The following is an 86344-nucleotide window of genomic DNA, read 5'->3' as shown; positions in this document are numbered from 1 at the left end:
CAAAGAAAAGTAGGTGCCGCCCCGCACAGGGGCGACGCGTGAAGCACGCTAACGTAACGCGGATGCCAGCGCAAACCCAAAGCAAAACCCAAAGCAAAACCCAAAGCAAAACCCAAAGCAAACCCACAGCGCCCGAACCGGCTACTTCCTCAACTCCCCCGGCCCCTTCCCCGTCCAGCGCTTCAATGCGCGCCGAAAATTCGCTGCATCGCTAAAACCCAGAAGCATCGCGACATCCTCGGTACTCATCTTCGTCGATTGCAAATACTCCAGCGCGAGCGAGCAACGCACGTCATCGACAATCGCAACGAACGACGTTCCTTCCGCTTCGAGATGCCGCCGCAAGGTACGGCTCGTCATATTGAGCCGCGTGGCCACTTCTTCCATGCCGGGAAAAACGCCTGGCGTGCTCATCAGCACCTGATAAACCTCGCCCGCCGTTCCCACCGAAGTCTTGGCCTGCCCGATCAAACGATCGCACGTGTCCTGCAGCAGCGTCGCCGTCAGCTTGTGCGCAAGCTGCGGCTTCTGGTTCAGTATCGCGCTGTCGTAAACAAGCTCGCACTGCGGCGCGTCGAAAAAACACGGGCACCCCAGATACTGCGGATAGAGATCGGCATGCGCGGGCGCCGGATACGAAAAGGACGCCTCGAGCGGCGGACAGCTATGACCCGCGACATCCTGCAGATGCGTGACGTGCTGCGTGAATTGCTGCTCGATGATGAACTCGCGCAACTCGCGTGATGGGCTCGACACGAACGCATCGGGAAACGACCACACGGCTCGATCCGGATACTCGGTCCAATCGATTGTCACCGTCGGCGTTGCAAGCCGATGATATTTGACGCCAAGCCGGAAGTAATCGCGCAACGACAGACACGACATCAGCGCATAGCCATACATGCCATACGCGGACAGATGCAGCCGCGCGCCGGTCTTGAACGGCGTAGCCGGATCGGTCGACAGCAGCACCGCGTTGCGGGCCACGATCGCATATTGACGGACCGATGTCATCACCGACGCGTCGTTGAGCTGATCGACGCTCAGACCGCTGCCCTTCAGGCTATCTTCGGGCGCAATGCCTTGCTCCGCGAGCACGTCGACCAGTGCGGCGATTTTGTACGGCGCGTAAATGCGCTCGTTGATAAGAGGGCGAGTCGATGCCAAGAATGCTTCACAGAATGTCCTTCGAAGACATCCTTGTGTCCGTAAATGACCTTACGGGCGCCATCGTATCCCACTACTATCGGTATCACAAGCGCTGCGTCCCCGGACCGCCGGCGCGTCGGTACAACCACGGAGACAGCGTGCGCCGCGTCCTTTTACTGCGCAGGGACGAAGCGCCGCGCACGCCGAACAGATCAGGATTTCCCAATGAGCGACACCAGCCGCAAGGTCATCATTTCGTGTGCGATCACGGGCGCAACCCATGTGCCGTCGATGTCCGAACATCTCCCCATCACGCCCGCGCAAATCCGGGACCAGGCCATCGAAGCGGCGGAAGCCGGGGCCGCGATCATTCATCTGCACGCACGCGATCCCAATGACGGCCGCCCGACGCCGAGCCCGGAGATCTTCAAGGCCTTCGTGCCCGCAATCGCCGAAGCGACCGACGCCGTCATCAACATCACGACAGGCGGCAGCACGCGCATGACGCTCGAAGAACGTCTCGCGTATCCGCGACTCGCAAAGCCCGAAATGTGCTCGTTGAACATGGGCTCGATGAACTTCTCGATTCATCCCGTCGCGGCAAAGATTGCGTCGTGGCGTTACGGCTGGGAGAAGGATTATGTCGAGGGCATGGAAGACATGATCTTCCGCAATACCTTCAAGGACATTCGCAACATTCTTCTGGAGTTGGGAGACAACGGCACGCGCTTCGAATTCGAGTGCTATGACGTGGGGCATCTGTACAACCTTGCGCATTTCGTCGAACAAGGGCTTGTCAAGCCGCCGTTCTTCATTCAATCGGTGTTCGGCATTCTGGGCGGTTTGGGCACGGACCCGGAAAACATGGTCGTGATGCGCTCGACGGCGGACCGGCTGTTCGGCCGCGAGAACTATCAGTTCTCCGTTCTCGGCGCGGGCCGTCACCAGATGCCGCTCGTCACCATGAGCGCGATCCTGGGCGGTAACGTTCGCGTGGGCCTCGAAGACAGCGTGTATTTGTCGAAGGGTGTGAAGGCGGAGACGAACGCGCAACAGGTCCGTAAAATCCGCCGCATTCTCGAAGAACTGTCGTTCGAGATCGCCACGCCTGCGGACGCGCGCAAGATGCTGGGACTCAAAGGCGCCGACAAGGTAACGCTCTAGAGCAAAGCCAATAAAAAAGCAGAGATACAGGAGACACGTCATGGACACTACTTCCATCGACCATCGCGTTGAACAGCTGCATCGCATTGCCACGCACAAGGCCATGCTCAGGCTGATCCCGCTGATGTGCGCGATCTACTTCATGTCTTTTCTCGATCGCACGAATGTTGCCCTCGCGAAGATTCAGCTCGCGGCCGATGTCGGCATCAGCGCCGCCGCATATGGATTCGGCTCGGGCATATTCTTTCTCGGCTATGCGTTGCTCGAAGTACCGAGCAATCTGGCGGCACATCGCGTCGGTCCGCGACGCTGGATCGCGCGCATTGCAGTGACGTGGGGCATTCTATCGACGGCGATGATGTTCGTGCAGGGCACCACGTCGTTCTATGTATTGCGCGTTCTGCTGGGCATCGCGGAAGCAGGGCTGTTTCCCGCGCTGATGTATATGGTGACGCTGTGGTTCGCGCCGCATGACCGGCCCGTCGTGGTCGGCTGGATTTACATTGCCCCCGCGCTCGCGTTGATGCTCGGCAATCCGCTGGGCGGCGCGCTGATGCAACTGGATGGATTCGGCGGCCTGCACGGCTGGCAATGGATGTTCATGATCGAAGGCATTCCGAGCGTGATCGTCGGCATCGTGCTGTTCTTTGCAATGCCGGAGCGGCCGCGAGACGCGCGGTGGCTGTCGGCGGCCGAGCGCGACGTGCTCGAAACACATGCTGTCATCGACGTGCATGGCCGCGCAGAGTACTCGTCCGCAAACTGGATTGCCGCGCTCAAGCGGCCCACCACCGTCCTGATCGGCCTGATTTATTTTTTGAATCAGGTGGCGTTCGTGGGGCTGTACTTTTTTGCGCCCGCCATCGTTCACCAGATGCATGTCGATTCGCCGCTTCTGATCGGTTTTCTGGCCGCAAGTGTCGGGCTCGGCTTTCTGCTCGGCGTGCTGATTCTGCCGCGCATCCATCGGCGCGTGAACAGTGATTGCGTGTTTCTAGGCGTGCTCACGGCGGGACTTGTCGTCGGCGCGTGCGTTTATCTCGCGGTGACGACGCCCGCTGCGCGCATCTGCCTGCTGACAGTGACTGCATTTTTTGGCGGCGGCGTGTTGCCGTCGTATTGGGCGATTGCGATGAAGCGCCTGCAAGGCATTCAGGCCGCTGCGGGTCTGGCGTTCATCAACACGATTGGTCTGATCGGCGGGTTTGTCGGACCGTACCTGTTCGGAATGGCCGAAACGTCTTCGGGCCGAAGCGATGCCGGTTTCTCGGTGATTCTGGTCGCCGCGGTACTCGGCCTCGCACTGGTGCCGCTACTGGCGAAAGCGATCCGCGGCGAGGCTCGTGTAGAGTCGTTGCGCGAGCCGGCCGCACAGATGAAGCCATAGTCGGGTTTGCGTTTTCTGGAAGGAATAAACCAACAATGAAGTTGAACGGAAAAGTTGCGATCATTACGGGCGCGGGGCAGGGAATCGGTGCAGCCACCGCATTGAAGTTTGCGCGCGAAAACGCCGTCGTCATCGCCTGCGACATGAATCTGGATGCTGTCGAAACGGTCGCGCATCTGTGCCGTGAAGCGGGCGCGAAGGCGGAAGCGTTTGCCGTCGATGTCACGCAACGTGCGCAAGTCGATCAGATGGTCGCCAGCGTGCGCGATACCTATGGCCGCATCGACGTGGTCGTGAACAATGCAGGCATCACACGCGATGCGCGCTTGCAGAAGATGACGTTGCAGCAATTCGAAGATGTAATCGACGTCAACCTTCGCGGTGTATTTCATACCGCCCAGGCAGTCGTCGATTCGATGATCGAGCAAGGTTCCGGTGTCATCCTGAACGCAAGCTCTGTCGTGGGCATTTACGGCAACTACGGGCAGACGAACTATGCCGCGGCCAAGTTCGGCGTGATCGGCTTCACCAAGACCTGGAGCCGCGAGCTGGGTCCGAAGGGTATCCGTGTCAACGCGGTGGCGCCCGGTTTCATCGACACACCTATTCTCAGAACCATTCCTGAAGACGTGCTCGCGAAGATGCGCGAAGACGTGCCGCTGCGCCGGCTCGGCAAGCCCGAGGAAATCGCGAATATCTACGCGTTTCTGGCAAGCGACGAAGCAAGCTATATCAACGGCGCAGTGATCGAGGCGACAGGCGGATTGACCTTGTGATCCGTTTGCAAACAGTGAAGAGGTAGCAGCATGAATATCATTGACCTGTTGAAACCGCGCGCCGGGCTGCGGGTATTCGTATCGGCGGGGGCGGCGGGAATTGGCGCGGCAATCGCCGAAGCATTTCTGCAGGCGCAGGCAAAGGTCTATATCTGCGACGTGAATGCGACAGCTGTCGCCGACGCCAGATCGCGCCTGCCGGACCTTCACGCGGGTATCGCCGACGTGTCGGACCGGGCGCAAGTCGATGCCATCATCGACGATGCGCGGCAGAAGCTCGGCGGACTCGATGTGCTCATCAACAACGCGGGCATAGCGGGGCCGACGGGCGCAGTCGAAGATCTCGATCCTGCGCAATGGGAAAGCACGGTGTCCACCAACCTCAACAGCCAGTTCTATTTTCTGCGCAAGGCGGTGCCCGTTCTGAAAGAGACGTCTGACTGCGCGAGCATCATCGCCATGTCTTCGGTGGCGGGACGTCTTGGCTATCCGTTTCGCACGCCGTATGCATCGACTAAATGGGCGATCGTGGGATTGGTCAAATCGTTGGCGGCCGAACTGGGCCCGAGCAATATTCGTGTGAACGCGATTCTGCCGGGTGTCGTGGAAGGCGAGCGGATGAGCAAGGTGATCGCCGCGCGCGCCGACGCGCTCGGTATTTCGTTCGACGCGATGCGCGACGAGTACCTGAAGAAGATTTCGTTGCGCCGGATGGTCACGGTCGATGATATTGCCGCAATGGCCTTGTTCCTTGCATCGCCGGCTGGCGGCAATATCACCGGGCAGGCCATTAGTGTCGACGGCAATGTCGAGTACTTGTGAGGCCGACACTCTGCCCGTGTAAAGTTCCCGTCACTGCCATCACCGTTGCGGCGCCGTGTCGATCTTGCACGGGCCGCGCTAGCCGTCGGTCGACTGGCTGACGGTCTCCCAGGCGTCGATTTCACCGCCGATGGCCGAGAGCTTTTCGCGCACGAGACCCAGCGCATCACTGCCTAGCAGCAGATGCGCCGGCGGATTGTCGCTATCCATCACCGACAGCATCGCGCGCGCCGCCTTCACGGGGTCGCCCAGCTGCTTGCCGCTTTTTTCCTCGCGCGCTTTTCTGATCGGATCGAAGATCGGATCATAGTCCGGGATCGAACGGGGCGTCCGGATCATCGACCGGCCGGCCCAATCGGTCCGGAACGATCCCGGCGCAACGGCGGTGACGAAGATGCCCAGGGCACGGACTTCCTTCCCGAGCGCCTCGGAGATGCCTTCCAGCGCGAACTTGCTTCCGCAATAGTAGGTAATGCCCGGCATCGTGATGTGGCCGCCCATCGACGTGATGTTGAGAATATGGCCGCGCCGCCTTTTGCGCATGCCCGGGATCACGGCTTTCATCATCGCGACGGCGCCGAATACATTGACGTCGAACTGCCGGCGCATCTCGCTCAGCGGCGATTCTTCCATCACGCCTTCGTGACCATACCCGGCGTTGTTAACGAGCACGTCGATCGGCCCGGACGTTGCTTCGATGTCGGCGACGACGCCCTCGATAGCATCAAAGTCGGTCACATCGAGCACACGCCCCACGGATCGACCTGGCGCCAGTGCTTCGAATGCATTCCTGGCCTGTTCGCTTCGGACAGTACCGATCACGCGGTGACCTGCGGCAAGCGCTTCTTCGGCCAGCGCGCGTCCGAAGCCGCTGCTGACGCCGGTAATGAGAAGGGTTTTGACGGATGACATGCGTACCTCGTAAAGGAAGAGAGACCGACTGCATAATATTCTTTCTCACTTGTACGATTCAGGTCTTATAGTCTCGACTTATTGCCTATTCCTATGAGAGTGGTGAAGCATGGTGAGAAAGGTCGACGGGCAGCAAACCATGATTGCGTTGTTGAAAGCACTCGCGCCCAACGAGGGGTACAACCTCACGGCGTTGCCGGACGTGCGAATTCTCCGTTCGGATCGCGCGTTGTCCCGCACGCCTGTTCTCTATGATCCCGGCATCGTGATTGTTTGCCAGGGAACCAAGCGGGGCTATTTCGGCGATCAGGTCTACGTGTACGACGAACAGCAGTATCTCGCTGTCGCCGTACCGGTGCCGTTCACGATGGAAACCGACGCTACGCCGCAACGCCCGCTTCTGGCCATCTACCTGCATCTGGACTTCGCCGTGGCGGCCGAACTCATGCTGGAGATCGACCGTCATCATGCACCCGTTCAGGCGTGTGCGCCGCAAAGCATGATGTCCAGCCCGATGGACCCCGCACTTCGAATCACCGTGTTGCGCTTTCTGGAAGCGATGAGCCGGCCGCTCGACGCGTCCATCCTCGGTCCGGCGCTGAAGCGGGAATTGTATTTCCGCGTACTGACGGGCGCGCAAGGCAGCGCGATGCGCGCGGCTTTGGCGATGCAAGGGCAGTTCGGCAAGATCGGCAAGGCGTTGCGCCGCATCCACGCGACCTATGCGCAGCCGCTCGACGTCTCACAGCTTGCGAGCGATGCGGGTATGAGCGTGCCGACGTTTCACAGCCACTTCAAGTCGATTACGCAAACATCGCCTATGCAATATGTAAAATCGGCGCGCTTGCACCAGGCTCGACTGTTGATGCTGCGTCAGGGCATCACCGCCGAAGCGGCGTGTCACGCGGTGGGCTACACGAGCGCGTCGCAGTTCAATCGCGAATTCAAGCGGCTATTCGGGGCGACGCCTGCAGCGGAGACGAAGCGCATGCGCGAGACGTTTTCGATGCCGCCGGCGTTTGCCGATTCCGATTACGTGTCGTCGCACTGACGTATTCGAAAAAACGACCGCAGCCTTCCGGCTGCGGTCGTTCGATCATGCCACTATGGCTCGATTGGAATTCGAGCTGTTATCCGAGCCACGTCTTGATACTGGCGGCCATTGTGTCGGTCGAGATGCCGTAGCGGTCGTGCAGCGTCGGCAATGCGCCGGCGGCGAGGAACTCGTCGGGCAGCGCAATCTGGCGGAACGGCGGCGTCACCCCCGCGCCGAGCAGCGTGCGTGCGACTGCTTCACCCAGACCGCCGATCACCGTATGGTTCTCCGCGACGATCACCATGCGTCCCGTGCGCTTCGCTTCGCGCAGGATGGTGGCTGTATCGAGCGGCTTGATGGTCGGCACGTGCAGCACGCCGACGCCGATATTGTCCGCTTCCAGTGCCTTGGCGACTTCGAGCGATCGCATTGTCATGATGCCCGACGAGATCAGCAGCACGTCGTTGCCGTCGCGCAGCAGCTTCGCCTTGCCGAGTTCGAACGTGTAATCGTATTCGTCGAGCACGGCGGGCACGTTGCCACGCAACAGGCGCGCATAGACGGGGCCCGGGCGCGCAGCGATGGCGGGCACCATCTGCTCGATATCGAGCGCGTCGCATGGATCGATCACCGTCATGTTCGGCATTGCGCGCATCAGCGCAAGGTCCTCGGCGGCCTGGTGGCTCGGGCCATAGCCCGTCGTGAGACCGGGCAGCGCGGCGACGATCTTCACGTCGAGGTTGTCTTCGGCGATCGTCTGATGGATGAAGTCGTACGCACGGCGCGTGGCGAACACGGCGTAGGTCGTCACGAACGGCTGCGCGCCTTCATGCGCGAAGCCGGCGGCGGCACCCATGAGCAACTGCTCGGCCATGCCCATCTGATAGTAGCGGTCAGGAAACGCCTTGCCGAAGATGTGCAGGTCGGTGTACTTGCCGAGATCGGCTGTCATACCAATCACGTTGCTCTTCGTGCGTGCGAGTTCGGCGAGTGCATGGCCGAACGGCGCGGAACGCGTGAGCTGGCCTTCGCCCGCGATCGAAGCAATCATCGCCGATGTCTTCAGGCGCGGCTTCTTCATAAGGGTGCTCATGCTTGCCTCCCGGCTTCGAGTGCTTCGAGCGCGAGTTGCCACTCGTGCGCATCGACGCGGATGAAATGGTTCTTCTCGCGTTCTTCGAGGAACGGCACGCCGCAGCCCATCTTCGTATCGCAGACGATGATGCGCGGTTGCGGCTGGTCGTGAGTGCGAGCGTTGTCGAATGCCTGCTTGAGGGCGTCGATGTCGTTACCGTTCACGCGCTGCGTGTACCAGCCGAACGCCTCCAGCTTTTCGACGAGCGGCTCGAAGGCCATGATCTGCGTCGACGGGCCGTCTGCCTGCTGGTTGTTCACGTCGACGATCGCGATCAGGTTGTCGAGCTTCCAGTGCGCGGCGGACATGAGGCCTTCCCAGATCGAGCCTTCGTCGAGTTCGCCGTCGGAGAAGAGCGTGTAGACGAATGCGTCCGAGTGCTTGCGCTTCAGTCCCAAACAGCGGCCGACGGCAATCGTCAGACCGTGGCCGAGCGAGCCGCCTGACATCTCCATGCCGGGCGTGTAGCTCGCCATGCCCGACATCGGCAGACGGCTGTCATCGCTGCCGTAGGTTTCGAGTTCGCCGGCGGGCAGGATGCCGGCTTCGAAGAGCGCGGCGTACAACGCAATCGCGTAGTGACCGTTCGACAGCAGGAAGCGGTCGCGGCCTTCCCATTCGGGATCTTCGGGGCGGTAGCGCATGGCGCCGAAGTAGGCGACGGCGAGCGCGTCGGCAATGTCGAGCGCCTGGCCGATATAGCCCTGGCCTTGTACTTCCCCCATCAGCAGCGCGTTTCGACGAATGCGGTAGGCTCGCTCGGCGAGCGTGACCGTATCGTTGACGGTTTCAGTGTCCATCGATGTCTCCAGTGTTCAAACGAAAAGGTGGCTAAGCGAATTAGCGGTTGACGGATCGGGCCGGCACCAGAAAAACGAGTGCTGCGCCAAACGTGATCGCGACAGAGATGAAGATCAGCCCGGCCGTGGACTTGCCCGTCAGATCGTTCAGCCAGCCGACGATCGCCGGGGAGAAGAAGCCCGCCAGGTTGGCGAAGCAGTTCACGGCGGCGATGCCCGCTGCCGCCGACATGCCGCCCAGCAAAGCTGTGGGCAGCGACCAGAATTGCGACGACGACGCGAGAATGCCGGCAGCCGCAATGCTCAGACAGACAATCGACGCCGCCACGCTGCCGAGCATCGGCAAGGTCGCAAAGCCCGCAGCGGCGATCAGCATCGGAATGGCGAGGTGAAAGCGGCGCTCGCGCCGGCGGTCCGCGCTCATGCCGATCAGCGGCAACGCGATGATTGCGCACAGATACGGAATGGCCGTGAACACGCCCACCCACAGCGGATCGGCAACACCTGACTTGCGGATGATGGTCGGCAGCCAGAAGGTCAGGCCGTATTGCCCCAGCACGACGCAAAAGTAGATGGAGGCCATCAGCCACAGGCGGCGGTCGCCGATGAACGCGCGGATCGACACGTGTGCGGTCTTATGTTCGGCGTCGGCGGCGACGTTGCGGGCGAGCAGGGCCTTTTCGGAGTCGGTGAGCCACTTCGCCTGCTTGATGCCGTCGTCGAGATACAGCAGGATCGCGAAGCCGAGTACGAGCGACGGCAACGCTTCGAGCAGGAACAGCCACTTCCAGCCGGCCATCGACATCGCGCCTTGCAGCGAATGCATGATCCAGCCCGACAGCGGACCGCCGACCATGCCTGCCAGCGGAATCGCCATGAAGAACAGCGATAGCGCCTTCGCGCGACGCTCGGACGGAAACCAGTAAGTCAGATAGAGAATCACGCCGGGCGCAAAGCCCGCCTCGGCGACGCCGAGCAAAAACCGCAGCACGTAGAAGGCCGTCGGCGACTTGACGAACACGAAGCTCGCCGAGATGACGGCCCACGTCAGCATGATGCGCGCAAGCCAACGGCGCGCGCCGACGCGATGCAAGATCACGTTGCTCGGCACTTCGAAAAGAAAGTACCCAAGAAAGAAAATGCCCGCGCCCATGCCATAGACGGTTTCGCTGAAGCGCAGATCGCTGAGCATCTGCAGCTTCGCAAAGCCGACGTTGACCCGGTCCAGGTAGGCGCCGAGATAGCACAGCATCAGAAAGGGGATCAGCCGGCGGCTGACCTTTGCGTACGTCTTCGCTTCGAACGTCTGCGAATCGTTGCGCGGCAGTACATCACCCGTAACCGGTGACGCGGTGTACTTCGCTTTCATGGAATGTCTCCTGCCATGTTTGCCCCGGGTTTGCCCAGGTGCGTCGATTGCACCGCCTGCTGGCGGCGGCGCGGCTCTCAGTGGATCAGCATCCCGCCATTGACGTCGAGCGTGACGCCCGTCAGATAGCTCGACAGATCGCTCAGAAGGAACAGGCACGCGTTGGCGACATCGGCGGCGTCGCCAAGCCGGCCCAGCGGAATGCCCTTGATGATGTCTTCGCGCATCGCGGGCGTCAGCTTGTCGCCCGTGATGTCGGTCTGGATCAGGCCCGGCGTGATCGAATTGATGCGAATGCGGTTCGGGCCGAATTCGCGCGCCATCGCTTTCGCGAGACCCAGCACACCCGCTTTCGCCGCGCTGTAGTGCGGGCCGCCGAAGATCCCGCCGCCGCGCTGCGCGGACACCGACGACATGCAGACGATGCTGCCGCCGTCCTGTTCCTGCATGGCGGGAATCACCGCTTGCGACATGTACAGCGTGCCGCGCAGATTCACGTCGACGATTGCGTCGAAGTCCTTGCCCGCGATGTCCATCGTGCGAACCGGCTGTGTGATGCCCGCGTTGTTCACGAGTCCGTCAATGCGGCCATAGCGTTCGAGCGTGGTGCGTGCGGCGGCAACGCACGCGTCCTTGCTGGTGACGTCGCAGGCAAGGCCGAGGTGTCCGGCGCCGAGGTCGGCGGCGGCGGATGCCGCGTCTTCCTTGCGCAGATCGAGGATCACGACGCGCGCGCCCTGCGCGGCGAGTGCGTTGGCCGTCGCCCTGCCGATGCCGCGCGGCGAGGCCGCGCCAGTCACGATGACGATCCTGTTCTCGAGCAACATGGGTTGTCTCCTGTGTGTTGATGTGTGCCCCGAGTGTCGGCTGACGGGGCGCGCGCATCAACGCGGAAACGCTCAACAATGGCTGAGAAAAATTCAGGTGAGGGCCGCCGGCGGAATGGGCGGCGCTTCGTTGCAGCGCAATAAAACCCTGCAGATGCGCTGCGGCGCTGCACTTACGACTGGCGTGGAGGCTCGGCAGCGGCCTCGCGCTCGATCCATGCGAGAAAGCGCGCCACGCGTGGCAGCTCCGCATTTTGCGCCGGATAGACGAGGTGATGCGCGCCGACTTCGACGGCATGGCTGTCGTCGAAGACGGGCACCAGCAAGCCTTCTCGAATCTTCACCGAGGCCAGCATCAGGCTTTCGAGCGCAATGCCCAGGCCGAGCGCCGCCGTTTCAAGCGACATGTACGAGCGGTCGAACGAAAAATCGAAGGTCTTGTGCGCCGCGGCTACTCCGGCTCTGCCAAACCATTGCTTCCATTGCACGAGCGGCGACTCCGAATAGATCAGCCGATGCGACAGCAGATCTTCCGGCGTGTTCACAGGATGACGCGCAAGATACGCGGGAGAAGCGAGCGGCGCGATGAACTCGCCGCGCACGGTCTTGACCTCGACGTTGCTCCAGTTGCCGTAGCCGTGCCGGACGTCGATATCGTAGAAGCCATTCGAGAACGAGACGTTCTCGTACGAACATGCGAGGTTCAACTGGATGTCGCCGTTCGCTTCCTGAAACGACGAGAGCCTCGGCATCAGCCACATGAGGCCGAAGCTCGGGCTCGAATGCACGCGCAGAATGTCGACGTCGGCGCGGCTGGACGCTCGCTCGGTGGCGCGGCTCAGATCTGCGAGCGAGCCCGTTACGTCGGACAGATAGCGCTCGCCCGTCGGCGTCAGCACGAGACCGCGGCCCGAACGCTGGAACAGCGGCTGCCCGATGATCGATTCGAGATTGCTCAACTGATGGCTAACGGCTGATGCCGTCAGACCGAGCTCATCAGCCGCGCGATTCACGCTCCCGGTTCGCGCGACGCTTTCGAACGCGATGATCGCCTTGAGCGGTGGAATACGCATAATGAAGTTGTTTTCAGTTGTGGTTGAACGAAACCGCCTTGATTGTTACGGCCGACAGGTGCTGCCATTCTGTCGGCAAGCCGCGCAGGTTCGTGGCGCACGACCGCGCAGGTTCGTGGCGCACGACGACAGCGAGCTATGATGCGACAGGGTGGAAGGTCTCATGCTTGCATTTTCAAGCCGGCATGGCGCAGCGCACCACCGCGACGACGGCGCATCCGTATGACCCGCCATCGATGCCGCCCACACAGAGCGATACCAACGCATTATCCGTTTTTCCCTCGCCGTGCGCGATTGCGGCCAGCGCACATCCGGTGCCGCAGTGTCTGGCAGGCAAGGGTCCGGGAACGGCGCTTGCGGCGGGCAATCGTCGCCCGGTCGGTAGCGGGATCGTTTGACTATTGATTGGCGCGTTGCACGATTCGTCTCATAGGGGCGAAACACCGGAGCGGTCCACAATGAGTATGCCGAGTTCAGAGGCTGCGAACGCCGGGCCGGCCGGGCGCACGCGCGGGCGGCGCGCGCAGGAGCTTGCGGGTTACGCGTCGAGTCCCGTGCGCCTGCTGTTCCGCTACGTTCGACAGCATCCGGCACAGCATGTGGTGATTCTGCTGGGCATCGTCGCCGCCGTCGGCTGCTCGCTGGGGTCACAGTTCGCGATCAGGAATCTGGTCGACGCGCTGCCCGCTGGCCGCGCGCATCCCGCGCACGTGATCCACGCGTTTCTTGTCATCGTCGTGCTGCTGCTCGCCGACAATCTGTTCTGGCGCATCGCGGGCTGGGCAAGCGTGCGGACCTTCGTCCAGGTCACGGGCGATGTGCGGCGCGAACTGTTCGGCTATCTGATCGGCCATTCGACAGGCTATTTCTCGAACGTGCAGCCCGGCACGCTCGCAAGCCGTATCTCCGCCACAGCCAATGCCATATTCACGATCGAGAACCTGACCGCGTGGAATGCGCTGCCGCCGCTGCTGTCGGTCATCGGGTCCGTTGTGCTGATCGGCTGGATCAGCGTGTGGATGGCGCTCGCGCTCGTCGCCATCTCCGTCTGCATGACGGCCTTTCTGTTCTGGCTCGCGAAGCGGGGCGGCGAGCGTCACGTGCACTTTGCGTCGCGTGCTGCGTCCGTCGACGGCGAGATGGTGGACGTGATCGGCAATATGGCGACGGTGCGGACCTTTGTCGCCACGGCGCGCGAGTGTCTGCGGATCGGCAGTTTTCTCGAGCAGGAAATGGCGTCTCGCGAAGCAAGTCTGCGGCACCTCGAAAAACTCAGGCTGGTACACGCGGTCATCACGGTGGTGCTGTCGTGCTGTCTGCTGGGCTGGGTGCTATGGCTCTGGACACAGGAGCGCGCGACGACGGGCGACGTGGTGCTGGTCAGTTCGCTCGGCTTTGCGATTCTGCATGGCACGCGTGATCTCGCCGTGGCGCTCGTCGGCATGATCCAGCATCTCGCGCGGCTTGCCGAGGCCGCGCAGTCGCTGCTCGTGCCGCGCGAGATGGAAGAAACGATCGGTGTCCCGTCCTTGCAGGTCCGCGACGCGAATATCGATTTCGAGAACGTCACGTTCTCGTATCCCGGGCGCCGCCGCGTATTGGATCATTTCAGCCTTCACATCGATGCGGGGCAGCGTGTCGGTCTGGTCGGACCGTCGGGTGCGGGCAAAACCACGATCCTGGCGCTACTGCAACGCTCATTCGATCCGCCGCCCGGCCTGGGGGCCGTTTGCATTTCGGGCCAGCGTCTTAGCGATATCAGTCTTGGCAGCTTGCACGATGCCGTCGGCGTCGTGCCGCAGGATATCTCGCTGTTCAATCGTTCGTTGCTCGACAACCTGCGTTACGGCCGTCCGAATGCGACGGAAGACGAAGTGCTGCAAGCCTGTGAGAACGCGAACAGTCTCGATCTGATCCATTCTTTGCCCGACGGCTTGCAGACCAATGTCGGCGAGCGCGGGACGCGGCTCTCGGGCGGACAGCGGCAGCGCATCGCGATTGCGCGGGCGTTCCTGAAAGATGCGCCGATTCTGCTGCTCGACGAGGCGACGTCGGCGCTCGACAGCGAATCGGAAGCGAAGATTCAGGACGCGCTGGACCGGCTGATGAGAGGCCGCACCGTGGTGGCGATCGCGCATCGTCTGTCGACGTTGCAGAGTTTCGATCGGATCGTGGTGATCCAGCATGGGCGGCTGGTCGATGACGGCGCACCCCTGGAACTCGCGGGCCGGCCTGGCATTTACCGCGATGTCCTGCTGCGTCAGGAGCGTCGCACGGCGGGTGCGCGTGCGTGACCGGTCTTACTTCCCCGCCGCACGCTCGCCTCGCCTCTCGCCGTCGATTCATTCGCCGCAAACAGTTCCGCCAGCCAGTCGATGAACACGCGCACTTTCGTGCTCAAGTGCCCGTTGGGCTGATACGCCACGAAAACGGGCACAGGGTCCGATACCCAGTCGCTCGGCACCGCCTCCAACGCACCGCTTCGAAGATGCGTGCTGGCGGAGAACGTCAGCACGTGCACGACGCCGAGACCTGCGAGGCTCATCGTCAGACAGCCCATGATGTCATTCGACGTGAGCCCGCGACGGTTCCGCACCTCGATGCGCTCGCCATCCCTCGCCACGACGATTGGAAAGGGCCGGTTGGTGCGCGACGCGATCGTGCGAATGACGACATGGCTCTGTTCGAGATCCGATGGATGCGACCGACGAAGGCGAGATTCTCTATGACAGCGGCAGCATCATCGAATCCCGCTGCATTCCCGAAGCTCGCGCAACTGGCGGCGCGCGCCATGGAACTCGAAGCATTCTCCAGCACGCTGCCCTTCAGGCAGGCATGAAAGCGAAAAAGCGGCGGTGCGAATCGTCGCACCGCCGGCAAAGCCCCTGAAACAAGGGGTGGAATTGCAACAACAACGTCTCCCGCGGCCGGGAGACTCCTTCATCACACGGTAACGCGTGAATCAGAACCGGTACGTCGCGCCGACCTGGAAGAAGCGGCCGAGATCGGTGTACAGCGACTGGTCGTAACCCGTGATGTCGGGCACGGCCTGCCATTCGACGTCGAACGGCGGCTTCTTGTCGAACAGGTTCGTGATGCCGCCATAAATCGTCCAGTGCTTGAAGCCGCGATACGTGGCCATCAGGTTGAACTGGCTATACGACGCGACCGACAGCGTGCCGCCATCGCCGAATTCCGCCGCGACGGCATTCGTGTACGGACCCGTGTACTGCCACGTCAGCGTGGTCGTGAACTTCTGGTAGTCCCAGCTCAGGCTCGTATTGCCCTTCCAGCGCGGGTTGCTCGCGCCGAACGGCTGCAGCAGCGCGAGGTTGTTGCCCGCGAAGTCTTGCGTCGGGCTGCCCGGGCTGTTCAGCTTGAAGTGCCACACATAGGCCCAGTCGCCCGATAGCGTGAACGTGCCGTACTTCGTGCCGACCGACTTGCGGAAGTTCATGTCGAAGCCGTCGGTATCGAGCGAGCCGAGATTCACGAACTGTTGCGCGACATAGCGGATCGTGCCGTCCGGATTGCGGATGACGACGGACGGATCGTTCTGCTGAAGCAGCGCGTTCGGGTCGTTCGTGCCGATCACGCCGTCGATGTGAATCTTGTAGAACGACGCGCCGATATCGGTCGACGTATCCGGGGACAGCTGGAAGCCGATGTTGTAGTTCTTCGTATGCTCCGGCTGCAGGTCGGGGTTGCCGTTGATCTGCTCGGTCGTGAAGTGCTTGGTCGGCACGCCGCTCGGATCGTTCGGGTCGACCAGGTTCTGGTGCGCGAGATACGCGGCCTGCGAGTTCTCCACCAGCGTCGGCGCGCGGAAGCCCCGGCTGTACGACGCGTAGGTCGTGAACATCTGCACCGGCTGGAAGCGCAACGCGAAGCTCGGCGAGAACGCGCCGCCGAAGTCGCTGTAGTGGTCGTAGCGGCCCGCCTGCGTGAACGTGAGGTTGCGGATAATCGGAATCTCGATCTGGTAGAACACGGCTGCGACGTTGCGCGAGCCGTCTACGCTCTGCACGTTGGCGGGCGCCGCAATGCCTTCCGACGCAAAGGTGCGCGGATTGATCGTCGAGCTTTCGTGGCGGAACTCCGAGCCGATGCCGAAGCCGACGTTGCCCGTCGGCAGCGTGAACAGGTTGCCCGTCGATGTCTTCGCCGTCACGCTATCGAGCTTCGAGATGGCCTGCTGATAGTCGTCCATGAACACGCCGTTCAGGCCATTGGGCGTGGAGGCGGGATTCGCGAAGTTATAGACGCCGTTGCCGAGAATGTTCTCGACACCCGCCACGTTGAGCGAGTTCGAGTAGTGCGTATCGACGGTACTTTGCGAGTGACCGTATTCTGCCGACCAGTCCCAGTCGCCGAGCTTCTGCGTCGTGAACGAGCCTTTGACACCCGTCGACGCCTTCCAGAACGTCGACACCGTATCCGCCGACGCGACGTTGTTGGGGAAGGTGAGGTTGATCGGCGTATCCACGCCGAACGGGTTAAACGGATTCGAGCCGGCGACAGTGCGCGGCAGCGGCGCGACCGAGCCCGTCGTGGGGTTGAATACGTTGGTGGTCGACGAGATCGAAGCCGGGCCCATCAGCTGCACGGTTTCGTTGCGGCTCGCCCAGAAGTCGGCGAAGGCCTGCGTCTCGTCGTTGATCTTGAACGTGCCGCGCACATTGGCGTTCAGGCGCGTCGTCGAAGGGATCAGCGACGTCGCGGCGGCCGTGTTGTACGTGCACGATGCGCCTGCCGTGTTGGCCGCGCTGCTGCCGGGCGGGCACGGGCTGAGCGCCTGCGTGGAGCCGTCGGGCAGGCCCCAGTACGACTGCTGGTTCGGCCCTAGCGGCGCCTTGAGACCGCCCGGGTATTGCGTGAAGTCCTGGTTCTTCGTCATGTCGCGGTCGGCCAGTGTCGAGCCGCTGTCGCGGTAATAGCTCGCCGCCGCCGTGACATTGAAACGGTCCGCGTTGAGATCGCCGAAGCCGGCCAGCACGCTGAAGCTGCCCTGGCCATCGCCCGGATGCTGCGCCTTGCCGAGTTGCCCGTCGACTTGCAGGCCCTGGAAGTTCTTCTTCGTGATGATGTTCACCACGCCCGCGATCGCGTCGGAACCGTACTCGGAAACGGCCCCCGTTTTGACGATTTCGATGTGATCGACCATGTTCAACGGGATCGAATTCACATCGAAGAAGGTGTCGGTGAAGTTCACGGCCTGCGCGTAATTGGCGACGCGCTGCCCATCGACCAGCACCAGCGTGTACTTCTCGCTGAGCCCGCGCAGCGCGATACCCGCACCGCCTGGCGCCGTGCCGTTCATCGTGCTTTGCGACCAGCTGCTGGCGGAGTTCGCCGACGTGCCGCGCAGGAAGTCGGCCACGGTGGTATAGCCGCTCGCCTGAATCTCCTTCGGCGTGATGGTCTGGACTTCGACGTTGCCGACCTTGTCCGACGTGCGGATCAACGACCCTGTGATTTCGACCTTGTCGAGTTTGCTGACGGCCGGTGCGCTGGCCGCAGTCGGCGCGGCTGCGCTATCGGGTTGGCTCTGTGCATGCGCGAGCGGGATGAATGCCGCCGTCAGCACCAGCTCGGCTCCTATGATTGTCCTGATCGCCGAGACCAGTCTCTTCTGTTTCACTTGCGCTCCTTCTTGTCGTTGAGACGACTTCTGTTGAACGATCCGCACGCATGCGAGTCGCTGCGTGCAGTCGTGCGACCGGGTCAGCAAGGTCCTCGCTGCTGACGCGTAACGGCGCCATGTCGCACGTCCCGTCCAGGGCGCATTGCCGATCGTGTCGGCGCGCTCTGGCTGAAAGCGAGCGCTGCCGAAAGCGAAACGCATGCCACGTCGGCGGCAAAAGAGCGGTGCGGTGGCGTTCGATACGAATTAATTCGTGTGCAAAGGATTGATTGGATTCGTAAAAAACAAAGTTAGATGGGAATGCGAAATATCAATGGAAAGTCTTAAAAGAACTTTCGCGCGAGTAACACAGTGGAAGGATTGGTGATACCCGCAAAACGCATTTAGAGCTATTCTTCTATTGGCGTTTACAGTGCGTGAAAAGCACTAACAAAAGGCGCGCTTTTCAAACCGGTGCGAATCATTACATTTCGCTTTTAATCTGTTTAGTAACTAAATCGGGGCATCCGCTTTAGCTGATAAAACGATGCTCATCAAACTTTGTTTGCATCGATGTGATGCTCAATCCCTTATCCTGTGGGCAACATTGCATGAAACGCAAAGACCGAACTCACGCCTCACGGTGCTTTAATGAAAGTGTAAATAACTTGTCTAATTCCAATTGAATAAATGCACTGTTTATTGCCATTCAAATGGGTCGTGCACCAATTGCGCTACTAAACAAAGTTTGATGGGCTGTGTGGATTGCGCGAACCAGGTCTAAGTCCGGGTGTTGCTCTTTAATTTGACGCGTTATATGCACGCGCGAGGATGCTGCATCGTCAGTGGAAATGTTTTAGCTGTGAAATTGGGTAATGCCTTGAAATACGGGCCTTTGCGCATCGGACACGCGGCTTCGGTTGGTCCGTCGCCCGCCGCATACGTGTCGACCTGGTACGGCCTTTGCATTGGAGGGCGCGCCTTTTTCCCGGCAGCCCACGAAGCCGCCGGTCCACTGAAACCCATGCCGTCATGCAACGGCTGTTCGATCGTACTAACCGGAGTCCGCAGTGCTGAATACGCTCATTACCTACTCGATCCAGTCGATGGGTCTGATTCCCCTTCTTGCCTTCATCTTCCTGCTCGGCATCGCGATCATCATCGAGCGCTTTGTGTTCTTCTCGCGCGCCGTGCAGGCGGGCAAGACACTCGAACACGACCTGAAGCTCGTCGATCCCGCCAGGCCGGACGATGCCGCCAAGGTCGCCGAGCACTATCGCGCGACGGTACAGGGCGAACTCGTGAAAACGGCCATGAAGGCGAAGGGCAAGACGGAAGCCGTCGTGGAGCGCGAGATCGAAGAGACGATCATGTTTCAGCTGCCGCGCCTCGACCGCAATCTGTGGATTCTCGATACGGCTGTGACGCTCGGCCCGCTGCTCGGTCTGCTGGGCACGATCATCGGCATGGTGGAGTCGTTCAACGTGCTCGGCACGAGCGGCACGGCCAATCCGAACGGCGTGACGGGCGGCATCGGCCACGCGCTGACGGCGACGGCCTGCGGCCTGACCATCGCGATCATCTGCGTGATCTTCCTGAACTATTTCAACAAGCGCATCCGCATGACGGTCAATCAGTTCGACCTCATCAAGTCGCTGCTCGTTTCGCGTTTCGCGGCCTGAAACCGCTATCTGCCGTAAAGGAGAAACACCATGCGAAACCATCGCAGCCACTATCTGGGCGGTGAAGAAAAGGCGCGCATCGAGATCATTCCGATGATCGACATCATGATGTTCCTGCTGGTCTTCTTCATGCTCGCGACGCTGAAGATGATCCAGGGCGCGGGCATCAAGCTCGACCTGCCGCAATCGAGCACGGCCGAACAGTTGCAGCAGACGGTGAAAGTGTCGATCGGCGTGACGAAGAACGACGAGCTGTATCTCGACGCCAAGCAGGTCACGCCCACCGAACTGACGGCTCGTCTGGAAGGGCTCGTGCACGATGCGAAGAAGGTGGACGTCGCGATCGCGGGCGACGAGGGAACGAGCTACAAGAACATCGTGAAGGTGATGGACCTGGTGCGCGCGGCGGGCATCAGTTCGGTTGCGCTGGCCACGAATCCGACGACATGAGCTCACCCGCCATCGATATGAAAGAACCACAACGGCGGCTCAATGGCGCACTGTGGGCTTCGTCGACGCCATCGCATCATGGCCGCATTTCGATGCGGCTCGCGATCGGCGCGGCGCTGCTGATCGAACTGTTGTTGATCGTTGGGGTATCGCACGTGAAGTTTCAGCAGGACCCGCCGCCTGCCCCGAAAGAAATGCGCGTGCAGATCGCTCCGCCCCCGCCGCCTCCGCCGCCCGAAGTGAAGAAGATCGAGCCGCCGCCCGCGCCCGAGCCGCAAAAGACCGTGCCGAAGCAGGTGCAGCCCAAGCCGCTGCCGGTGCCGAAGCCGCCGCCCGCGAAGCCGTCTGCCGCGCCGAAGGAGGCGAACATCCCGGCCGCTGCGAATCCCGCGGCGAATGCACCCGCGCTCGCGACCGCGCCGCCGTCGGCGACACCCGCGCCTGCTACGGCGGCCACGGGAACGGCGCCCGTTGCGCCGCCCGCGCTGCATGGCGTGGTCGATGGACGCGGGCATTGCCAGTCGGTGCAGCCGCAGATTCCGCGTCGCGCGCTGGAGCAGGGCATTTCTGCGAACGTGCTTGCGCATTTGTCGATCAACGCGGACGGCAGCGTCGGCGAGGTGAAGATCGTGCGCGTTACGCCGCCAACCACGGTCTTCAACGAGGCGGTGATCGCCGCGGGCCGCGCCTACAAGTGCGAAAAGAACGCGGAGCCGTATGTCGGCGAAGTGGAGTTTTCGTTCAAGACGACGGCATCGGACGACGATTGACGAATTCAACGGCATAACCTGAGAGACAGGCGACGCGCAAAGGCAGCGACCCATTGCCGATGCGCCCGTTCGATGCAGCGCGCGCGGGTTACGAGCCTGCGCGCGCATTCAACCACGCTGATGATGAGACGCACCCTGATCCTTCGTTTTCGCGCGACGGCCGGCCACGCATGCGTGCTCGCGCTGATAGCCGGCATCGCGCTGCATGCAATGCCCGCACAAGCGAGGCCATCGATCGCGCAATACGACGAGCCGAAATACCCGCCGGAGTTCACACATTTCGACTATGCGAATCCGGATGCGCCAGCGAACGGCACGCTTAATTTTCAGAACTACAACGAAGCGCAAAGTTACGATTCGCTCAATCCGTTTCTCGTGCGTGGATCTCCCGCACCCGACATCCAGCACTTGATGTTCGATACGCTGATGCAGCGTAGCTGGGATGAGCTCGCATCCGAATACCCGTTGATTGCCGACGACGTGGAAGTCGCGCCCGATGGATTGTCGGCGACATTCCATATCGATCCGCGCGCGCGCTTTTCGAATGGCGACGTTGTAACCGCAGCGGATGTCAAATACTCGTTTGATACGTTGAGCAGTGCTGCCGTGTCGCCGCTGTTCAATTCGCAGTTTGCGCTAATCAAGCGCGCGACTGTAGTGGACGCGTCGCACGTTCGTTTCGACTTTCGGCATGCGGATCGCGCTGCGCCGCTGATCGCGGGAGACATTCCCGTCTTTTCGCCGAAATGGAGCGCGCAGCCCGACGGCAAGCGCATTGCGTTCGATCAGTTGACCAGCGTGCCGCCTATTGCGAGCGGCCCGTATCTGATCGAGCAACGCAAGAACGACAAGCAGATCGTCTACCGGCGCAATCCCGCGTATTGGGCCGCCGATCTCCCATCGCGACGCGGCATGTACCGTTTCGAGCGCATTGCATTCAAGCTCTATCTCGATCATTACACACAGCTCGAATCCTTCAAGGCAGGCGATACCGATGTGCAGGTCGAATACAGTTCGACGCAATGGGCGCGCAAATACATCGGCAAGAACTTCGACAATGGTTTGCTGACGCGTCAGCTATTTTCCAATCACGGCGCGCAGATGCAGGGCCTGATGTTCAACACGCGCAAGCCGATGTTTCGCGATGCACGCGTGCGTAAGGCGCTTTCATACGCGTTCGATTACGACTGGATGAACCGGATGATGTTCTACGGGCAGTACCGGCGTCTGAATAGCTACTTTCAGGACAGCCCTTTTGCGGCAAGCGGTTTGCCTTCGGAGAAGGAGCTTGCATTACTGGAACCGTACCGCGCGCAGCTGCCCGCGAGCGTGTTTGCCGCGATGCCGAAGCAACCCGACACGCTGCCGCCGCACACGCTGCGCGACAACCTGAGACAGGCTCGCGACCTGCTAGCCGAAGCAGGATGGCGCGTGCACGACGGTCAGTTGCGCGACGCGAGCGGCACGCCGATGAGCATCGAAATTATCGACGACCAGCCGGGCATGGACCGCGTCATCCTGCCGTTCATGCGCAATCTGCAAACGCTCGGCATCGACGCACGCTTGCGTGAGATAGACAGCGCGCTTTATCAGAAGCGGCTCGACAACTTCGAGTTCGACATGACCACGTTTATCTATCCGACCGTGACGATTCCGGGCGTCGAACTGGAGCATCGCTTTGGCACGGCATCGGCATCGCAAAGCGGATCGGAGAACTATCCCGGCGTGCGCTCGGCAGCGGTCGATGCGCTGATTCGCGCCGTGTTGCGGGCGAAATCGCTGGAGGAACTGCAAACGGCGACGCATGCACTTGACCGTGTGCTGATTGCCGAGTGTTATCAGATCCCCGAATACTATTCGCCCGCTTCGCGCATTGCATACCGCACTTCCCTGGGCTTTCCTGATCTCGTGCCATACACGTATCAGGCGGAAGACTGGGTGATCAGCTACTGGTATCGCAAGCCGCCGGCTGCGAGCGTTGCGTCCACAAACGTGCAATGAGGAGCAGACCGTGCTGATGTATATCCTGAAACGGCTGGCCCTGATGGTGCCGACGCTCATCGGCGTGGTCACGCTGACCTTCGTCGTCACGCAGTTCGTGCCGGGCGGCCCTGTCGAACAGATCATGACGCAATTGCGCCACGGCGCGCGCCCGGGCGGCGAGGGCGGCGCGGGGGGCGGCGGCTATCATGGCAGTCAGGGGGTGGACCCGCAGCAGATGGAGCAGATCAAGAAGCAGTTCGGCTTCGACAAGCCGCCGCTCACGCGTTACTTCGCGATGCTCGAAGACTACGCGACCTTCGATCTCGGCCAGTCCTACTATCACCACCAGAGCGTGTGGGGCGTCATCCGTTCGAAACTGCCCGTGTCGATCACGCTCGGATTATGGACGGTGATATTGACTTACCTCGTGTCGGTGCCGCTCGGCATCGCGAAGGCGGTCCGCAACGGGTCGCGCTTCGATACCGTCACGAGTGTCGCCGTGCTGGCGGGCTATGCAATTCCAGGCTTCGTGTTCGGCGTGCTGCTGTTGATGCTGTTCGGCGGCGGCACGTTGTGGCAGGTGTTCCCGATGCGCGGCCTGACCTCGGACGACTTCGACGACCTCAGCGCGATCGGCAAGGTGCTCGACTATCTGTGGCACATCGTCTTGCCGGTGACGGCCGCCGTAGTGGGCAACTTCGCGGTCGTCACGATCCTGACGAAGAATACGTTTCTGGAGGAGATCGGCCGTCAATACGTGCTGACCGCAAAAGCCAAGGGTGTGCCGCAACGCGACGTGCTCTTCAGACATGTGTTGCGCAATGCCGCGATCCCGCTTTTGACTGGCTTGCCCGCGGCATTCGTCGGCGCGTTTCTGAACGGCAATCTGCTGATCGAGACTTTGTTTTCGCTCGACGGCATGGGCCAGCTCTCTTACGACTCCGTGATCCGCCGTGACTATCCCGTCGTGCTCGGCTCGCTATTCCTGTTCACCCTGATTGGTCTTTTGACCAAGCTCATCGCTGACGTGTGCTATGTCCTTGTCGACCCCCGCATCCAGTTCAACCGCACCGGGCGCTAGCAGCGCAGTCGCCGCGCTGCCCGTGTCGCCGTCGCCGTGGCGGCGCGTGTGGCGGCGTTTCAGAAGCCAGCGTCTCGGCTTCTGGAGCGCGGTGATCTTTTCGACTCTTTTCGCGCTGAGCTTGCTAAGCGACGTCGTGGCAAACGACAGGCCGCTTCTCGTGCGCTACGAAGGCCACTATTACTTTCCTATTGCTAAAGAGTACCCGGAGACGCTATTCGGCGGCGACTTCACGACCAGAGCGAATTACCTCGATCCTTTCATTCGCAGCCGCATTCAGTCGAATGGCAACTTTGCGATCTATGCGCCAAATCATTACCGCTACGACACGATCGATTATTTCGCCACGCGCCCGTACCCTGCGCCGCCCAATGCCGACAACTGGCTGGGAACGGATCAGTATGGGCGCGATGTACTGTCGCGGCTGCTCTACGGTTTCCGCCTGTCGGTGCTGATGGCGTTGGCACTCACCGTATCGGGCGTCGCATTCGGTGTTCTGGTGGGTGCCGTGCAGGGTTTTTACGGCGGCAAGGTGGATCTGATCGGTCAGCGGCTGATCGAAATATGGAGTTCGATGCCCGATCTTTACTTGCTGATCATCTTTGCCTCGATCTTCGAGCCGAGCTTGTGGCTACTCTTCATTCTGCTGTCGATGTTCGGCTGGCTGGTGCTGTCGGATTACGTGCGGGCCGAGTTCCTGCGCAACCGTTCACTCGATTACGTGAGGGCCGCGCGCACCATGGGCCTGTCGAATGGACAGATCATCTGGCGCCATGTTCTGCCGAACAGTCTCACGCCCGTCATCACGTTTCTTCCATTTCGCATGAGCGCGGCAATTCTCTCGCTGACGAGTCTCGACTTTCTGGGGCTTGGCGTTCCGCCGCCCATGCCGAGTCTCGGCGAGTTGCTGCAGGAAGGAAAGAACAATCTCGACGCGTGGTGGATTTCGGTGTCGGCGTTCGCGGCGCTCGTCGTGACTCTGCTGTTGCTGACTTTCATGGGCGACGCATTGCGCAATGCAATGGACACGCGTGCGCGTGGCTCCGCATTCGGTGGAGGGCACTAATGACAAAGCCACTTCTGGAAATCGATCATTTGACGGTGCGCTTTGGCGAGCAAGGCGAAAAGCGCGTCGTCGACAATCTTTGCCTGAGCGTCGCTGCGGGCGAGCGAGTCGCGCTGGTGGGCGAGTCAGGCTCGGGAAAGAGCGTGACGGCGCTGTCCGTCTTGCGCCTTGTCGAGCATGCGAAAACGAGCGGGCGCATCATGCTCGACGGCGAAGATCTGCTGCAAAAGTCCGAGCAGCAAATGCGCGGCATACGCGGCGCGGACGTCGCGATGGTCTTTCAGGAACCGATGACCGCGTTGAATCCGCTCTTCACCATCGGGCAGCAGATTGCGGAAAGCCTGCGGCTGCATGAAGGCTTGCGCGCCAATGCTGCACGGGCACGGGGCATCGAATTGCTGGCGCGCACGGGCATTCCCGAGCCGGAGCGGCGCATCGACAGCTATCCCCATCAACTGTCGGGCGGTCAACGTCAACGCGCGATGATCGCGATGGCGCTTGCGTGCAGACCGCGTCTGCTGCTGGCCGATGAACCGACCACCGCGCTCGACGTGACCGTGCGACGGCAGATCGTCGATCTGCTGATCGATCTGCAGGAACAGGAGGCCGCGCATCACGGCATGGCTGTTCTGTTGATCACGCACGACCTCAATCTCGTGCGGCACTTCGCGCAGCGCGTAGCGGTGATGGAAAAGGGGGTGCTCGTCGAAAGCGGCGCGACGAAGGAACTGTTCGACGCGCCGCGTCATCCCTATACGCAAAAGCTTCTTGCGAGCGAGCCGCAGCGGCAGGTCTCGCCGGTCGCGTCCAATGCGAAACGTGTGATGGAAGTGCAAGGGTTATCTGTCGACTATGCGACGAGCGGCGTGTTCAGGCGCCGGGCATTTCGCGCGTTGCACGGCATCGATCTGTCGTTACGGCACGGCGAGACGTTGGGCATAGTCGGCGAATCCGGTTCCGGTAAATCGACGCTTGCGGCAACCCTGCTCGGCTTGCAACCTCCCGCAGCGGGAAGCGTTCATATCGACGGCATGCCGTTGTCGACGTTGCGCACCGCGTCGTCGCGCAAGTCGCTGTATGCGAAGTTGCAAGTCGTATTTCAGGACCCGTTCGGCTCTTTGTCGCCGCGCATGGCGGTCGAGCAGATCGTGGGCGAAGGCTTGCGGGTGCATCGGCCGGGACTGGATGCGCATGCGCGGCGCGAACGGGTCGCCGCGCTGTTGCAGGAAGTGGGCATGCCGTGGGACGTGATGCTGCGGTATCCGCAGGAGTTTTCGGGCGGGCAGCGGCAGCGAATTGCGATTGCCCGCGCGCTTGCCGTCGAGCCGGAAATCCTGATTCTCGACGAGCCGACCAGCGCGCTCGACGTGTCGATACAAAAGCAGGTGCTGAGCCTGCTCGCGAATCTGCAAAAGAGCCGCAGGCTGAGCTATCTGTTCATCACGCACGATCTGGCCGTGATACGCGCGATGGCGCATCGGGTGGCGGTGATGAAGTCCGGGCGTATCGTCGAAACGGGCGAAACGCACGACGTGATGGAGGCACCGACGCATCCCTACACACGCAAGCTCGTGGCTGCCTCGATGATGTCTGCAACGCCGCTTGCGGTGTAGTGGGCGGCCATCGGCGCCGCGAAGCCAACTGATTCGTCGCGGCATCGAGGTAAGCCGGCCGTTTGGCTGGCTGCTTCAGCAAGTGACGGGGCGATTATCGGCACACCTCGAGTTGAACGATCCGACATTGACCCGCGAGGTGCTCGCCGCGATTGACGGCGGCACGACGGCCTGAAGCGAATGGCCGTTGCGAGTGCGCGGCTTTTCAATGGCGATCTGAGTCTGCGGGAATCGGGCGCGCAATATTCAATGAGGTGGACGCGCCCTATTTAATCGCGCTGCGGGTTCGCGTAATAGTCGGAGGATATTCTTATTAATCGGGATCGATCATTTCCCCATTATCGTGCGCACTGAAAATTTAAACGCATGAATGGCGCATTCGTATTACGAAAACGAAGAAAAAATATCCATATCGATCATGAATTTACTTTTTGCGGGCGGTCACGGGTGAATCTTCCCTGATCGATCCCGCTTCACGAAACCAGATCTCAAAATTTCTCCGAAATTACCGGCGACATTACCTTTTGGGTTTTTTTCGGGCGACGTTACATGAATGAAACGTTTATAATTCGTCTGCCTTGAAATTTTCTGTAATTAGTACTTGGTAGGGATCGGACGGAAGTAATTGCTACCTACGGCGCTTGCGCGCAGAGGTGCCAGTTTGTCTCCGTTCAGACGGGTGGTCGCAGGTTCTGCGTAGATGTCGACCGCGGAAATGCAATGCCCCGACGTTGCCTGTATCACATTGATGTAGATCAATTTCGTCGAACCCGAAAGGGCTCTCGACGGCATGTTGTTGCCAAAACGCGCAAGACGACTCAGCCGTAGTTGAGGATTCCTGATTGCAGGAGTCGGTCTCGGCTCGTCTATCAAATCATCTGATCTGGTATCAGATGTGTACAGGGAATCGATCCGCGCTAGCGCGGGGTCTCCGCACGTTCCCGGTCATCGAAAGCGAGATTGCATGAACGCGTGTCCTGCTCATGCCTGGACATCATAGTAAGTAATCCGTAATAAATAGTCGATGCCGGTTTCTTTGTATTCGAAAACGCCACAGCGGGACGATCTGTCAACGATCTTGCTGGACTTTCGGGGAAAACTGATTTCACCGGGATCAACGGACAATGATGAGCTATTGGAAACTATTGGGTGTTGCATCGGCAACCGTGCTGGCTTCGTTTGGTGCAGAGCAGGCGTACGCCCAGGCATCGACGATTACCGTTGCAGGCCAGTCATACACACTGTGCGGCAAAGAGAATAGCAACTGCTCGTTCCTCGGAACGGGCTCTGTCGTGTTTGGCGCCGTGCCGCCTAACGCGCCCTCCGTGATGCTCACGGCGCCGCGTACGTTCACGAATGGCGTTGGCTGCTATGTCGGCGCGGTGTCGAATACGGACCCTGCGTACGGTTACGGAAAAGCGTGCTGGGTGCGTGCCGTCGCGGCCGGCTCGCCGGCTGCAACGCCGGCTCCCGCGCCGGCGCCGACTCCCACACCGACGCCGACACCGACTCCCACGCCGACGCCGACACCGACACCAACGCCGACGCCGACGCCGACGCCGACGCCGACGCCGACGCCGACACCGACACCGACGCCCGCACCCGCACCGTCACCTTCGTCCAGCGCGGCGATCTCGTGCGGAACGGCGGTGCAGAAGGCTGGCGGCACGGCGAACGGCCTGATCACGGCCGACACGCCGACCACCGACGGCCTGCGCGTGTTCCAGAACAACGCGCCGTTCAACCTCACGGTCACGACGAACGCACCGAACGCGGATACCGTGATCTGGTCGATCGCGGATTCGAATGGCGCGATCAGGACGCAGGGCAGTTTCCCGGTGAGCGCTGGCGTGCAGACCAACACCCTCTCGTGCAAGTCGACATGGTCGGGCTATGGCGCGATCACGGCCACGCTGCGCGCGAATGGCGGCACGCTGCCGCGTAGCGGCACGCGTCCGACAGGCATTGCGACGTTCGGCGTGCTGCCGAATCTCGCCTCGGCACTCGGCACGGTCACGTACGCGCATCAGGACCAGCACCGTTTCGGCATGCAAGGGTTCAACGGCAACATCGCGGCACTGCGCGCGCTGGGCATCACGTGGACGATCGACAATCGTCAGCAGTCGCAGATGGAGCCGAATGGTCCTAACACGTACACGCCGAGCGTGAACGATCTCGATCCGTTCTATAAGGCCAATCCCGATCAGATGCGTATCGTGCGGCTCGACGGCATCCCGGCGTGGAATTCGAAGACGGGTCAGTTCACGGACAGCTACTACGCACCGAAGGATCTGACCGCGTACCAGAACTTCATGGCGAAGGTGGGTACGGATACAAGCCTGATCCGCGCGGCCAACTACCCGAACCAGCAGAAGAATTACTATCAGGTGACGTGGGAGCCGAGTCTCGGCTGGGCCGATAGCGACGCGAATTTCGTCGCGATGTACAAGGCTGCCTATGAAGGCATCCACTCCACCGATCCGAACGCGGTCGTGATGGGCACGGGCAATCCGTTCGCCGCGAACTGCACGACGTGCACGACCGGCTATCTGCAGAAGTTCGGTGCACTCGGCCTGTGGAATTACATCGATGCCGTCTCGACGCACGGCTACTGGAATGCGGGTACCTACCCGGCGCATCCGCCGGAGCAATACGATTCGGACCCGAGCGCCGCGAACCAGGCCAATGCGCTGGACAACCAGATGGCGCAGTTGCGTCAGGTGATGCAGAACGGCAAGCCGAACATGAAGCTGTTCTTCACGGAAGCGGGCACGAGCTACGATCCGGGTCTGGCGTATGGTCCCACCGTGCCGTCGCAAAACCAGCTGTTCGCGCATGCGGCCGTTGGGGTGCGCTCGCACATCATCGTGCTGGGCGGCGGCGCGCAGCTCACGACGCTGTTCTACGGCGCGGACTATCCGGGCGAAGTGGGCTACGGTTCGTTCTTCGACCTGAACAATGCGCAGGGCGCGTTCGGCGCGTCGAACCTGTCGCCGAAGCCGGAAGCGATGGCGTTTGCCACGATGACGCGTGTGCTCGACGGCACCAATACGTTGGGCCGCGTGAAGAACACGCCTTCGGGCACCTTCGTGTACGACTTCCAGCAGCTGAACAACGGCAAGGTCGTGACGGCCGCGTGGACGCACAACAACAGCCAGTGGCCCGTCAATGGCGTGTATAGCACGACCTATTCGACGACCTATTCGCTGCAGGTGGACAATGCGGGCACGTCGGGCAACGTGACGAAGATCGACGGGTATGGCAACGTCACGACGCTTCCGTATTCGAACGGCCAGGTGTCGCTGACGCTGACGGAAGTGCCGCAGTACATCGTGTCGAACAACGCGACGGTCGCGAAGAACAATTCGACCGTGCCGGTTGGATACACGGGACAGTAAGCGTCGACGCCAGCTGTCTTCAAGGGACCCAGGAGGGCAACCTCCTGGGTCCCTTGTTCGTTTACGGGTGACGCACGTCGAAGGTGTGGTCGCCATAGCCGGGTCGCCCGGCCGACCAGGACACCGCCTCGACGGGGATCATGCAGAATCTCGACCAGATGGCGCGTCTGCGCACGAATAGCGGCACTGAAATGTTGCGCTAAAATCGTGGCACCGCCGGAACGAAACAGCGCCAGCGGTCTGGTGCGAACACGGCTGCCAGTGCGACCGAAAACAACAACGCCGCTATGCTGATGGGGAACGCGAGTCGCTTGACGACATTCAGGCAAACGTTGTCGGCTCGCTGTCTGGTCGGGTGGACCGAGCTTGCTGCAACTCGACCCGTCAGCCTTCCGAGGAACAATCAGCGGCGAAACACACATAAGGCATTATGTATTCGACCTTGCCAGCGTTCGTATCCGCGCTGTTCCTGGGCTTCGGTGTCTACGTCCTGCTGACTGAAGGCGTGACGCGTCTGTCGACGCCATTCGCGTTGATGTGCATGGCGACCTTCGCGTGGCAGGGCACGTGGGCGTTCCTGTTTCAGACCACGAGCCCCGAAACGGCCGGCATACTGGTCAAGGCAGGCTATTTCTTCATCCTGTTCCTGCCAACAACCTTCTATCACTTCGTGACCGAGCTCGTCGAACGGCGCGACGAGCGGCCTCTACTGACGGCGTCGTATGCGCTGTGCGTGATCCTCGCGGTGTTGCTGATCACGAGCGACGAGGTGGTAGCCGGTTTCGGCGTGCATTTCTTCGGCGATTATCCGCTTGCCGGGCGCTTGCACCCGGTGCACGTGATGCAGACCGTGTTGCTCGCCGCGCGCAGCGGATGGCTGCTGATCGTATCGAGGCGTCAGGCGCGTGCCCGTCACAGACGGCGCCTGCTGGGCCTTTGTCTCGTGAGCCTGTGCCTCTATTCTTTAGCGGCGGGCGACTATGCCGTCAATTACGGCTATGTGTTCTATCCGCCCGGCGTCATCTTCATTGCCATTAGTCTGGGCATTCTCGCCATCACCATTGTCCGGCATGGGCTGATGCGGCAGTACTTTCTCGCCGCGACGGTCGCGCAAGAAGTCGCGATGCCGCTCGAAGTGATCGGCATGCATGCCGATGAACTCGGCAACGCGTTGCCGGAATTGCTACGCGGATATCAGCTTGCCGTGCGGCACCAGTTGCTCGTCAACGGGCTGTATCCCGGACAGTCCGAGCGCCTGCCAACCCTTACCCGCGCGATTCGCCGTCAGATCGACAGCACGAGTACCGTGGTCGAGATGTCGCTTGCGTCGTTCACACTGGACCGGCTTGATCGCCGCAGCTTCGGCCCGCAGTCGATCAGGCACTGCGTCGAATCGGCGCTGGAGCGCTATCCGTTCCTGCCGGGCGAGCGCGGTCGCGTTTCCGTCATCCCGATCGACCCGCAGTTGCGATTCTCGGGCACGGATTCGCTGTTCGCGTTCGTCATCTTCAACCTGTTGAAAAATGCGCTGTACGCGATCGAGTCGAGCGGATCGGGCAGCATCACGATCAGCGCGGGGCGTGACGGCGGTTTTTGCGTCGTTCACTTCAACGATACCGGTCCGGGTATCGCAGCCGACGTGCTGCCGCATATCTTCGATCCGTTCTATTCGACCCGGCCGCACGGACACGCAGGCGGCATGGGGCTCGATTTCTGCAGGCGAGTGTGCGACGCGTTCGGCGGCACGATCTCGTGTGCATCGACACCGGGCGTGCTCACCACGTTCACGCTCAGATTGCCGGAGCCGGGTTCGGCGGCGGACCGCGCAGTGCACGATCCGCCGGCGCGGGCCCGGCGCTCGCGCGCCGGGCAGGGTGGAATCGACTAGTTCGTGACGGACGGCAGGATCACTTCATATTCCTTGACCCGTTCGATGATTCCTTCCGGGAAACGCCGGATCCGTTTGTCCATTCCGGCAAACAGAATCTGCTGATATCCGTGCGACACAGGCCGTCCATCCACGCAGAAACGGAACAGCAGGTACGCCGAACATTGCCGGACCTGGAACGTGTTCAGGTAGCAGTCGACGCGCTGGAACGGAAACGTCTCCTGCACGTATTCCTGATGCGCGCGTTTCGTGACAAAGGTGCCCCCGGCGGCCAGCAGATTGTTGTGAATGCACTCATGGAACCAGCGTTCCCGGCAGACGCCCTGCCACTCGAAGTAACGGGCGAAATACGTATTCATGAAGGCATTGGAATCCTTGAGGTAGATGTCGATGACATGGTGAAAGGTTTTCTGGGGGGCCCCCTCAAGGTTATCGGCCGACAACAGTTCGGAAGTACGCGACAGAACTTGAGGGATGGCTTCGCGAGTCAACATGCATTGCTCCTTGGGATGCCGCTGGCGGCGGCAACGCATTCCTCCTGCATGAAGGAACGCCCCAATTCTGGCCCCTCGACTGGAGTTTCCATTTCTAATGCCGTTAAAGGACTGGTGGGGCGGTGAACGGGCGGCACTGACTGGAGCGCGCGCGGTTCCGCGCCGCACCTGTTTCCCCGCAATAACAGAGAGTTCAACGATGAAAGTAGAAGATCTGATGACGAAGCGCGTCGTAACGATCGGTTTCGACGACACGCTCCAAACCGTCAAGGACATATTCGAGCAATCCGGGTTTCATCATCTGCTCGTCGTTGAGGATCGGGAACTGCAAGGCGTCGTATCCGACCGCGATCTGTTGCGCGCCTTGAGTCCGTTTATCGATAGCGTGGTCGAGACTCAGCGCGATACCGCCACGCTGAACCGGCGCGTGCATCACATTATGAGCCGCAAGCCCATTACGCTGAGGCCGGACGCCGAGGTGAGCGAGGCCATCCAGTTGTTTCTGTCGCATCCTGTCTCTTGTATTCCGATTGTCGACGGTGGGTCGAGGCCGGTGGGAATCGTCAGCTGGCGCGATGTGCTGAAGGTCTGTTCGGAGATGCTGAAGCCGCCGGCGGATGAAGGCGGCGCCGGGCCCGAAGCGCGCGGCTAGCCTTGCTTCGCTTGTCAGCCAGAGCGCGATATTCCTGCGGCGCCATGTCTGTGGCGGCGCGTTGCCATTATTGGCAGTCATTCGACAACGCCTGAGTGCCGGCGAATCGGCAGGCCACGGCGATGCCTGAAGACTCAGGCACCGCCGCTACGACCCAAATAGTACTGTTGCAGTTCTTTACGCCTTCGAGGAAGGACGCGTCGACACCTTGCCGTACCACGCCTGCAGCGCGTCGAATTCCGCTGGAACGTTCATCTTCATACCGCCTGCCGCAAAGTCGATCGTCACCAGCGTCGTGATGTCGGCCGCCGAGAATTCATCACCTGCGACGAACGGCACTTGCTTGAGACGATCGTTGAAGTCGGCAAAGAAGTTGGCCACACGCAGCTGGCTGCGTTCGACGATCTCGGGAATCTGCTCGTAAGCATGCGGACCGGACAATGCACGGCCTTTCAAGGCCGCCACGGCATTGCGCACGCCTTCCATCACTGCCGCGAATCCGTCGAGTTCGGCGCGTCGTTCCCACATTGCAATCAGCGCTTTCTGTTGTGGTGTCGTGCCCAGCAAAGCGGGCTTCGCCGGATACGCTTCTTCGATGTAACGCCAGATCGCAGGGACTTCACCAATCGTCGTACCGTCATGCAGAACGAGCGCGGGAACCTGAAGACGAGGATTGATCGCGGCATACGCAGCGGAGAATTGCTCTTTCGCGCCAAGATCCACCGCTTTAGCCGGGATCTCGATGCCTTTCTCGGCGAGAAAAATGCGAACGCGGCGAGCATTCGGAGAAGCCTTTGATTCGTAAAGCGTGAGTTCGGTATTCATTTTATTTTCCCAGTTTCGATGAAAAGCTCGCGGAGGCTTCAGCCCCAAACGCGAGCGTGCCGGTGATATCGCGGCCCGATCAGAGCTTCGATCCGCCGTCGACACGCAACGTGTCGCCTGTGATCCAGCGTGCGTCGTCGGAGGCGAGGAACACAGCGGCGCCCGCGATATCGCCGGGCTGCGCGACGCGTTTGAGCGCCTGCATGCCCAGCGTGAAGTCGCGGCCGGCGTCCGTTCTCGCGAAGTTCGACATGTCCGTTTCGACGACACCCGGCGCGATCGCGTTGACGCGAATGCCGCGTTCGCCGAGCGCGGACGCGAAGTGACGCACGAGCGTGTCGACGGCGCCTTTGGTCGACGCGTACGCGGACAGGTTATTGACGGAAGCGCGTGCCGCAAGCGAAGACAGCAACACGATGCTGCTGCCTTCACCCAGCACGGGCAGCAACTGCTGCACGAGGAAGAATGGTGCGCGCACGTTGACGGCGAACAGGTCGTCGAAATCTTCGACGGTCGTTTCCTCGATCGGCGCAGCCTTCGAAATGCCTGCATTCGCGACGAGGATGTCGAGGCGCTCGCCCGTCAGCGACCGCACGCGCCTGGCGAGTTCGTGCGGCCCGTGCGCGTCGCGCAGATCGGCGGCGACCTTGTCGGCCTGTCCGCCTGCCGTGCGGATCGCTTCGACGACGGCGTCGGCGGCCTGCTCTGCGCTGCTGTAGTGGACCAGCACGCGCGCGCCGGCTTGTGCGAGCACGATGGCCGTGGCGCGGCCGATGCCGCGGGATGCGCCTGTCACGAGCGCGGTCTTGCCTGTCAGCTTGTTCATGATGAGATTCCGTTGAATGTGATGGGAGTGCATCACGCGTAGCGTGCGGCAGCTTCCGGGAGATACAGATCGACGTGTGCGTCGAAGCGTTCGGGGTACGGGTACAGCGAGCCGTGATTGGCGTCCGGATAGACTCAGGACGCGGTCCGGCCGCCGTTCACGCGCAAGACCTCGCCCGTCATGAATCCGGCCGATGCCACATACACGATCGCCTCGGCTATTTCATCCGGGGTGCCAGCGCGCTTGAGCGGCACGGTGTCGAGAAAGGCGGCCTTGCGCTCGGATGTCTGCGTGAGACGGTCGAGCATCGCCGTTTGCACGGGCCCGGGCGCGACGGCGTTGACGCGCACGCCAAACGCGGCGGCCTCGAGGGCCGCCGACTTCGTCAGGCCTTCGACGGCGTGCTTGCTCGCGACATAAAGCGATGCGCCCGCCGCACCGCGCGCGCCCATTGTGGATGACACGTTGACGATGCTGCCGCTGCGTTGGGCCGACATGGCGCGCAACTCGTGCTTCATCGCTAGCAGGGTGCCGAGCACGTTCGCATCGAAAACGGCGCTATAGCGCTCGACGGTCTGGTCGACAACGGGCGCGGATTCACCTTCCGTGCCTGCCGCGTTCACGGCGATATCGAGTTTTCCGAAGCGCGACCGTGCGCTCGACGAGCGCCTGCATGTGGTCTTCCACGCGTACATCGGCGACGATGAATTCCGCTTCTGCGCCCAACGAACGGAGCGTTCCGGCGAGCGCCTGGCCCTCGTCCGCGCGCCGCCCGGAGATCACGATGCGTGCCTTCGCGTGTGCAAAGGCGAGGGCGGTCGCGCGTCCGATACCGCTCAACGCGCCTGTCACGAGTACGACGGTTTGCTCGTTCATGTCGGTTCCTTATTCACGTTCTTCGATCGAATCGACACGGTCGCTGTAGAACGCAAGGTGCTCGCGGATCGATTCGACAGCGGGATATGGCGACTCGTAAGTCCAGATCGCGTTGACCGCGCGCTCGCCGCCCGAGGGGATCGAGAAGTACGCGGCGTCGCCCTTATATGGGCAGTAGGTCGAATGCTCAGTGCGTTCGAGCAGGGCGATGTCGACATCCTTTCTCGGGATGTAGAACACAGGCGCATAGTGAGTCTCGCACAGCGTCAGCGCGTCGCGCGTGTCTGCGACGACGCGGCCCGCGACCGTGACGACGACGCGAAGGATTGCGTTCGATTTCGATGGGGTGATCGGGACCGGGAACCTTCACGGTTCTTGGGTTCGGCGTGTTGTTGCTGGACATGTTTTAGCTCCTTGAGTCAGGCGGTTTCATCGCTCGATGCTTCGGCGGTGGTGTCGTCGTAGGCGGGAAAGTCGGTGTACGCGCGTTCGTCGCCGCCCCAGAACGCGTCGCGCTGGTAGGGCGCAAGCGGCAAGTCGCGCCGCAGGCGTTCGGGCAAGTCGGGATTCGACGAGAACCAGCGGCCGAACGCGACGAGATCGGCGTCGCCGCGCTGCAGGATCTGCTCGGCGCCTGCGCGGTCGAAGCCGCCCGCCGCGATGATCGGGCCGTCGAATACCTTGCGAAGGAACGACGACGCGACGGGCGCCTGACCTTCGACGAGCGTTTCCGTGCCCATCACACGCGGCTCGATCACATGCAGATAGGCGAGGCCATACGCATTGAGCCGTTCGGCGAAGTATCCGAAGGTTGCCTCGGGGTTGCTGTCGGAGATTGCGCCCCAACGGCCGCTCGGCGACACGCGCACGCCGACGCGGTTCGCGCCCCACACGGAGGCGAATGCATCGACGAGTTCGAGCGGGAAGCGCGTGCGTTTTTCAATCGTGCCGCCATAGGCGTCCGTGCGTCTGTTGGTGCCGTCCTGAAGGAACGTGTCCGCGAGGTAGCCGTTCGCGTTGTGCAATTCGACGCCGTCGAAACCGGCGGCTTTGGCGCGCTCTGCCGCACGTCTGAACGATTCGACGATGGCGGGAATCTCGCTGGTTTCGAGCGCGCGATGCGGCGAGTTGGGCACCCAGCCGTTCTGCGTGAACACGGTCGTTTCGTACGGCACGACGGACGGCGCAACGGGCGCATTGCCCCAGCTCAGATCGACGTGCGACTGGCGCCCGTCGTGCGCGATCTGCATGAAGATGCGCGCGCCATTCGCGTGAACGGCGTCGGTAATCCGCTTCCAGGCTTCGACATGTTCGTCGGTATAGATGCCGGGTGCGCCGAGATAGCCGCGGCTGTCATAGGAGGGATGTGCGCTTTCCGTGATCAGCAGGCCGCCTTGCGATGCGCGCTGCCGGTAGTACTCGACCATCATCGCGCTAGGGCTGTCGTCGGAGTCGGAACGCAGACGCGTCATCGGCGCATGCACGATGCGGTGTGACAGTGATATCGGGCCTACGTTTGTCGACGAGAACAGTTTGAGATTCGAGCCGGTCATTTCGATGCCTTAATTGGTATAAATCGGATGCGTTGCGATTGTTGTATGCCCGTCAGAGCTTCGATCCGCCGTCGACGCGCAGCGTGTCGCCCGTGATCCAGTTCGCCTTGTCGGAAGCAAGGAACGTCACCGCGCCGGCGATGTCATCGGGTTGCGCGACGCGCTTCAGGGCCTGCAGGCTCAGCGTGTAGTCGCGGCCTGCATCGGTGGTCGCGAAGCTCGACATGTCGGTTGCGACGACGCCGGGCGCGATCGCATTCACGCGCACGCCGCGCTCGCCGAGCGCCGATGCGAAATGCCGCACGAGCGTATCGACGGCACCCTTGGTGGCCGCATAGGCGGCCAGCTCGCCAACCGATGCGCGCGCCGCCAGCGACGACAGCAGTACGACGCTGCTGCCTTTGCACAGCACTGGCAGGAGTTGCTGGACGAGGAAGAACGGCGCGCGCACGTTGACGGCAAAGAGCTCGTCGAAGTCTTCGACCGTCGTGTCTTCGATGCTTGCAGCCTTGGCGATGCCCGCGTTCGCGACGAGCACGTCGAGCCGTCCGCCGATGATGGCGCGCACGCGCTGGGCGAGCGTGCGGGGACCGTCGGCCGTGCGCAGGTCGGCGGCGATTTTCTGCGCGTGGCCGCCGGCCGCGACGATCCCGTCGACGGTCGCGTCGGCGGCTGCTTCATTGCTGCTGTAATGCACGAGCACCTGCGCGCCGGCGCGGCCGAGCGCAAGCGCAATGGCGCGGCCAATGCCGCGGGATGCGCCCGTGACGAGCGCGGTTTTTCCAGTGAGGTCGGTCATGGCAAAGCTCCGTCTGGTTGATCGGCGGGACCTTCCGGCAATAACAGGCAGGCATGGCTGCAACACTGTCTTCGCCGGCATCCGCATCGGGCGATACGACTGCTGGCATGTAATCTAGACTTCGCTTGCGTAAAGAAAAAAGACTTTGTAGGCTGGCGGGCATGCTCCGGAAGCATGGCTCGGGAGGCGTTCAAAACGGGCGAACCAGGAGGAAGCATGGAGTTGCGCCATCTGCGCTATTTCGTTGCCGTAGCGGAAACGGGCAGCCTCACGGTCGCCGCGGAGCAGCGGCTGTTTACATCGCAGCCGTCGCTCAGCAGGCAGATCCGCGATCTCGAGGACGAAGTGAAGGCAGAGCTGTTCAGCCGAAGCGCGCGCGGCGTCGAGTTGACCGCGTCGGGCAAGGCGTTTCTCGACCATGCACGGCTTGCGCTCGCGCAGGTCGATGCCGCCATCGAAGCCGCGCGTCGCGCGTCGCGTCCCGCCAAACAGGTATTCGCACTCGGTTTCCTGACGGGACAGGAAATGACCTGGCTGCCGCGTGCCATGCAGGTGTTGCGCGACGAGTTGCCGAACATCGACGTGACGGTGTCGAGTGGCTACTCGCCCGATCTCGCGGACGCCGTAGCGCGCGGCAAGCTCGATCTCGCGTTCGTGCGCAAGGAGCCGGGGCTCGATCTCGATTACCGTGTCGTCTATCGCGAGAAGCTCGTCGTGCTGATGCCGAGCGACCATCGGCTGACGGCGAAGCAGGCGGTGCATGCGTCCGATCTGCAAGGCGAGACCTTCATCATGGCGTCGAACAAGGCGCGCGTGCTGCACGACGTGGTCGCGCAATATCTGCAGGACAATGGGCTCGACCCGGAGCCGGAGCATGGCGTCGATAACCTTGCGATGGCGATGTCGCTGGTTGCATCGACGCGCGGGATTTCGTTGATGCCCGAATACGCGAACAATCTGCTGCCGTGGTCGGTGGTCAGTCGTCCGCTGGCAGGCGAGGCGCCAACCGTCGATCTCGCGATCGGCTACAGCCGATCCAATGCGTCGCCCGTGCTGAAGCTGTTTTTATCGAGGGCGGATGAACTGGTGGAGGGTCGCTGAGCGAGCGGCTGGCCGATATTGGCCGGATGTGCCGGACATTCACCCGGCTTCGCACAGAACGGGAGTTAGCGCGATGGACCGCCTTGCGGCGATCGAAATTTTTATCCGCGTCGTCGATACAGGTTCGTTTTCGGCTGCGGCGCGACACTTCGATATCGGGCAGCCGGCCGCGTCGAAAGCCGTCGCGCAGCTCGAAGAATGGCTCGGCGTCAAACTGCTGCTGCGCTCGACGCGCGCGCTCACGCCGACGGAGGCCGGCCAGAACTTCTATCAGCGCGCGAGACGCGCAGTCGAAGAAGCGGACGAGGCCGTGCTGGCGGCGCGCGGCACGGCAGCGGGACTGACGGGCAAGCTGAGGGTGTCGGCCGCCGTATGCTTCGCGCGGCTGCACATCGTGCCGCGCTTGCCGGTCTTTCTCGAACAGCATCCGGACCTCGATCTCGAACTGGTGCTCGACGATCGCAACATCGACCTCGTTGAAGAGGGCATCGACCTCGCCTTGCGCATGGGCGAACTGGCGGACTCGAACATGACGGCGCGCCGGATTGCTGTCGCGCGCCGGCGCGTGCTCGCGACGCCCGCCTATCTGGAACGGCACGGCATGCCGCAAGCGCCCGCCGATCTGCACGCGCATCGCGCGGTCGTCTATACACGCGATGTCGGTGGTGGAGAGGAGTGGACGTTTCGCAGGGATACGGCGGAGTTGCCCGTGCGGCTGCAGGGCCGCGTAAGGATCTCCGCGACCGAGGGCCTTCGCGCAGCCGTCTTTGCGGATATGGGCCTTGCCGTCGCGTCGGAATGGGCCTTTTGGCCTGAACTGCAATCGGGCGCTGTCGTCTCGGTGATGGATGACTGGATGCTGCCGGCCATCCCGTTGTCCGCCGTTTATCCGACGGGACGGCAGGCTAGCAGCAAGGCACGTCAGTTCACTGCGTTCGTCGAGGAGTGCCTTGCGCCCGAGTTCGCGCCGGAACGCTTATTCCAGGGTGGGACAGGTCGCTGAATCGAACACTCTTCTCTTTACCGCGCGCCGTTAGCCAGCGAGCCCGCGGACAAATCTCCCGATGTGGTCCAGCACGGGTTGCTGATCGCCTGCAAAGGCCCAGTGATCGGCACCATCGAGCTCGATGAATCGCGCCTGTGCGATGCGGCTGGCGAGATGCCGGCCAGCGCCGATGCGAACCGCGCGGTCGCCGCGTCGATGCAGCACCAGGGTGGGCACGGAAACCCGGCCGAGCAGATCTCGAACATCCATATCGCGCAACGCCTCGAGCACGCCCTTGATGGCGCCCGGGCTCGACGCGGCGCGAAGCAGGCCTGCCCACCAGGCTCTCGCCTGTGGATCGCCGGACAGGCTCGGCGCGAATGTTTCGATGCCCGCCGGTCCGCCCCAGACCGCAATGAGCTGCTGTAGCCACAAGTCATACTGGCCAGCGTGAAGTGCATGGGGATAGTCGTGCGTCGCGGTTCCCTTCGCCAGCGAGGCGAACAGGATGAGGCCCGCGACACGATCGGGGTGATCGACGGCAAACTGGATGCATGCCGGTCCGCCTTCGGACGCGCCGAACAGCACGACGCGGCGGCTAGAAGCGGCGTCCAGCACGGTGCCGATGTCCTGCGCGGTCGCGTCGACGCTGGGATTGAAACCGACCCGGTCGGAAAGCCCGATGCCGCGACGATCGAGCAAAATCAGACGGCCCATCCCGGCGAGCGACGCCAGGAACGCCCGGCACCGGGGCTCCTCCCAAACCCGTTCGACGTGAGACACGAAACCGGGCAGCACCAGCACATCGATCGGGCCCGCACCGTAAGTCTGGAAGGCAAGATGGACGCCGCCGCCGCTGACGTAGCGCGTCGGGGGCGGGTTCCCGATGGGCGGCGTCGAGTGGGCGTTCAGCAGCGCGCGAGTCTCCCGTTCGGGTGCTGTATCGAGCTCGTCGCGAAGCCGTTGCGTCAGGGCGTCGAAATGCCGCTGGGCTGCGGCCCGGTCTCCCGCGAGCAGAAGATTGCGGATGAGGTGCCGCCCGTACACTTCGCTGAGCGGATCGAACTCGACGAGACGGCGGGCGTGCGCGGCCGCGCACGCGTAGTCGCCGGCCGCATGGCTGTCGTGCACCACGCGTTCGAGTGCGTGAATTGCCCGGCCCCGCAAAGCCTCCCGGCGAAAAAACGCCCACTCGTCGAACTGCGGGCAGTCGCCGGGCGAAAAACCCGCCAGAAAGTCGCCGGGATAGAAGCGGCATGCACGCTCGAATTCGCCGCGGTCGCAGGCTTGCTCGAACAGTTGGGAATCCACCTGCAACTCGATCGCTGCCGACCATCGGACGGTTGACCGGTCGGTGCTCAGCACGTGGTCGCCGAGTGTGAGCTGGAGACGATGCAACAGACGCCGCAGCCGCGCCCGTACCTCCTCTTCGCTGCCGTCCGGCCACAACATCGTGGCGACAGCATCGCGCCCGACCGTGCCCTTCGTTTCGGCCAGGTAGACCAGCAGCGCCATGCCTTTGCGCAAGGCCAGCGGGCACAGCCGGCCGTCCTGACGGATCTCGGGAAATCCAAGCGTTCGCACGCTGAACAGAGCCATGGCGAGGCGGCCCTCGATGACGGCGTCCGGGGGACGCTCAGGGGACGAGGCAATCCTACCATTGCCCGCAAGCGATGGTCGTTGGACGCATCGCAGCGGATTGAACAGGAGGATGGCCATGAAGAAACTGGGCGAACAGGCGATCGTGATCGGCGCCGGCATGGGTGGGCTGCTGGCCGCCCGGGTACTGTCGGATTTCTATACGCAGGTCACCGTGCTCGAACGCGATGCGCTTCCGGCAGCCGACACGCCGCGCAAGGGCGTGCCGCAAGGTCGCCATACCCATGGGCTGCTTGCACGCGGCAGCGCGATACTCGAGGCATTCTTCCCTGGATACAACATGGAAGTCGTCGCGCAGAGCGGCGGCTTGATGGGTGATGTAGCCAACGATGTGATCTGGATCGGCCGCAACGTCAGGCTTGCCAACGGCACGAGCGACCTGACCGGTCTGCTTGCGAGCCGTCCCGTGCTCGAAGGCCATCTACGCCGGCGGCTGCTGGGTTTGCCGAACGTGCGCACCGTGCAGAGTTGCGCTGTGCGGGGACTTGCCACCGACCCGCTTCGCAAGCGCGTGACGGGTGTGCGCGCGTGTGTCGAGGGTCGGCCGCATATGATCGCCAAAGCCGACCTTGTCGTCGATGCGACTGGCCGTGGCTCATCCAGCGCGGCGTGGCTCGAGGAACTCGGCTACGAGGCGCCCGCCAATGAGCAGGTCGAGATCGGCATCAGCTACATGACCCGTTCGTATCGGCGCCGGTCGACTGATCTCGACGGCAAGCAGGGTATCGTTGTCGCCGGTAGTGTGCCGGACTGGCGCAACGGCGTCATGCTCGCGCAGGAAGGCGACAGCTGGATCGTCAGTGCCGGCGGTTTTCTTGGCGACGACGCACCCGACAACGACGAGGGCTTTCTCGCGTATCTGGCGACACTGCCGACCATGGAGATTCACGATGTCGTCGCAAAAGCGGAGCCGCTAACCGGTTTCAGGCGTTACCGCTATGCCTCCAGCCTGCGCCGCCGGTACGAGAAACTTGCGCGTTTTCCCGAGAACTACCTGGTTTTCGGTGACGCCATCTGCAGCTTCAATCCCGTCTACGGGCAGGGCATGACCGTCGCCGCGGAGGAAGCGCTGACGCTGCAGCAGTGCCTGCGCATCGGTTCGAGCGATCTTGCGCGTCGATTCTTCAGGGCGGCCGCGAAGATCGTCGATATTCCGTGGGACATCGCGGTCGGCAACGACCTCCGCCATCCACGAGTCAACGGCGCGCGCCCGCCGATGTTGCGTTTCATCAACTGGTACATCGGCAAGCTTCACCTCGCCGCAACGCGCGACAGCACGCTGACGACTGCGTTTCTGAAGGTCGTCAACCTGACGATGCCGCCGTCGACGCTGCTCAGCCCTGCGATCGCCTGGCGGGTCTGGCAGGGCAACCGGGGGCCGGCGCGATCGGCTCCTTCACCTGCAATCGAAGCAGCGAGGCGCAGTAGCGCGTCGTCATGATCGGGCCTACTTCACGAAGCTTGGCCACGGCCGAGGTAGCTTGTTGTCTCAAGAGGCCTCAACATCGTGTTGCGATGCTTCGTGCTGGCGCCTGCTTTGTGAAAGTACCGGTCTGGATACCGGTGGCCTGCTGATTGCCAGGGCGCTGATGAGAACAGGCCGGGTGACAGGCACGCCTGGCTCGCCGGCTAGCGACGCCCGCTGCGGCCCCACACGTACCGCACCCAGCGTTGCCACCTGGTGCGCTGCGTGGCAATGGTGTTGCGCGATGCCTGTTCCTGGCGGTCGCGCTCCACGCTTTTCTGAACCTGCTCGTGGATCTGGCGCAACGTCAAGCCGCCGGGGCCTTTCAGCTTGTCGGGATCGGTTTCGTCTGTCATGGGAATGGCCTCGTCCGGATGAGTCGATTCGATCTTGATACAGATGGGTAGGCGCGGCAAGCACATAAAAACAGTCTGTCGCCCTCGCCATTTTCCGGAGCACGCGTTCACTGAGCCGAACCTTTTGATATTCACTCGCGAGCTGCCAAGCCTCATATAGCGGTGCCCGCGCTTGCATCAGTTGATATGGCCGGTTCATGCTGCGCGGCCTGACAAAGGCGATAATCTGCGGCAACGCATTGAACGGAGATCCGACTATGTCAGCGATGGCAAAGTTTCGAGGGTTCGTTGTCGCACTGGCGCTGGTTAGCACGGCGGCGCACGCACAGACCACCGACTTCTGGGGAACGCGTCTTCCCGATCAGCCGACGCAGTTCATTTTCGGCTACGGTTCGCTCATCAACACGCCATCGCGCAACGACACGGCGGGCAAACCGGTTGCGGCGATTCCGGTGCGCGTGTCGGCGGCGTTCGGTTATGTACGCAGCTGGAGCGACCGCGCGCGCAGCGGGTTCACGGCGCTCGGCCTGCGGCGTCCGTCCGGGGGTGAAGCGCCGATGACGATCAACGGCGTGATCTATCCCGTTGCCGGCAACGACATGTCCGCGTTCGATGAGCGCGAGAAGGGCTACGTGCGCGTCGAGGTGCCGCGTGCGCTCATCGAGCCCGTATCGTGGCAGCCGTTGCCGGCGCAGGGAACGGTCTGGGTCTATGTGCCGAAAGCCGAAGGCAAGGCGCCGGGCGAAGGGCTTCCCGTTCCGGACGCCAGGTTTCCGCTCGTCGAGTCGTATATCGATGTCGTGATCGAAGGGGGCCTCGAATACGGGCCGGAATTCGCGCGCGAGATCATCGAGACGACCCGGGACTGGAGTCCCTACTGGCTCAATGACCGCACGCTCGCACGACGGCCCTGGGTTTTCGACAAGCAGTTCGCAAAAGTCGATGCGCTGCTCGCGACGTCGGCACCCTGCTTCGCGCAGCGAGCGTTCGCCGAGGACTATGCCGCCGCGAGCGCCGCCATCGCCAGGCGCAAAGGCGATGTGTGTCTTCGTGAGGCGCGTGGCCGTTAGGCAGCGCGCTTTCGGCTGCAGCCGTCCAGGTCGAGCCTGATCTCGCGACGGTTGGCAGAAACGTGAGAATCGTTTGTGCGACGAACGTCGATCTGGAGCGCGCGGCGCGCGAAGGACGGTTTCGCGAGGATCTCTATCATCGGCTGAGTGTGCTCCAGATCGAAGAGCCGCCGCTGCGCGCACGGGGTGCGGACGTCGAGCTTCTGGCGCGGCATCTGCTTGACCAGTTGCGTGTGGATTCGCGCCGCCGGATACGCGGCTTTTCCGACGACGCGGTTCGGGCACTGCGTGCGCACGACTGGCCCGGCAATGTTCGCGAATTGAGGAATCGCGTGTGGCGTGCGGTTGTGCTGTTCGATAACGCTGTCATCACGGCGAGTGACCTTGGCCTTGCGCACTATGTCGACGCGCGCACGATGTCGCTTGACCAGGTGCGGCGCCGCGCCGAGCAACAGGCGGTCGAAAGGGCTTTGCTGCGTCATCGCGGCAGAGTCGCGGACGCGGGGCGCGCGATCTCGGTATTTCGCGCGTCACGTTGTACCGGCTGCTCGAGTCGTACGGGTTCGATATCGCTTCGTTTCTGAGGGGCTTGCGCACTGATCGCCCTGCTGCGGCGGTTCGCTAGACCGCGCCGACCGCCGAAGGCTTTGTTGCATGCCTGCGGCGAACCGCGGCCGCGAGCGTCTCGCTGCGGATTCCAACGGACACGACAGGCAAACCCCCGATCTAATGCTGTCGAAACAGGTTCTTGTTCACGGTGAGTGAAAGATCCGCCGTGGGTTCCGCGTGTATTTCGGCTTGAACCGGCCGGGGAACCAGTTGCGCGGCGGGCACAGCGGGTCCGCCAACGGCAGGCTCCCGCATCGCTGTTGTCGTCACCGTGCTCTTTGCGGGAGCCCGTACTGTAGCCGGCTCACGCGTCGCCTGTTCGACATGCGCAAGGTTCTGGTCACACGACTCGAGCGCGCCGCACGCGCCTTTCGCGGTTTTCGAACCAGTCCGTCGCTCCTTCGATGTGGCCGATGCAGCGCGGGCTTGTGTCGTGGTCGCTGCCGAATCCTGAGCGGTCTTTCCCGGCGCAGCGCGCACGGGAGAGGCGATGGTGCTTGCGACGTTCCGCTTGCTGGTGGGATTGCTGGGCACAGGTGCAGGGGTCGCCGCCGTGACAAGTGGTCTGGGCGGCGCGTCGTGGGCGACGGCAACGCTGGCATTCGCGGCATCGCTGGCGGCGGCGCGGGGCATCTCGGTGTCGCGCAAGGCAACCGGAGCGGATGGTGTTTCGATTGGAGCGCGCGCGGCCTGTGCAACGTCTAAGGCAGGTTGACGCGGCGACGCCGGACTATCGGGCTTCGCCGGATGCGGCTTGTCCGCATTGACGAAGTGCCCCATATGGCTTTGCATGGCTTCGCGCTGAGTCAGCGTCACGTAGGTGCCGAATGCGATCACGAAGCCGAACAGGACGGTCGCCACGCCCGCGCTAAGACTCCAGTCCGGTGCGCCGTCTTCCTTGACGACGGCAAGCTGCTTCGGCCGGGACTGCACGCGCATGATCAGCAGCGGGCGAGTGACATCGGGCGCCCGTTTGGAACGGCGCAAAGGTTTGCTGGGCGCGGCGGGCGCATGAGGTGCTTCAGGCGCAACGGGGCTGGACGAAGCCTGTTCATCGAGCGGCTGCGCGGGACCATCCTGTGCCGACTCATCGCCTGGCGCCACGTCGCATGGCGCTTCCGGCGTCGCTAGACGCTTGCGAATCATGCCCATATCCGGTCTCCCCATCCCGCCGCCAACTCGGGCATTGTGCGTTCTTCTCATTGGCAACCAGGTGAGCGACGTCACCCCGGCGCGTCGCGCGATGCCGCCCGTTCTATCACCCTATGTGGCGGCGCGCTAACCTGGTCATTGTTCAGCATCGAGGCGGGTTCGTATGTTGGTCGCTGCACAAACATAGGGTTCGCGGCACAGCCCTGGTGAAAACGTCAAGCGACCGTGCCCGGTGCCTGCCTCTCTCGAAACCGTCGCCGTCCCCCGTTCTTTCCGGTCGAACTCGCCGTCGTTTTCTTCGCGACGAAAAAACGCTTGCATTCCATTTATTGTTCAACAATAGTTTGCACATTGTTGAACAATGTAACCGACCACCCGACCACCCGACGAGCGAGACCTTATGAAAGCCCACATTTTTACGAAGTCGGCCCTCAAGGGCCTGTCGCACACGATGAAGATCGCCGCCGCGATCGTGCCTCTGTGCATGGCGACACACGCCAACGTTGCCGCCGCGGCCGGGACCGTCGCGCCCGAGAGTCTGCAGATCGGCGCAGACCTCACGTACCCGCCTTACGACTATCTGGACAACGGGACGCCCGCAGGCTTCGATCCCGCGTTCATGGGCAAGCTCGCCACGCATCTGAAGCTCAAGCCGTCGTTCGTCGACACGCGTTTTGCGAATCTGATTCTCGGCGTCAACGCGAACCGCTTCGACGTGATTGCGTCTGCGCTCTACGTGACGCCCGAGCGCGCGAAGCAGATCGACTTTCTGCCTTACCTGAAGACGGGCGGCTCGCTGCTCGCGCTCAGCGGCGCGGGTTTCGCGCCGAAGACACCAGAAGATCTGTGCGGCAAGCGGGTCAGTTCGATCAAGGGCGCGTCGTGGATTCCCAAGCTTGCCGATGTGTCGGGCAAGGTCTGCGTGCCAGCGGGGCGCGGCGCGATCGACGTGCGCGAGTTCGAGACCTCGCCGGAAGCGGCGCAAGCCGTGCTGTCGCATGCCGTCGATGCGCAGTTCGAAGATTCCGCCGTCGCGCAGATCACGGCGAACCGGCTTGGCGGTCGCGTGGCGATTACGTCGACGGTGCCGCTCTACCCGGTGGTCATCGGCCTTGGCGTGAAGAAGGGCAATGACGCGCTGCTGTCGCAGTTGAAGACCGCCTTGGCGTCGATGAAGTCGTCGGGCGAATATGCGGCGCTGCTCAAGCAATACAACGTCGCGGAACCGACGGGCGGCGACATCGCGCTCGCGTTGGGAAGCACGCAAAAGTAAGGTCGCGTTTTTCCATTGTCTGGCGGGCCCGACGGCTCGCATCGCCATGCGCGCCTGCCTTCCCGGCGCGCAGGAAGGGGAGTCGCATGTTGTTCGATTGGCATTACGCGGCGTCGCTACTCGTCGACGCGGCATTCTGGAAAGCTGCGTGGCTCGTCGTCGAACTGAGCGTGGCGACATGGTTGATCGGGATCGTCGCTGGATTCATGCTTGCGCTTGGCAAGCAATCGACGCTTTTGCCATTGCGCATGGCGTGTGGTGCTTATATCTGGCTGTTCCGCAGCTTGCCGCTTCTGGTGCTGCTGATCTTCGTCTATAACCTGCCGCAGGTGTTGCCGTGGTCGGGCGGTGTACTGTCCGATCCGTTCCTGGCCGGACTGATCGCGCTGTCGATCAGCGAAACCGCGTATATCGCCGAAATTCATCGGGGCGGTCTGCTTGCGCTCAACAAGGGACAACTCGAAGCGGGCAGGGCGCTCGGCATCGGATACGTCGGGCTGCAACGCCTGATCGTGCTGCCGCAGGCATTCCGCGTTGCACTGCCGTCGCTGATCAACGAGTACATCACGATAGTCAAGCTGACGTCGCTGGTGTCGGTGATTTCTCTGGCTGAAATACTGCTCGTTGGCGAGCGTCTCTATACGCAGAACTTCAAGGTGCTGGAGACCATGCTCGCGGTGTCGTTCTATTACGTCCTGATTGTCACGGTGTTCGGTCATCTGCTGAAGATGCTCGAAAAGCGCCTCGACGTGACGCGCCGCAAGCATGCCGTGATGATCGACGTGACGGCGCAGTCCGGCGATGCATCGAACGCCGCCGCAAAACCCGCCGACTCCCGGGCCACCGGACGCGCACTCGAAGCGGTCGGCATTCGCAAGCGCTATGGCCAGCACGAGGTGCTCAAGGGCATCGATCTGACCGTGAAGGCCGGGGAGGTCGTGTCGATCATCGGACCGTCGGGCTCGGGCAAGACATCGCTGATCCGCACGCTAAACGGGCTTGAACCGCTCGACGATGGCGAAGTGCGTCTGCACGGACGCGCGTTCCTGCAGTCCCGCGGCCATGGCAAGGCGCGGCACGGCGACTATGTGCGCGGTATTCTCGACATCGGCATGGTGTTTCAAAGCTTCAATCTGTTTCCGCACAAGACCGTTCTGCAAAACGTGACGCTCGCACCGCGCTATCACAACCGCCTGAAGGGCAGCGCCCTCGAAGAATCCGGCATGCGGATCCTGGCGAAAGTCGGCATGGCGGCGCATGCGCACAAGTATCCGCATCAGTTGTCGGGCGGGCAGCAGCAACGCGTGGCGATTGCACGCGCACTGGCAATGCAGCCATCAATCGTACTGTTCGACGAACCGACCTCCGCACTCGACCCGGAACTGGTGCAGGAAGTACTGAAAGTCATCGAGCAGCTTGCGCGCGACGGGATGACGATGATCATCGTCACGCACGAGATCAAGTTCGCGTTCCGCATCTCGGACCGGGTGATATTCATGGAAGGCGGTACGATACTCAGCGATGGTCCTCCACTGGAACTCGCGAAACAGAAAACCTCGCGCATCGCCAGTTTTCTCCAAGACGTTCATATCGCCTGAGCTTACGAATGACAACAGTACGTACGTCCGTTAAATCCGCGCCGGCGGCCGCGGAGACCGATCAGTCCGTGACGGACCGCATCCTGACAACCATCCGCGACGACATCATCGAGGGCAAACTGTTGCCCGGCACGGCGCTCGTCGAAAACGATCTGACGCAATTGCACGACGTGTCGCGCAACACGCTGCGCGAAGCATTGCGCCTGCTGTGCCGCGAGGGCCTTGCGGTGCATTACCGGCACCGCGGCGTGATCGTGCGCACACTCACGCGCCACGACGTGCGCGATATCTACCGCGTGCGGCGCACGCTGGAGTTGCAGGCGCTGACGCGCGAGGAACCCATCGATGCAGACGATCTCGCGTTGATGCGCGAAGCGATCCGCTGCGCGCAGGACGCCGTCGAACGTGAAGACTGGCGCGCAGTCGGCACGTATAGCCTGCTGTTTCACCGGCATATCGTGCGCTTGCTGCACAGCGCCTTGTTCGACGCGTTCTTCACGACGATTCTCGCGCAACTGCGGCTGGTGTTTGGGTCCGCACCGGACGAAAGGCGCTTTCAGAAGCCGTGGGTCGCGAAAGACCAGCGCATTTTCGTGCTGATCGAGCGCGGCCACCTCGACAAGGCGCAAGCAGCGCTCGCCGAATATCTGTCGGAGTCCGAGCACGCAATGCTCGACTATTTGTGACCTGTCTCGCGGCCGCGCGTCTCGAACGGCGCCACGAGAGCGTGGACACGCCGGCCGCCTCATCAAGGAGCGATCTCATGTTGAATTACCCTGCCGCCTATCAATCGACCAAGGGCTCCGCGCTCGACGCCGACAAGGCATTCTATCGACGCATTGCTGCAGAGCATGACGGACGCGAACTGATCGAATCGATCGTGATTCCGATCCGATCGGGACAGGCGTGGACGGTGCCTGCGGGGCATGTCTTCCGTATCGTGACGATCGAAGGGCCACAGGTGGCGGACCTCAACATGTGGAACCTGCACAATCCGCGCGAACGGATGTGGGCGTCGCGCACGCGTCAGTTGCAGGCAGCGCACGTCAGCACGTTCGACCGTCTCTGGTCGACGCTGCCGTTTCTGCGTCCGATGGTGACGATCACCGACGACAGTCTCGCTGATTACGGCATCGACGAACATGGCGGTCGCGTGCACGATCTGCTTGGCACGCGCTGTGACCCGTACGTGAACCGCATGCTGACGGGTGAAGATTTTCACTTTCATTGCCATTCGAATCTCACGCGCGCAGTTGCGCCGTATGGTCTGACCGAGTACGACGTACACGACGTGCTCAATGTTTTTCAATGTACAGGTCTGAATCTCGACGACAAGTACTTCATGAAGGCATGTCCGGCAAAGAAGGGCGATTATCTGGAGTTCTTCGCCGAGATCGATCTGCTTTGCGCGCTGTCGACGTGTCCCGGCGGCGATCTTTCTCTGCCGATGTGGGGACCGGACGCGCGTGATCCGCTGGAGGTGTGCCGGCCGCTTGGTGTGGAAATCTATCGGCTTTCGCCAGATCTGCTCGAAGGGTGGTCGACGCCCTCTGTGGCCGCGTACAAAGGGCAGCACGGACTGACGCTGGGCGGCCAGGGATAATCGGCCGCGCGTTGATTACATGCGATGTAATTGGCGCGCAGCAGCGGGACGCCTACTCTATGGCTGTCGCGTCACCAGTCCGGTGGCGCTCGCAACCAAGGAGATATCATGTCCCGCTATCCCGTTCACACGCTCGAATCCGCTCCGCTGCAATCGAAGCCCGTGCTTCAGCAACTGCAACAGGCGTTCGGCGCGATCCCGAACATCGCCGCGAAGATGGCTGCGTCGCCGGTGCTGATCAACGGATTCATCGGGCTGTTCGAGCGAGTGCATGCGAGCAGTCTGACCGAGCCGCAGATTCAGACATTGCTGCTGACCAACGCAGTGACGAACGCCAGCGAGTGGCCTGTCGCATTTCACACGGCGCTCGCATTGAAGCAAGGCGTATCGTCCGCCGATGTCGATGCGATCCGGCGCGGTGCCCTGCCAGCGGACGCCGAACTGGCCGCGCTTTCGACGCTGGCGCGCACGTTGATAGAACAGCGCGGCCGTCTTTCCGACGCAGACCAGCAGCGGTTTTTCGACGCCGGATTCAACGCCGGACAACTACTCGAGGTCATCGCGGTGGTTGCCGCGTCGACCATCACGAACTACACGAGCAGCGTGACACGGCCGGAACTCGAAGCGCCGTTCGAAGAATTTGTCTGGCGTGCAGCCAGCGTGTGAGTCCGTTATAGTGACCCGCTTCGATCGGAGGAAGTCCGATGAATGTCAGCAGCCGCGATTCAAAGGCGTCGTCGGGAGAACTCGGCAACCTGCTCCGTTATTGGCGCGGCGTGCGTGGCGTGAGTCAGCTCGATCTGTCGCTCGAAGCGGGCATTTCGCAGCGTCAGATCAGCTTTATCGAAAGCGGGCGCAGTGTGCCGGGCCGGGAGACGCTGCTCACTCTCGCGCAGGCGCTCGACATACCGTTACGCGAGCGCAATGCATTGCTGCTCGCCGCGGGTTACGCCCCTGTGTATTCGGAGGCGCCGTGGAATGCGCAGGAAATGCACGGTGTGGTTCGTGCGCTTGAGCGGGTCGTTCGCCAGCATGAACCCTTTCCCGCCATCGTCATGGACCGGCACTGGAACGTCCTGATGACCAACGACGCCGCGCCGCGCTTTTTCAACTGCTTCATCGACATGGCCGCGCGCAAAGGCCCGCGCAACATGCTGCATCTGATGTTCGATCCGCAGGGAATGCGACCGTTCGTCGACGATTGGGACAGCGTTGCGCGAAGCCTGCTGCAGCGGGTGTACCGGGAATCGGTGGGCCGTGTGATAGACGGCGACACCGCGCATCTGCTCGACGAACTGCTCGCCTATCCCGATGCACCGCGCGACTGGAAGACGGGACAGGCATCCTCTGCCGCGCCTGCCATGCCCGTCATTCCCATCGGGTTCGTCAGCGGCGGGGACGTGCTTCGTTACTTTTCGATGGTGACGAGCGTGGGTGCGCCGCAAAGCATCGCGGCGCAGGAGCTACGCCTCGAATGCATGTTTCCCGTCGATGACGCGACTGAAGTGCGTCACCACCAGCTTCTAGAAGCGAGCGCAACGCATCGATGACGATTGCGTGCGCCAATGCGTTTGCGCAGAACGCGGCTCGACAGTACGAGCCGCATCCTCCGTCACGGGTTACTGCTCGAAAACGTGGCGGTGCGCTTTCACGAAGTCGCTGACAGTTTGGGGCGCCTGCCCAGTGATCTCGCCAATCACACCGTCCTCGCCCGAAAAAATACCGTTCTGGTAATCGATGGCGATGGCAAGAAAGTGCTGGATCATGAACTCCGGCAAGTCGTATTTCTCGAGATGCTCGCGGTACTGTTCGATCGTCGACGGGCTGTATGTGATCTCGCGACCCAGAACCTCGCCGATTTCATTGGCGATTTCCTGCTGGTTCATCTCGACCGGTCCAAGCAGCGGATAGGTCTTGCCGATGTGCGCCGACGGGTTCGTGAGCACGGCCGCGATCAGCCGGGCCTGGTCTTCCCCGGAAATCGGCGCGTGACGTCCGTTGCCATACGGCAGCGTGATTTTGCCTTCCTGCACGATCTGATCGCGCACCCACGGGAAGACGAGCCATTCGGAGAAGAACGTCGGGCGAATATGCACGGCGGGCACGCCTGACCAGTCGATCACGCGTTCCGCGATCCAGTGATCGCGCGCGGCATGACTCTTCGAATCTTCCCGCGCGGAAATCTGCGACATCTCCACGATCACCTCGACACCCGCGCGGCGCGCTGCATCCGCGAAATAAGCGGTCGCCTGGATAAAGCCTGGACGTACGGGATAGCACAGATAGGCGCCCGTCACGCCTTCCATGGCACGTATCACGTCGTCATGTTCGAGAAGATCGCCAACGACGATTTCAGCGCCCTGATTGCGCAGCGCTTCGCTGCGTTCGTCTTCGCGGTGTACGAAGGCGCGTACGGCATGCCCGTCATTCAGAAGATGACGAATGGTGTGGACGCCCGTTTTGCCGGTTGCGCCAGTAATGAGGTATTTGCGTTGCTTCATGATGAACTCTCCAATCTAACGGTTTGAACACTCATCGAGAGTGCAGGGGATGCTTCAGAATCTTTGCAGTGCATATGCACATTTTGATGCGTGCGCTTAACGATCGGCTCCAACGACCTGTATCGCTTACATTGCTTCGAGGTGTTGCCTGACGTCCTGGAGGATCGCCGCCGCTGCGTCGGGGTCGTCTGTGATGCGGGCCATCGTGATCGCGCCGATCATTGCCGACAGCGCAAAGACGCCCTCCGACCTTGCCGCCTCGCGTCGCCGCCGTCCGCTTCGTTTTGCCAGGACCTCGACGAGATCGGCAAATCCGCGCGACGCGACCGCGCGAGTCTGTTCGTCCGCACGCGCCAGCTCGCTGCCCGTCGCGGCGAGAGGACAGCCGTCCGCGGGCGCGTCCCGATGCGACGACGACACATACGCGTCAACGATGGCTTTGAAACCTGCTTTGCCTTCGCATCCGCTCGCCGCTGCTTCGAGTTTTCCAATGATCGCCGCCAGTCCCGATTCGCAGGCTTGGGCGACCAGTTGATCTTTCGATTCGAAATGCCGGTAAAACCCGCCGTGCGACAGTCCCGCCTCGGACATCAGATCGGCAAGTCCGGTTGCCTGAATGCCGTCGGTTCTGAATTTCCGGCTGGCGACTTCGACGATCCGCCGACGTGTGTCAGCCGCTTCTTCTCTGGACTTCCGCATGATTTGCTGCACTCCGCGATGCGATGATTTGGATGATAGGCATCATCTAAATAAGAGTCAACGAATCTTTGCTGCAACACTGCGTTTCAGCTTTCGAACGGCGCGTGATCGATCAGGTCGCAGACGTTCGCGCAGTCGAAACCATGTACGTGCCGACGTCCGATATCGACCAGGCCCGTACCGGGCGCCGTGTGGGGCTTCTTCCTGACAACCTCCGCCAGCGCTTCGGCAAAGGCCGCCTTGAAGCCTGCGCGCGGGTACAGCGTCAGCACATCGTCGACGAACGACGGCGTGATTTCATCCAGCCGCAGTCCGAAGACGTCCACATGAGCGCCCATGTAGACCAAGGCGATTTCCGGCTGCTTGCGCTCGGCGATGCCTGCGCTGGAATGCAGCGCGATCGCGTCCCACACGAGTTCGGCCTTTTGTTCCGGGTAGCCGTTCGACGTCAGGAACAGGCTGGCGGCTTCGGCGCTGTCGACCTCGAAGCGCTGGTCGGCGGCGAATGCGCTTGTGAGGCCAAGATCGTGAAGCAGGGATGCAAGGTAGACAGCTTCACGGTCGTATTTCAAACCGCGCGTTCTGCCGAGGAATTCGGCGAACCACCACGTTCGGTGCACATGGTTCAGCAGCGCGCCCGAGTGAACGCGTTCGACGAGCGAGCTTGCCTGACGGGTGAAGCTGGAATCGGGCGCGCTGATTCCTCCGATGGTAACGATGGTGCTCATGTGGCCTCCGCCAATATCGAGTTTGGCTATCGAGTGTATAAACGTGTCGTGTGTCGTATATGACTGTTTTTGGACGATTCGTGCCAAAATGGATGCGACGTGTTCTCACAGGACCTGCAGATGAAGAAAGCATCCCGTCCGCTGTCGGGTTCGACGCAAAGGCGCGTTGTGATACTCGGTTTGCCGCCCGTCGACGCGCTCGACGTAATCGGTCCTGCCGAAGTGTTCGCATCAGCAAACCAGTTGCACGCTGGCGCGCCGGCTCCGTATCTACTGGAACTGGTTTGCGCGGGTCCCGATGTTCATCTGGCAAGCGAAACAGGTATCGGACTCAAGGGCCACCGGACGCTCGAAACAGAGCGTCGCGCAAACCGGCCAATCGACACATTGATCGTGACGACCGGCTTTAATTCGGTCGATCGCTTCGACAAGACAGCCATAGGCTGGATCCGCAAGCGTGCGGGCAGTGCGCGTCGCGTGTGCTCGATTTGCGTCGGCGCATTTGCGCTTGCGGAAGCGGGGCTGCTGGACGGTCGCAGGGCGACGACGCATTGGCGGAGGACGCAGCACCTTGCCGAGCGTTATCCGGACGTGCAGGTCGACCCCGATCCGATCTGGGTCAAGGACGGCAACCTGTACACGTCGGCGGGCGTATCGGCGGGAATCGATCTCGCACTGGCTCTGGTCGGTGAGGACCTGGGCAATGACGCGGCGTTGGAGATCGCCAGAAACCTGGTGCTGTTTCTGCGGCGTCCCGGCGGGCAGGCGCAGTTTAGCGTCGCCCTTCAATCGCAGCGCGTATCGGGCTCGAGCATCGACGATCTGTGCCTGTGGATCAGTGAGCATCTGCACACGGACCTCACGACCGACATGCTGGCGGACCGGGCATCGACGAGCGTGAGAACCCTCATCCGCATGTTCCAGCGTGAATTGAAGACGACGCCCGCGAAGTACGTCGAAGATATGCGGCTCGAAGCCGTTCGGCGGGCGCTCGAACTCGGTGAGCGATCGATAGAAGAGATAGCGCGCCGGTGCGGCTACGGCAGCGGCGAGGTGCTGAGAAAGGCTTTCACGCGGCGGATGGGGGTGAGTCCGAGAGAGTACGCACGACGCTTCACGCCGGATACGAGATTGCCCTGATGCAGTGTCGCCGTCCTGCCTGCAACGGCGACACGGCCGGCGTGACGATTACTGAATCAGCGAAATCTGCAATCACTTCAAATACTGCCACCGCGTGTTCAACGTGGGCGACGGCGAGTTCACTCATGCCCATGCGTCGGCATGAAAATGAGACTCGCCGCCGTCTTCAGGGCCTTACGCGACGGCTGTGCCGCCGGCCCCAGCAGCAGGCGATACATTGAGCGCGTTGCTCGCGAGCTGGAACGCTTCCAGCCGGCCCGTCTCGCCCGCGTGCGCTGGATTGATCTGCGCCGTGATCGCGGTGAACTTGTTCGCGTCGGCGAGTTCGTTGCAGCCGTGCGATTGCCAGTACCACGCGGACACCAGCGCCGCGGTGGCGGGGTCGTTGCGCACGAGGTCCGGATTGCCGGCGAGATCGGCGCCGATCGCCTGACCCGCGCGGGCGAAGTTGTCCTTGAACGTCAACTGGATCAGGCCCGAGCCGCGATACTTCCAGCCGTCGCCCGTCGCGGCGGGGCCATTGCCGTAGCGGCCGCCATAGACGAGGTTGGCGATCTGCTGCTGGCGCTGGGGCGGCACGCGCGCCTCGCCAGGTTGACGCCCAAGGCTCGCGCATTGCGCGGCCGTCAGCGAGCGGAACGTCGCTCGCAGGCCTTCCACCGAGTAATTGAAGTTTTCCGCTACAGGTGGAGGCGGAAAGCGGCCGCTTTCAAACGCGACTTGTGCCAGAAAGGCAGCCCTGCGCGGGGGCGTGTTGATCTGGAAGCGGTCCATCGCGGCTTGCAGGGCGCCGAGCCACAGCGCGGCATTCGCCTGGGTGCTGCCCGTCGCAGCCATGAACGTGATTGAGTCCATGTGGTACTCCATATCGAGAGAGATCGGATCAGGGTTGCACCGCACGCATGGCGCGAATGCGAACGGATGCGACAGGGCCGGTGGAGTGATGAGGCTGTTTTAGTGAAGAGGCCGATGAAGAGCAGGATCGGGCGGGGGGGGCCGGCACGATGCATGGATGCACCGCTGACCATTCCGCGCGCGAGGCGGGTCTTGTCTTGGGTTTTAGCAGGTATTTTCCCGCGCGCCAGCTGGGTAGGGCGGCGAATGTGGTCTTCGACACATTCGCTCGCATCTGATTGCAGGCGATGCACCTTTGAGTCCCGGCGAATGTGCCAGGATGAAATGTTGTATCGCTGAGTAACGAGCAAACCGTTGCACAGAGCAGTTTGTCGTGAGCAATCGAGGAGACGCACCATGTCCACCACGACCTTAGCCGTACCGGTATCGGGCACCTCCCGCAAACCCAGCCCCCTCACCGAAAGCCACCTCACCGGCCCGCGTCGCGCGATCATGCTGAGCGTGGGCCTCCTCGCGATCAACCTCGCGGGCGCGGCATTCATCCATTACGTCGTGAAGGCGGAGGCCGCATCGTTCGAACTCGCCGTCACGCTCGCGGCGTTCACGACGATCATGGTCGGCGCGCCGCTCATCGTCTTTCTGAGCCTGATCTGGTTCACGCGCTATCGCGAGTTTCAAAACAGCCTGAAGGGCAGTGCCCTTTCGGCGTATCTGCAGCGCTTCTGGTCGCAGCGGCTCATCTACGCGCTGGAGGATGCCGGCGCGCTGCCGTGCTCGCCGCCCGAGCCGCGCCCTGCGGCGGGACACTGGCAGCGCGTGGCTGACGAGCGGCTCGACATCTGCGAGCGCCTGTTCGCGCGCGTCTACCACGAGCAGTACGGCCTCGTACCCTTCTTGCCCGCCGTGTTCATCCTGCTGGCCATCGTCTACGCGGCGGCGGGACTGGTCGGCACGAGCTTTTTCGACGTGAGGCCATGCGCGACGAGCGAATCTTCCGGCTGCATCTATGGCATCAGCCAGCGCGTGCTGATGGCGTCGTTCGCGGGCTCGTTCATGTTCGTCGTGAGCGATTCCGTGCTCTCCATTCGCCGCAAGTCGCTCAACGTCGCCGATGTCTACTGGTACGCGCTGCGCCTCTTTCTCGCGATTCCGCTCGCGCTCGTCATCAACAATGCGACGCAGTCCGACGGCGCGCGCGCGGCGATGGCCTTCGCGCTCGGCACCTTTCCCGTCGATGCACTGCTCAAACTGATCCGCCGCTTCGGCTTTCCGCAGATCACCGAAGCGGACAAGACGGAGAATGCGCCCGACCGGCTCATCACGCTCGAAGGCGTGACGTTGCCGATCGTCGCGACCTTCGAGGCGGAAGGCATCAACTCCGTCGAGCAGGTGGCAGCCGTCGACCCCGTGCTGCTGTCGATCCGCACGGGCATGCCGTTTCGCTACATGCTGCGCCTCGGCTCGCAGGCGATCGTGCGGCGCCATTTCGGCGATGCGGCGACGAAGCTGGTGCCCGTCGGGCTGGCGGACGTCGTGCCCGTCTATCTGCTGGTGAAGGCGCTGGATTCGACGGCATCGAAAGATCTGCCGTGCATCGCGCATCCCGACATCGTGTTGAAGGATGCCGCGCAACGGCTCTTTCCCGATACCGCCGACGAACAGCGCATGGCCGTGATCGACATGAAGTTCCGCCAGATTGCCGCGGAGGAATATACGCTGATGCTTGCCCGCATCACGCCGCTTGATCCGTCGCTGTGATTGCGTGTCGTCTGTGTTTCGCGGCAACTACTGGGCTGCAACTACTGGGCGGCAACTACTGCGCGGGGAAGAGCGCTTGCACGCGCGACTTGCGAGGGTGGGCGAGCGGGGCCGCCGCCCGTCTGTCGGACGATGCGGACGTGCGTGCCGCCCACGTCGGCACGATTTGCCGTCATTTGACGGATTCGCAGGTGCGCTGCCATATCGCCTGCGCATTGCGGATCGCAGCCGACCGCAGGCGTTCATCGACGAACGGGTTCTGGCGTGCCGGGCCACGCAGCACGGCTGTCATTTTCGCCTAAGTTTTAGCGCCCAGACTTCGTGCCATGTGCGTGATCCTTGAAACGCACCGCCTACTTCCAGAGGACGACGATGAAACACCCATTGGTCACGGGTTTGATAGCAATAAGCATGAGCGTTCTGATCGCCGGATGTGCCTCGCCCGTCGAACGCGCTAACGAGAAAAACGACCTGCTGTCGGCGGCGGGCTTCCATATCGTCCCCGTGACGACGGACGCGCAGCGCTTGCAACTGCAGACCTTGCCGCCCAATCGCGTCGTGCAGAAGTTCAAGGACGGCAAGCCGGTCTTTCTCTACGCCGACCCATACGTGTGCGGCTGCCTGTATGTCGGCGACGAAACGGCGTGGGACAACTACAAGCGCGAACAGCTCCAGCAACAGTTCATCGATCAGGAACGGATGAATGCGGAGATGAATGAGAATGCGGCGTGGAACTGGAGCATGTGGCGTCCGGGTCCCGGGCCGGGCTGGTGGTATTGACTGGCCGGCTGCGTCGGGCCTGCGTCAGCGGCGGCGACCTTGCCGCCTGCCTCCAGCGCCCGTTCAGTCAGAACGGGGCTGTGCACAAGACTGCCGCACGATCAAGGTCGCCTCACACTCGATGCTCCGCGTATCGCTCTCGCCATTGAGTTGTGCGATCAGCAGTTCCGCCGTGCGCCTGCCGATCTCCGCACTCGGAACGCGCACGGTCGTGATCGGAATCGGCAGTTCGGCCATCACTTCAAAGTCGTCGAAGCCGATCAGGCTGAGATGGCCAGGCACATCGTAGCCGGCCGCCATTGCTTCCAGCATCGCACCCGTGGCGAACGATCCGTTGCCGCATACGATCGCTGTCGGCGCTTCGATCGGCGCGGCCATGATCTGCCTGAACAGCCGCCGTCCTTCCTGAACGCCCCAGAAACCTTCGGCCATATGCGCGGGATGAATCGCGATGCCGTGCTCGGCCAGCGCCACGCGCACGCCTTCGCGACGCGCGGCGGCGCGGTCATTGGTGTCGGCGTTTTGCGCGATCATCGCGATGCGCCGATGGCCGAGGCCAAGCAGATAGTTCGTCGCGTCGTAAAACGCGCGATAGTTGTCCACGCCGACGCAGATCGAGCGTTGCTTCGCGGCGAAAGTGAAGGTGCTGACGCACGGCACGTTGCGCTGGTTGAGCAGCGCATAGAGATCGGGGTGGTGGCCTTCTCCGACTACTGCGATCGCGTCGACACCGCGCTCCAGCATCTTGCGAACCTGCCGGTATTCGCGCTGCAGGTCGTATTCCGAGCAGCCGAGCAGCAACGTATAGCCCTTTTCTTCCAGTTCGTCCTGCAGGACCTGAATGGCCGTGGCGAAATGCTCGTTGGCAAGGGTTGGCACGACGGCGCCGATCGTGCCCGTTCGCTGCGTCGCGAGTGCGCGCGCGGCGGCATGCGGCACCCAGCCGAGATGATCGATGGCGATCTGTATCCGCTCGCGCACGCTCGGCGACACGATCTCCGGCGAGTTGATGAAGCGTGACACCGTGGCCTTCGACACGCACGCCAGTTCCGCGACTTCACGCAGCGTTGCAGCGCCCGGCCGGACCGAAACGGATGGCTCGGCGGGCGGGTCGTGTCGAGTGGGGCGCGCAGCCTTTGCCATATGGTTTGCCTTGGCGTTTGCCTTAGAGTTTTCCGCTGCAATTATAACGGCGGCTTCCTTGGGCAAACGCATCGGCGCGGCCGCGCGCACCGCACGTCGCGCTTACTTCGATGAAAGCTTCTTTGCCCACTTCATGATGTGACGCCCCGCCGCGACGACTTCGCCGCGCTGGTTCACGACCTCCATGTCCGCGGTGCTGCGGCGCTTCTCCTCGTCGATCTCGGCGACCCGGTAGATCACCGTGACCGTATCGCCCAACAGCACGGGACGAATGAAACGGATGCGGTCGTATCCCGCCGATACCGGGAATTCCTCGAGATCGTTGCGATGGATCACATGCGCAATGCTGATCGTCGACGCCGTCGACATGTAGCCGACCAGCAGCGCGCCATGCGCGATGCGCGTGCCGATCGACGACTTCTCCTGCATGTACTGCTCGTTGATGTGGGTGTCGCTGAAGTCGCCCGTCAGCCCCGCGAACAGCGTCACATCGGTTTCGCCCACCGTTTTGGCGAACCTGAATTCCTGTCCGATCTCCACGCCCTTGATAGCCATGCTCAAAGCTCCTGAAAAGTGGCGGTCTTGCCGTTCACGCCGTTTCGTCAACGCTTTCGACCTTTCGTGAAACCGGTTGCAAAGAAGCCGGTTTCGGTTAATGTACTTCAAATACTAGGCGCGTGTATCGTGCTTAATGGTTTTCCCTGGAGATTATCGAAACCGCTTTTCACCATCTATGCAACCGGTTACATTGAATTGGCCGGCGACGTGGATTCAGTCCGCGTCGTGCCGGCCGGATCAACTCAACAAGCGGGACACGCAACATGCACATCATTTCAACGACCGAAGCGGCGTCGCTGGTGCGCGACGAAGACGCTGTTCTCATCAGCGGCTCGGGCGGCGGGCATTCGGTGCCCGAAGCCTTGCTTGCGGCAGTGGAGGCACGCTTCATGAGCGCGGGCGCGCCGCGCAATCTGACGTCGATCAGCGTGGTCGGCGTGGGCGATCGCGCGGCGCTGGGCGCGAGCCACCTCGCGCATGAAGGGCTGCTGCGTCGGGCGATCACGAGCGCGCTGGTCGATTCGCCCGGGCTCGTCACGCTTGCCGCCGCCGACAAGATCGAGGCCTACACGTTTCCGCAAGGTGTGCTGTCGCAATTGATGCGCGACATGGCAGGCGGCCGGCCTGGCCTGATCACGAAAACAGGACTGCACACCTTCGTCGATCCGCGTCAGCAAGGCGCGCGGCAAAGCCCGTGCACGCCCGCGGAGTTCGTCGAACTGATCGAACTCGACGGCGAAGAATGGCTGCGCTTCAAGCCTGTGCCGATCGACGTCGCATTCCTGCGCGGCACCACGGCCGATGAAGACGGCAACATCACGATGGAGCAGGAGGCCGTGCTCGGCGAAATGCTGGCGATGGCGCAAGCGACGCGCCGCGCAGGCGGCATCGTGGTCGTTCAGGTCAAACGGATGGCGACGCGCAACACACTGCCGCCCAAGCAGGTGAAGATTCCCGGCATTCTCGTCGACTTCGTGGTCGTCGTGCCCGACCAGCGGCAGACCTATGCGACGGATTACGACCCGAGCTACGCGGGCGAATTGCGCGTGCCGCTATCGGAAATCAAGCCGTTGCCGTTCGGGCCGCGCAAGGTCATCGTGCGGCGCGCCGCGCTCGAACTGTATCCGGGCGCCGTGTGCAATCTCGGTGCGGGTGTTTCGACGGGGTTGTCGACGGTTGCTGCCGAAGAGGGGTTGCTCGACAAGGTGATCCTGACCAACGAACAGGGTCTGATAGGCGGCGCGCCGATTACGGGCCGCGATTCGGGCGGCGCGCAGAACTTCGCCGCGATGATCGAACAGCCGTCGCAGTTCGACTTCTACGACGGCGGCGGCCTCGATCTCGCGTTCCTTTCGTTTGCCGAAGTCGACGCGCAAGGCAACGTGAATATCAGCCGCTTCGGCGACAAGATCATCGGCGTGGGTGGCTTCATCAACATCAGCCAGAACGCGAAGTGCGTGATCTTCGGTGGCACATTGACGGCGGGCGGTCTCGATATCGGATGGGAAGCGGGGCGGACGGTCATACGCGAAGAAGGCCGTCACAAGAAATTCGTGCGCAAGCTCGAACAGGTTTGCTACAACGCAGCGTTTGCGCGCGAGCGCGGACAGACCGCGCTGTATGTCACCGAGCGCGCCGTGTTCCGGATCGGTGCGCGAGGGCTCGAACTGATCGAAGTGGCGCCGGGCGTCGATGTCGAACGCGACATCTTCGCGCAGATGGAGTTTCGGCCGCAGGTGTCGCCGGATCTCAGGACCATGGACGCGCGCCTGTTCCAACCCGGCCGGCTCGGCATTCACGACGAAGTGGTGGCGCGCGAACGTCGCTTCCGTTCGGCGCGCATCGCACAGTGGCTCGCGGAGGCACAGCGATGAACATCGACGGCGCCACCCGGCTGTACGCGATCATTGGCGACCCTGTCGCGCAAGTGCGCTCGCCATCGGTCTACACGGCGCACTTCGCGCGCCACGACATGCCTGCCGTGATGTTCGCGGCGCAAGCCAGCCGTGATTCGTTCGATACAGCGATGCGCGGCCTGATGTCGCTCGGCAATCTCGACGGCTTGCTGATCACGTCGCCGCACAAGGCCGTCGCGCTCGCGTTCGCCGACCGTCTGTCGACACGGGCGCAAATCGTCGGCGCGATCAATGCGTTGCGTCGCGAGCCTGACGGAAGCTGGACGGGCGACATGTTCGACGGCGTCGGCTTCGTGAGCGCGGCGCAGAAAGTCATGCCCGTCGAGGCAAAGCGCGTATTGCTGTTCGGCTGCGGCGGCGCGGGCGCCGCGATTGCCGCCGAACTGGCGGCGCATGGCGTCCACGCGATTTCGCTCGTCGATCCCGATGCGAACCGGGCCAGGACCTTGCGCGATGCGTTGGCCGGACATTTTCGCGATTGCGATGTGAGCGTCGGCAGTGCTGGTGCGAAGTACGACATCGTCGTCAACGCTTCCATCGTCGGGATGAAAGATGATGACGGCTTGCCCGGCGATCCCGGCGCGATTGACGCGGGAACGCTGGTGGGCGACGTCGTGCTGAGATCGCCCGCCACGCCGACTATGCTCGTGGGCCTCGCGCGGGAACGCGGCGCTCATGTGGTCACGGGCCAGGACATGCACGGCGGCCAGGTCGACGCGATCCTCGCATTCTTCAACAAAGGAGCCCGATGATGTCCCTGCTCGGCAAGGCCGCTGTGCTGATCTGGAACGACGTGATCGAGACGGAGCGCGACGCGTTCTACCGTTGGCACGACAAGGAGCACATACCCGAGCGTCTCGCGCTGCCGGGTTTCCTGCGCGGCCGCCGTTATCGCGGCAGCGGCGTGACGGAATGGCTGACGCTGTACGAAGCCGACGACGTCGCCGTGCTGACGAGCCCGGCGTATCTGGCGCGGCTGAACGATCCGACGCCGCTGACGCAAAGCACCGTGCGGGCGTTCCGTAATACGGCGCGTTCGATCTGCGTCGTCGAGAAGACGACGGGCGCGAGCACGGGCGGCCACGCGCTGACCTTGCCGCTGCCAGCCGGCTTCGACGCCCGTCATCTGTTCGAAGGCGACGCGCCCGCCGTCACGGCCGACACGTGCGTGCTGGCCGCGCATCTGTTCGTCGCCGACGAAGCGGCCAGCCATCTCGACACGCGCGAAGCGCGAGAACGGGCCTACGTGGTGCCGCCACGCGTGCTGTTCGTCGAAACCTCGACGCTCGAAGCGGCACGCCGGCAACTGGCCCGTCTGCTGGCAGGCATCGACACGGCGCAACGCGATGAAGCGGCGGCAGGCGCGGGCGTTTTCACGCTCGAGATCAGCCGTCTCGCCACACTCAATCACTGATGTCAGGAAACACGATGAAGCTACTCAGATACGGACCCGAAGGACACGAGAAACCCGGACTGCTCGACGAACAGGGCGCGATTCGCGATGCGTCGTCGCTATGCGCCGATTACACGCCCGCATTCTTCGCGGACGGCGGAATCGAAACATTGCGCGGCGCGGACCTGGCTCGCCTGCCTGTGGTCGAAGGCAGACCGCGCCTCGGTTCGTGCATCGCGCAGCCAGGCAACTTCGTCGCCATCGGGCTCAACTACGTGCAACACGCTATCGAGACCAACGCGCCGATTCCCGCTGAGCCGATCATCTTCAACAAGGCGCCGTCGTGCCTCTCCGGCCCGAACGATCCTGTCATCCTGCCGCGTGGCTCGACCAAGTGCGATTGGGAAGTGGAGATCGCGCTGGTGATCGGACGGCGCGCGCTGTATGTGCCGGAAGAGACCGCACTCGACTACGTGGCTGGCTATTGCGTCTGCAACGACGTGTCCGAGCGCGAGATGCAACTCGAACATGGCGGGCAATGGGTCAAGGGCAAGATGTTCCCGACCTTCGGCCCGCTCGGTCCGTGGCTCGTGACGCCCGACGAAATCGACGACGTGCAGAATCTCGGCTTGTGGCTCGAACTCAACGGCAAGCGCATCCAGGACTCGTCGACATCGGACATGATCTTCCGCCTTGCGACGATCGTGTCGTACGTCAGCCGTCATGTGTTGCTGCAACCCGGCGACGTGATTACGACGGGCACGCCGCCCGGCGTTGGCCTCGGCATGAAGCCGGAGCGTTTCCTCAAACCGGGCGACGTGATGGAACTCGGTGTGCAAGGGCTCGGCACGCAGAAGCAGACCGTGCTCGCATTCGAAGATTCGGCGCTCGCTTGACGCGCTGACACGTGCCGGGCATTCGCCTCGTGTGGATGACCCGGCCCGGCATCCAATCCAATCCAAGAGACAGGAGACACGGTATGGACAACCGGTCAGGAGGAGGCGTGATGAAAGCCACCGATGCAGCCGCGAACGTTTCGGCCACGAAGGCGTTGCCCTGGTACAGGGATATTTCCTGGCCGCAATGGCGTGTTCTGATCGCCGCGTGGGGCGTGTGGGTGATGGACGCGGTCGACTTTCTCGCGATCACGTTCGTGCTGAACGACATCGCGAAGCATTTCGATGTGCCGCTCAGCACGGCCTCGCTGCTGCTGTTTGCGACGTATGGCGTGCGCTGGATAGGCGGCTTGATGTTCGGCAGCCTGAGCGACCGTATCGGCCGCAAGATTCCATTGGTGATCACGTTGGCATGGTTCACGGCGGGCGCCGTGCTAACGGGGGTGTCGTGGAGTTTCGCATCGCTTGCCGTGTTCCGTCTGCTGCTCGGCTTTGGCATGGCGCCGGGCTTCTCGCTCGGCGCGACGATGGTCGCCGAATCGTGGCCCGAAAAGCACAGGGCGATCGGCATCGGCATTCTCGATACCGGTTGGGGGCTGGGCGCGATCGGCGCGGCGATTGCCTACGATCTCGTCTACCCGCACTTCGGATGGCGCGGCATGTTCTTTGTCGGCGTTATCCCGGCGATCCTGCTCGGCGTGTTCATTCTGCTGTGCGTGCCGGAATCGCAGGCGTTCAGGGCAAGCGGCAGGAAACTGCGCACGCCGTTGCGCGACAATCCCGCCGTCGTGCTGTTCAGGCTCTATCCGCGCCGCGTCGGCTATCTCGCGTTGCTGATGCTCGTGTTGTGCTTCGGATCGTGGCCGTTTCAGGGGCTCTTTCCTACCTATCTGAAGTCGCTTTCATTCGAGCCTTTGACGATCACCTGGCTCACGATGACGTCGGCGGTCGGACAGGTCTTTGGTTTTTTTGCGTCCGGTTTCATCGCGGAACGGCTCGGGCGGCGAGCGGGCATCAGTGCGATGCTAGGCGCGGGGGCGGTGTGCGTGGTGGCGCTGGTGTATAGCGTCAACCAGTTTCTGCTTGCCGAATGCTTTGCGTTCCTGAGCGGCTTTTTCCTGGTGGGATCGTCGGGCATCTGGGGGACGATACTGACGGAGAATCTGCCGCGCGACGTGCGTGCGTCGGGAGTGGGTTTCCTCTATAACATCGGCGTCGTAGGCGGCGGGATTGCACCGTACATCGTCCTGTCGACGGTCAAGGCGGCCAGTATGACGATCGCGCTGGGTATCGCGGTCTTTACCATCGGCGCGGCGCTGGCGGCGATCGTCATTCTTCGGTCGGTGCGCGAAACGAAGGGCATGCAGTTGAGCGAAATCGACGCCGGCGGGCACTAGCCTGGCCGGGAGGCTGCGGCGAACCCGTAAACGGGTTCGCCGCGCGGCTTCGACGACAGGTACGACAGCAACCCGTCCTGACCTTCCTTCGTATCGCCTCCCAGTTCCGCGAGGCCCACAGTCCGGGTCGAACCGGGGCTCACGACGTTGACGCGAATGCGGCGTTCCTTGAGATCGAGCGCCCAGCTCCGTGCAAGGGCGCGCGAGGCCGCCTTCGACGCGCTATAAATGCTGAACGCCTGCGTCCCGGTCGATCCCGCAATCGATCCAGTAAGGATGATCGAACCGCCGATCCGGGGCGGCGAGCTGACGGACACGTCGTTGATTGCAAGACGAGTCGCGAGCCTCGACTGGGGCACGTATGCAGGCGCGGGATACATGCGATCGCGCAAGCTGCCGAAAAGCTTTAGAAAATCTAAATCATCCGCGACCGACGGGCCACTATTCTTCGTTTTTTTGAGTTCCTATGCTGATCCGTAATCGACGGACAAGGAGATCGTCCGTTTTTTCAACGGTTGCCGTCTGGAACGGGGATGCTCATGAAAAAGCCGCTGGTTTGTCTCGCACTATTGCTCGCAGCATTGTCCGTGCACGCGAAGGAACTGACCGAGTTGAAGTTCGGGGTCGATCCCACTTACGCGCCGTTCGAGTCGAAGGCGCCCGACGGCAAGCTCGTAGGCTTTGAAATCGATCTCGGCAATGAGATCTGCCGCCGCCTCCACGCAAAATGCGTATGGGTCGAAACGGCATTCGACGGCATCATTCCCGCACTGCAGGGGCGCAAGTTCGACGCGATTTTGTCGGCGATGTCGGTGACGCCGAAACGCGAAACACAAGTGGCATTCTCGACGCCGCTGTTCAACACACCCAGCAGTCTGATTGGACGCGCGGGCGCCGGTTTGCAGCCTTCCGTCCAATCGCTGAAGGGAAAGAACATCGGGGTTGCGCAAGGCTCGACGCAGGAAGCGTACGCAAAAGCATACTGGGCGCCCGCCGGCATCAATGTCGTTTCATACGCCAATCAGGAACTCGTCTACACCGACCTGCGCTCGGGGCGGCTCGACGCGACCTTGACCGACATGATTTCCGGCAGCGAGGGCTTTCTGAAGACGCCGCAAGGCCAGGGCTATGCGTTCCTCGGAGGGCCCGTGAACGATGCGAAGACGCTGGGCAAAGGCGCCGCGATCGGCTTGCGCAAAGACGATCCCCAGTTGCGTGAGATGATCAATCAGGCCATTGCAGATATGATCAAGGACGGAACGTATCAGAAGATCGAACGCCGCTACTTCGACTTCGATATCCTGAACGGCTGAGATCGAAGACGCGCCTTATACGGAGACACCATGCTGCAAGACATCGACGCACGCATCGAACGTGCGCTGACACCGGAACGGATCGCCGACTTTCGCCGCGATGGCGCGGTATGCATCCGCCAGCTCTTCACGGAAGACGACATTGCGCTGTTGCGCGAAGGGATCGAGCGCAACATCGCGCAGCCGAGTCCGCGCGCGAAGGTCGCGAGCCGTCCCGACGATCCGGGCTGGTTCTTCGAAGATTTCTGCAACTGGCAGGACAATGACGCGTATCGCCGCTTCATTTACGGGTCGGCGGCTCCTGCGGCGGCGGGCGCACTGATCGGCGGCGAAACGGTGCGGCTCTATCACGACCATCTGCTCGTGAAAGAACCGAACACGCGGCAGCGCACGCCCTGGCATCAGGACCAGCCGTACTACAACATCAGCGGATCGCAGAACGTCAGTATGTGGATTCCCGTCGATCCCGTTTCGCGCGAATCGACGCTCGAATTCGTGGCCGGCTCGCATCTCGGCCCGTGGCTCATGCCACGCACGTTCATGGACAACCAGGCGAAGTGGTTTCCGGAAGGCACGCTCGCCGATCTGCCGGATATCGAGGCCAATCGCGCCGCGTATCCGATCATTGGCTGGGCGCTCGAACCGGGCGACCTGGTGTGCTTCAACATGCTGACCTTGCATGCGTCGGGCGGTGTAGGCGGTAACACGCGGCGGCGCGCGTTTTCGGTCCGCTTCATCGGCGACGACGTACGTCATGCACCGCGCCGCTGGCGCACGTCGCCTGATTTTCCCGGCCTCGATGCGCAATTGCCCGACGGTGCACCGATGGACCATCCGCTTTTTCCCGTGCTCTGGCGCGCGAACGCGACCTGACGCACGCTTCCCGGCTTCACGCGACCACGTTCAGCATGCCGTTGTTGAGTTGCTGCTGTTCCTTGCCGCGCGTCACGAGCCAGCGGTGAAAGCTGCGGCAATACGGCCTGTCGAAAGCGTTCGGTTTCCACGTGAGGAAATACGGCCACGGCAGCGACAATCCGAGTGCGAAGGGCATCACCAGACGGCCTGCGGCGAGATCGTCGCAGACCATCGAGCTTTGGGCGAGCACAAAGCCATAGCCGTCGATAGCCGCTTGAATCGCGACGCTCGATAGCGAAAACACCTGACGGTTCTCGTTCAGTTCACTGCAATCGACATCATTGGCCACGAGCCATTCGCGCCACGAAGGCGGCGATGCGAACTTCGGCCGCCAGTCGACCGATATCAACGGATAGCCGAGAATCTCGGCGGGCGCAACGAGCGGTGCGTCCGCTGGGAGCAGTTGCGGACTGCAAACGGGCACCACGTAATCGCGGAACAGTTCGACGGAATTCTCGACATCCGCGATGCGCTCGCCGTAGCTGATACGAAAGTCGATGTCGTAACCATCGGGCGACGGTTCCGTGTGCGTGCCGTCGAGATACACGCTGAGATCGGCATGCCGGCGCTGCCATTCGAGCATGCGCGGTGCGAGCCATTTCGACAGCAGCGAGGGCAGTGCGCTGACGCTGAGATTGCGCGTGTTCTTCGCACGTTCTATCTCCGCATGCGCGACACGCAGGCTTTCGAACGCGGCCGCGCAGCTCTCGTGATACTGGCGCCCGATCGACGTCAGGCTCAGCCGCTTGCCGTCCTTTTGTGTGAGATGCAGGCCGAGCGTATCTTCGAGCAGCTTGATCTGCTGGCTCACTGCACCGGGGGAGATGCCAAGCCGCTTCGCCGCTTCCGTCACGCCGCCGCACCGGCCTACCGCTTCGAATACCTGCAGCGCGCGCAAAGGGGGAAAGCTGTTCGTCGTCATCGTATGGGTGGGGGAAGGTTCGACGATTTAGAAACTCTAAACGAACAGCCAGAGTTTGACATCTGTTCTTTTATGTTTTGGCTTTTTATCCTGACCGCAAGTGAAAACGACATAACGGAGGCAGCGCAATGTTTCTGAGGAATGCATGGTACGTCGCAGCATGGGACGCAGAGGTGACACACGCGCTCATGCCCGTGACGATCCTCGGCGAACCTGTCGTGTTGTATCGCCGCGAGGACGGTACGCCTGTCGCGCTCGAAGACGCGTGCCCGCATCGCAAGCTGCCGCTGTCGATGGGAAGATTGATCGGCGATCAGGTGGAATGCGGTTATCACGGCCTGACTTTCGATTGCGAGGGCGCATGCGTGCGCGCGCCTGGCAGCCCGCGCATTCCACCCGGCGCGAAGGTGCGGAGCTATCCGCTGGCGGAGCGCTACGGCCTGCTGTGGATCTGGATGGGCGAGACCGATGAGGCGGACGCCGCGACGATCGTGCAGATCGACGAATGGGGCGATCCGGCGTGGGGCGTGAATCGCGGCGATGCGATGACGGTGGACTGCCACTACCTCTATGTCACGGACAATCTGCTCGATCCCTCGCATGTGGCGTGGGTGCATCCGTCGTCGTTCGGCAATGCCGCGTGCGAGGCCGAGCCGCTGAAGACCGAGGTTGCCGCGCATGGCGTGACGGTCTCGCGCTGGATGCGCGATGTCGACGTGGCGCCGTTCTATGCGCAGTTCGTCGGCTTCGAAGGGCGGTGCGACCGCAAGCAGCATTACGAAGTGCGCTTCCCGTCGCACGCGATCATCAAGGCGATCTTCACCCCGGCGGGTACAGGCGGCGACGATGCACCGCTTCATCGCGACGTGTTTCTGATGAACTCGTATAACTTCATGACGCCCGTCGACGAATCGCACACGCGTTACTACTGGTTCCAGACCCGCAACTTCGCCCCGCAGGACGAACAGGTGTCGCGCCAGTTCGATGCCGACGTGCGCCATGCTTTCGAGGAAGACCGCGTCGTGTTGACAGCCGTTCATCGCGGCATGCGGAATGCCCGCACGCCGAACATCGATCTCGCGATCGACGCCGGACCACTGCGTTTCAGGCGCGCGCTTGCGCAGATGATCGAACGTGAGCAGCAGGCAAAGGTCGCGCCCGCGCCTGTGTATGTGGTGAGTCGTCAGCGCGCGGAGCACTGACATGAATGTTGTCGTCGACGATCGGGAGACGCTGTCTGCGTCGCGCTTCAGGCGGTTTCGCGTGGCGCGGCGCACGCAGGAAAGCGCATCGATCGTTTCGTTCGATCTCGTGCCTGTCGACGGCGGCGCGCTTACCCCGTTCGTTGCAGGGCAGTACGTCACGGTCAGGCTGCCGTTGCCGTCAGGCGAGCGATTGTTGCGCACGTACAGCCTCTCCGGCGATCCCGCCGACAACACGCGCTGGCGCATCTCCGTCAAACACGAACGAGGCGGCGACGCGGTGCCTGCAGGACGCGGATCGTCCCATCTTCACGAGCGGGTGCAAGCAGGCGACGAACTGGAACTGGCAGGGCCGTCGGGTGCTTTCGTGTGCGGCGACGAAGTGACGCGACCCGTCGTGCTGATGAGCGGCGGCGCCGGCCTGACGCCGCTCGTCAGCATGCTCCACCGCTTGCGCGCGATGAACGGCGCGCACAACCGCCGCGTGTACTTCATTCATGCCTGCGAGAACGGCGCGGTGCACGCGTTTCGTCTTGAGGTGGAGACCGTCGCGGCGGCGCACCCAAACGTGCATGTGCATGTCTGCTACCGGCTTCCTTCGGCGGAAGACCGCGCGATGAAGTATTTCGACAGCGAAGGACTGATTTCGCGCGACACGCTGCAAGCGCTCTTGCCGCTCGACGACTACGAAGTCTATCTATGCGGCCCGCCCGCCTTCATGCAGTCGAACTGGCGGCTCTTGCGCAGCCTCGGTATCGAGCGTGGCCGCATCCATTACGAGTTCTTCGGCCCTGCGACGGTACTTGAGGACAACGTGGTCGAGGCGCCTTTAAGCGAGAACCGCACGCCGAAATTCGGATGGCAACCGACACTGAAACGACCATCCGCTTTCACCCGCGAGCCGATCCCGTCGCATGGGACCCAGCCTGCGGCTCGCTGCTCGAATTCGCCGAGCAACACGGCTATGCTCCCGCATTCAGCTGCCGGATCGGCGTCTGCAATACGTGCGTGACGAGTCTCGTCGACGGGAAAATCGAATACACTGAAGAACCGCTGGAGCCGCCATCGGAAGGTACCCTGTTACTGTGTTGCGCAAAGCCCGCAGGAAGCGTTACCCTGGCGCTGTCCGACGACGCAAAAGCATTTGAATAACCGGGGACTTTATGAAGATCAGCTTTCCCGTCGAACCCAGTTTCGACACGCAGCGCACTCAGTTTCTCGATGCGGCCCGCGCAGCCGGCGCCGTCTTGACGACGTATGCACACCCCTTGAAAGGACCAAACGGCGAAGCACTCGCGACCGACGTCGCGTGGCTCGGCAAGCCCGACGCTTCCCGTGTGCTGATGACGCTATCGGGCACACATGGCGTGGAGGGTTACTACGGTTCGACCTGTCAAGCGGCCTGGCTGCGCGAACTGGCATCGCAGCCGTTACCCGACGACGTCGCCGTGCTGATGGTTCATCTGATCAATCCGTGGGGCACGGCGTGGGTCAGGCGCGTGAACGAGGACAACGTCGATCTGAATCGCAACTACGTCGACTTCGCGGCTGCGCTGCCCGACAATTCGCGTTACGAAGCGCTGCATGAGATCTACACATGCCGCGACATCGACGGCCCGCAACGACAGCATGCCGATGACCTGCTCGCCAGGAATGTCGAGGCGCTCGGCTGGTCTGGCGTGCAGGCAATCGTCGGCGCGGGCCAGTACCTTCACGCCGACGGTCTCTTCTATGGCGGGCAGCAGCCTACCTGGTCCAACCGTACGCTGCGGGACATTGCCGGGCGTTTTCTGAAACCGGCTCAGGTCGCGTTCGTCTTCGATCTGCATACGGGCGCTGGCGCGTTCGGCCATCCAATGCTGATGTCGATCACGCAACGAGCTTATCCGGGCCTCGTCGATGCGCAGCGTTTGTATGGCCCGTGGCTCTATACGCTGCTCACCCACGCGGACGCCGAAGTCAGCGAAACGGGTGTGGTCGCACGCGCGACAGGCTATACCTCGCAAGCGATGCTCGATGCGTTGCCCGATACGCATCTGATGCAGCTGGTGATCGAATGCGGCACCTATCCCGAAGCGCCCATGCACACTGCGTTACGCGACGACCACTGGCTGCATCTTTACGGCGATCCACGCGATGCGCGCGGCCGCGCGATCAGCCGTGCGCTGTTCGATTCGTTCATGCCCGCCGACGACGACTGGCGCGAGCTGGTGTGGACGCGCACGCGGCAGATCTGGAAGCGCGCGCTTGCCGCGTTGCCCGCTATCCAGCCGGTTCAGCGCTAACCGCGCTAGACGAGCGCCTGGCTCGCAGCCGCAGCGCGGCTGCGCAGCCAGTTGATGCTGGCGAACAGCAGCACCGCAAACACGATCAACATGGTCGCGACGGCGAGGATCGACGGATCGATCGAATCGCGGATGCCGCTCCACATCTGCCGCGGCACGGTGGTCTGGTCCGGGCCGCCGATGAACAGAATCACGATCACTTCATCGAACGAAGTGGCAAAGGCGAACACGCTGCCCGTCGCGACGGCGGGCGCAATGAGCGGCAGCGTGACACGCCTGAACGCGATCCAGGGCCTGGCGCCGAGACCGGAGGCGGCGCGCAGCAGACTCTGATCGAACGACAGCAGCGACGCCGTCACGGTGATGACGACGAACGGCGTGCCGAGCGCCGCATGCGCCAGCACGACACCTGGATACGAATTCACGAGCCCGAGCGGCGCGAAGATCAGATAGAAGCCGGCCGCGACCACGACGATGGGCACGATCATCGGCGAAATGATGATCGGCATGATCAGCGAGCGCAGCGGAAACTGTGTGCGGCTCAGGCCGAGCGCCGCGAGCGTGCCGAGACAGGTGGCGATCAGCGTCGATGCCGCGCCGATGCCGAGGCTGTTCAAAAGCGCGCGCTGCCAGTCGCCGCTGGTCAACGCCTGCTCGTACCAGCGCAGCGAAAAGCCCTGCAGCGGGTACGAGAAATACGAACCCGAATTGAACGAGAGCGGGATGATCGCGAGAATGGGCGCGATCAGAAAGAATAGAACGAGCGCGGTATGCACGCGCACCCATTGCGTCGCGATGCGCTCCGTCAACACCTTCTTCCGTTGGTTTTGCATGGCGGCCCCTTGTCGTGTGGCGTCGTGTAGGCGTCGCTCAACCGAAGCGCAAACGGTCGATGCCGACGATGCGGTTGAACAGGAAGTAGAAGATCGCGGTGAAGATCACCAGATACGCCGACAGCGCGCCCGCCAGTCCCCAGTTGAGCTGCGTATTGGTCTGCATGGCGATGAGCTGGCTGATCATCTCGTCGCCCGCTCCGCCGAGCAATGCGGGCGTGATGTAGTAACCGAGCGCAAGCACGAACACAAGGAAGCAGCCCGCGCCGACGCCCGGCAGCGTTTGCGGCACATACACACGCACGAATGCGGTGAAGGGATGCGCGCCGAGCGACTGTGCCGCGCGCACGTAAACGGGTGACACGCTTTTCATCACCGAAAAGATAGCGAGAATCATGTACGGCAACAGCACGTGCGTCATGCCGATCAGCACGCCCGCGCGATTGAAGATGAGCGGCACGGGATGCGTGGCGAGCCCGAGTCCCATCAGCAGACTGTTGATGACGCCGCCCGGCTGCAACAGCACGTACCACGCGGTGGTGCGCACCAGCAGCGAGGTCCAGAACGGCACGATCACGAGCAGCATCAGGCGGTTGCTGCTCTTCGCGGGCAGATTGGCGAGCATCCACGCGACGGGATAGCCGAGCAGCAGACACAGCACCGTCACGGTCGCGCTGATCGAGATCGTGCGCAGGAACGCTTGCCGATAGACCGACGAATTGTCCGGCACGAATTCGACCGAACCTTGCGGCGTGACTTGTGCATCGACGGCGGCGAGCAGATAGTCCGGCGTCGGCGATGCGGCGGCGCGTTTGAGCAGGCGCCAGGTTTCGGGCGAATTCCAGCGCTCGTCCATTTCAATGAGCGCCGGCTTCCAGGCAGGCGGCGCGTCAGCGGGCACATTGCGCGCGGTACGCATCAGCAGGCTGCGGAACTCGGGCTGAGCGAAATTCAGGCGTCGCGCGACCGTGCCGAGCTGCCCGCTCCCTTGCGCTTCCTTCAAGCCCGACGCAAGCAGCGCGAAGGTGCGCTCGTCGGGTACGCCGCGCCCGTCCCATGCATCGAGCGCGCGCGTGAGCGCGGGCATGCTGTCGGGCACTTCGTGGTTCTGCACGCTGCGCGCGAGCAGCAACGCGATCGGCGCGATGAACGTCGATAGCAGGAACAGGATCAACGGCAGCGCAAGCAACAGCGCCTGAGCCGACGCGCGGCGCTGCGCCTTCTGAAACGACGCGCGGCCGCGGGCTCTCGTCGGAGAGCCCGACGCCGCGGTTTCGGCCGATACGGGCATGCTGGTAGTCACGTCGGGCTCTCTTTGCTCTCGTTGCGCTCTTTAAACAGCGAAGTTGCTGCCGGGGTTACTGGCGCGCTTACTGAGTCAGCCAGGTCTGGAAGCGCTTGTTGATCTGGTCGGCGTTGTCGGCCCAGAAGTTCGCGTTGATCTGCAACGCACGCTTGAAGTTCTGCGGCGAGGTCGGCAGATCGGACAGCCGTTGCTTGTCGACGAGTGCGATCGCATCCTTGCGCGGCGGCGCGTAGGCGATGTACTTCGAGAGATCCGCGTACGCTTTCGGTTGCGAGGCAGACACGATGAATTTCGCCGCGGCGTCTGCGTGCTTCGCGCCCGTCGGAATGCCCCACCAGTCGAAGTCGTAGACCTGCGCGTCCCAGACGGCCTTGAACGGCTTGTTGTCTTTCTTCGCGGCATCGTCGATGCGGCCGTTGTAGGCTTGCGTCATCACCACCGCGCCGTCCGCCAGCAACTGCGGCGCCTGTGCGCCCGATTCCCACCAGACGATGTTCTTCTTGATCGTATCGAGCTTCTTGAACGCGCGATCGACACCTGCGGGCGTGGCGAGTACTTTGTACACATCCTTGGGATCGACGCCGTCGGCAATCAGCGCCCATTCCATCGATACCTTCGGCGACTTGCGCAGCCCGCGCTTGCCCGGGAATTTCTGCAGGTCGAAGAAATCGGCGACGGTGGTCGGCGCGGTCTTCAGCTTGCTCGCATCGTAGGCGAAGACCGTGGACCAGACCATGCTCGCGACCGCGCAATCGCTGATCGAGCCGGGAATGAAATCGCTCGTCTTGCCCAGCGTCTTCTTGTCGAACTTCTGCAGCAGGCCTTCGTCGCAGGCGGTGATTGCGTCGTTCGTTTCGAGGTCGATCAGGTCCCACGTGGTGTTCTTCGCCTGTTCCATTGCGGAGAGCTTGGCGAGGCCGCCGTCGTAGGATTCCGTCGAAAAGCCTACGCCTGTGGCTTGCGTGAACGGCTCGAAATAAGCCTTCTTCGCAGCCGCTTCATAAGCGCCGCCGAAGGTCACGACGGAAAGTATTTCCGCCGCCTGAGCACTGGCGGCGAAGAACGCGAAAACGGAGAGTGCGGCAAGTGCGGCACGTTGTGCCTTGATTTGAGTGCGCATGTCAGTTGGCTCCTGCAGGTGCGGTCGTAATGATGGTAGGTAAAGGAGACGGCGGGGAATAATTGGCAGGCGCGTTGCGATGCGCGCTTGCCGTCATTGCAAGGATCTTGCAGTCGTCGTGGCGCCATGCGACCTCGACCATGTTGCCGGGCGCGGGCAGGGCGTGGCGTTGTGTGTTGGGCACCTTGACGACGATGGCGTCGCGCGCGCCAAGCTTCAGATGGACGCGGTGATGATCGCCGCAATACACGAGTTCCTCGACGCGGGCCTGCACGACGTTGCTATGTCCGTCGACCTGCGTGCCTTCGGCGCTCGGGATATGTGCGCGCTCGGGGCGCAGCGCGAGCATCGCGTCGTCGCCTTCGCGCAGGCCGCTTTCGCAGCGGCCGCGAATGATGCTGCCGTCCGCCAGTGCGAGCGTCGCGCTGGCGTCGCTTACGTCGATGACGCGTCCCGTCAGTCCATTGTTCTCGCCGACGAAGTTCGCGACGAAGGCATTCTGTGCGTTCTCGTAAAGCTCGCTCGGCGTGGCGGCCTGCTGGATGCGGCCATCGGAGAAGACCGCGACGCGGTCCGACATGGTCAGCGCTTCGGCCTGATCGTGCGTCACGTAGACGATCGTGAGCGACAGTTCGCGATGCAGCCGCATGATCTCGTATTGCATCGTTTCGCGCAGACGCTTGTCGAGCGCGCCGAGCGGTTCGTCCATCAATACGACGCTCGGCTCGAACACCAGCGCGCGCGCCAGCGCGACGCGCTGCTGTTGTCCACCCGACAGTTGCGAGGGGCGGCGGTTCGCCAGATGCGGCAGCTCGATCATCTCCAGGGCGCGCTTCACGCGGGTCTTCTGCTCGGCGCGACTGACGCGGCGCACGGAAAGCGGAAACGCGACGTTCTCGGCAATCGTCAGATGGGGAAAGAGCGCGTAGTTCTGGAACACCATGCCGATGTCGCGCTGATGCGGCGGCTTGTCGTCGAGCCGTTTTCCGTCGAGGCGGATCTCGCCTTGCGTGGGCGTTTCGAAACCCGCGAGCATCATCAGCGTAGTGGTCTTGCCAGAACCCGACGGCCCGAGCAACGACAGGAATTCGCCCTTGCGCACGTCGAGGTTCAGATCGTCGACGACGTAATGCGCGCCGTCATACGATTTGCTCACGCCCGAGAATGAAATGAAGGAAGGGTTTGACATCGTGCTGGCGTCCTGTCGGTGTTGCGTCGTAATCAATGCGTGCCGATCTTCGCCGCGAGATAGCGTGCGAAGTCATAGTTGGGGCGTTCGAGATGACTCAGATGACCGGGCTTCGCAAGCGGCGCATGCACGCCGCGAAACACGGCTTCCACGCCGCGCCGGTCTTCTGCGTTCACTTCGTCGAGCAGCTGTTTGAGTGTCGCCATATAGGCGTGCGCTTGCGGATCGGCGACGAACTCCGGCGCCAGGCCGCCGCCAAAGCGGATATGCACGCGCCCCACGCCTTCGGGCTGCAGCACGAGATACCAGAAGTAGCCCGGCGTCAGCGTCACCAGATGCGTCGGGTAAATCGCAAGCAGGGCGGTGGTCTTGCGCCAGTGTCCCGTCAGACGCGTGTTGTCCGGATGTGCATTGCCAATCGGCAAGGATGCTTCCTTCGTGATCCAGTGATAGTTGAAAGCCGGGAGGCCGGGCGGGCATTCCATTTCTTCGAGCCGCGAGTGCGGGCCTACCGTCGCGCGATGCAGCATCGGCAGGTGATAGCTCTCCATGAAATTTTCCGCGAGGATCTTCCAGTTCGTGTCCCACACGTGCTCTTCATAGAAAGTTTCGATGTAGTCGGACATGCCGTATGCGCCAATCAACTCGCTCAATCCAGCGAGTTGCGTGTGCACGGGCAGGGCGTTTTCATCGAGCGTCACGTAGATCCAGCCTTGCCATTCTTCACAACGCACGGCAGGCAGGCGATAGCTTTCCTTGCAGAAGCCTTCTTGTCGATCCATCAGCGGTGCGCCTTTCAGCGCGCCATCCAGCGAGTAATTCCACGCGTGATACGGGCACACGATCCTGCGCACGTTGCCGCGTCCTTCGAGCAGCACCGACATGCGATGCAGGCAGACATTCGACATCGCTTTCAATTGCATCTGCTCGTCGCGCAGGACGACAACCGGCTGGTCGCCGATCCGTGCAGTCAGGTAGTCGCCGGCATGCTTCAGTGCGCTCGCGCGGCCGACACATTGCCATTCGCGCGAGAAGATATTGCGTTCTTCAAGCGCGAGAAATTCGGGCGACGTGTAGACACCGGGCGGCATCGAGCGCGCTTCGCTGAAGGGCCGATCGCAACCGGTCAGCAGCTCGTCGACCAGTGCTTCGATTGCGACCGTCCTTGCCGGGTGTGCCATGTCGCCCTCCTTGTTTCGAGCTTGCGAGAGCGCGCCGACGCTGGATTGCGTGGTGTTGCGCTCGACATGGACATCAATCTATCAAGCCAAATTCCCAGCCAAAATATTGTTTTTGGATGCAAAGCAAAGCTTTTTACTATGTAGAGCGGATGCTGTCGGCGCATGCGCAAGCCTGCGTTTCAGGCAGCGTTCACGTGTCGAGATGCAGCCGCCGGATATAGGTCTCGCAATACGACGCGAACCGTTGCACCACCTGCCGGGGCCGCATCGTGCGCGATTGCGCGATGCCGAGCGTCGTTGCGTTGACGTTGTCCTTGAAGCGCTTCACGACGAAATCTTCGCCGTCGACCGTGCGATTCGATTTGAGCGGAAAGTTAAGCATGCTGTAGCCGAGTCCGTTCGCCACCATGCCGCGCACGACCTCCGGCTGCGAAGAACGGAAGGCGGGCACGGGCCGGCTGCCCACGGCATCGAACAGCGCGGCGAAGTACTCGCGGCTATGCGGCAGATCCAGCATCACGTAGGGCTCGTGCAGCAGGTCGGCCAGCGATACCTTGCGCGCGCGGGCAAGACGGTGCGATGTCGGCAGGATCACGTACGGCGGCAGCGACAGCAGCGGCGTGAACGCGATGTCTTCCGTCAGGTCGAGGCTATAGGTCAGGACTATGTCGAGCGAGCCGTCGTGCAGGCCTCTTAGCAGACCGTCCTGATGCGCCTCGACCGTGCGAAACGAAATGCCCGCATGCTCGCTCGCGAAGCGGCTGATGAGCCTCGGCATCAAGGGCGGCGCGAGCGAGACAAGGCAGCCGAGCGCGATCGAGCCCGTCATGCCGCCGTCCATCTCTTTGGCGGACGTTTGCAACTCTTCGGCGATCTTCAGCAGATTGCGCGCCTGTCCGAGCAGATCGCGGCCGGCTTGCGTGAGCGACAGGCCGCTCGCGTGATGTCTGATGAAAAGCTGCACGCCGAATGACGATTCGAGGTCGGCGAGTGCCGTCGAGATAGACGGCTGCGAGATATGCAGGCGCTTTGCAGCGGCCGTGAACGACAGCGTTTCCGCCGTGACCACGAAATAGCGCAACTGGCGAAGCGAGTAACGCAGGGGATGGCTTTCCATTGGCAATGCTCCAGATTCGGGCGTTCATTGCGCACCATTGTGAGGCGGTCAAAAACCGCTGCATAGGTAAATCCTGTGCGGTGCATTTTTTAAATATATTTTTCGGATTCGGGGGGCGCGCGTAGATTCTGCACCGGGACAGCTGATTCACGGTGCTGCGCGCCGTTCGACAAGTGGCTTCGCCCGGATCGAACGCGCAGTCACGACGGCTCGAATCAAACCGCCTTTGAGAAGGACTTAGCCATGGCAGTGAAAACAACGTCAGTCGACACGCTCGTGGTCGGCGCCGGGCAGGCCGGCGTGGCGATGAGCGAACATTTGAGCAACATCGGCGTGCCGCATATCGTGCTGGAGCGTGCGCGCATCGCCGAGCGGTGGCGCACGGGACGCTGGGATTCGCTGGTTGCCAATGGTCCCGCATGGCACGATCGTTTCCCCGATCTCGAGTTCGCCGATGTCGATCCGGATGGCTTCGCGTCGAAGGATCAGGTGGCGGATTACTTCGTCGCCTATGCAAAGAAATTCAATGCGCCGATCCATACCGGCGTCGAAGTGAAGAGGGTGGTGCGCAATGCGGGCCACCAGGGTTTCATTGTCGAGACCTCGGACGGTACGTTCGAAGCCAACCGCGTGGTCGTCGCAACGGGACCGTTTCAACGCCCGTTGATTCCCGCCGTCGCGCCGAAATCGGATCGGTTCACGCAGATTCATTCCGCCGACTATCGCAACCCGCAGCAATTGCCGGAAGGCGGCGTGTTGGTGATCGGCGCGGGTTCGTCGGGCGTGCAGATTGCGGATGAATTGCAGCGCGCGGGCAAGCAGGTATATCTGTCGGTCGGGCCGCATGATCGCCCGCCGCGCGGGTATCGCGGCCGCGACTTCTGCTGGTGGCTCGGCGTGCTCGGCGAATGGGATGCCGAAGTGATGCGCCCGGGCAAGGAGCATGTGACCATCGCGGTGAGCGGCGCGCGCGGCGGCCATACGGTGGACTTTCGACGTCTTGCGCATCAGGGCGTCACGCTCGTCGGTTTGACGAAATCGTTCGACGACAGCGTCGTGACGTTCGACTCGGATCTCGCGGACAACATTGCGCGCGGTGACGAAAACTATCTGTCGCTGCTAGACGCTGCGGATGCCTATGCGGCCCGCAACGGTCTCGATCTCCCGGAAGAACCCGAGGCGCGCGTCATTCCCGCAGACCCGGACTGTGTCATCCATCCCATTCTCGAACTCGATCTGGTCAAGGCAGGCGTGACGTCGATTGTCTGGGCGACCGGCTATGCCGTCGATTTCAACTGGCTGCAAGTCGATGCCTTCGACGACAAAGGCAAGCCGAAGCATCAGCGTGGTGTATCGAAAGAGCCGGGCATCTATTTTCTTGGGCTTCCGTGGTTGTCGCGTCGCGGCTCCGCTTTTATCTGGGGCGTGTGGCACGACGCGAAGCATATTGCCGATCACATCGCGACGCAGCGCAAATACCTCGCGTACTACGACGCGCCTGAAAGCCATGCAAAGGCGCCTAACGGCGCTGCCACAGCCGATTCACGCGTTCAGAAGGTCAGCGAACTCGACTTGAGCTGAAGCGCTCACGGACCCGAACCGCATTCTCCCTTTACTTCGTATCAAGGTGCATTGATGAGCCAACCTACGCATACCCGCATCCGCATGTTCAACACGAAGGACACGTATCCGAACCAGACGCTCGACAACGACCTGTGCCAGGCCGTGCGCGCGGGCAACACGGTGTACGTGCGCGGCCAGGTGGGGACCGATTTCAACGGACAGCTCGTCGGGCTCGGCGACCCGCGCGCGCAGGCCGAGCAGGCGATGAAGAACGTCAAGCAGTTGCTCGAAGAAGCGGGCAGCGACATGTCGCACATCGTCAAGACGACCACGTTTCTGACGGACGTGCGGTATCGCGAGCCCGTCTATCAGGAAGTCGGCAAGTGGCTCAAGGGCGTGTTCCCGATTTCGACGGGCCTCGTCGTCACGGCCCTGGGGCAGCCGCAGTGGCTGATGGAGATCGACGTGATCGCCGTCATTCCCGATGGATGGACGCCGTCTCAGGGCTGAGGAACACGCCATGACATTTTCTATCGTCGGACGTTGTGCACGAACCGGGCAGCTTGGTATCGCGATCAGTTCGTCGAGCATCGCAGTCGGCGCGCGTTGCCCGTGGTTGCGTGCGGGCGTGGGCGCAGTGGCGACGCAGAACGTGACGTTGCCCGCGCTCGGCCCGCAGATTCTCGATCTGCTGGAGCACACGCTGCTCGAACCCGCCGCCGCGCTGAACCGTGCGCTCGGTGCGAGCGACTGGAGCGAGTATCGACAGGTCACGGTGATCGACGCCAGCGGACGTACTGCGTTTTTCAGCGGCAAGGAAGCGCTCGGTACATATCACGCAGTGGCGGGCGAGCAATGCGTCGCGGCGGGCAACATGCTTGCGGGCACCGGCGTGATCGAGGCGATGGTCCCTGCATTCGAGAATGCGAATGGCGCGCTGGCCGACCGGCTGCTCGCGGCGATGCATGCCGCGATGACGGCGGGCGGCGAAGCGGGCCCTGTGCATTCCGCGGCGTTGAAGATCGTCGGCGAGCAGAGCTGGCCGATCGTCGATCTGCGCATCGACTGGGCCGACGACGATCCCATCGGCAAGCTCGACGGCCTCTGGCAGGCGTACAAGCCGCAAATGCAGGATTACGTCACCCGCGCGCTCAATCCGACGGCCGCGCCGAGTTATGGAGTGCCGGGCGATGAGTAATGGCTCGAGCCGCGCGCTGCTCGAACGGCTGATCGGATTTCCCACCGTCAGCCGGGACTCCAATCTGGAGATGATCGAGTTCATCCGGCATTACCTTGGCGATCTCGGGGTTCGAAGCGAGCTGTTCTACAACGCGGAGCGCACGAAGGCGAACCTGTTCGCGACGATCGGGCCGGACGCGGGCGGCGGCATCGTGCTATCCGGCCACACCGACGTCGTGCCTGTCGACGGACAGCCGTGGACGGTCGAGCCGTTCCGTCTGAGCGAACAGGACGGACGCCTGTACGGACGCGGCACGGCGGATATGAAAGGCTTCATTGCATCGGTATTGGCGGCGGTACCGGCGTTTCTCGCGCGCGATCTGCGAGTGCCCGTGCATCTCGCGTTCTCCTATGACGAAGAAGTGGGATGCCTCGGCGTGCGGCCGATGCTCGCAGAACTGGCGAAGCGCGCGCACAAGCCCGCGCTGTGCCTCATCGGCGAACCGACGGAACTGAAGCCGGTGCTCGGTCACAAAGGCAAGCTGGCGATGCGCTGCCAGGTGAAGGGCGCGCCGTGTCATTCGGCGTACGCGCCATACGGCGTCAACGCGATTCAGTACGCGGCGCGTCTGATCAACCGCCTCGAAGAGATCGGCGAGCAGTTGGCTTTGCCTGAGCAGCATGACGAACGCTTCGATCCGCCGTACTCGACGGTACAGACGGGCGTCATCAAAGGTGGTCGCGCGCTCAACATCGTGCCGGCCGAATGCGAGTTCGATTTCGAAGTGCGCGCGCTGCCCGGCTACGACGCGACGAACGTGGCCGACCAGCTGCAAACCTATGCGCAGACCCAGCTATTGCCCAAGATGCGCGCGGTCAATGCCGAGACCGGGATTCGCCTGGCGCCGCTTTCGGCTTACCCGGGACTCGCGACGCCGCCCGATAGCGACGCGGCGCAGCTGCTCGCGCTGCTGTGCGGCTCCCGCGAGTTCGGCACGGTGGCATTCGGCACCGAGGGCGGACTCTTCAATCAGGCGGGCATACCCGCTGTGGTCTGTGGACCCGGCAGCATGGATCAGGGACACAAGCCGGACGAATTCGTCACAGTCGCACAACTCGAAGCGTGCGATGCGATGTTGACGCGACTGGCCGATCACCTCGCGACCCGGCCCGGCGCGTGATTCGAATGGATGAACGCAAGCAACGAGCGCGCTCGGGCCACGCCTGAGCCGCTGAAATATCGCAGCGCAGCTGCGCGAGACAGGAGACAGCATCTTGGCCACCACGGACAGTAAAGCTTCCCAATTGATCGAAAAACACACGATCGGTTATGTGCCAACCGAGGATCGTCACGGCAAGGTGCGTGACCTCTTCACACTCTGGTTCGGCGGCAATATCGCGCCGTTGCCTATCGTAACGGGGGCGCTCGGCGTCCAGCTTTTCCATCTGAACCTGTTCTGGGGCATCGTGGCGATCGTCGTGGGACAGGCCGTCGGCGGCGTGCTGATGGCGCTGCATTCGGCGCAAGGCCCGCAAATGGGCATTCCGCAGATGATCCAGAGCCGGGCCCAGTTCGGATCGTGGGGCGCGCTGCTGGTCACCGTCATTGCGGGCGTGATGTACGTGGGCTTCTTCGCTTCCAACATCGTGCTGGCGGGGAAATCGTTGCACGGAATCGAATCGGGTGTGCCCGTGCCGGTGGGCATCATCGTCGGCGCGTTGGGCTCCGGGCTGATCGGCATCATCGGTTATCGCTTCATCCATATCCTGAACCGGATCGGGACGTGGGTGCTCGGCATCGGCATCTTCGTCGGCTTCTGGTACATCCTGACGCACGTTTCGACGGCGGATTTTCTGACGCGCGGCGGCTTCAATATCGCCGGCTGGCTCGCGACGGTCTCGCTGTCCGCGCTCTGGCAAATCGCGTTTGCGCCGTACGTGTCCGACTATTCGCGCTATCTGCCGGAAAACGTCAGTGTCGCGTCCACGTTCTGGGCGACGTATCTGGGCTGTACGATCGGTTCGACGCTCGCGTTCGTGTTCGGCGCTGTTGCCGTGCTGGCCGTGCCGCCGGGCGTCGATGCGATGGATGCCGTCAAGCAGGCCACGGGTCCGCTCGGCTTGCCGATGCTGGTGCTGTTCCTGCTCAGCGTCATCAGTCACAACGCGTTGAATCTCTACGGCGCCGTGCTTGCGGCGATCACATCGGTGCAGACCTTTGCGTACCGCTGGATTCCGACGGCCAGCACGCGGGCGGTGTTCTCGTTCGTCATTCTTGCTGCATGCTGCTATGCGGCGCTCGGGGCTTCGACGAATTTCGTGGGCAATCTGGTCGATCTGGTGCTTGCGTTGCTCGTCGTGCTGGTGCCGTGGACGGCAATCAATCTGATCGATTTCTACGTGATCCATCAAGGCAAGTACGACATCGACTCGATCTTCGAGGCGGACGGCGGCATTTATGGACGCTTCAATCCGCAAGCGCTCATTGCGTACGCAGTCGGTATCGCTGTGCAGATTCCGTTCATGAACACGCCGATGTACGCCGGTCCCGTGCCCGGCTATCTGGATGGCGCGGATCTTTCGTGGGTGATCGGTCTCGTTCTGACGTCGCCGCTTTACTACTGGCTGGCAACGCGGAATACGACGTATCGGCGCCGTCTGAATGCAGGGATGCGGGCTTCGATTCGTTGAGCCAGACAGCGCCCATGGACATTTGCGCCTATGCTGCTGACATGGGTCGCTGTGTTCGCGCGGGCAACGCCCGCGCACGTGTCGCTCGGCAGAGATTACAAAGGCCCGAATTCACATCCTGATGCTGGAGGTGGCCGATGAAAGAGGAACAGATTCGTGAAGCCTTGAATACGCACTGGCGAGCGTCGGCCGAGGGGGATCTCGACCTGGAACATGATATCTATCACGACGATGCCGTCTGCGATTATCCGCAGTCGGGTGAACGCATCGTCGGACGAAGCAATTTGCAGGCATTGCGCGGTCATCATCCCGGCCGGCCTTCGGGTTTCGATGTCAGGCGAATTCAGGGAAACGGCGATCTCTGGATCACGGAATACACGATCGACTACACGGACCGCGCGACATACGTCGTGAGCATCATGAAGTTCCACGACGATAAGGTCGTGCACGAGACCCAATATTTTTCGGAGCCCTTCGATGCACCCGACTGGCGTAGTCAGTGGGTGCAGCGAATCGTGTGACGGCGCCGCCCTGGAAAGCACCCGCACGCCAACGCTTGTTCCGCACGCATACCGCCCGGACTATACGGAAGTATCGTCCATCCTGTTGCAGTGACGGATTCAAACAATAGTAGGGTGGCTATCTGCAGGCCATACGACTAGCTTTCACAACCAGGTCGAACGTGATAGCGGTCATGTCGATCGGCGTAAGTCGCGCGCAAGGTCATGTCATTCCAGTCGCACACGTGCGGGTCCGGAAAATGAAAATCGCTATTGTCGTGCTGGACGGTGTGCAGGCGCTGGATATTGCCGGCGCGCTCGATGTCTTTTACGAAGCGAATCGATGCCTGCGGGAAACTTGCCA

General features: G+C 62.3%; 78 protein-coding genes and 4 pseudogenes (1 of these 82 cut by a window edge). 49 read left to right on the top strand and 33 right to left on the bottom strand.

The annotated features are described in order from the left end of the window. Positions 1–141 precede the first annotated feature (141 nt). A complete protein-coding gene (locus KFO72_RS07145) occupies positions 142–1167 on the bottom strand; it encodes an AraC family transcriptional regulator (RefSeq protein ID WP_054931025.1) in 1026 nt (341 codons plus the stop codon). A gap of 207 nt (positions 1168–1374) precedes the next feature. Between KFO72_RS07145 and KFO72_RS07140 the strand changes: the two genes are divergently transcribed. From KFO72_RS07140 to KFO72_RS07125, 4 genes are read left to right on the top strand one after another with little or no spacing between them, the layout of a single operon-like run. Further along, positions 1375–2313: a 3-keto-5-aminohexanoate cleavage protein gene (locus tag KFO72_RS07140; protein ID WP_035993073.1), complete on the top strand. Its 939-nt coding sequence runs from the start codon at positions 1375–1377 to the stop codon at positions 2311–2313. 40 nt (positions 2314–2353) lie between these two features. Then, complete coding sequence (locus KFO72_RS07135) at positions 2354–3700, top strand: MFS transporter (RefSeq protein ID WP_062918586.1); 1347 nt, start codon at positions 2354–2356, stop codon at positions 3698–3700. A gap of 35 nt (positions 3701–3735) precedes the next feature. Beyond that, the gene (fabG, locus tag KFO72_RS07130; protein ID WP_060608923.1) at positions 3736–4476 is read left to right on the top strand and encodes a 3-oxoacyl-ACP reductase FabG; all 741 of its coding nucleotides are present in this window, start codon (positions 3736–3738) and stop codon (positions 4474–4476) included. A 30-nt stretch (positions 4477–4506) separates the two neighbouring features. Beyond that, entirely contained in the window at positions 4507–5298 is a 792-nt protein-coding gene (locus KFO72_RS07125) for an SDR family oxidoreductase (protein ID WP_054931022.1), read from the top strand. A 78-nt stretch (positions 5299–5376) separates the two neighbouring features. Here KFO72_RS07125 and KFO72_RS07120 read toward each other — a convergent pair whose 3' ends face one another. Continuing rightward, entirely contained in the window at positions 5377–6210 is an 834-nt protein-coding gene (locus KFO72_RS07120) for an oxidoreductase (RefSeq protein WP_176053570.1), read from the bottom strand. 139 nt (positions 6211–6349) lie between these two features. Between KFO72_RS07120 and KFO72_RS07115 the strand changes: the two genes are divergently transcribed. Beyond that, positions 6350–7261, top strand: a complete 912-nt coding sequence (locus KFO72_RS07115) for an AraC family transcriptional regulator (RefSeq protein WP_060610544.1) — start codon at positions 6350–6352, stop codon at positions 7259–7261. Between the two features lie 79 nt (positions 7262–7340). On the opposite strand, the gene KFO72_RS07110 is transcribed toward KFO72_RS07115, so the two are convergent. The 5 genes from KFO72_RS07110 to KFO72_RS07090 all read right to left on the bottom strand — a co-directional run bounded on the left by KFO72_RS07110 (position 7341) and on the right by KFO72_RS07090 (position 12450). After that, entirely contained in the window at positions 7341–8339 is a 999-nt protein-coding gene (locus KFO72_RS07110; RefSeq protein ID WP_225031733.1) for a transketolase family protein, read from the bottom strand. Beyond that, complete coding sequence (locus KFO72_RS07105; RefSeq protein WP_225031732.1) at positions 8336–9181, bottom strand: transketolase; 846 nt, start codon at positions 9179–9181, stop codon at positions 8336–8338. The genes KFO72_RS07110 and KFO72_RS07105 overlap by 4 nt, the downstream gene beginning before the upstream one ends. A gap of 40 nt (positions 9182–9221) precedes the next feature. Continuing rightward, positions 9222–10550, bottom strand: a complete 1329-nt coding sequence (locus KFO72_RS07100; protein WP_060608912.1) for an MFS transporter — start codon at positions 10548–10550, stop codon at positions 9222–9224. A gap of 77 nt (positions 10551–10627) precedes the next feature. Beyond that, positions 10628–11377: an SDR family NAD(P)-dependent oxidoreductase gene (locus KFO72_RS07095; RefSeq protein WP_225031731.1), complete on the bottom strand. Its 750-nt coding sequence runs from the start codon at positions 11375–11377 to the stop codon at positions 10628–10630. Positions 11378–11550: 173 nt separating this feature from the next. Further along, complete coding sequence (locus KFO72_RS07090; RefSeq protein ID WP_054931015.1) at positions 11551–12450, bottom strand: LysR substrate-binding domain-containing protein; 900 nt, start codon at positions 12448–12450, stop codon at positions 11551–11553. A 458-nt stretch (positions 12451–12908) separates the two neighbouring features. On the opposite strand from KFO72_RS07090, the gene KFO72_RS07085 reads away from it, so the two are divergent. After that, positions 12909–14744: an ABC transporter ATP-binding protein gene (locus KFO72_RS07085; protein ID WP_225031730.1), complete on the top strand. Its 1836-nt coding sequence runs from the start codon at positions 12909–12911 to the stop codon at positions 14742–14744. On the opposite strand, the gene KFO72_RS07080 is transcribed toward KFO72_RS07085, so the two are convergent. Beyond that, positions 14711–15109, bottom strand: coding sequence for a LysR substrate-binding domain-containing protein (locus KFO72_RS07080; protein ID WP_225031740.1), 399 nt, complete (start codon positions 15107–15109; stop codon positions 14711–14713). The genes KFO72_RS07085 and KFO72_RS07080 overlap by 34 nt on opposite strands. A gap of 35 nt (positions 15110–15144) precedes the next feature. Between KFO72_RS07080 and KFO72_RS07075 the strand changes: the two genes are divergently transcribed. Next, positions 15145–15339 (top strand): hypothetical protein, encoded by a 195-nt coding sequence (locus KFO72_RS07075; protein ID WP_224100804.1) that lies wholly within the window; start codon positions 15145–15147, stop codon positions 15337–15339. Between the two features lie 73 nt (positions 15340–15412). Here KFO72_RS07075 and KFO72_RS07070 read toward each other — a convergent pair whose 3' ends face one another. Further along, positions 15413–18091: a TonB-dependent receptor plug domain-containing protein gene (locus KFO72_RS07070; protein WP_060610542.1), complete on the bottom strand. Its 2679-nt coding sequence runs from the start codon at positions 18089–18091 to the stop codon at positions 15413–15415. Positions 18092–19143: 1052 nt separating this feature from the next. On the opposite strand from KFO72_RS07070, the gene KFO72_RS07065 reads away from it, so the two are divergent. The 9 genes from KFO72_RS07065 to KFO72_RS07020 all read left to right on the top strand — a co-directional run bounded on the left by KFO72_RS07065 (position 19144) and on the right by KFO72_RS07020 (position 32004). After that, entirely contained in the window at positions 19144–19755 is a 612-nt protein-coding gene (locus KFO72_RS07065; protein WP_054931013.1) for a MotA/TolQ/ExbB proton channel family protein, read from the top strand. Positions 19756–19785: 30 nt separating this feature from the next. After that, a complete protein-coding gene (locus tag KFO72_RS07060) occupies positions 19786–20205 on the top strand; it encodes an ExbD/TolR family protein (protein ID WP_054931012.1) in 420 nt (139 codons plus the stop codon). Then, positions 20202–20975 (top strand): energy transducer TonB, encoded by a 774-nt coding sequence (locus KFO72_RS42020; protein WP_054931011.1) that lies wholly within the window; start codon positions 20202–20204, stop codon positions 20973–20975. Before KFO72_RS07060 ends, KFO72_RS42020 begins: the two co-directional genes overlap by 4 nt. A gap of 120 nt (positions 20976–21095) precedes the next feature. Next, positions 21096–22976, top strand: a complete 1881-nt coding sequence (locus KFO72_RS07045; protein ID WP_412101765.1) for an extracellular solute-binding protein — start codon at positions 21096–21098, stop codon at positions 22974–22976. A gap of 10 nt (positions 22977–22986) precedes the next feature. Continuing rightward, on the top strand, positions 22987–24039 hold the full coding sequence (locus KFO72_RS07040) for a microcin C ABC transporter permease YejB (protein WP_035996031.1): 1053 nt from the start codon (positions 22987–22989) through the stop codon (positions 24037–24039). Then, a complete protein-coding gene (locus KFO72_RS07035) occupies positions 23993–25105 on the top strand; it encodes an ABC transporter permease (protein ID WP_062918580.1) in 1113 nt (370 codons plus the stop codon). The genes KFO72_RS07040 and KFO72_RS07035 overlap by 47 nt, the downstream gene beginning before the upstream one ends. Further along, positions 25105–26718, top strand: a complete 1614-nt coding sequence (locus KFO72_RS07030; RefSeq protein WP_224100803.1) for an ABC transporter ATP-binding protein — start codon at positions 25105–25107, stop codon at positions 26716–26718. The genes KFO72_RS07035 and KFO72_RS07030 overlap by 1 nt, the downstream gene beginning before the upstream one ends. 1124 nt (positions 26719–27842) lie before the next feature. Next, complete coding sequence (locus KFO72_RS07025; protein ID WP_176053564.1) at positions 27843–30116, top strand: hypothetical protein; 2274 nt, start codon at positions 27843–27845, stop codon at positions 30114–30116. 430 nt (positions 30117–30546) lie between these two features. After that, a complete protein-coding gene (locus KFO72_RS07020) occupies positions 30547–32004 on the top strand; it encodes a sensor histidine kinase (RefSeq protein WP_054931006.1) in 1458 nt (485 codons plus the stop codon). Here the strand turns inward: KFO72_RS07020 and KFO72_RS07015 are convergent. Then, entirely contained in the window at positions 32001–32498 is a 498-nt protein-coding gene (locus KFO72_RS07015; protein ID WP_007747667.1) for an acyl-CoA thioesterase, read from the bottom strand. The two genes, KFO72_RS07020 and KFO72_RS07015, sit on opposite strands and share 4 nt — an antisense overlap. Before the next feature lie 199 nt (positions 32499–32697). Between KFO72_RS07015 and KFO72_RS07010 the strand changes: the two genes are divergently transcribed. Then, entirely contained in the window at positions 32698–33150 is a 453-nt protein-coding gene (locus tag KFO72_RS07010; RefSeq protein WP_225031729.1) for a CBS domain-containing protein, read from the top strand. Between the two features lie 177 nt (positions 33151–33327). Here the strand turns inward: KFO72_RS07010 and KFO72_RS07005 are convergent, their stop codons facing one another. The 6 genes and pseudogenes from KFO72_RS07005 to KFO72_RS06980 form a co-directional block, all read right to left on the bottom strand. Continuing rightward, a complete protein-coding gene (locus KFO72_RS07005) occupies positions 33328–33975 on the bottom strand; it encodes a glutathione S-transferase family protein (protein WP_225031738.1) in 648 nt (215 codons plus the stop codon). Between the two features lie 79 nt (positions 33976–34054). Continuing rightward, positions 34055–34801 carry an SDR family NAD(P)-dependent oxidoreductase gene (locus tag KFO72_RS07000; protein ID WP_225031728.1) on the bottom strand — a complete coding sequence of 249 codons (747 nt, stop codon included), beginning with the start codon at positions 34799–34801 and terminating at the stop codon, positions 34055–34057. 134 nt (positions 34802–34935) lie between these two features. Then, positions 34936–35677: pseudogene (locus KFO72_RS06995) on the bottom strand (SDR family NAD(P)-dependent oxidoreductase). A gap of 9 nt (positions 35678–35686) precedes the next feature. After that, positions 35687–36080: pseudogene (locus KFO72_RS06990) on the bottom strand (DUF427 domain-containing protein). A gap of 16 nt (positions 36081–36096) precedes the next feature. Continuing rightward, entirely contained in the window at positions 36097–37230 is a 1134-nt protein-coding gene (locus tag KFO72_RS06985; RefSeq protein WP_225031727.1) for an alkene reductase, read from the bottom strand. A 52-nt stretch (positions 37231–37282) separates the two neighbouring features. Next, positions 37283–38029: an SDR family NAD(P)-dependent oxidoreductase gene (locus KFO72_RS06980; protein ID WP_176053561.1), complete on the bottom strand. Its 747-nt coding sequence runs from the start codon at positions 38027–38029 to the stop codon at positions 37283–37285. 216 nt (positions 38030–38245) lie between these two features. Here KFO72_RS06980 and KFO72_RS06975 point away from each other — a divergent pair, with 216 nt between their 5' ends. Both KFO72_RS06975 and KFO72_RS06970 read left to right on the top strand, forming a co-directional pair. Further along, complete coding sequence (locus KFO72_RS06975) at positions 38246–39130, top strand: LysR family transcriptional regulator (protein WP_060608886.1); 885 nt, start codon at positions 38246–38248, stop codon at positions 39128–39130. 73 nt (positions 39131–39203) lie between these two features. After that, positions 39204–40133: a LysR family transcriptional regulator gene (locus KFO72_RS06970; protein ID WP_225031726.1), complete on the top strand. Its 930-nt coding sequence runs from the start codon at positions 39204–39206 to the stop codon at positions 40131–40133. A gap of 30 nt (positions 40134–40163) precedes the next feature. On the opposite strand, the gene KFO72_RS06965 is transcribed toward KFO72_RS06970, so the two are convergent. Continuing rightward, positions 40164–41714: an alpha/beta fold hydrolase gene (locus KFO72_RS06965; protein WP_318248429.1), complete on the bottom strand. Its 1551-nt coding sequence runs from the start codon at positions 41712–41714 to the stop codon at positions 40164–40166. Positions 41715–41832: 118 nt separating this feature from the next. On the opposite strand from KFO72_RS06965, the gene KFO72_RS06960 reads away from it, so the two are divergent. Beyond that, positions 41833–43215, top strand: coding sequence for an FAD-dependent oxidoreductase (locus KFO72_RS06960; protein ID WP_225031724.1), 1383 nt, complete (start codon positions 41833–41835; stop codon positions 43213–43215). A gap of 188 nt (positions 43216–43403) precedes the next feature. On the opposite strand, the gene KFO72_RS06955 is transcribed toward KFO72_RS06960, so the two are convergent. Further along, positions 43404–43595 (bottom strand): hypothetical protein, encoded by a 192-nt coding sequence (locus tag KFO72_RS06955; protein ID WP_054930995.1) that lies wholly within the window; start codon positions 43593–43595, stop codon positions 43404–43406. Positions 43596–43852: 257 nt separating this feature from the next. Here KFO72_RS06955 and KFO72_RS06950 point away from each other — a divergent pair, with 257 nt between their 5' ends. Together KFO72_RS06950 and KFO72_RS06945 are read left to right on the top strand one after the other, a co-directional pair. Then, positions 43853–44665: a gamma-glutamylcyclotransferase family protein gene (locus KFO72_RS06950; protein WP_054931045.1), complete on the top strand. Its 813-nt coding sequence runs from the start codon at positions 43853–43855 to the stop codon at positions 44663–44665. Positions 44666–44724: 59 nt separating this feature from the next. Beyond that, positions 44725–45290, top strand: a pseudogene (locus KFO72_RS06945) (helix-turn-helix domain-containing protein); the annotation flags it as partial. A gap of 101 nt (positions 45291–45391) precedes the next feature. On the opposite strand, the gene KFO72_RS06940 reads toward KFO72_RS06945, so the two are convergent. Continuing rightward, on the bottom strand, positions 45392–46420 hold the full coding sequence (locus tag KFO72_RS06940) for a hypothetical protein (protein WP_225031723.1): 1029 nt from the start codon (positions 46418–46420) through the stop codon (positions 45392–45394). A gap of 406 nt (positions 46421–46826) precedes the next feature. On the opposite strand from KFO72_RS06940, the gene KFO72_RS06935 reads away from it, so the two are divergent. The 6 genes from KFO72_RS06935 to KFO72_RS06910 all read left to right on the top strand — a co-directional run bounded on the left by KFO72_RS06935 (position 46827) and on the right by KFO72_RS06910 (position 52450). Next, positions 46827–47699: an ABC transporter substrate-binding protein gene (locus KFO72_RS06935; protein ID WP_060608872.1), complete on the top strand. Its 873-nt coding sequence runs from the start codon at positions 46827–46829 to the stop codon at positions 47697–47699. Positions 47700–47785: 86 nt separating this feature from the next. Next, positions 47786–49297 (top strand): amino acid ABC transporter permease/ATP-binding protein, encoded by a 1512-nt coding sequence (locus tag KFO72_RS06930; RefSeq protein ID WP_225031722.1) that lies wholly within the window; start codon positions 47786–47788, stop codon positions 49295–49297. A gap of 8 nt (positions 49298–49305) precedes the next feature. Then, complete coding sequence (locus tag KFO72_RS06925; RefSeq protein ID WP_062918571.1) at positions 49306–49983, top strand: GntR family transcriptional regulator; 678 nt, start codon at positions 49306–49308, stop codon at positions 49981–49983. A 77-nt stretch (positions 49984–50060) separates the two neighbouring features. Beyond that, complete coding sequence (locus KFO72_RS06920; protein ID WP_225031721.1) at positions 50061–50900, top strand: urea carboxylase-associated family protein; 840 nt, start codon at positions 50061–50063, stop codon at positions 50898–50900. A 108-nt stretch (positions 50901–51008) separates the two neighbouring features. Further along, positions 51009–51566: a carboxymuconolactone decarboxylase family protein gene (locus KFO72_RS06915; protein WP_225031720.1), complete on the top strand. Its 558-nt coding sequence runs from the start codon at positions 51009–51011 to the stop codon at positions 51564–51566. Between the two features lie 38 nt (positions 51567–51604). Further along, entirely contained in the window at positions 51605–52450 is an 846-nt protein-coding gene (locus tag KFO72_RS06910) for a helix-turn-helix domain-containing protein (protein ID WP_225031719.1), read from the top strand. Positions 52451–52519: 69 nt separating this feature from the next. On the opposite strand, the gene KFO72_RS06905 is transcribed toward KFO72_RS06910, so the two are convergent. The 3 genes from KFO72_RS06905 to KFO72_RS06895 all read right to left on the bottom strand — a co-directional run bounded on the left by KFO72_RS06905 (position 52520) and on the right by KFO72_RS06895 (position 54828). Then, on the bottom strand, positions 52520–53401 hold the full coding sequence (locus KFO72_RS06905; protein ID WP_225031718.1) for an NmrA family NAD(P)-binding protein: 882 nt from the start codon (positions 53399–53401) through the stop codon (positions 52520–52522). A gap of 126 nt (positions 53402–53527) precedes the next feature. Continuing rightward, positions 53528–54100, bottom strand: a complete 573-nt coding sequence (locus KFO72_RS06900) for a TetR/AcrR family transcriptional regulator (RefSeq protein WP_225031717.1) — start codon at positions 54098–54100, stop codon at positions 53528–53530. Between the two features lie 86 nt (positions 54101–54186). After that, the gene (locus tag KFO72_RS06895) at positions 54187–54828 is read right to left on the bottom strand and encodes an HD domain-containing protein (RefSeq protein WP_225031716.1); all 642 of its coding nucleotides are present in this window, start codon (positions 54826–54828) and stop codon (positions 54187–54189) included. Positions 54829–54948: 120 nt separating this feature from the next. On the opposite strand from KFO72_RS06895, the gene KFO72_RS06890 reads away from it, so the two are divergent. Next, entirely contained in the window at positions 54949–55968 is a 1020-nt protein-coding gene (locus KFO72_RS06890) for a GlxA family transcriptional regulator (RefSeq protein WP_225031715.1), read from the top strand. 174 nt (positions 55969–56142) lie between these two features. On the opposite strand, the gene KFO72_RS06885 is transcribed toward KFO72_RS06890, so the two are convergent. After that, positions 56143–56823: a glycoside hydrolase family 19 protein gene (locus KFO72_RS06885; RefSeq protein WP_176053552.1), complete on the bottom strand. Its 681-nt coding sequence runs from the start codon at positions 56821–56823 to the stop codon at positions 56143–56145. Positions 56824–57219: 396 nt separating this feature from the next. On the opposite strand from KFO72_RS06885, the gene KFO72_RS06880 reads away from it, so the two are divergent. Then, entirely contained in the window at positions 57220–58581 is a 1362-nt protein-coding gene (locus KFO72_RS06880) for a hypothetical protein (RefSeq protein WP_107201037.1), read from the top strand. A 411-nt stretch (positions 58582–58992) separates the two neighbouring features. Further along, positions 58993–59361 carry a hypothetical protein gene (locus KFO72_RS06875; RefSeq protein WP_224100789.1) on the top strand — a complete coding sequence of 123 codons (369 nt, stop codon included), beginning with the start codon at positions 58993–58995 and terminating at the stop codon, positions 59359–59361. A 63-nt stretch (positions 59362–59424) separates the two neighbouring features. On the opposite strand, the gene KFO72_RS06870 is transcribed toward KFO72_RS06875, so the two are convergent. After that, on the bottom strand, positions 59425–60504 hold the full coding sequence (locus KFO72_RS06870; RefSeq protein ID WP_062918912.1) for a LacI family DNA-binding transcriptional regulator: 1080 nt from the start codon (positions 60502–60504) through the stop codon (positions 59425–59427). A 102-nt stretch (positions 60505–60606) separates the two neighbouring features. After that, entirely contained in the window at positions 60607–61059 is a 453-nt protein-coding gene (locus tag KFO72_RS06865) for a MaoC family dehydratase (protein WP_035993333.1), read from the bottom strand. A 266-nt stretch (positions 61060–61325) separates the two neighbouring features. On the opposite strand from KFO72_RS06865, the gene KFO72_RS06860 reads away from it, so the two are divergent. The 5 genes from KFO72_RS06860 (at position 61326) to KFO72_RS06840 (ending at position 66664) form a co-directional block, all read left to right on the top strand. Further along, complete coding sequence (locus KFO72_RS06860; RefSeq protein ID WP_225031714.1) at positions 61326–62936, top strand: acyl CoA:acetate/3-ketoacid CoA transferase; 1611 nt, start codon at positions 61326–61328, stop codon at positions 62934–62936. Then, a complete protein-coding gene (locus KFO72_RS06855; RefSeq protein WP_225031713.1) occupies positions 62933–63730 on the top strand; it encodes a shikimate dehydrogenase family protein in 798 nt (265 codons plus the stop codon). The genes KFO72_RS06860 and KFO72_RS06855 overlap by 4 nt, the downstream gene beginning before the upstream one ends. Further along, positions 63727–64392 (top strand): hypothetical protein, encoded by a 666-nt coding sequence (locus KFO72_RS06850; protein WP_224100786.1) that lies wholly within the window; start codon positions 63727–63729, stop codon positions 64390–64392. Before KFO72_RS06855 ends, KFO72_RS06850 begins: the two co-directional genes overlap by 4 nt. Positions 64393–64406: 14 nt before the next feature. After that, the gene (locus KFO72_RS06845) at positions 64407–65267 is read left to right on the top strand and encodes a fumarylacetoacetate hydrolase family protein (protein WP_107201106.1); all 861 of its coding nucleotides are present in this window, start codon (positions 64407–64409) and stop codon (positions 65265–65267) included. A 110-nt stretch (positions 65268–65377) separates the two neighbouring features. Beyond that, positions 65378–66664, top strand: coding sequence for an MFS transporter (locus KFO72_RS06840; RefSeq protein ID WP_054931037.1), 1287 nt, complete (start codon positions 65378–65380; stop codon positions 66662–66664). A 47-nt stretch (positions 66665–66711) separates the two neighbouring features. On the opposite strand, the pseudogene KFO72_RS06835 reads toward KFO72_RS06840, so the two are convergent. After that, positions 66712–66954: pseudogene (locus KFO72_RS06835) on the bottom strand (SDR family oxidoreductase); the annotation flags it as partial. A gap of 249 nt (positions 66955–67203) precedes the next feature. Here KFO72_RS06835 and KFO72_RS06830 point away from each other — a divergent pair. Further along, positions 67204–67977 (top strand): ABC transporter substrate-binding protein, encoded by a 774-nt coding sequence (locus KFO72_RS06830; protein WP_060610520.1) that lies wholly within the window; start codon positions 67204–67206, stop codon positions 67975–67977. 30 nt (positions 67978–68007) lie between these two features. Continuing rightward, the gene (locus KFO72_RS06825; RefSeq protein WP_060608844.1) at positions 68008–68850 is read left to right on the top strand and encodes a phytanoyl-CoA dioxygenase family protein; all 843 of its coding nucleotides are present in this window, start codon (positions 68008–68010) and stop codon (positions 68848–68850) included. Between the two features lie 16 nt (positions 68851–68866). On the opposite strand, the gene KFO72_RS06820 is transcribed toward KFO72_RS06825, so the two are convergent. Further along, entirely contained in the window at positions 68867–69814 is a 948-nt protein-coding gene (locus tag KFO72_RS06820) for a LysR substrate-binding domain-containing protein (protein ID WP_225031712.1), read from the bottom strand. A 128-nt stretch (positions 69815–69942) separates the two neighbouring features. Here KFO72_RS06820 and KFO72_RS06815 point away from each other — a divergent pair, with 128 nt between their 5' ends. From KFO72_RS06815 to KFO72_RS06800, 4 genes are read left to right on the top strand one after another with little or no spacing between them, the layout of a single operon-like run. After that, positions 69943–71016: an aromatic ring-hydroxylating dioxygenase subunit alpha gene (locus KFO72_RS06815; RefSeq protein WP_225031711.1), complete on the top strand. Its 1074-nt coding sequence runs from the start codon at positions 69943–69945 to the stop codon at positions 71014–71016. A 1-nt stretch (position 71017) separates the two neighbouring features. Beyond that, positions 71018–72028, top strand: a complete 1011-nt coding sequence (locus tag KFO72_RS06810) for an FAD-binding oxidoreductase (RefSeq protein ID WP_225031710.1) — start codon at positions 71018–71020, stop codon at positions 72026–72028. Further along, positions 71953–72168, top strand: coding sequence for a 2Fe-2S iron-sulfur cluster-binding protein (locus tag KFO72_RS06805; RefSeq protein ID WP_225031737.1), 216 nt, complete (start codon positions 71953–71955; stop codon positions 72166–72168). Before KFO72_RS06810 ends, KFO72_RS06805 begins: the two co-directional genes overlap by 76 nt. Positions 72169–72179: 11 nt before the next feature. Then, positions 72180–73301 (top strand): DUF2817 domain-containing protein, encoded by a 1122-nt coding sequence (locus tag KFO72_RS06800; protein WP_225031709.1) that lies wholly within the window; start codon positions 72180–72182, stop codon positions 73299–73301. A 5-nt stretch (positions 73302–73306) separates the two neighbouring features. On the opposite strand, the gene KFO72_RS06795 is transcribed toward KFO72_RS06800, so the two are convergent. From KFO72_RS06795 to KFO72_RS06770, 6 genes are all read right to left on the bottom strand, one after another. Next, a complete protein-coding gene (locus KFO72_RS06795) occupies positions 73307–74134 on the bottom strand; it encodes an ABC transporter permease (RefSeq protein ID WP_054930975.1) in 828 nt (275 codons plus the stop codon). A 37-nt stretch (positions 74135–74171) separates the two neighbouring features. After that, positions 74172–75425: an ABC transporter permease gene (locus KFO72_RS06790; protein ID WP_225031736.1), complete on the bottom strand. Its 1254-nt coding sequence runs from the start codon at positions 75423–75425 to the stop codon at positions 74172–74174. Between the two features lie 79 nt (positions 75426–75504). Beyond that, entirely contained in the window at positions 75505–76560 is a 1056-nt protein-coding gene (locus tag KFO72_RS06785; RefSeq protein ID WP_225031708.1) for an ABC transporter substrate-binding protein, read from the bottom strand. Position 76561: 1 nt separating this feature from the next. Continuing rightward, positions 76562–77749, bottom strand: coding sequence for an ABC transporter ATP-binding protein (locus KFO72_RS06780; protein ID WP_224100778.1), 1188 nt, complete (start codon positions 77747–77749; stop codon positions 76562–76564). A 32-nt stretch (positions 77750–77781) separates the two neighbouring features. Next, a complete protein-coding gene (locus KFO72_RS06775) occupies positions 77782–78930 on the bottom strand; it encodes an SRPBCC family protein (protein ID WP_060608828.1) in 1149 nt (382 codons plus the stop codon). A 190-nt stretch (positions 78931–79120) separates the two neighbouring features. Further along, on the bottom strand, positions 79121–80047 hold the full coding sequence (locus KFO72_RS06770) for a LysR family transcriptional regulator (RefSeq protein WP_054930971.1): 927 nt from the start codon (positions 80045–80047) through the stop codon (positions 79121–79123). A 243-nt stretch (positions 80048–80290) separates the two neighbouring features. Between KFO72_RS06770 and KFO72_RS06765 the strand changes: the two genes are divergently transcribed. The 7 genes from KFO72_RS06765 to KFO72_RS06735 form a co-directional block, all read left to right on the top strand. Then, positions 80291–81628 (top strand): flavin-containing monooxygenase, encoded by a 1338-nt coding sequence (locus KFO72_RS06765; protein ID WP_225031707.1) that lies wholly within the window; start codon positions 80291–80293, stop codon positions 81626–81628. 54 nt (positions 81629–81682) lie between these two features. Continuing rightward, positions 81683–82120, top strand: a complete 438-nt coding sequence (locus tag KFO72_RS06760) for a RidA family protein (RefSeq protein WP_054930969.1) — start codon at positions 81683–81685, stop codon at positions 82118–82120. 10 nt (positions 82121–82130) lie between these two features. Next, positions 82131–82808: a DUF1028 domain-containing protein gene (locus KFO72_RS06755; protein ID WP_225031706.1), complete on the top strand. Its 678-nt coding sequence runs from the start codon at positions 82131–82133 to the stop codon at positions 82806–82808. Next, positions 82801–83970 carry an acetylornithine deacetylase gene (argE, locus tag KFO72_RS06750; RefSeq protein WP_225031705.1) on the top strand — a complete coding sequence of 390 codons (1170 nt, stop codon included), beginning with the start codon at positions 82801–82803 and terminating at the stop codon, positions 83968–83970. The genes KFO72_RS06755 and argE overlap by 8 nt, the downstream gene beginning before the upstream one ends. 94 nt (positions 83971–84064) lie before the next feature. Then, on the top strand, positions 84065–85480 hold the full coding sequence (locus KFO72_RS06745) for a purine-cytosine permease family protein (protein WP_176056931.1): 1416 nt from the start codon (positions 84065–84067) through the stop codon (positions 85478–85480). Between the two features lie 137 nt (positions 85481–85617). Next, on the top strand, positions 85618–86001 hold the full coding sequence (locus KFO72_RS06740; protein WP_225031704.1) for a nuclear transport factor 2 family protein: 384 nt from the start codon (positions 85618–85620) through the stop codon (positions 85999–86001). A 239-nt stretch (positions 86002–86240) separates the two neighbouring features. Then, a protein-coding gene (locus KFO72_RS06735) for a GlxA family transcriptional regulator (RefSeq protein WP_225031735.1) crosses the window boundary here: on the top strand, positions 86241–86344 show its start. Its footprint extends 1000 nt past the window's final position; only the first 104 of its 1104 coding nucleotides appear in the window; its start codon is at positions 86241–86243; its stop codon lies beyond the right edge, outside the window.

Origin of the sequence: Paraburkholderia sp. XV, from assembly GCF_020177535.1 — a bacterium.
Taxonomy (GTDB): Bacteria; Pseudomonadota; Gammaproteobacteria; order Burkholderiales; family Burkholderiaceae; genus Paraburkholderia; species Paraburkholderia caribensis.
Note: the sequence above shows the minus strand (reverse complement) of the source record. Positions and strands in the feature narration are given on the sequence as shown.

What these genes read in the sequence shown, in the direction of transcription:
- KFO72_RS07020 (WP_054931006.1), top strand. Translation starts at nt 30,547, where the DNA reads ATGTATTCGACCTTGCCAGCGTTCGTATCCGCGCTGTTCCTGGGCTTC.
- KFO72_RS07095 (WP_225031731.1), bottom strand. Translation starts at nt 11,377, where the DNA reads ATGTTGCTCGAGAACAGGATCGTCATCGTGACTGGCGCGGCCTCGCCG.
- KFO72_RS06770 (WP_054930971.1), bottom strand. Translation starts at nt 80,047, where the DNA reads ATGGAAAGCCATCCCCTGCGTTACTCGCTTCGCCAGTTGCGCTATTTC.
- KFO72_RS06820 (WP_225031712.1), bottom strand. Translation starts at nt 69,814, where the DNA reads ATGACGACGAACAGCTTTCCCCCTTTGCGCGCGCTGCAGGTATTCGAA.
- KFO72_RS06780 (WP_224100778.1), bottom strand. Translation starts at nt 77,749, where the DNA reads ATGTCAAACCCTTCCTTCATTTCATTCTCGGGCGTGAGCAAATCGTAT.
- KFO72_RS06970 (WP_225031726.1), top strand. Translation starts at nt 39,204, where the DNA reads ATGGACCGCCTTGCGGCGATCGAAATTTTTATCCGCGTCGTCGATACA.
- KFO72_RS06785 (WP_225031708.1), bottom strand. Translation starts at nt 76,560, where the DNA reads ATGCGCACTCAAATCAAGGCACAACGTGCCGCACTTGCCGCACTCTCC.
- KFO72_RS06870 (WP_062918912.1), bottom strand. Translation starts at nt 60,504, where the DNA reads ATGGCAAAGGCTGCGCGCCCCACTCGACACGACCCGCCCGCCGAGCCA.
- KFO72_RS06985 (WP_225031727.1), bottom strand. Translation starts at nt 37,230, where the DNA reads ATGACCGGCTCGAATCTCAAACTGTTCTCGTCGACAAACGTAGGCCCG.
- KFO72_RS06810 (WP_225031710.1), top strand. Translation starts at nt 71,018, where the DNA reads ATGAATGTTGTCGTCGACGATCGGGAGACGCTGTCTGCGTCGCGCTTC.
- KFO72_RS07075 (WP_224100804.1), top strand. Translation starts at nt 15,145, where the DNA reads ATGGATGCGACCGACGAAGGCGAGATTCTCTATGACAGCGGCAGCATC.
- KFO72_RS07060 (WP_054931012.1), top strand. Translation starts at nt 19,786, where the DNA reads ATGCGAAACCATCGCAGCCACTATCTGGGCGGTGAAGAAAAGGCGCGC.
- KFO72_RS06865 (WP_035993333.1), bottom strand. Translation starts at nt 61,059, where the DNA reads ATGGCTATCAAGGGCGTGGAGATCGGACAGGAATTCAGGTTCGCCAAA.
- KFO72_RS07015 (WP_007747667.1), bottom strand. Translation starts at nt 32,498, where the DNA reads ATGTTGACTCGCGAAGCCATCCCTCAAGTTCTGTCGCGTACTTCCGAA.
- KFO72_RS06845 (WP_107201106.1), top strand. Translation starts at nt 64,407, where the DNA reads ATGAAGCTACTCAGATACGGACCCGAAGGACACGAGAAACCCGGACTG.
- KFO72_RS07140 (WP_035993073.1), top strand. Translation starts at nt 1,375, where the DNA reads ATGAGCGACACCAGCCGCAAGGTCATCATTTCGTGTGCGATCACGGGC.
- KFO72_RS06895 (WP_225031716.1), bottom strand. Translation starts at nt 54,828, where the DNA reads ATGAGCACCATCGTTACCATCGGAGGAATCAGCGCGCCCGATTCCAGC.
- KFO72_RS06950 (WP_054931045.1), top strand. Translation starts at nt 43,853, where the DNA reads ATGTCAGCGATGGCAAAGTTTCGAGGGTTCGTTGTCGCACTGGCGCTG.
- KFO72_RS06900 (WP_225031717.1), bottom strand. Translation starts at nt 54,100, where the DNA reads ATGCGGAAGTCCAGAGAAGAAGCGGCTGACACACGTCGGCGGATCGTC.
- KFO72_RS07135 (WP_062918586.1), top strand. Translation starts at nt 2,354, where the DNA reads ATGGACACTACTTCCATCGACCATCGCGTTGAACAGCTGCATCGCATT.
- KFO72_RS06920 (WP_225031721.1), top strand. Translation starts at nt 50,061, where the DNA reads ATGTTGAATTACCCTGCCGCCTATCAATCGACCAAGGGCTCCGCGCTC.
- KFO72_RS07005 (WP_225031738.1), bottom strand. Translation starts at nt 33,975, where the DNA reads ATGAATACCGAACTCACGCTTTACGAATCAAAGGCTTCTCCGAATGCT.
- KFO72_RS07010 (WP_225031729.1), top strand. Translation starts at nt 32,698, where the DNA reads ATGAAAGTAGAAGATCTGATGACGAAGCGCGTCGTAACGATCGGTTTC.
- KFO72_RS07090 (WP_054931015.1), bottom strand. Translation starts at nt 12,450, where the DNA reads ATGCGTATTCCACCGCTCAAGGCGATCATCGCGTTCGAAAGCGTCGCG.
- KFO72_RS06940 (WP_225031723.1), bottom strand. Translation starts at nt 46,420, where the DNA reads ATGATTCGCAAGCGTCTAGCGACGCCGGAAGCGCCATGCGACGTGGCG.
- KFO72_RS06855 (WP_225031713.1), top strand. Translation starts at nt 62,933, where the DNA reads ATGAACATCGACGGCGCCACCCGGCTGTACGCGATCATTGGCGACCCT.
- KFO72_RS06885 (WP_176053552.1), bottom strand. Translation starts at nt 56,823, where the DNA reads ATGGACTCAATCACGTTCATGGCTGCGACGGGCAGCACCCAGGCGAAT.
- KFO72_RS06975 (WP_060608886.1), top strand. Translation starts at nt 38,246, where the DNA reads ATGGAGTTGCGCCATCTGCGCTATTTCGTTGCCGTAGCGGAAACGGGC.
- KFO72_RS06765 (WP_225031707.1), top strand. Translation starts at nt 80,291, where the DNA reads ATGGCAGTGAAAACAACGTCAGTCGACACGCTCGTGGTCGGCGCCGGG.
- KFO72_RS06850 (WP_224100786.1), top strand. Translation starts at nt 63,727, where the DNA reads ATGATGTCCCTGCTCGGCAAGGCCGCTGTGCTGATCTGGAACGACGTG.
- KFO72_RS06930 (WP_225031722.1), top strand. Translation starts at nt 47,786, where the DNA reads ATGTTGTTCGATTGGCATTACGCGGCGTCGCTACTCGTCGACGCGGCA.
- KFO72_RS07000 (WP_225031728.1), bottom strand. Translation starts at nt 34,801, where the DNA reads ATGAACAAGCTGACAGGCAAGACCGCGCTCGTGACAGGCGCATCCCGC.
- KFO72_RS07085 (WP_225031730.1), top strand. Translation starts at nt 12,909, where the DNA reads ATGAGTATGCCGAGTTCAGAGGCTGCGAACGCCGGGCCGGCCGGGCGC.
- KFO72_RS06955 (WP_054930995.1), bottom strand. Translation starts at nt 43,595, where the DNA reads ATGACAGACGAAACCGATCCCGACAAGCTGAAAGGCCCCGGCGGCTTG.
- fabG (WP_060608923.1), top strand. Translation starts at nt 3,736, where the DNA reads ATGAAGTTGAACGGAAAAGTTGCGATCATTACGGGCGCGGGGCAGGGA.
- KFO72_RS06875 (WP_224100789.1), top strand. Translation starts at nt 58,993, where the DNA reads ATGAGCGTTCTGATCGCCGGATGTGCCTCGCCCGTCGAACGCGCTAAC.
- KFO72_RS06880 (WP_107201037.1), top strand. Translation starts at nt 57,220, where the DNA reads ATGTCCACCACGACCTTAGCCGTACCGGTATCGGGCACCTCCCGCAAA.
- KFO72_RS06760 (WP_054930969.1), top strand. Translation starts at nt 81,683, where the DNA reads ATGAGCCAACCTACGCATACCCGCATCCGCATGTTCAACACGAAGGAC.
- KFO72_RS07120 (WP_176053570.1), bottom strand. Translation starts at nt 6,210, where the DNA reads ATGTCATCCGTCAAAACCCTTCTCATTACCGGCGTCAGCAGCGGCTTC.
- KFO72_RS06815 (WP_225031711.1), top strand. Translation starts at nt 69,943, where the DNA reads ATGTTTCTGAGGAATGCATGGTACGTCGCAGCATGGGACGCAGAGGTG.
- KFO72_RS06965 (WP_318248429.1), bottom strand. Translation starts at nt 41,714, where the DNA reads ATGGCTCTGTTCAGCGTGCGAACGCTTGGATTTCCCGAGATCCGTCAG.
- KFO72_RS07110 (WP_225031733.1), bottom strand. Translation starts at nt 8,339, where the DNA reads ATGAGCACCCTTATGAAGAAGCCGCGCCTGAAGACATCGGCGATGATT.
- KFO72_RS07035 (WP_062918580.1), top strand. Translation starts at nt 23,993, where the DNA reads ATGTCCTTGTCGACCCCCGCATCCAGTTCAACCGCACCGGGCGCTAGC.
- KFO72_RS07100 (WP_060608912.1), bottom strand. Translation starts at nt 10,550, where the DNA reads ATGAAAGCGAAGTACACCGCGTCACCGGTTACGGGTGATGTACTGCCG.
- KFO72_RS06860 (WP_225031714.1), top strand. Translation starts at nt 61,326, where the DNA reads ATGCACATCATTTCAACGACCGAAGCGGCGTCGCTGGTGCGCGACGAA.
- KFO72_RS06775 (WP_060608828.1), bottom strand. Translation starts at nt 78,930, where the DNA reads ATGGCACACCCGGCAAGGACGGTCGCAATCGAAGCACTGGTCGACGAG.
- KFO72_RS06890 (WP_225031715.1), top strand. Translation starts at nt 54,949, where the DNA reads ATGAAGAAAGCATCCCGTCCGCTGTCGGGTTCGACGCAAAGGCGCGTT.
- KFO72_RS06825 (WP_060608844.1), top strand. Translation starts at nt 68,008, where the DNA reads ATGCTGCAAGACATCGACGCACGCATCGAACGTGCGCTGACACCGGAA.
- KFO72_RS07045 (WP_412101765.1), top strand. Translation starts at nt 21,096, where the DNA reads ATGATGAGACGCACCCTGATCCTTCGTTTTCGCGCGACGGCCGGCCAC.
- KFO72_RS07105 (WP_225031732.1), bottom strand. Translation starts at nt 9,181, where the DNA reads ATGGACACTGAAACCGTCAACGATACGGTCACGCTCGCCGAGCGAGCC.
- KFO72_RS06755 (WP_225031706.1), top strand. Translation starts at nt 82,131, where the DNA reads ATGACATTTTCTATCGTCGGACGTTGTGCACGAACCGGGCAGCTTGGT.
- KFO72_RS06840 (WP_054931037.1), top strand. Translation starts at nt 65,378, where the DNA reads ATGAAAGCCACCGATGCAGCCGCGAACGTTTCGGCCACGAAGGCGTTG.
- argE (WP_225031705.1), top strand. Translation starts at nt 82,801, where the DNA reads ATGAGTAATGGCTCGAGCCGCGCGCTGCTCGAACGGCTGATCGGATTT.
- KFO72_RS06960 (WP_225031724.1), top strand. Translation starts at nt 41,833, where the DNA reads ATGAAGAAACTGGGCGAACAGGCGATCGTGATCGGCGCCGGCATGGGT.
- KFO72_RS06925 (WP_062918571.1), top strand. Translation starts at nt 49,306, where the DNA reads ATGACAACAGTACGTACGTCCGTTAAATCCGCGCCGGCGGCCGCGGAG.
- KFO72_RS07025 (WP_176053564.1), top strand. Translation starts at nt 27,843, where the DNA reads ATGATGAGCTATTGGAAACTATTGGGTGTTGCATCGGCAACCGTGCTG.
- KFO72_RS07030 (WP_224100803.1), top strand. Translation starts at nt 25,105, where the DNA reads ATGACAAAGCCACTTCTGGAAATCGATCATTTGACGGTGCGCTTTGGC.
- KFO72_RS06905 (WP_225031718.1), bottom strand. Translation starts at nt 53,401, where the DNA reads ATGAAGCAACGCAAATACCTCATTACTGGCGCAACCGGCAAAACGGGC.
- KFO72_RS07115 (WP_060610544.1), top strand. Translation starts at nt 6,350, where the DNA reads ATGATTGCGTTGTTGAAAGCACTCGCGCCCAACGAGGGGTACAACCTC.
- KFO72_RS06830 (WP_060610520.1), top strand. Translation starts at nt 67,204, where the DNA reads ATGAAAAAGCCGCTGGTTTGTCTCGCACTATTGCTCGCAGCATTGTCC.
- KFO72_RS06800 (WP_225031709.1), top strand. Translation starts at nt 72,180, where the DNA reads ATGAAGATCAGCTTTCCCGTCGAACCCAGTTTCGACACGCAGCGCACT.
- KFO72_RS06795 (WP_054930975.1), bottom strand. Translation starts at nt 74,134, where the DNA reads ATGCAAAACCAACGGAAGAAGGTGTTGACGGAGCGCATCGCGACGCAA.
- KFO72_RS06980 (WP_176053561.1), bottom strand. Translation starts at nt 38,029, where the DNA reads ATGACCGACCTCACTGGAAAAACCGCGCTCGTCACGGGCGCATCCCGC.
- KFO72_RS06935 (WP_060608872.1), top strand. Translation starts at nt 46,827, where the DNA reads ATGAAAGCCCACATTTTTACGAAGTCGGCCCTCAAGGGCCTGTCGCAC.
- KFO72_RS06910 (WP_225031719.1), top strand. Translation starts at nt 51,605, where the DNA reads ATGAATGTCAGCAGCCGCGATTCAAAGGCGTCGTCGGGAGAACTCGGC.
- KFO72_RS06740 (WP_225031704.1), top strand. Translation starts at nt 85,618, where the DNA reads ATGAAAGAGGAACAGATTCGTGAAGCCTTGAATACGCACTGGCGAGCG.
- KFO72_RS07125 (WP_054931022.1), top strand. Translation starts at nt 4,507, where the DNA reads ATGAATATCATTGACCTGTTGAAACCGCGCGCCGGGCTGCGGGTATTC.
- KFO72_RS42020 (WP_054931011.1), top strand. Translation starts at nt 20,202, where the DNA reads ATGAGCTCACCCGCCATCGATATGAAAGAACCACAACGGCGGCTCAAT.
- KFO72_RS06790 (WP_225031736.1), bottom strand. Translation starts at nt 75,425, where the DNA reads ATGCCCGTATCGGCCGAAACCGCGGCGTCGGGCTCTCCGACGAGAGCC.
- KFO72_RS06915 (WP_225031720.1), top strand. Translation starts at nt 51,009, where the DNA reads ATGTCCCGCTATCCCGTTCACACGCTCGAATCCGCTCCGCTGCAATCG.